The 115343-nt window shown below is 56.4% G+C and carries 100 protein-coding genes and 3 pseudogenes (2 of these 103 cut by a window edge); 51 read left to right on the forward strand and 52 right to left on the reverse strand.

Going from position 1 to position 115343, the window contains the following annotated elements:
- Nucleotides 1-522 (reverse strand): IS3 family transposase gene (locus tag V4835_RS12235; protein ID WP_088581786.1). Its coding sequence is split into 2 segments (ribosomal slippage): nucleotides 1-285 and nucleotides 285-522, totalling 1149 coding nucleotides; it reaches 626 nt to the left of the window's first position; the frame shifts between segments, so codons are not numbered across the junction.
- 271 nt (nucleotides 523-793) lie between these two features.
- Here V4835_RS12235 and V4835_RS12240 point away from each other — a divergent pair.
- Both V4835_RS12240 and V4835_RS12245 read left to right on the forward strand, forming a co-directional pair.
- Entirely contained in the window at nucleotides 794-1408 is a 615-nt protein-coding gene (locus V4835_RS12240) for a recombinase family protein (protein WP_119174416.1), read from the forward strand.
- Between the two features lie 76 nt (nucleotides 1409-1484).
- A complete protein-coding gene (locus tag V4835_RS12245; protein ID WP_331412319.1) occupies nucleotides 1485-1931 on the forward strand; it encodes a hypothetical protein in 447 nt (148 codons plus the stop codon).
- 220 nt (nucleotides 1932-2151) lie between these two features.
- On the opposite strand, the gene V4835_RS12250 is transcribed toward V4835_RS12245, so the two are convergent.
- From V4835_RS12250 to V4835_RS12270, 5 genes and pseudogenes are all read right to left on the reverse strand, one after another.
- Entirely contained in the window at nucleotides 2152-2739 is a 588-nt protein-coding gene (locus V4835_RS12250; protein WP_331412320.1) for an SLATT domain-containing protein, read from the reverse strand.
- A gap of 5 nt (nucleotides 2740-2744) precedes the next feature.
- Entirely contained in the window at nucleotides 2745-4103 is a 1359-nt protein-coding gene (locus V4835_RS12255) for a nucleotide-binding domain-containing protein (protein WP_331412321.1), read from the reverse strand.
- 782 nt (nucleotides 4104-4885) lie between these two features.
- Nucleotides 4886-5608, reverse strand: a complete 723-nt coding sequence (locus V4835_RS12260) for a YagK/YfjJ domain-containing protein (RefSeq protein ID WP_331412322.1) — start codon at nucleotides 5606-5608, stop codon at nucleotides 4886-4888.
- A gap of 314 nt (nucleotides 5609-5922) precedes the next feature.
- Nucleotides 5923-6528: pseudogene (locus V4835_RS12265) on the reverse strand (transporter substrate-binding domain-containing protein); the annotation flags it as partial.
- Between the two features lie 22 nt (nucleotides 6529-6550).
- Nucleotides 6551-7720, reverse strand: coding sequence for a pyridoxal phosphate-dependent aminotransferase (locus V4835_RS12270; RefSeq protein ID WP_331412323.1), 1170 nt, complete (start codon nucleotides 7718-7720; stop codon nucleotides 6551-6553).
- A 115-nt stretch (nucleotides 7721-7835) separates the two neighbouring features.
- On the opposite strand from V4835_RS12270, the gene V4835_RS12275 reads away from it, so the two are divergent.
- Nucleotides 7836-8678, forward strand: coding sequence for a LysR family transcriptional regulator (locus tag V4835_RS12275; protein WP_331412324.1), 843 nt, complete (start codon nucleotides 7836-7838; stop codon nucleotides 8676-8678).
- Here the strand turns inward: V4835_RS12275 and V4835_RS12280 are convergent.
- Entirely contained in the window at nucleotides 8665-10170 is a 1506-nt protein-coding gene (locus V4835_RS12280; protein ID WP_331412325.1) for a carboxylesterase/lipase family protein, read from the reverse strand. The genes V4835_RS12275 and V4835_RS12280 overlap by 14 nt on opposite strands.
- Before the next feature lie 43 nt (nucleotides 10171-10213).
- A complete protein-coding gene (gene hglS / locus V4835_RS12285) occupies nucleotides 10214-11557 on the reverse strand; it encodes a 2-oxoadipate dioxygenase/decarboxylase HglS (protein ID WP_331412326.1) in 1344 nt (447 codons plus the stop codon).
- 527 nt (nucleotides 11558-12084) lie between these two features.
- Here hglS and V4835_RS12290 point away from each other — a divergent pair.
- The 8 genes from V4835_RS12290 to V4835_RS12325 all read left to right on the forward strand — a co-directional run bounded on the left by V4835_RS12290 (nucleotide 12085) and on the right by V4835_RS12325 (nucleotide 18621).
- The gene (locus tag V4835_RS12290) at nucleotides 12085-12270 is read left to right on the forward strand and encodes a general stress protein (RefSeq protein ID WP_063142815.1); all 186 of its coding nucleotides are present in this window, start codon (nucleotides 12085-12087) and stop codon (nucleotides 12268-12270) included.
- Nucleotides 12271-12364: 94 nt separating this feature from the next.
- Nucleotides 12365-12859: a YciE/YciF ferroxidase family protein gene (locus tag V4835_RS12295; protein WP_063142816.1), complete on the forward strand. Its 495-nt coding sequence runs from the start codon at nucleotides 12365-12367 to the stop codon at nucleotides 12857-12859.
- 23 nt (nucleotides 12860-12882) lie between these two features.
- On the forward strand, nucleotides 12883-13086 hold the full coding sequence (locus tag V4835_RS12300) for a hypothetical protein (protein WP_023335667.1): 204 nt from the start codon (nucleotides 12883-12885) through the stop codon (nucleotides 13084-13086).
- Nucleotides 13087-13110: 24 nt separating this feature from the next.
- Complete coding sequence (locus tag V4835_RS12305) at nucleotides 13111-13617, forward strand: ferritin-like domain-containing protein (protein WP_024908416.1); 507 nt, start codon at nucleotides 13111-13113, stop codon at nucleotides 13615-13617.
- A gap of 15 nt (nucleotides 13618-13632) precedes the next feature.
- Entirely contained in the window at nucleotides 13633-14505 is an 873-nt protein-coding gene (locus V4835_RS12310) for a manganese catalase family protein (RefSeq protein ID WP_063142817.1), read from the forward strand.
- A 68-nt stretch (nucleotides 14506-14573) separates the two neighbouring features.
- Nucleotides 14574-15977 (forward strand): cytochrome ubiquinol oxidase subunit I, encoded by a 1404-nt coding sequence (locus tag V4835_RS12315; protein ID WP_331412327.1) that lies wholly within the window; start codon nucleotides 14574-14576, stop codon nucleotides 15975-15977.
- Nucleotides 15977-16987, forward strand: coding sequence for a cytochrome d ubiquinol oxidase subunit II (gene cydB, locus V4835_RS12320; protein ID WP_331412328.1), 1011 nt, complete (start codon nucleotides 15977-15979; stop codon nucleotides 16985-16987). Before V4835_RS12315 ends, cydB begins: the two co-directional genes overlap by 1 nt.
- 8 nt (nucleotides 16988-16995) lie before the next feature.
- A complete protein-coding gene (locus V4835_RS12325; protein WP_331412329.1) occupies nucleotides 16996-18621 on the forward strand; it encodes an alpha-amylase family protein in 1626 nt (541 codons plus the stop codon).
- Here V4835_RS12325 and V4835_RS12330 read toward each other — a convergent pair whose 3' ends face one another.
- The 4 genes from V4835_RS12330 to V4835_RS12345 are packed head-to-tail and all read right to left on the reverse strand — an operon-like array spanning nucleotide 18622 to nucleotide 21115.
- Complete coding sequence (locus V4835_RS12330; RefSeq protein WP_331412330.1) at nucleotides 18622-19608, reverse strand: SDR family oxidoreductase; 987 nt, start codon at nucleotides 19606-19608, stop codon at nucleotides 18622-18624.
- Nucleotides 19609-19625: 17 nt separating this feature from the next.
- The gene (locus V4835_RS12335) at nucleotides 19626-20144 is read right to left on the reverse strand and encodes a 2-oxo-tetronate isomerase (protein ID WP_331412331.1); all 519 of its coding nucleotides are present in this window, start codon (nucleotides 20142-20144) and stop codon (nucleotides 19626-19628) included.
- A gap of 11 nt (nucleotides 20145-20155) precedes the next feature.
- On the reverse strand, nucleotides 20156-20602 hold the full coding sequence (locus V4835_RS12340; protein WP_331412332.1) for a DUF421 domain-containing protein: 447 nt from the start codon (nucleotides 20600-20602) through the stop codon (nucleotides 20156-20158).
- 9 nt (nucleotides 20603-20611) lie between these two features.
- Nucleotides 20612-21115 (reverse strand): hypothetical protein, encoded by a 504-nt coding sequence (locus V4835_RS12345; RefSeq protein ID WP_331412333.1) that lies wholly within the window; start codon nucleotides 21113-21115, stop codon nucleotides 20612-20614.
- Between the two features lie 138 nt (nucleotides 21116-21253).
- On the opposite strand from V4835_RS12345, the gene V4835_RS12350 reads away from it, so the two are divergent.
- From V4835_RS12350 to V4835_RS12365, 4 genes are all read left to right on the forward strand, one after another.
- Nucleotides 21254-21643, forward strand: coding sequence for a YdeI family stress tolerance OB fold protein (locus V4835_RS12350; RefSeq protein WP_063142825.1), 390 nt, complete (start codon nucleotides 21254-21256; stop codon nucleotides 21641-21643).
- Between the two features lie 64 nt (nucleotides 21644-21707).
- Complete coding sequence (locus V4835_RS12355) at nucleotides 21708-22592, forward strand: SDR family oxidoreductase (protein WP_331412334.1); 885 nt, start codon at nucleotides 21708-21710, stop codon at nucleotides 22590-22592.
- 182 nt (nucleotides 22593-22774) lie between these two features.
- Nucleotides 22775-23698 carry a LysR substrate-binding domain-containing protein gene (locus V4835_RS12360; RefSeq protein ID WP_023335657.1) on the forward strand — a complete coding sequence of 308 codons (924 nt, stop codon included), beginning with the start codon at nucleotides 22775-22777 and terminating at the stop codon, nucleotides 23696-23698.
- A 256-nt stretch (nucleotides 23699-23954) separates the two neighbouring features.
- Complete coding sequence (locus V4835_RS12365; protein ID WP_331412335.1) at nucleotides 23955-26336, forward strand: membrane-bound PQQ-dependent dehydrogenase, glucose/quinate/shikimate family; 2382 nt, start codon at nucleotides 23955-23957, stop codon at nucleotides 26334-26336.
- Nucleotides 26337-26413: 77 nt separating this feature from the next.
- Here V4835_RS12365 and V4835_RS12370 read toward each other — a convergent pair whose 3' ends face one another.
- The 3 genes from V4835_RS12370 to V4835_RS12380 form a co-directional block, all read right to left on the reverse strand.
- Nucleotides 26414-28105, reverse strand: a complete 1692-nt coding sequence (locus tag V4835_RS12370; protein ID WP_331412336.1) for a methyl-accepting chemotaxis protein — start codon at nucleotides 28103-28105, stop codon at nucleotides 26414-26416.
- A 160-nt stretch (nucleotides 28106-28265) separates the two neighbouring features.
- Nucleotides 28266-29384 (reverse strand): S-(hydroxymethyl)glutathione dehydrogenase/class III alcohol dehydrogenase, encoded by a 1119-nt coding sequence (locus tag V4835_RS12375; protein ID WP_331412337.1) that lies wholly within the window; start codon nucleotides 29382-29384, stop codon nucleotides 28266-28268.
- A 30-nt stretch (nucleotides 29385-29414) separates the two neighbouring features.
- Nucleotides 29415-29690, reverse strand: coding sequence for a metal/formaldehyde-sensitive transcriptional repressor (locus V4835_RS12380; protein WP_003857256.1), 276 nt, complete (start codon nucleotides 29688-29690; stop codon nucleotides 29415-29417).
- Nucleotides 29691-30392: 702 nt separating this feature from the next.
- Between V4835_RS12380 and V4835_RS12385 the strand changes: the two genes are divergently transcribed.
- On the forward strand, nucleotides 30393-30890 hold the full coding sequence (locus V4835_RS12385) for a hypothetical protein (protein WP_331412338.1): 498 nt from the start codon (nucleotides 30393-30395) through the stop codon (nucleotides 30888-30890).
- Between the two features lie 251 nt (nucleotides 30891-31141).
- Here the strand turns inward: V4835_RS12385 and V4835_RS12390 are convergent, their stop codons facing one another.
- Nucleotides 31142-31309, reverse strand: a complete 168-nt coding sequence (locus V4835_RS12390; RefSeq protein ID WP_331412339.1) for a LysR family transcriptional regulator — start codon at nucleotides 31307-31309, stop codon at nucleotides 31142-31144.
- Nucleotides 31310-31440: 131 nt separating this feature from the next.
- Between V4835_RS12390 and V4835_RS24400 the strand changes: the two genes are divergently transcribed.
- Nucleotides 31441-31494 (forward strand): hypothetical protein, encoded by a 54-nt coding sequence (locus V4835_RS24400; RefSeq protein ID WP_370733176.1) that lies wholly within the window; start codon nucleotides 31441-31443, stop codon nucleotides 31492-31494.
- Here the strand turns inward: V4835_RS24400 and V4835_RS12395 are convergent.
- Nucleotides 31488-32411 (reverse strand): annotated as a pseudogene (locus tag V4835_RS12395) (LysR family transcriptional regulator); the annotation flags it as partial. The gene V4835_RS24400 and the pseudogene V4835_RS12395 sit on opposite strands and share 7 nt — an antisense overlap.
- A 90-nt stretch (nucleotides 32412-32501) precedes the next feature.
- On the opposite strand from V4835_RS12395, the gene V4835_RS12400 reads away from it, so the two are divergent.
- Together V4835_RS12400 and V4835_RS12405 are read left to right on the forward strand one after the other, a co-directional pair.
- The gene (locus V4835_RS12400) at nucleotides 32502-32978 is read left to right on the forward strand and encodes a GNAT family N-acetyltransferase (protein WP_063142831.1); all 477 of its coding nucleotides are present in this window, start codon (nucleotides 32502-32504) and stop codon (nucleotides 32976-32978) included.
- Nucleotides 32979-33112: 134 nt separating this feature from the next.
- On the forward strand, nucleotides 33113-33385 hold the full coding sequence (locus tag V4835_RS12405) for a DUF883 family protein (RefSeq protein WP_032657256.1): 273 nt from the start codon (nucleotides 33113-33115) through the stop codon (nucleotides 33383-33385).
- A 29-nt stretch (nucleotides 33386-33414) separates the two neighbouring features.
- Here V4835_RS12405 and V4835_RS12410 read toward each other — a convergent pair whose 3' ends face one another.
- Entirely contained in the window at nucleotides 33415-34878 is a 1464-nt protein-coding gene (locus V4835_RS12410) for an EAL domain-containing protein (protein ID WP_331412341.1), read from the reverse strand.
- A 276-nt stretch (nucleotides 34879-35154) separates the two neighbouring features.
- Between V4835_RS12410 and V4835_RS12415 the strand changes: the two genes are divergently transcribed.
- Nucleotides 35155-36039 (forward strand): hypothetical protein, encoded by an 885-nt coding sequence (locus V4835_RS12415; RefSeq protein ID WP_063142833.1) that lies wholly within the window; start codon nucleotides 35155-35157, stop codon nucleotides 36037-36039.
- 35 nt (nucleotides 36040-36074) lie between these two features.
- Here the strand turns inward: V4835_RS12415 and V4835_RS12420 are convergent, their stop codons facing one another.
- From V4835_RS12420 to V4835_RS12435, 4 genes are all read right to left on the reverse strand, one after another.
- Entirely contained in the window at nucleotides 36075-37250 is a 1176-nt protein-coding gene (locus V4835_RS12420; RefSeq protein ID WP_331412342.1) for an HlyD family type I secretion periplasmic adaptor subunit, read from the reverse strand.
- Nucleotides 37247-39427, reverse strand: coding sequence for a type I secretion system permease/ATPase (locus V4835_RS12425; protein WP_063142835.1), 2181 nt, complete (start codon nucleotides 39425-39427; stop codon nucleotides 37247-37249). The genes V4835_RS12420 and V4835_RS12425 overlap by 4 nt, the downstream gene beginning before the upstream one ends.
- 176 nt (nucleotides 39428-39603) lie before the next feature.
- Nucleotides 39604-57609 (reverse strand): Ig-like domain-containing protein, encoded by an 18006-nt coding sequence (locus tag V4835_RS12430; protein WP_331412343.1) that lies wholly within the window; start codon nucleotides 57607-57609, stop codon nucleotides 39604-39606.
- 120 nt (nucleotides 57610-57729) lie between these two features.
- Nucleotides 57730-59067 (reverse strand): TolC family outer membrane protein, encoded by a 1338-nt coding sequence (locus tag V4835_RS12435; RefSeq protein WP_331412344.1) that lies wholly within the window; start codon nucleotides 59065-59067, stop codon nucleotides 57730-57732.
- Between the two features lie 739 nt (nucleotides 59068-59806).
- Between V4835_RS12435 and V4835_RS12440 the strand changes: the two genes are divergently transcribed.
- Complete coding sequence (locus tag V4835_RS12440) at nucleotides 59807-60550, forward strand: DeoR/GlpR family DNA-binding transcription regulator (RefSeq protein ID WP_063142837.1); 744 nt, start codon at nucleotides 59807-59809, stop codon at nucleotides 60548-60550.
- A 13-nt stretch (nucleotides 60551-60563) separates the two neighbouring features.
- Nucleotides 60564-61631: an oxidoreductase gene (locus V4835_RS12445; RefSeq protein WP_331412345.1), complete on the forward strand. Its 1068-nt coding sequence runs from the start codon at nucleotides 60564-60566 to the stop codon at nucleotides 61629-61631.
- A 78-nt stretch (nucleotides 61632-61709) separates the two neighbouring features.
- Here the strand turns inward: V4835_RS12445 and cybB are convergent, their stop codons facing one another.
- Entirely contained in the window at nucleotides 61710-62240 is a 531-nt protein-coding gene (cybB, locus tag V4835_RS12450; RefSeq protein ID WP_063142839.1) for a cytochrome b561, read from the reverse strand.
- A gap of 189 nt (nucleotides 62241-62429) precedes the next feature.
- Here cybB and gap point away from each other — a divergent pair, with 189 nt between their 5' ends.
- Complete coding sequence (gene gap / locus V4835_RS12455; protein ID WP_331412346.1) at nucleotides 62430-63431, forward strand: type I glyceraldehyde-3-phosphate dehydrogenase; 1002 nt, start codon at nucleotides 62430-62432, stop codon at nucleotides 63429-63431.
- A 54-nt stretch (nucleotides 63432-63485) separates the two neighbouring features.
- Here the strand turns inward: gap and V4835_RS12460 are convergent, their stop codons facing one another.
- A complete protein-coding gene (locus V4835_RS12460; RefSeq protein WP_331412347.1) occupies nucleotides 63486-64280 on the reverse strand; it encodes a YdcF family protein in 795 nt (264 codons plus the stop codon).
- 388 nt (nucleotides 64281-64668) lie between these two features.
- On the opposite strand from V4835_RS12460, the gene V4835_RS12465 reads away from it, so the two are divergent.
- The 5 genes from V4835_RS12465 (at nucleotide 64669) to V4835_RS12485 (ending at nucleotide 71011) form a co-directional block, all read left to right on the forward strand.
- The gene (locus tag V4835_RS12465; protein ID WP_331412348.1) at nucleotides 64669-65988 is read left to right on the forward strand and encodes an MFS transporter; all 1320 of its coding nucleotides are present in this window, start codon (nucleotides 64669-64671) and stop codon (nucleotides 65986-65988) included.
- A gap of 158 nt (nucleotides 65989-66146) precedes the next feature.
- Nucleotides 66147-67799, forward strand: coding sequence for an MFS transporter (locus V4835_RS12470; RefSeq protein ID WP_063142843.1), 1653 nt, complete (start codon nucleotides 66147-66149; stop codon nucleotides 67797-67799).
- Between the two features lie 22 nt (nucleotides 67800-67821).
- Nucleotides 67822-68904: an HlyD family secretion protein gene (locus tag V4835_RS12475; RefSeq protein ID WP_331412349.1), complete on the forward strand. Its 1083-nt coding sequence runs from the start codon at nucleotides 67822-67824 to the stop codon at nucleotides 68902-68904.
- Entirely contained in the window at nucleotides 68901-70280 is a 1380-nt protein-coding gene (locus tag V4835_RS12480) for an efflux transporter outer membrane subunit (RefSeq protein ID WP_331412350.1), read from the forward strand. Before V4835_RS12475 ends, V4835_RS12480 begins: the two co-directional genes overlap by 4 nt.
- 71 nt (nucleotides 70281-70351) lie before the next feature.
- Entirely contained in the window at nucleotides 70352-71011 is a 660-nt protein-coding gene (locus V4835_RS12485; RefSeq protein WP_331412351.1) for an O-methyltransferase, read from the forward strand.
- Between the two features lie 82 nt (nucleotides 71012-71093).
- Here the strand turns inward: V4835_RS12485 and hrpA are convergent, their stop codons facing one another.
- On the reverse strand, nucleotides 71094-74996 hold the full coding sequence (gene hrpA, locus V4835_RS12490) for an ATP-dependent RNA helicase HrpA (RefSeq protein WP_331412352.1): 3903 nt from the start codon (nucleotides 74994-74996) through the stop codon (nucleotides 71094-71096).
- A 205-nt stretch (nucleotides 74997-75201) separates the two neighbouring features.
- On the opposite strand from hrpA, the gene azoR reads away from it, so the two are divergent.
- Together azoR and V4835_RS12500 are read left to right on the forward strand one after the other, a co-directional pair.
- On the forward strand, nucleotides 75202-75807 hold the full coding sequence (gene azoR / locus V4835_RS12495) for an FMN-dependent NADH-azoreductase (protein ID WP_080327161.1): 606 nt from the start codon (nucleotides 75202-75204) through the stop codon (nucleotides 75805-75807).
- A gap of 90 nt (nucleotides 75808-75897) precedes the next feature.
- Nucleotides 75898-76584, forward strand: a complete 687-nt coding sequence (locus tag V4835_RS12500) for an RluA family pseudouridine synthase (RefSeq protein WP_331412353.1) — start codon at nucleotides 75898-75900, stop codon at nucleotides 76582-76584.
- A 7-nt stretch (nucleotides 76585-76591) separates the two neighbouring features.
- Here the strand turns inward: V4835_RS12500 and V4835_RS12505 are convergent, their stop codons facing one another.
- The gene (locus tag V4835_RS12505; RefSeq protein ID WP_063145795.1) at nucleotides 76592-77131 is read right to left on the reverse strand and encodes a DUF2058 domain-containing protein; all 540 of its coding nucleotides are present in this window, start codon (nucleotides 77129-77131) and stop codon (nucleotides 76592-76594) included.
- A gap of 353 nt (nucleotides 77132-77484) precedes the next feature.
- Here V4835_RS12505 and V4835_RS12510 point away from each other — a divergent pair, with 353 nt between their 5' ends.
- Both V4835_RS12510 and V4835_RS12515 read left to right on the forward strand, forming a co-directional pair.
- Entirely contained in the window at nucleotides 77485-78459 is a 975-nt protein-coding gene (locus V4835_RS12510) for a DUF1852 domain-containing protein (RefSeq protein ID WP_331412354.1), read from the forward strand.
- Between the two features lie 23 nt (nucleotides 78460-78482).
- On the forward strand, nucleotides 78483-79511 hold the full coding sequence (locus V4835_RS12515; RefSeq protein ID WP_063145725.1) for a methionine synthase: 1029 nt from the start codon (nucleotides 78483-78485) through the stop codon (nucleotides 79509-79511).
- Nucleotides 79512-79515: 4 nt separating this feature from the next.
- Here V4835_RS12515 and V4835_RS12520 read toward each other — a convergent pair whose 3' ends face one another.
- Entirely contained in the window at nucleotides 79516-80448 is a 933-nt protein-coding gene (locus V4835_RS12520) for a LysR family transcriptional regulator (protein ID WP_331412355.1), read from the reverse strand.
- Nucleotides 80449-80543: 95 nt separating this feature from the next.
- Here V4835_RS12520 and V4835_RS12525 point away from each other — a divergent pair, with 95 nt between their 5' ends.
- Together V4835_RS12525 and V4835_RS12530 are read left to right on the forward strand one after the other, a co-directional pair.
- A complete protein-coding gene (locus V4835_RS12525; protein ID WP_063145723.1) occupies nucleotides 80544-80978 on the forward strand; it encodes a DMT family transporter in 435 nt (144 codons plus the stop codon).
- A 4-nt stretch (nucleotides 80979-80982) separates the two neighbouring features.
- Nucleotides 80983-81441 carry a DMT family transporter gene (locus tag V4835_RS12530; protein WP_331412356.1) on the forward strand — a complete coding sequence of 153 codons (459 nt, stop codon included), beginning with the start codon at nucleotides 80983-80985 and terminating at the stop codon, nucleotides 81439-81441.
- Nucleotides 81442-81864: 423 nt separating this feature from the next.
- Here V4835_RS12530 and V4835_RS12535 read toward each other — a convergent pair whose 3' ends face one another.
- Genes V4835_RS12535 through V4835_RS12570 form a run of 8 tightly spaced genes read right to left on the reverse strand, consistent with a single transcriptional unit; the run spans nucleotide 81865 to nucleotide 87739 of the window.
- Nucleotides 81865-82392, reverse strand: a complete 528-nt coding sequence (locus tag V4835_RS12535; protein ID WP_331412357.1) for a DUF3833 domain-containing protein — start codon at nucleotides 82390-82392, stop codon at nucleotides 81865-81867.
- Nucleotides 82389-82913, reverse strand: coding sequence for a hypothetical protein (locus V4835_RS12540; RefSeq protein WP_331412358.1), 525 nt, complete (start codon nucleotides 82911-82913; stop codon nucleotides 82389-82391). Before V4835_RS12540 ends, V4835_RS12535 begins: the two co-directional genes overlap by 4 nt.
- On the reverse strand, nucleotides 82910-83395 hold the full coding sequence (locus tag V4835_RS12545) for a DUF2878 domain-containing protein (protein WP_331412359.1): 486 nt from the start codon (nucleotides 83393-83395) through the stop codon (nucleotides 82910-82912). The genes V4835_RS12540 and V4835_RS12545 overlap by 4 nt, the downstream gene beginning before the upstream one ends.
- A complete protein-coding gene (locus tag V4835_RS12550) occupies nucleotides 83392-84612 on the reverse strand; it encodes a cyclopropane-fatty-acyl-phospholipid synthase family protein (protein ID WP_331412360.1) in 1221 nt (406 codons plus the stop codon). The genes V4835_RS12545 and V4835_RS12550 overlap by 4 nt, the downstream gene beginning before the upstream one ends.
- Complete coding sequence (locus tag V4835_RS12555; RefSeq protein ID WP_331412361.1) at nucleotides 84609-85331, reverse strand: DUF1365 domain-containing protein; 723 nt, start codon at nucleotides 85329-85331, stop codon at nucleotides 84609-84611. Before V4835_RS12555 ends, V4835_RS12550 begins: the two co-directional genes overlap by 4 nt.
- Nucleotide 85332: 1 nt before the next feature.
- Nucleotides 85333-86592 carry an NAD(P)/FAD-dependent oxidoreductase gene (locus V4835_RS12560; RefSeq protein WP_331412362.1) on the reverse strand — a complete coding sequence of 420 codons (1260 nt, stop codon included), beginning with the start codon at nucleotides 86590-86592 and terminating at the stop codon, nucleotides 85333-85335.
- Nucleotides 86589-87308 (reverse strand): SDR family NAD(P)-dependent oxidoreductase, encoded by a 720-nt coding sequence (locus V4835_RS12565; RefSeq protein ID WP_331412363.1) that lies wholly within the window; start codon nucleotides 87306-87308, stop codon nucleotides 86589-86591. The genes V4835_RS12560 and V4835_RS12565 overlap by 4 nt, the downstream gene beginning before the upstream one ends.
- A complete protein-coding gene (locus V4835_RS12570) occupies nucleotides 87305-87739 on the reverse strand; it encodes a nuclear transport factor 2 family protein (protein WP_331412364.1) in 435 nt (144 codons plus the stop codon). Before V4835_RS12570 ends, V4835_RS12565 begins: the two co-directional genes overlap by 4 nt.
- A gap of 248 nt (nucleotides 87740-87987) precedes the next feature.
- On the opposite strand from V4835_RS12570, the gene V4835_RS12575 reads away from it, so the two are divergent.
- Nucleotides 87988-88194, forward strand: coding sequence for a hypothetical protein (locus V4835_RS12575; protein ID WP_370733120.1), 207 nt, complete (start codon nucleotides 87988-87990; stop codon nucleotides 88192-88194).
- Between the two features lies 1 nt (nucleotide 88195).
- Entirely contained in the window at nucleotides 88196-88978 is a 783-nt protein-coding gene (locus V4835_RS12580; RefSeq protein ID WP_331412365.1) for a hypothetical protein, read from the forward strand.
- Here V4835_RS12580 and V4835_RS12585 read toward each other — a convergent pair.
- The 4 genes from V4835_RS12585 to V4835_RS12600 all read right to left on the reverse strand — a co-directional run bounded on the left by V4835_RS12585 (nucleotide 88959) and on the right by V4835_RS12600 (nucleotide 90302).
- The gene (locus V4835_RS12585) at nucleotides 88959-89252 is read right to left on the reverse strand and encodes a GNAT family N-acetyltransferase (protein ID WP_331412366.1); all 294 of its coding nucleotides are present in this window, start codon (nucleotides 89250-89252) and stop codon (nucleotides 88959-88961) included. The two genes, V4835_RS12580 and V4835_RS12585, sit on opposite strands and share 20 nt — an antisense overlap.
- 12 nt (nucleotides 89253-89264) lie before the next feature.
- Nucleotides 89265-89471: a hypothetical protein gene (locus tag V4835_RS12590; protein ID WP_331412367.1), complete on the reverse strand. Its 207-nt coding sequence runs from the start codon at nucleotides 89469-89471 to the stop codon at nucleotides 89265-89267.
- Nucleotides 89472-89489: 18 nt separating this feature from the next.
- The gene (locus V4835_RS12595) at nucleotides 89490-89894 is read right to left on the reverse strand and encodes a VOC family protein (protein ID WP_331412368.1); all 405 of its coding nucleotides are present in this window, start codon (nucleotides 89892-89894) and stop codon (nucleotides 89490-89492) included.
- Nucleotides 89895-89963: 69 nt separating this feature from the next.
- Nucleotides 89964-90302, reverse strand: coding sequence for a winged helix-turn-helix transcriptional regulator (locus V4835_RS12600; protein WP_063145711.1), 339 nt, complete (start codon nucleotides 90300-90302; stop codon nucleotides 89964-89966).
- 90 nt (nucleotides 90303-90392) lie between these two features.
- Here V4835_RS12600 and V4835_RS12605 point away from each other — a divergent pair, with 90 nt between their 5' ends.
- Nucleotides 90393-91172 carry an SDR family oxidoreductase gene (locus V4835_RS12605; RefSeq protein ID WP_331412369.1) on the forward strand — a complete coding sequence of 260 codons (780 nt, stop codon included), beginning with the start codon at nucleotides 90393-90395 and terminating at the stop codon, nucleotides 91170-91172.
- Nucleotides 91173-91223: 51 nt separating this feature from the next.
- On the opposite strand, the gene V4835_RS12610 is transcribed toward V4835_RS12605, so the two are convergent.
- Complete coding sequence (locus V4835_RS12610) at nucleotides 91224-91802, reverse strand: TetR/AcrR family transcriptional regulator (RefSeq protein WP_331412370.1); 579 nt, start codon at nucleotides 91800-91802, stop codon at nucleotides 91224-91226.
- A 103-nt stretch (nucleotides 91803-91905) separates the two neighbouring features.
- Between V4835_RS12610 and V4835_RS12615 the strand changes: the two genes are divergently transcribed.
- From V4835_RS12615 to V4835_RS12655, 8 genes and pseudogenes are all read left to right on the forward strand, one after another.
- Complete coding sequence (locus V4835_RS12615) at nucleotides 91906-92373, forward strand: nuclear transport factor 2 family protein (protein WP_331412371.1); 468 nt, start codon at nucleotides 91906-91908, stop codon at nucleotides 92371-92373.
- A gap of 84 nt (nucleotides 92374-92457) precedes the next feature.
- Nucleotides 92458-92772, forward strand: coding sequence for a PTS sugar transporter subunit IIB (locus V4835_RS12620; protein WP_063145707.1), 315 nt, complete (start codon nucleotides 92458-92460; stop codon nucleotides 92770-92772).
- 306 nt (nucleotides 92773-93078) lie between these two features.
- Nucleotides 93079-93693, forward strand: a complete 615-nt coding sequence (locus V4835_RS12625) for a TetR/AcrR family transcriptional regulator (protein ID WP_063145706.1) — start codon at nucleotides 93079-93081, stop codon at nucleotides 93691-93693.
- Between the two features lie 74 nt (nucleotides 93694-93767).
- On the forward strand, nucleotides 93768-94877 hold the full coding sequence (locus V4835_RS12630; protein ID WP_331412372.1) for an efflux RND transporter periplasmic adaptor subunit: 1110 nt from the start codon (nucleotides 93768-93770) through the stop codon (nucleotides 94875-94877).
- Entirely contained in the window at nucleotides 94874-97963 is a 3090-nt protein-coding gene (locus V4835_RS12635; RefSeq protein ID WP_331412373.1) for an efflux RND transporter permease subunit, read from the forward strand. The genes V4835_RS12630 and V4835_RS12635 overlap by 4 nt, the downstream gene beginning before the upstream one ends.
- A gap of 34 nt (nucleotides 97964-97997) precedes the next feature.
- Nucleotides 97998-98591: a TetR/AcrR family transcriptional regulator gene (locus V4835_RS12640; protein ID WP_331412374.1), complete on the forward strand. Its 594-nt coding sequence runs from the start codon at nucleotides 97998-98000 to the stop codon at nucleotides 98589-98591.
- Nucleotides 98592-98664: 73 nt separating this feature from the next.
- The gene (locus tag V4835_RS12645; protein WP_331412375.1) at nucleotides 98665-99264 is read left to right on the forward strand and encodes an NAD(P)H-dependent oxidoreductase; all 600 of its coding nucleotides are present in this window, start codon (nucleotides 98665-98667) and stop codon (nucleotides 99262-99264) included.
- 365 nt (nucleotides 99265-99629) lie between these two features.
- Nucleotides 99630-99812, forward strand: a pseudogene (locus tag V4835_RS12655) (ISNCY family transposase); the annotation flags it as partial.
- Between the two features lie 17 nt (nucleotides 99813-99829).
- Here V4835_RS12655 and V4835_RS12660 read toward each other — a convergent pair.
- Nucleotides 99830-100195, reverse strand: a complete 366-nt coding sequence (locus V4835_RS12660; RefSeq protein ID WP_331412376.1) for a GNAT family N-acetyltransferase — start codon at nucleotides 100193-100195, stop codon at nucleotides 99830-99832.
- 551 nt (nucleotides 100196-100746) lie between these two features.
- On the opposite strand from V4835_RS12660, the gene V4835_RS12665 reads away from it, so the two are divergent.
- Entirely contained in the window at nucleotides 100747-101289 is a 543-nt protein-coding gene (locus tag V4835_RS12665; protein WP_331412377.1) for a cysteine hydrolase family protein, read from the forward strand.
- A 65-nt stretch (nucleotides 101290-101354) separates the two neighbouring features.
- On the opposite strand, the gene V4835_RS12670 is transcribed toward V4835_RS12665, so the two are convergent.
- Nucleotides 101355-101831, reverse strand: a complete 477-nt coding sequence (locus V4835_RS12670) for a WbuC family cupin fold metalloprotein (RefSeq protein ID WP_014883727.1) — start codon at nucleotides 101829-101831, stop codon at nucleotides 101355-101357.
- 268 nt (nucleotides 101832-102099) lie between these two features.
- On the opposite strand from V4835_RS12670, the gene V4835_RS12675 reads away from it, so the two are divergent.
- Complete coding sequence (locus V4835_RS12675) at nucleotides 102100-102570, forward strand: hypothetical protein (protein WP_331412378.1); 471 nt, start codon at nucleotides 102100-102102, stop codon at nucleotides 102568-102570.
- Nucleotides 102571-102622: 52 nt separating this feature from the next.
- Here the strand turns inward: V4835_RS12675 and V4835_RS12680 are convergent, their stop codons facing one another.
- A complete protein-coding gene (locus V4835_RS12680; RefSeq protein WP_331412379.1) occupies nucleotides 102623-103546 on the reverse strand; it encodes a LysR substrate-binding domain-containing protein in 924 nt (307 codons plus the stop codon).
- 24 nt (nucleotides 103547-103570) lie between these two features.
- Complete coding sequence (locus V4835_RS12685) at nucleotides 103571-104107, reverse strand: MarR family winged helix-turn-helix transcriptional regulator (RefSeq protein ID WP_331412380.1); 537 nt, start codon at nucleotides 104105-104107, stop codon at nucleotides 103571-103573.
- Nucleotides 104108-104240: 133 nt separating this feature from the next.
- Here V4835_RS12685 and V4835_RS12690 point away from each other — a divergent pair, with 133 nt between their 5' ends.
- From V4835_RS12690 to V4835_RS12700, 3 genes are all read left to right on the forward strand, one after another.
- Nucleotides 104241-105398, forward strand: a complete 1158-nt coding sequence (locus tag V4835_RS12690) for an MFS transporter (RefSeq protein WP_331412381.1) — start codon at nucleotides 104241-104243, stop codon at nucleotides 105396-105398.
- 82 nt (nucleotides 105399-105480) lie between these two features.
- The gene (locus V4835_RS12695; RefSeq protein WP_063145631.1) at nucleotides 105481-105918 is read left to right on the forward strand and encodes a VOC family protein; all 438 of its coding nucleotides are present in this window, start codon (nucleotides 105481-105483) and stop codon (nucleotides 105916-105918) included.
- Nucleotides 105919-106177: 259 nt separating this feature from the next.
- Entirely contained in the window at nucleotides 106178-107116 is a 939-nt protein-coding gene (locus tag V4835_RS12700) for an omptin family outer membrane protease (RefSeq protein WP_331412382.1), read from the forward strand.
- 163 nt (nucleotides 107117-107279) lie between these two features.
- Here the strand turns inward: V4835_RS12700 and V4835_RS12705 are convergent, their stop codons facing one another.
- Complete coding sequence (locus V4835_RS12705) at nucleotides 107280-107762, reverse strand: glutathione peroxidase (protein WP_331412383.1); 483 nt, start codon at nucleotides 107760-107762, stop codon at nucleotides 107280-107282.
- Between the two features lie 136 nt (nucleotides 107763-107898).
- Here V4835_RS12705 and V4835_RS12710 point away from each other — a divergent pair, with 136 nt between their 5' ends.
- On the forward strand, nucleotides 107899-109170 hold the full coding sequence (locus tag V4835_RS12710) for a serine hydrolase domain-containing protein (RefSeq protein ID WP_331412384.1): 1272 nt from the start codon (nucleotides 107899-107901) through the stop codon (nucleotides 109168-109170).
- On the opposite strand, the gene paaY is transcribed toward V4835_RS12710, so the two are convergent.
- From paaY to paaG, 7 genes are all read right to left on the reverse strand, one after another.
- Entirely contained in the window at nucleotides 109079-109675 is a 597-nt protein-coding gene (gene paaY / locus V4835_RS12715; RefSeq protein WP_063145627.1) for a phenylacetic acid degradation protein PaaY, read from the reverse strand. The genes V4835_RS12710 and paaY overlap by 92 nt on opposite strands.
- Before the next feature lie 9 nt (nucleotides 109676-109684).
- Nucleotides 109685-110620, reverse strand: a complete 936-nt coding sequence (gene paaX, locus V4835_RS12720) for a phenylacetic acid degradation operon negative regulatory protein PaaX (RefSeq protein ID WP_021241337.1) — start codon at nucleotides 110618-110620, stop codon at nucleotides 109685-109687.
- A gap of 133 nt (nucleotides 110621-110753) precedes the next feature.
- Entirely contained in the window at nucleotides 110754-112070 is a 1317-nt protein-coding gene (gene paaK, locus V4835_RS12725; protein WP_063145626.1) for a phenylacetate--CoA ligase PaaK, read from the reverse strand.
- Nucleotides 112071-112097: 27 nt separating this feature from the next.
- Nucleotides 112098-113303 carry a 3-oxoadipyl-CoA thiolase gene (gene pcaF / locus V4835_RS12730; protein ID WP_331412385.1) on the reverse strand — a complete coding sequence of 402 codons (1206 nt, stop codon included), beginning with the start codon at nucleotides 113301-113303 and terminating at the stop codon, nucleotides 112098-112100.
- The gene (paaI, locus tag V4835_RS12735; protein ID WP_045399003.1) at nucleotides 113296-113724 is read right to left on the reverse strand and encodes a hydroxyphenylacetyl-CoA thioesterase PaaI; all 429 of its coding nucleotides are present in this window, start codon (nucleotides 113722-113724) and stop codon (nucleotides 113296-113298) included. Before paaI ends, pcaF begins: the two co-directional genes overlap by 8 nt.
- A complete protein-coding gene (paaH, locus tag V4835_RS12740) occupies nucleotides 113714-115138 on the reverse strand; it encodes a 3-hydroxyacyl-CoA dehydrogenase PaaH (protein ID WP_331412386.1) in 1425 nt (474 codons plus the stop codon). The genes paaI and paaH overlap by 11 nt, the downstream gene beginning before the upstream one ends.
- A 1-nt stretch (nucleotide 115139) precedes the next feature.
- On the reverse strand, nucleotides 115140-115343 hold the 3' portion of the coding sequence (gene paaG, locus V4835_RS12745; RefSeq protein WP_331414124.1) for a 2-(1,2-epoxy-1,2-dihydrophenyl)acetyl-CoA isomerase PaaG. 585 nt of this gene lie beyond the right edge of the window; the window shows 204 of its 789 coding nt (coding positions 586-789); its start codon lies off the right edge, out of view; it ends in the stop codon at nucleotides 115140-115142.

Raw genomic sequence — 115343 nt, forward strand, 5'->3', positions numbered from 1 at the left:
CTCTGTTCACTCCGCACTGTTGCCCGCTGTCCCGCAGATCCAGATGGATTTTGCGATAACCATAGACGCATCCCGATTCCAGCCAGAACTGTTTAATCTGTCCTGTCAGTCTCAGGTCTGCCTGATGGCGTTGTGAATGCGGCTGCTGAAGCCAGGCGTAAAAACCACTGGGATGAACATCCAGCACCCGACAGAGCAGGCGAACAGGCCAGCAACAGGTGTTGTCACGGATAAAGGCGTACCTCAGTCGGACAGCTTTGCGAAGTACGCCGCGGCTTTTTTTAATATGTCCCGTTCGTCGGTAACCCGCTTCAGCTCTTTCTGGAGACGGCGGATCTCGGCCTGAGCATCTGACTGTTCTTTATTAGCGGAAGAATCCGGACCGTACTTCTTTATCCAGGCGTAAAGGCTGTGGGTGGTGATATCGAGACGTGTTGCAACGCTGGCAACAGAATAACCGCGATCAACAACCTGTTTGACTGCTTCAGTTTTAAACTCTTCGGGATAACGCTTACCGCTCATGGGCACCTCTCTTTAAGCCATCTTAAATGACTCTGAGGTGTCTGTTAAACCCGTGGCGATTCAAATATTGTAACAAGCCGTAATCATCTGATTTTTAGCTTTATATTGAGTACTTAACATTATGTTCTGGCAAGATATGTCGTCTCGTTTGGGTATACCTGATTAAGACCATGGTACAAAGTCTCAATAGGGTTAAATTAGACTCTATTGACAACAAAAGTACGCACTGTATCATATGGGTATACATTTAATATTCAAAAGAGAATTCATAATGAATGTCCGTATCTATTGCCGTGCATCTACCGAAGGCCAACATGCTGATCGTGCATTAGTTAGCCTGCGCGAATTTGCGAAAAGCAAAAACTGGCAAGTAGCCGGAGAATACATTGAGAATGCAAGTGGTGCGAAGCTGGAGCGTATGGAACTGATGCGCCTACTTGCGGAAGCACAGCCTGGCGATTTGCTTCTAATTGAAGCGATTGACCGTCTCAGTCGTCTTCAACATGAAGAATGGGCTGAACTCAAAGCTACGTTGAACAGTAAAGGGCTGGTGATCGTATCAATGGACTTACCGACCAGTTGGCAGATGGTTGAAATGTCCGGTAACGACCTTACCAGTGGCATTCTTCGGGCGGTCAATGCAATGCTGATCGATATCCTTGCGACAATGGCACGACAAGATTATGAGACCCGCCGTAAACGCCAGGCACAGGGGATCGAGAGAGCAAAACAGGCAGGTTTGTATATGGGAAAAGAAAAAGATATGGAAGCCCGTGAGACTGTTCGCGAAATGCTGGCACAGAACGTTAAACCAGCCCACATCATGAAGGCGGCAGATATCAGCCGCGCCACCTTTTACCGAATCAAGAAAGAGCTTTTGTGTTAAAAACGGACTTGATAACGGTACTTTCTGCCCATATGTCCTGACTTGGAAACGCTCATATTACCATTAAGGATATCACATGGCAGATAACTCGTTCTTCAAAAGTGTCGATGAAAAAATAGGCAGACAAAAACAAGAGCAGATTGAAGAAAAAGAAACGTTGATCCATGAACGAGGACGCTTATCAGAAATTATTGAATCTCTCATACCAGAGGTTGAAACATACAAAAATGGGCTACTTGAAAGAGGAATCCACGCTGAAATTTCTTCATCTGCACGGCATATAAGCTTCAATATGAAGTATAAAGACGGTGGGAAGCATGAACTTTTATTTTCAGAAACTGAGCGATTTGATGGTCGCTATTCGATAACGACATTTTCTACAAACGATGATGGTCGTACTTTTAGTTCTACAAACGGTGCATCTTATACTTCAACTACTTGGTCGAATGATGATTTCATTAAAGCTTTAGAACGGCATATCAATGATTTCTTGTTCTATGCGAATCGTCATGGTGGTCTTTAAACAACGACCGGTGTATTACAAGCCTCGCTGAAGTGCGAGGCTTTATTTTATCCATACCAATGCTCGATTTCGATAACAGCAACACATTCATCAACCAGCAACAGTCAAATACTTTCCTATATTCAACCTAAACCGTTATAAAATTTGTCAATAGCCTGACCTTGACAAATTCATGCAATCTGATGCGTAATTTTACTATTCAAATTAGGTTATGAATGCATCAAATCCAGTTCAACCTGTGGCAGATCAAAAAAACAACCATACCTAAAATTAAAATCAAAAATATTTTTAATGTATTTGGAAATTTATCTTTCCAAAAAGTTAAGGATAACTGTTCCTCAATCCATCGCTTCTCCAATTCACTGTAAAATTTATAGTGGGCATACCAATTACTACCACAAATTTGTTTAGTAATTGCGCTATTATCAAAATCTTGCATCAGAACTTCAAGTTCCTGAATATACTTAGCTGAATCTGGCTGGCTCTCTGATTTTGCATCGTAATACAGTCGTTCAATCTTTCTGAAGATATCAGTTTGGCTTTTACCCGCCGCTTCATATTTACTTTTGTCACCATCATAGAAATTAATGTATAGGCTACCAATGCTCAGAATAATAAAAATGGCAGAAATATTCTTAGAACTCATCTCATCCATGTAAAGACCAAGAACGGATACTGCGAGTGATATTATGCCAATCCAGCCAGGGAGCTTACTTACAATGTCAAATGTTGCAAAAGTTTTCTTTGCTCCGAACCCAACATTGTATCCAGCAGAAGCAATATGATTCAGCAAGTCATTTTTTAGCATGTTTTTCACTCAATTGGAATGTCGATGGTATCCTGGGCAATTACTATATGATTCTTAACGATATAACACCAAACCTTATGACTACCTCTGAACTTTGTATGTTCAGTATGGGTAGTTTGACCTAAAATTATTTGGCCTCGAATTTCATCACGTCCTTCAGCCTCTTTACCTCTATTCAATACTTTCCAGTATATGTCATATGGTTCAGGAATCAGATCTAAACTTGCTTGATTGATCGAGAATGATAAAGTCCTATTAGGCGGTAACCAAGGTCGAGCTATATCCGAAAGGTAAGCTCTAAGCGAGCGTTCCCTATACCCACTTTCTTTGACAATACAGTTTACTTCAAGTGGATATCTAATATCGACATCATCAAATTTTTCATCTGTGAATTCTTCCGTGTTACGCCATGTGCGGGCAAAGTATGATTCATTAACGAAATTAGCTGACTCCAGCCCCAGAGAATCTTGCATTTCCGTTGCTGCTTTAGGAAAAGTAAGTCCGAAAACTTCCCGCCAATGTTCATGACATTTCTTTGTATAGCCATTCTCGTACGCGTCAATCGCTTGTGTGCATAGCTTGAAGGCACGTTTTGCTTGTCGCTGGAAATTTTTGTAGACCTTAACCCTTTGTCCACTGCCTATTGCAGCATAGTGTTCATGAACGTCTTCTTTTTGCAAAAAATCAAAAAAGTCACGGCACATGAAACCATAACTAACCATTCCAGTTTCATCATAATCATCGGTTTGTTTAAGGAACCTCCATGCTAACGTGTCAATAAGAAGTCCTCCCATGTCTACTGTATTTCTGTTTTTCCAAGCTCGCAACATGCGACAAAGATTATGGAGATTACGACTTTTGTTATTTCGGAAATTCCTCATTTCGGTAATTTCCATACGAGGTTTAGTTACCCGCCACCCACCATTACCATTGTCAGCTTTCGTATCAGGGTATTTAAAATGATCTCCGTCAGCAAAGACTGGTTGCACCTCTATATGGAAAGAGTCAAAAACAATCTGCACCACTAATCGATCAACCTTGACTTCTTGCTGAGAAAAGGTTTGTTTTAAAGCATCTTTTACATCACGAAGTAAACGTCGTTGAGGATTCAATCCTGCTTGATAAGCCTCCCACAACCCTGAAGGCATAATGTACAGCATATCTAAATCTGACGTTTTGCTGACTGCCGTACGACGACCTGCTGAACCAACCTTCAGTCGATTATTGAAACCGTTTTCAGTTTCCCGAAACCGTAAATTAAGCCTTCTCGTGGCATTTTTATAATGTTTTGCAATTGCCGTCATTCGTTCATCAGGTATTTTCAAATTGTCCAAGAAAATACGAAACATCTCTGCTGTTTGCATCTAATTATCCTTAACTGTCCAGAGGTTACACAATCTGCTGGTACTAACGTAGTAATCACACCTTTTCATTACTTTCGTCAAATCAAGCACTTTTAAAGCCTGCATTTTAGAAAGCATACGGAGGCTAATGCTAATACAAAAAGTATGTTTTTCATCTTTTTTCACACAATCACATAATCTCGAATAAAATACCAATTATATCAATAACCTAAACATTACAGAGAGAACTAAAGAAGGTCTTGACCGAGCAAGGAAGGTAGGTAAAAGTTAGGCTGACTGGTTGCAACAGGTATTCGTAAGCGACTTCTGGAAGCCACTATAAAGAGGTCTCAGCCAGCCAAAGGTGGGATTAAGTCTTCCTACGATCAAAGGGAACAGGAACATGCATCAAGAATGATGGGCAAGTTCCAACAACCCAAAAACAAGACCGCGAGCGAAGCGAGTTCCGTCAAGCGAAGCGAAGACGGATAGCTAAACTGGTCAAAAAGCATACGGATATGTCTACTTTTCTCTATATATAAAATATAAAAATATAATAGTAGACATTAGACACTCACTACGTTCGTGTCCCTCGCTTCGCTCGGAATTTTGAAGTAATGTATGGATCTAAAAGCAAAGCAATTATCGTTAAACTATCTTGCAACCGACCGAGCATGAAGTTAATCAGGTAATATTCATGTCTTAAAACGCCCTGAGCGAGGCTGTGATAGATTTTTATGGTATGGGCAATGCAATTGCATACCTTGCGAAGAAAAACGCTCTACGGGCTTCCTGTGCAGCATTTACGAATTCAGTGCTTTACTACTCAATTTCGATGTTGAGTACATGCGTGTTCCCTTCCCAGTTTGCAACTTACCGCGTTCTTTTGCCAGGTAAGAAAGCCAGAATATCGGACCTTCAAGTGATGAAGGATATTCACGATGAATGACGTAGTGATCGGGATAGTCTTTAGTGGCTTTAGACAAGTTTACCAGCGTTGCTTTACCACCTGTCAGTTTCATCCAGATTTCCGCAATAATACCAGCGATCCCTCTGTCTGGCGTTCCAAACCACCTTACCGAGCGATGTGGAAGTGCAATCCAGCAATGGTAATGGGGCTGTGAAGCCTTTTCCTGTTCGCAAACCCAACCGTAAGCAAAATCGATGATAGGTTCTGATAAACCGTTATTTCCAGACTCCAGGCGGTCACGTAATCGTTTGAACAGTTTGCGTATGTATTTGTTACCAGCTTCAACAGAAGTGAACTCAGGGAGGTGGAGATCAAAACGGGTCAGGAACACTCGACTGTAGAGCTTCAGGATTGCTTTCAGTTCGTTGATCGTTGATATAAGTATATCGTGGCGAACACCTGATCCGATTCTTGTGTTAATACGGTATTCGTGACCATCATGAACAAAGAAGTTGCCATTGATGGTTTTGTAACGTCCGTGTTCATGGTAGACGGTACGAAAACTTGTTGTCGATAAAATCGACGATTCGAACAGGGCTTGTGATTGTTGCATCATTGTTAAATTAACCTTTTTTGTACTCAGAAAGAGATCACACCTCCTACATAGTTACTACCTAAAACCACGGTAAAACGAGGGCATTTGCGATAGCGCAAAGCCGCCTTGTATCTGACGTTGGGGATGTTTTCGAGGAGAGAAATACTACGGAACAAAGTTTACGGATGTATTTACCTAACCTTTAAATATACCAGAGGTATATATGGCTAACAACATATTTTGTACATTAATGGGCGCAGTGATGATTGTGTGGGCTTACAGTGCGGTTTGCGAATACCAAAAGATTGAACTCAAAGGGTTAATAAGCCAGTACCAGGCTTGCCGATGAAGCCAAACCCTTTCCCCTGCGGCTTGCTGAGGAAACCTGCCTGCCCGGCCGCGGACATGACCAGCGAGGCGTCGATGCGGCCATTCAGCAGATCGCCCCAGGCCATATTCTGATCTTTATAAGACACCACGGTGACACCCTGCTTTTCCCAGTGCTCTTTAGCATAGGTTTCCTGAATGGATCCCTGCAGCACGCCGATGGTTTTCCCCTTTAGCCCTTCTGGGGTTGCCTCAACCGCCGTACCGGCCTTGCCGACCAGCTGCGACGGAATACGGTAAATCGGCTGGGTAAAATCAATGCTCTTGCGGCGCTGCTCGGTGATGTTCATCGCCGAGTTGATGGCGTCAAATTTCTTCGCCACCAGGCCCGGGATCAGCGCATCAAACGAGGTTTCAACCCAGCTGCACTTCAGCGCAGCCGCTTTGCAGATGGCATTCCCCAGCTCAACGTCAAACCCTTCCAGTTCGCCCGCCGCATTGCGGCTTTCAAACGGCGGGTATTCCGCTTCCAGACCGTAACGCAGCTCGGTGGCCGCGAAGGAAGAAAAGGTACACAGCAATCCCATGCCGACTATTAACGCGCGTAATTTCATCTACAACTCCTTAGAGCCTATCTCAGTGTGGTTTAACCCGACACAGGGCCTGGGCACCTGCCCGTAACGTCGCCTCATCTTTCGCAAAAGAGAGACGAATCAATTTATTATCCGTACCGTCCGCATAAAACGCCGACAGTGGAATGGTGGCAACGCCGTACTCAACGATCAGCCGTTGCACCAGCTCGCTGTCGCGCTCGTCGCTGAACTGGCTGTAGTCCGCCAGCATGAAGAACGAACCGGCGCTCGGCAACAGCGTAAACGGCGAATCGGCCAGCAGGCTGTGCAGCAGATCGCGCTTGCGCTGGTAAAACGCCGACAGCGACAGCCAGGTTTGCGGATCGACCATATGCTCAGCAAACGCGTGCTGCATTGGCGTATCGGCCGAAAACATTAAAAATTGATGGACTTTACAAATCTCGTCCATCAGTACCGCCGGTGCAACACAGTAACCCACGCGCCACCCGGTGACGTGATAGGTTTTTCCGAAAGAGGAAATAATCACGCTGCGCTCCGCCAGCTGCGGGTGCGTGGCCATACCGTGGTGCGGCTCATCGTCAAAAACGACGTGTTCGTACACTTCGTCAGACAAAATAATGATGTCAGTATTGCGCGTCAGCGCCGCCAGCTGCTGCAGATCATTGGCGGAGAAGACCTGGCCGCTCGGGTTATGCGGCGTATTGATGATGATCATGCGCGTGCGCGGAGTGAGCGCGGCGCGAACCTCATCCCAGTTGACGGCAAAATCCGGCACGGTGAGCTTGATGGCAATCGGGGTTGCCCCCTGCAGACGGACAATCGGCGCGTAGCTGTCAAATGACGGCTCAAAGTAGATCACCTCATCACCCGGATGCACCAGCCCGCTTATTGCCGAATAGAGCCCTTCGCTGGCGCTGGCGGTCACCAGCACCTCGCTGGCAGGGTCATACTGCGTGCCGTAGAGCGTGGCAATTTTATCGGCAATACGTTCTTTTAGCGGCTGCAGACCGGTCATTGACGCGTATTGGTTATGCCCCGCCTCCATTGCGCGGGTGACGCCCGCAATCAGCTTCGGGTCGCAGGAGAAATTCGGTGCGCCCTGAGAAAGGTTAATCGCGTTATGCTGCGCCGAGAGCTGGCCGATAACGGTAAAAATGGTGGTTCCCACATCTGGCAGTTTGGAGCGCGTTTGCACAGGCGTTCGTAAAGTCATCCTCTTTCCCTTCTCATGGACATTGCATAACTATTCAAACAACATCTGTGCTGTCGGGACAATCGAATTGTTGTCATAATAGCCATGAGAAAAATGCATAGCTGAGGTATTTTCTATGTCGCGCCGTTCGCTCCCCCTTAACGCCATTGACGCATTTTTAGTCACCGCGCGTCACCTCAATTTGACCCATGCCGCCGCGGAACTGTGTCTGACGCAGGGTGCCGTGAGCCGTAAGATCGCCGCCCTTGAGGCGTGGTTTGGCTTTCCGCTTTTTGAGCGCCACGCGCGCGGGCTGCGCCTCTCACCGCAGGGCAGCGCCCTGCTTCCGGAACTGCAGTCCGCTTTCGAGCAGCTGCTGTCCGTGGCCGACCAGGCCCGCAGCCAGCACACCGTGATCCGGCTAAAGGCCCCCACCTGCGCCATGCGCTGGCTGGTGCCGCGCCTGCTGGAAGTGGAGCGCGAGCATCCGGACCTGCAAATTGCGCTGACCACCACCACCGATCACAACGTCAATTTCAAAACCGAATCTTACGACGCGGCCATTGTGTTCGGCACGCACATGAGCGCAGGCGATCTGCTGTTCGACGAGGCGCTCACCCCGGTGATAAGCCCGGTGCGGACAGGAGCAGCGCTGGGATCGCTAACGTTCCTTCACCCCACAAGGGATAAGACCGACTGGTCGCTGTGGCTGACGAAACAGGAAGGTCCGGGCTTTGTCATGCACAAAAATCAACACTTCGATACGATGGATCTCGCCATTACGGCCGCCATTCAGGGGCTGGGCGTCGCCATCGCCGACGAGACGCTGGTGGCAGAAGATATTCACGCAGGAAGGCTGATGCGGCCCTATGAGACAAGCATAAAAACCGGCGCAAGCTACCGGCTGGTGCTGCGCGAAACGCTAGGCGAGGAAAATGGTCTCGCGGCGTTTCGCGCCTGTTTGCTTAATCGAGGCTGACGTGGTGCTTCATCACCCGTTTAAAGAGGCTCATGCGGGCACGCATAAAGCGGTTTTCAAGCCTGAAAGCTGCATGTTTATTCACGCCAATGCGTAACAGAACGTCCCGTCCTTTGCGACACGCGGGCCAGTGCGTCGGCCCGGGCAGATTGTCGCGACGACCTGCGTCGCGCGCAAAGCTCACCCAGTAATCCGCCACCTGGGCAGCAAACTGCAGATCCCGCTCATTGACATAATGACGTGAAGGCTCCACCTGGCCGAGCGTATCGAAGACATAGGGGATTTCGTTGCCGTGCCAGGCGCCGTTGATATACGTGCCATGTTCCGCCTCTGCGACATAGTCAAACCAGTAGCGCCAGCACAACCCACCCACGCGCTGCTGGGCCTGCATCACCACGTAGCCCATGGTGGTAAAGGCCATGTCGCGGCACACCTGCCTGCCCAGCTCTTCATCGCCCTTCACGCCCGGATAGAGCAGCTTAATCAGCCCCAGCCCGAAGCGACGCTCCCGGCGAAGCTTCTGAATTTGTCCGGCGAGATCGATGCCAAACACCGCCATCACGCTGGCTTCATCGCTGTTGGAGCCAATCATCACCGGCACGGGATGCTGACGGGCGGCGAAAAAGACGTCCAGCATGGCTTCCGGCAGAACGCAATCTCCGACGATGGGCGCCGGAGCAACGTTCAGCGGCGCGGTGAGCGGCCAGAACGCGTCGGGCGGAATGGCGCGAAGCTGCCCGGCGGTCGCATTTTCCAGACCGAAATGGGCGGCCAGCGCTTCCCCTTTTTGCAGCGCCTGCTCGCGCGGCGTGTCCGGCAGGGTATATCCGCTTTGGACAATCGCCTTATGGAACAATCCTGCTGCCAGCGGCGAGGCCAATAGAGAGAGCACGCTGCGCGCGCCAGCGGATTCGCCAAACAGGGTCACATTAGCGGGATCGCCACCAAACCCGGCGATATTGTCCCGCACCCATTCGAGGGCGGCTATCTGATCCAGCAGTGCAAAATTATGTACCACTCGCCCTTCCTCGCCTTCCAGCGCGGGATGGGCGAAAAAGCCGAGATGACCGAGACGGTAGTTGATCGTCACGACAACCACGCCGCGCGCGGCCAGCGCTTTGCCGTTATACGGCGGCAGGCCACCGGCACCAATCGTAAACCCGCCTCCGTGCAGCCAGACCATAACCGGAAGCGGCTCGGCGCGCTCTGTGGGGGACCAGACGTTAAGATAGAGACAATCTTCAGAAAACTGGCCCGGATCGCCGCCGCCTAACTCCTGACAATACTCGCTGCTTTGCCAGCTTGAGGGCGAGAAAGCCGTGGCCTCGCGCAGGCCATCCCAGCGTTCAGGGGGCCGGGGTGAGCGCCAGCGCCACTCCCCCACGGGAGGCGCGGCGTAGGGAATACCGCACCAGAGGTGAACGTTTTCATCGGTTAAACCAGTCAGTGCGCCCTGGCGCGTTTCAACCACAGGGGCGGAAGGATTTTGCATAACAACCTTATTTTTTCCATCACACCCCAGCAGAGTAACGATTTCAGAGCAAACCGCAACGCTGTTTGCTGCGCGTTTCAGCCTCCTGGTAGAGCGTAAACTCGTCATACACCGGGCAGCCCAGCGCCTCTTCAAACGCATCGCGGCTGGCGTTACCGTGGCTGCGGGCCTGGGTTTCGTTCCCGAGATTGGACTGGAAAATCCCCGCGGCGCTGACCGGGAGGAAATCTTCGTAGGTGATCGGCTGGGCAACCACCCATCCGCGCTCAATCAGCGGCTGCGGATCGTCTCCCGGACGAAACGCATGACGATGGGCTTCCCCTGATGGCGTCAGGCGATAGCGAAAATAGGCCAGCTCCTGACGGCGCATGAGCATTTCGCTGTCCGGGAATGCATTAAAGATCTCCCGCAAATGCAGCTGGTGCGTCAGGTTATCTTTACCCGTACCGGCCTGGCCGAGCAGGCTATCGTACAGTTCACGGCCTTTCCGGGTCAGCGCCACGCCGCGCTGTTCAATCTCACCGAAGCGCGCGGTGTGGGTGCCTTTATGTTCACCGGCAAACAGCACCGGCTCTTCCAGCGCCTTGAAGCTGGTTTGACGCAATAAGACGGGCACCTCGCGACGCGGCGGCCCTTCGATCAGAATTTTTGGCTCGATACCGTACTTCGGCATCAGCTCTTGCACCCGGTCAATATCGAGCGTGCGAGGCGTGAGGTGGTTAATATGGCAGCCCGGGAAGCAGACCACGTCGGCAATCAGGCGATGCTCGTTGCTCAGGGCCAGATATGTCTCCCGATCGACCGTCGCATGGCGGTGCCAGCGGAAGGTCTCTAACGCTTCCTGCACAAACTCGTGAGCCTGTGCGTCAGTAAAGTGCCCTTCCGACTCGTGGAGGTCGATCAGTTCCAGACAGCGGGGGGTAAAGATGTTCCGGTGAGACAGGATCTCTGCGGCACGCTCGCGCAGCGCGACGTTTTCAATCAGCTCAAGGCGCAGCAGCGAGGTAAAGATACGAAACGGATTTCGACACAGGGCGGCATCCTCTACCGGGCGAAACGCCGTTGAGTGGACCGGCACCCCCGCCTGCGAGAGATCGTAATAGCTGACGGGGTACATGCCCATAATGGCAAACATACGGCGCAGGGTTGAAAGTTCCTGAGCGGTGCCGACGCGGATCGCCCCGTGACGCTCAACGTTCAACCGCGCAAGCTCATCAGCGTTGGCCAGTTGTTCATGTAATAGTGGGTTATTTTCCAGAACCGCCAGGTTTACGTCCGCAACCAGTTCGAGCAAGGTGCCGTACTGCGGAACTTCCTGCTGGTACATCGCCGACATAGCCTGCGAAAAGCGTTCCCGAATGTCATCAGCCGTGATGGTGTTCGCCATGATGTCATGCCTCCAGTGAATATTACCTGGAGTGTAGAGAAACCCGTTCCTTCCGGGGGGAAGAATTTCTGATTTGTGATCTTAAGACGACAGTGGTCAAACCGTGTGCTACCGGCCTCTGGACAGGCCTGCCAGAACCGTCCTTTCGCCTCGCCTGTTTTACCACAATTTTCCTGATAATTATTTTGAGCTCCGTTTTCTAGCCATAAAGGAGTAATTTTTTATTCTATCCCAGCCGCAAATTGCCCAGATTAATCACACCATTATTTTTATTCTCATCTTTCAATTTTTTAGCGGAAACTTAGGACTATTCCGATCATTTTTTTTCAAGTCCCTCCTGCTCATCCCTATTTTTCGATCAAGCGAAGCGTAAACGCCACGATATTTAAAAAATAACGCAACCGCAAATAGCAAAACGCATTTGACGGATGACGCACAGCGACTAGAGTTATTACTCGAACGACGAGTGATACGGAAATATTTTCGTATCGTACTGACATAACCAATATATGACTATGAGGTTTAATATGGCAGAGCATCGTGGTGGTTCCGGTAATTTCGCTGAAGACCGTGACAAAGCATCAGAAGCTGGACGTAAAGGCGGCCAGCAAAGCGGTGGGAATTTTAAAAACGATCCGCAACGCGCATCCGAAGCGGGTAAGAAAGGGGGCCAGAACAGTCACGGCGGAGGCCGTAAATCTGATAACTCCTGATCTTATTTAAAACTCTTTTAATAAAACCTGAGAGCATGCTGCGGGCTGAATAGCTCGCAGTAACCTTTCTTTATTTTACCGGAGCGTAATTATTATGAATATGAAAAGCGTCGAGGATGTTTTTATTCATCTTCTGTCGGATACCTACAGTGCTGAAAAGCAGCTTACCCGAGCACTCAGCAAGCTTGCCCGCGCCGCCTCCAGTGAGAAGCTGAGCGCAGCCTTTACCGCACACCTTGAAGAGACGCAGGGTCAGATCGAACGTATCGACCAGATCGTCGAACAAGAAGACGGTATCAGGATTAAGCGCATGAAGTGCGTGGCGATGGAGGGCTTAATTGAAGAAGCCAATGAAGTCATTGAAAGCACCGAAAAAAATGAAGTACGTGATGCCGCGTTAATTGCCGCTGCGCAAAAAGTCGAGCATTACGAAATTGCCAGCTACGGCACCCTCGCGACATTAGCAGAACAGCTGGGCTATAAAAAAGCCGTTAAACTTCTTGCCGAGACGCTGGAAGAAGAAAAAGAAACCGATCTTAAACTCACCGACCTGGCCGTAGGCAATATTAACCAAAAAGCGCAGAAATGACGCAATAACTCAGGTTAAATAAAATGAGCATCAGTCCCAGGACAATTAAACGGTGCCATTTAACGGCAGCCATAATATGGTTCATTCTCGCCATCCCTTCCGTAATATGGTGGAAGAGCAGCGTGCTATGGGTCATTATCATCAGTATTTACGCCAATATTGTCGGCCATTTATCTGGCTACAGTGCCGCGCGTGCCGATCAGGCTGCTGAAAGTGAGACCAAATAAGCGAACCCTAATGAGGATACAATGATGAATCACGTAGAACACTACCATGACTGGCTACGCGATGCCCATGCGATGGAAAAGCAAGCCGAATCTATGCTGGAATCCATGGCCAGCCGTATCGATAATTATCCTGATGTTCGCGCCAGAATTGAGCAGCATATTAATGAGACAAAACGGCAAATTACACTGCTGGAAGAAATCCTCGACCGGAATGATATTTCTCGTTCGGTTTTAAAAGACTCCATGAGCAAAATGGCGGCGCTGGGGCAGTCCATCGGCGGCATGTTCCCGTCTGATGAGATCGTTAAGGGTTCGATCAGCGGCTATGTTTTCGAACAGTTCGAAATTGCCTGTTATACCTCCCTCCTTGCGGCGGCTAAGAAAGCAGGCGACGTCGCCTCGGTGCCGGCCATCGAGACGATTCTGGCGGAAGAACGCGAAATGGCCGACTGGTTGATTCGTCATATTCCGCAGACCACGGAACAGTTCCTGCTGCGTTCAGACGCATCGGGCGTCGAAGCAAAAAAATAATCCGGGAGAATCACCATGTTCCGACACGTCAAACAGCTGCAATATACGGTTCGCGTTGCCGAACCTAACCCTGGCCTCGCCAACCTTTTACTGGAACAGTTCGGCGGGCCGCAGGGCGAACTGGCTGCCGCCTGCCGGTACTTTACGCAAGGATTGAGCGATGACGATCCGGGCCGTAAGGATATGCTGATGGATATCGCCACCGAGGAGTTAAGCCACCTCGAAATCATCGGTACCCTGGTCGGTATGCTGAACAAAGGTGCCAAAGGCGCGCTGGCGGAAGGGGTGGAAAACGAGGCCGATCTGTATCGCTCCATGACCGAAAACGGCAATGACAGCCATATTACCTCCCTGCTCTACGGGGGCGGCACCCCGCTCACTAACTCTGCGGGCGTGCCCTGGACCGCGGCCTACGTCGACACCATCGGCGAGCCAACGGCGGACCTGCGCTCAAACGTGGCGGCAGAAGCCAGAGCGAAGATCATCTATGAACGGCTGATCAACGTGACCGACGATCCCGGCGTAAAGGATGCGCTGGCATTTCTGATGACGCGCGAGGCGGCGCATCAGCTCTCCTTTGAGAAGGCGCTGCAGTCCATCCGTAATAATTTCCCGCCGGGGAAACTGCCGCCAATCGAGGAATTCACCAACAAGTACTACAATATGTCTGAAGGTGGAGAGGTTCGCGGAAGCTGGAACAGCGATAAACATTTCGATTACGTTGAGTCCCCCCAGCCTGCGGTTGACGGCGGCGATGGCAGTGCAAGCGTCACGCTCACGACCGAACAGGCAACCCTGGTCAAGGCGATGTCTGCCCGCACGAAGTCCGATCCACATTCCGACCCGCTGACCGGTGCCGAGCTGGGTGCCGGTAAGACTAAACCGTAATCGGTTTTGCCGGGCAGCCATAAACTGCCCGGCAATTCTCGTGCCCCATCGTTTCAGAGGTACGGACCATGTTCGAACTCGACGCGTTTCATCTGGCCAGAATTCAGTTCGCTTTTACCGTCTCGTTTCATATCCTTTTTCCCGCGATCACCATCGGCCTCGCCAGTTATCTGGTGGTGCTGGAGGGCATGTGGCTGCGCACCAAAAACGACGTCTGGCGATCGCTGTACCATTTCTGGCTCAAGATATTTGCCGTTAACTTCGGGATGGGCGTCGTGTCCGGGCTGGTCATGGCGTACCAGTTTGGCACCAACTGGAGCGGGTTCTCCCAGTTCGCGGGCAGTATCACCGGCCCACTCCTGACCTATGAGGTGTTAACCGCCTTCTTCCTTGAAGCTGGTTTCCTTGGGGTCATGATGTTCGGCTGGAATAAGGTCGGCCCCGGCCTGCACTTCTTTTCAACCTGCATGGTGGCGCTCGGCACGCTGATGTCGACCTTCTGGATCCTCGCGTCCAACAGCTGGATGCATACGCCGCAGGGCTTCACTATCGAGAACGGACAGGTTATCCCGCAGGACTGGCTGGCGATCGTCTTTAACCCCTCTTTCCCTTACCGCCTTATTCATATGGCTATCGCCGCGTTTCTGAGCAGCGCGCTGTTTGTCGGCGCGTCGGGCGCGTGGCACCTGCTGCGCGGTAACGATACGCCCGCCGTCCGCACCATGTTTTCCATGGCGATGTGGATGGCGCTGCTGGTCGCCCCCATCCAGGCGGTCGTGGGCGATATGCACGGCCTGAACACGCTTGAGCATCAGCCGGCCAAAATTGCCGCCATTGAGGGACACTGGGAAAACCCGCCCGGCGAGGCCACCCCGCTGCTGCTGTTTGGCCTGCCGGATATGGAGGAGGAGCGCACCAAATACGGTCTTGAGATCCCCGCGCTCGGCAGCCTTATCCTGACGCACAGCCTGGACAAGCAGGTTCCGGCGCTGAAAGACTTTCCGAAAGAAGATCGCCCAAACTCGACCATCGTTTTCTGGTCGTTCCGCGTCATGGTTGGGATGGGGCTGCTGATGATTACTCTCGGTCTGATTGGCGTCTGGCTGCGCTATCGTCACCGATTTTACCACTCTCGCCCGTTCCACTGGTTTGCCCTCTTCATGGGGCCTGCCGGTCTGCTGGCGCTGCTCGCCGGCTGGGTAACCACCGAAGTGGGCCGACAGCCGTGGGTGGTCTATGGCTATCTGCGCACCATCGACGCGGTATCGCTGCACAGCACCCTGCAGATGAGTATCAGCCTGCTGGCGTTCTTCGTCGTCTACTCGTCGGTGTTTGGCGTGGGCTATGTGTACCTCATTCGGCTGATTAAGAAAGGGCCGCAGCCTGTCGATACGCTGACGTCAAACACCTCGGGCACGCCCGCCCGTCCGCTGTCTGCCGCCGAGTCTGTTCCTGAAGAGGAGAGAACCTGATGGGCGTCGATATCTCAGTTATCTGGTTTGCCATCATCGTCTTTGCCACGCTGATGTACATCATCATGGATGGCTTTGATTTAGGCATCGGTCTGCTGTTTAACTTCGTAGGCGATGCCAAAGAGCGTGATGTGATGGTGAACAGCGTCGCGCCGGTCTGGGACGGCAACGAAACCTGGCTGGTGCTCGGCGGCGCAGGGTTATTCGGCGCCTTTCCGCTGGCCTATGCGGTGATCGTGGATGCGTTGACCATCCCCCTTACCGCCATGCTAATTGGCCTGATCTTTCGCGGCGTGGCGTTCGAATTTCGCTTTAAAGCCACGCCGTCACACCGAAAGTTCTGGGACTACTCCTTTGCGGGCGGATCGCTGCTCGCGACCTTCAGCCAGGGCATCGTCGTGGGCGCAATGATCAACGGCTTTGACGTTGAGGGCCGACGCTTTGTCGGCTCCGCCCTTGACTGGCTCACCCCCTTCAACCTCTTCTGCGGTATCGGTCTGGTCGTCGCCTACACGCTGCTGGGCACCACCTGGCTCATTATGAAAAGTGAAGGCGCGCTGCAGGCCCGCATGCGCGAGCTGACCCGCCACGTGCTGCTGGCACTGATGGTCGTCATCGCCGTGGTGAGCATCTGGACGCCGCTCGGCTGGCAGTACGTGGCCGACCGCTGGTTTACCTTGCCCAACTTCTTCTGGTTCCTGCCGGTTCCTCTGCTGGTCGGGCTTTTCAGCGTGCTGATCTGGCGCCTGACCCGCAATCCGGACAGCCACTCTCGCCCCTTTCTGCTGACGCTGGGGCTTATCTTCCTCGGGTTTAGCGGGCTCGGTATCAGCCTCTGGCCGAACATTATTCCGCCGCGCATCACCCTGTGGGAAGCCGCGGCCCCGCCTGCCAGCCAGCTGTTTATGCTGGTAGGAACATTACTGATTATTCCGGTGATCCTGGTGTACACCGCCTGGAGCTACTACGTCTTCCGGGGCAAAGTGTCGGATACTGAAGGCTATCACTGAGGAACGCTATGACCGACTGGCATACACGAGCCATCATTTACCAGATTGATACCGCGCTATTTTATGATTTGAACGGCGATGGCTGCGGGGACATCGCCGGGATCGCGGCCAAGCTGCGCTATATTCGCCGCATGGGGGCGACGGTTATCTGGATCACGCCGTTTTACCTCACGCCCTTTCTCGATGAAGGCTACGACGTCAGCGACCACCTCCAGGTGGATCCCCGCTTCGGAAAGCTGGCCGATATCATCGCCTTTATCGAACAGGCCCGCGAGCTGGGCATGCAGGTGATTATCGAGCTGCTGATCCAGCACACGTCGGACGCGCACCCCTGGTTCCAGCAGGCGCGCCGCAGCCCGGCGTCACCCTATCGTGATTATTACCTCTGGTCGGATAGCGACGAGGACGATACGCCCCCCATGTTCCCCGGCGTCGAGAAGAGCATCTGGACCTGGGACGACGAGGCGGGACAATACTACCGGCACATGTTTTATCGCCACGAGCCGGATCTGAACCTCACCTCGCCCGCGGTGCTAAAAGAGATTGAGAACATCATCCTCTTCTGGCTCAAGCTGGGCGTGTCGGGATTTCGCCTCGACGCCGCGTCCCACCTCACCACGCAGGCAGGAAACGGTGATGAAAAAAAGGGCCTGTGGATCCTCGAACATATGCGGCGTCTTATCGAACAGTGCAATCCGGACGCGATCCTGCTGGGTGAAGTGGACGTCGAGGTGGAAGCCTATCAGGACTACTTCGGCAATAATGACCGCCTGAATCTGGTGCTCAATTTCTGGCTCAACAAGTATTTCTACGTCAGCCTGGCCAGGAAAAGCGCCCGCCCGCTGCGCAATGCGGTGAAAAAGATGATCGTCCCGCCTGATGCCTGCTGTTTTGCTAACTGGCTGCGCAACCACGACGAGCTGGATCTGGAAGGCATTAGTCAGAAAGACAAACAGTTTGTCCTCGACACGTTCGCGCCTGATGAAGAGATGAGCGTCTATCAGCGCGGGATCCGCCGCCGCCTGGCGCCGATGCTCAATGGCGACCGGAAGCGGCTGGCGTTCTGTCACGCGGTGCTGTTTTCCCTGCCGGGTGTCCCGGTGATGCGCTACGGCGACGAGATAGGCATGGGTGACGACCTGGAGCTGGAGGAGCGCTACGCCGTTCGCACCCCAATGCAGTGGGCAGGGTCACAGGGGGGCGGTTTCTCTGCGGCCGACCCTGAAAAATTTATCGCGCCGATTATCGATCATGGCCCTTACCGCTATCAGAAAATCAACGTCGCCGATTCGCTGCTTCATCGCAACTCGCTTCTGCACCGGATCATTGATATTGCCAATACCCGCTCGGAGTTCCCCGAAATTGCCGTTGCGCCCTTTCGCCTTGTCAGCATCGATGATGACGCGGTGCTGGGGATCTATTACGAGACCGACGAGCGCAGCATCCTGACCTTCGTCAACTTCAGCGACCAGCCGGTGCAGTTCACCGCAAAAGGGATCCGCAACGCCACCTGGACCGCCTGTCTCGCGGACAAACGCTACGATGACGCGCTGATTTGCGGTAAAACCGTTCAGCTCGGCCTTGGCGGCTACGGCTACCGCTGGTTCTGGACGCACCGCAGCGCGCTGCGCTGACTACGGTTTCCGGCGGGTTATCAGACGCGTCACCACTATCCCCGCTACCGCGAGGGCGCCCAGCGCCACTTTACCCGGCATGCCGGAGGTAACGGATGGCGCGCGGTTTTTCGCCTCGTCAGTAAAACGGCCGTGGATTTTGTGCAGGTCGTTAACCGGATGATCGAGGTAGTCCCGGCGGTCCGGCGCGTTTAGATCGTCGGTCATCTGACCTTCCCAGGCCTTTTTCACCATCAGCCGGTCCAGTAAGCCGGGGAAGAAAAACTGCCCGACGATGGACTGGATGGTGCTGCTGCCTACCCACAGCTCGCGCACCGGCTTTTGCGCCACCCTGAAGATAGCGCTGGCGGCCACCTCAGGCTCAAAGACAGGCGGCACCGGCCGCATCGCCCAGGCGAACTTATTCCTCGCCCATTCGAACTGCGGGGTATTGAGCCCCGGCATCTGCACCATCGACAGCTGAACCCGGCTGTTCTCATGCATCAGCTCGGTACGCACCGCATCGGTGAACCCGCGGATCGCCGCTTTGGCGCCGCAGTAGGCTGACTGCAATGGAATGGAACGGTAGGCCAGCGCGGAGCCCACCTGGATAATCACGCCCCTGTCGCGCGGCACCATGAGTTCAAGCGCGGCGCGGGTGCCGTTCACGTAGCCGAGGTACGTCACGTCAGTCACGCGACGGAACTCATCCGGCGTAAGGGTTCGAAACGGTGCCAGGACGGCCCCCATGGCGTTGTTCACCCAGACATCAATCGCGCCGAGGCGATACTCAATTTCGTTAGCGGCATCCACCACCGCCTGGCTGTCGGCGACGTCCGCCTGCACGGCGTGCGCATTTACGCCAAAGCGCCGCAGCTCCTCCTGGGTGGAGTGCAGGCTTGCTTCATCGCGGGCGATGAGCCCAACGTCGTAACCTGCCTTTGCAAAGTGCAGCGCCGTGGCTTTTCCCACGCCCGCCGTTCCGCCGGTAATCACTATGACAGCCATAGAACCTCCCCGTGAGTTTAACCGTTATTCCCGTCCGACAATGCTGCCAGCAGTTCGGCCAGCGAGAAATGCACCGCTTTTTCCACCACGTCCTGACAGTCACCGGAGAAAAGCACGGTGCGGGTTTTCGTCTCGCCACGTCTATTCCACGCAAAGCAGACCGTCCCCGCCGCCGTGCCATCCTCGCCCCCTTCCGGACCCGCGTAGCCGCTGATGGCGATGCTTATATCCGCCTGGGCGATGTCGCGAATACTGGCGGCCATCTCGGTAACCGTCTGTTCGCTGACGGCGGTATACCGCGCAAGCGTTTCAGGACGCACGCCGAGGATCCGCGTTTTGGCTTCGTCGCTGAACACGACCAGGCCGACATCATAAAATTCGGCGGTGTTTTCCTCTGCGCAAAGCGCCACCGAGAGCTTGCCGCCCGTGCAGGATTCCGCGGTGGTTAAGCGAAGCCCGAGATCGGTTAATTTGCTTGCCAGCTTTTTAGTCAGTTCACCCACGGTATTATTGCTGTCGTGAAAAAGATTGCTCATCTTGCCGCCTCTTATTTCTCGAAAGGAATGATTGAAATATGCCCATTGCGCTCAAGTATGGCATATTTAATGTCGCCTATTTCCGTAATGCCATTATTCTGCCGGGCTGATACCAGAATATCATCACAGGACACATCGACTTTTTTCAGCTTATCGGCTAACGGTACGCCGTTCTCGACCAGAATCACGGGAGTGCCATCCAGGATATTTTCTACCGGGGAAAAATATTTCTTCATCAGCCCGAATATAATGTCAACCACCACCAGCGTGGTAATGGTAATCATCGCACCGGTGACGGAAAAATCTTGTCCAAGGAGCGCCTGCTGTGTGGCCTCACTAATTATCAAAAGCAGAATGAGATCGAAGCTGGTCATCTGCAGCAGCGCGCGGCGTCCGGCCACCTTAAATACCACCATGAGGAACAGATAAATAGCCAGCGCGCGAAAGACCATATCCATATCTGCCTCCTACGGGTAAATTAATTGCCAGATGTTAATCTCCGGCTCGCTGTTGACGCGGATGACGGTGTTCCATTTACCGGCTCTGGAAGGTGTCGTGAAAAGTAACACAGAGAAGCTGTCTGACTTTTTCAGGTTGTTATAGACAAAAAAGAGGGTTTTCCCGCGGCTGAACATGCTGTCCGGCTGCGGCCAGACGCTGCCGGGCTCATAAACATCGCTGCTCTCGCTGGTCATGCTGAGGGTATACTTCCCCTCGGATTGCACCGGAAACGCGAACTGCATCCGCGTCTCCGTCTCCCGTCGTCCAAAGCGTTCATAGCTTATGGTCAGTGATTTAGCGGCATTCGTTTTGACCGTGTCGCTGACCATTCCGCTGGAAAACAGACCGGCAATGGCCGCGACGATAATAGCCAACAGAACAATAAAACCCACCTGACGAAACGCATATTCAAACGTCAGCAAACGGTAACGCTCATCTATCCCGGGTAACTTTTCATTTTCACGCTTCATGGCCGTCGTCACCGTTTCGCTTATTAACCGATAATTTTGATTTCTAACGCGAATGTTTTTAGGACTTATCACATTTGCCACATAAAGGAATAGCAACAATACTTAATAAGTCAAGACACCCAAAATGAAGGATATCGGATGAAATTATCACTTATTTCCGCTTTATTGATATTTTTGGTTCCGGCCGCATGGGCAGATAATAACGGGGGTTTACAAAAAGGCGAAGCCCCACCGCCACCGCACGCGCTTGATAGCGGATATCGCGGAACCGACGACGCGCGTATTATGACCATCGACCAGGCAAAACAAATGCACGATGGTGCGACAATTTCATTACGCGGTAATCTTATTGACGGTAGCGGCGATAAGTTTGTATTTCAGGATAAAACCGGAAAAATCGACGTTATTATTCCCCAGGCAGTTTTCGACGGCAGAACGGTAAAACCCGACCAGATGATCAGTATCAACGGTTCGCTTGATAAAAAATCATCTCCTGCCGTCGTCCGTGTCGATCGTTTGCAGAAATAATTCAGCGAAGCGTTAACGCTGCAGTTATCCATCAAATCTCACCCCTTGGCTTAAGGAGTCAGCTATGAGTGATACAAAACAACGTACGAACGCTTACCCGCAGCCCCCGTTCCCGGAACAGCCGCAAACGCCGCCGGGACTGGCATCAGAAATGCAGCCCGTACCCGACCACGGGGAAAAAAGCTACAAAGGACATGGCCGCCTTGCCGGTAAAAAAGCGCTGATTACCGGGGGTGACTCCGGTATTGGTCGCGCGGTCGCTATCGCCTATGCGCGTGAAGGCGCTGACGTTGCTATCAACTATCTGCCTGAAGAAGAAAAAGATGCCTCTGAGGTCATCGAGCTGATCGAAGCCGAAGGCCGCAAGGCCGTCGCGCTGCCGGGGGACGTCCGGGACGAAACATTCTGTCAGAATCTGGTCGAAGAAGCCGTCTCGAAGCTGGGCGGGCTGGACATCCTGGTCAATAACGCGGGGCGTCAGCAGTTCCGTGAATCCCTTGAAGACCTGACCACCGAGGATTTTGACGCGACGTTTAAAACCAACGTCTATGCCCCTTTCTGGATCACCAAGGCGGCCCTGCGTCACCTGAAAGCCTCATCCGTTATCATTAATACCTCCTCCGTTCAGGCGGTGAAGCCCAGCCCCGTTTTGCTGGACTATGCCCAGACGAAAGCCTGTCTGGCGGTGTTTACCAAATCCTTAGCCAAACAGCTGGGTCCGAAAGGGATCCGCGTCAACGCGGTTGCCCCTGGCCCTTACTGGACGGTACTGCAGTCCAGCGGCGGGCAGCCGATGGAAAAAGTGAAGGAGTTCGGTGGCGACACCCCGCTGGGACGTCCGGGCCAGCCCGTCGAGATTGCCCCGCTTTACGTCACGCTGGCCTCGGATGAATGTTCCTTTACGTCCGGCCAGGTGTGGTGCTCTGACGGCGGTGACGGCGTGATCTAAACCGAATTGCAACTCGCCCTCTGCAATGAGCAATAAATGAACAAGGACGTTCGCTTATCGCCCCCTCCCGAAAAACATGTTGTAACTCAAACAGATCAAATGTTAAAAATATTTTGCTATCAGGTTATCAAAATTAAACAACTTAACTTGTCACCCGCATCGCTCTGTTTTTAACATCGCCTATGGAAAAAAATGGTCTGTTCAGTCAGCGCATACGCTTGCGCCATTTGCATACATTTGTGGCCGTCGCTCAACAGGGAACGCTGGGGCGTGCGGCTGAAACCCTTAACCTGAGCCAGCCTGCGCTCTCGAAAACCCTCAACGAGCTGGAACAGCTGACCGGTGCCCGTCTTTTTGACCGCGGGCGGCTGGGGGCGCAGCTTACCATCGTGGGCGAACAGTTCCTCACGCACGCCGTTAAAGTGCTGGATGCGCTCAATACCGCAGGCCAGTCCCTGCATCGAAAAGAAGAACAATCCAGTGAGGTGGTGCGCGTGGGCGCCTTGCCGACCGCGGCGCTGGGCATTCTTCCGCCGGTTATCGGCCAGTTCCACAAGCAGCAGCGGCATACCACTATTCAGGTTGCCACCATGAATAACACCATGCTGCTCGCGGGGTTGAAATCAGGCGAACTGGATATCGGTATCGGTCGAATGTCCGACCCTGAGCTGATGGGCGGCCTCAATTACGAACTGCTGTTCCTGGAATCCCTGAAGCTGGTGGTTCGTCCCAATCACCCCCTGCTGCAGGACACGGTGACGCTAAGCCGCGTGATGGAGTGGCCGGTTGTGGTGTGCCCGAAAGGGACCGTTCCCCGCCAGACCGCCGAAACGTTGCTGCAAATGCAGGGGTGTACGCTGCCTTCAGGGTGTATCGAAACGCTGTCGGCCTCGCTTTCGCGCCAGCTCACCCTGGATTATGACTACGTCTGGTTCGTCCCCTCCGGGGCGGTAAAAGATGATTTACGCCAGGGAACGCTGATCGCCCTGCCGATTACCTCCCCAGGAGCCGGGGAACCCATCGGCATTTTGACCCGGGTGGATACCCCACTTTCTACCGGCGCGCAGACGCTGCTGAGCGCTATCCGTAAATCAATGCCGGTATAAAACCTTTTTCACCCTCACCCTAACCCTCTCCCCTTAGGGCGAGGGGACTCGCCCGTGCGTTAATCAAATAATGCGGAATAATCCATTAACAATTGCGTAAAACAATTTAACAGTTTTATCATGACGGTGAATTCACCAAATGGTTCGCAAATCATTTTATAAAACCGAATTCACTCGTATTAATCATTATTCTTCCCGCCATTATTACCCAACTGGTACACACCCGACACGGCGGGGGGATCGAAAGGAGAAAGACATGGCATTTGGCAGCGCGCCGCGCGGGATACCTCGTATTCTGCAGTGGCTTCTTGCCGGACTGATGATGCTCATCGGTCTGGCGGTCGGCGGGTTGGGCTTTAAGCTCGCCACCGTAGGCGGAAGTGGATACTTCCTGATAATGGGCGTGGTCATGGTGATTGCCGCGATCCTGATTTTCCTCAATCGCACCAGCGGGATCGTGCTTTACAGCATCGCGTTTATTGCCTCGCTGTTCTGGGCGGTAAGCGATGCGGGCTGGGATTTCTGGCCGCTCTTCTCTCGCCTGTTTACCTTTGCCGTACTGGCCTTCCTCTGCGCCATCGTCTGGCCTTTCCTGCGTGCTGCGAACCGCAGCGCCGCGAACAAGGCGCTCGCTTTTGGCGTCGCGGCCGTGCTCGCGGTGGCCATGCTGGCCAGCCTGGGCTGGATGTTTAAGCCACAAACCCTCGTGGCCGCGAACGAGCCCGTTCCGGTTAAACCCGTCGCGCCAGGCGAGCAGCAAAAGAACTGGGAGCACTGGGGCAATACCACCCACGGTGACCGTTTCGCCGCGCTGGACCAGATTAACAAGCAAAACGTCAGCGACCTGAAGGTCGCCTGGGTTGCGCACACCGGCGATATTCCGCAGAGCAACGGCTCGGGCGCGGAAGATCAGAACACCCCCTTACAGGTTGGCGACACGCTGTATGTCTGTACCCCATACAGTAAGGTGCTGGCGCTGGACGTGGATTCCGGTAAAGAAAAATGGCGTTATGATTCCAAAGCCACGGCCCCTAACTGGCAGCGCTGCCGTGGTCTGGGCTACTTTGAAGAACGCTCAAACGTGACAGCGTCACAGACAGAGACGCCGCCTGCGGCATGCCCTCGCCGTCTGTTCCTGCCTACTACCGATGCCCGCCTGATTGCCATCAACGCGGATAACGGCAAGGTCTGCGAAGACTTTGGCGACCATGGCACCGTTGACCTCAGCGTCGGCATGGGCGAGATCAAGCCCGGGTATTATCAGCAGACCTCCACGCCGCTGGTCGCCGGCAATGTCGTTGTGGTTGGTGGACGCGTGGCGGATAACTTCTCCACCGGCGAACCGCCGGGCGTGGTGCGCGCCTACGACGTTCACACCGGTAAGCTGGCGTGGGCGTGGGATCCGGGTAATCCGAACCTGACCGGCCTGCCGCCGGAAGGCCAGACCTACACGCGCGGCACGCCGAACGTCTGGTCAGCGATGTCTTATGATGCAAAACTCAATCTGATTTATTTGCCAACCGGCAACGCCACCCCGGATTTCTGGGCGGGTGAGCGTACCGCGCTCGACGATAAATACAGTTCATCTATCGTCGCCGTGGACGCGACCACCGGTCAGGTGCGCTGGCATTTCCAGACGACCCACCACGACCTGTGGGACTTTGACCTGCCTTCCCAGCCGCTGCTGTACGATCTGCCAGACGGTAAAGGCGGCACCACGCCTGTGCTGGTGCAGACCAGCAAGCAGGGCATGATCTTCATGCTTAATCGCGAAACCGGCAAGCCGGTGGCGAAGGTAGAAGAACGTCCCGTTCCGGCGGGTAACGTTGAAGGTGAACGCTACTCTCCGACCCAGCCGTATTCCGTGGGCATGCCGATGATTGGCAACCAGACGCTGACCGAGTCCGACATGTGGGGGGCGACGCCTGTTGACCTGCTGCTGTGCCGTATTCAGTTCAAAGAGATGCGTCATCAGGGCGTCTTCACCCCGCCGGGTCTCGACCGTTCCCTGCAGTTCCCCGGCTCTCTCGGCGGGATGAACTGGGGCAGCGTCTCCGTTGACCCGAACAACAGCCTGATGTTCGTCAACGATATGCGCCTGGGCCTGGCAAACTACATGGTTCCGCGCGCTAACGTGGCGAAAAACGCCAGCGGCATCGAGATGGGTATCGTACCGATGGACGGCACGCCGTTCGGCGCGATGCGCGAACGCTTCCTGTCTCCGCTGGGCATTCCGTGCCAGAAGCCGCCGTTCGGCACCATGTCGGCGGTTGACCTGAAAACCGGCAAGCTGGTGTGGCAGGTCCCTGTTGGCACGGTGGAAGATACCGGCCCGCTGGGCATTCGTATGCACATGCCAATCCCGATCGGTATGCCGACGCTGGGCGCATCGCTCTCTACCCAGTCCGGCCTGCTGTTCTTCGCCGGCACGCAGGATTTCTACCTGCGCGCGTTTGATACCGCCACCGGGAAAGAGATCTGGAAAGACCGTCTGCCTGTCGGCAGCCAGTCCGGCCCGATGACCTACGTATCGCCGAAAACCGGTAAGCAGTACATCATCATTAACGCCGGGGGCGCTCGCCAGTCGCCGGATCGCGGTGATTACGTTATCGCGTACGCGTTATCTGATAAGAAATAAGATGTGAAAAAGGGACCGAAAGGTCCCTTTTTTGTAGGTCGGGTAAGGCGAAGCCGCCACCCGACACAACACGCCACTCAGAACGTCTTCCAGTTATCCCCGGAAACCGTTGCCGCCGGGCGCAACGGCGCGTTCTTCGCCGCTGGCGCGGACATCACCGCCCGGCCCGACTTTGCACCGCTCAGACGAAACGCGCCGACCGCCTCGGTCAGACGCGCGCCCTGTTCTTCCAGAGACGCCGCTGCGGCGGAGGCTTCTTCCACCAGCGAGGCGTTCTGCTGTGTCACTTTATCCATCTCGGAAATCGCCTGACTCACCTGGACAATACCGCGGCTCTGTTCGTCGGACGCTGCGGCAATCTCCAGCATGATGTCGGTCACGCGCTTAACCGCGTCGACGATTTCATTCATGGTGTTACCGGCGGCGACAACCTCACCGGAACCCTGGTCAATCAGCGAAACCGATTCGTTGATCAGGCTTTCGATCTCTTTTGCGGCATTCGCACTGCGGCTTGCAAGGGTTCGGACTTCACTGGCCACCACGGCAAACCCGCGCCCCTGTTCACCCGCACGCGCCGCTTCTACCGCCGCGTTAAGCGCCAGGATATTGGTCTGGAACGCAATACTGTTAATCACCGCGGTAATCTCAGAGATCTTCTTCGAACTGGTGGAGATATTGCCCATGGTTTTGACCACGCCGGAGACCATCTGACCGCCGCGGCTGGCTTTACCGGAGGCATCTTCCGCCAGCTTGCTGGCATGATGGGCGTTATCGGCGTTCTGTTTCACCGTTGCGGTCAGCTGTTCCATGCTCGCGGCGGTCTGCTCGATGGCCGCAGCCTGCTGCTCGGTGCGCGAAGAGAGATCGGTGTTACCGGCAGAAATCTCGCTGGTTCCGCGGTAGATCTCTTCCGCCCCCTGACGTACGGTGCCTACGGTGTTTTCCAGCGAGTGCTGCATGGTTTGCAGGTCGCGCGCCAGGCGGCCAATTTCACTGCGCCCGACCAGATCGTCCGGCATCGTCAGGTCGCCTTTGGCGATATTCTCGATACGTTTCGCTGCACGCTGCAGCGGATTGATTACGGTACGGCGCAGCACAACAAAGGTCATCGCCGTCAGCACCAGCGCCAGCGCAAACGCGCCAACCATAAACATCAGGCCCAGCTGCGTGCGGCTGTGCGCCTGCGCCGTCAGCGTATTCGCACGGTCGGTACGGATCTTGATCGCCTTCAGCAGCACGGCGTTGTAAGCGTCATCCAGCGGGCGCGCCTTTTCGTTTTCATGGTTGATAATCGCTTCGAACATGCCGTTTTTGGCGAATTTCACCATCGGCTGCATGCCCGCGATATAGGCGTCGTACCGCGCCTTGAGATCCGCCTCCAGCGCTTCCCCCTCAGCGGTGCGCACGGCGCGATTCATATAGGCGGTAAAGCTCTCCTGGGACTGCTTAATGCGCGTTTCCGCCTCGCTGATGTTCTGCTTCATCGCATCCATCTCCGCGATACGGCTCGCCGCACCGGCGTGGATCAGGTTGATACGCGCGGTTCGCAGATGGTTTGAGCTGTTCGACAGCCCCATACGCACCTGAATTTCGGATGTGACATCCTGCTGATCGCGATCGGCCTGCAGCAGGAAATACCCCGCCAGACCCGAGCTCAAGGCAAACAGAAGAATAATGCCACCGAGAATGGAGGAAAACAGCGGAACCAGCCTGATGTGATGCAAGAAGCTCAGCTTACGCTGCGCCTGCATCGAAGTAGTGTTGTCCATGACCGTCGACTCTCTTATAGGTAAGATGCGTAAAAACACGCCTGTTAAATAGTCATCGGCACGGCAGAGATTTAGATTACGGCTAAAAACGCCGCACTGGTCACACTTTAGAGAAGATTATTAAAGAAACGCCAGCGGCGAAAAACCGCTGGCAGAAGAGTTACTTGTCGCCGAAATGAATGACGGTGCGGATGGATTTTCCTTCATGCATCAGATCGAACGCCTCGTTGATCTGCTCCAGCGGTAAACGGTGGGTAATAAACGGGTCGAGCTGAATCTTACCAACCATGGCATCTTCAACCATACCCGGCAGCTGGGTACGGCCCTTCACGCCGCCAAACGCCGAACCGCGCCACACGCGTCCGGTGACCAGCTGGAATGGGCGGGTTTTGATCTCCTGACCCGCACCGGCCACGCCAATGATGATGCTCTCGCCCCAGCCTTTGTGGCAGCACTCCAGCGCGGAACGCATCACGTTCACGTTGCCGATACATTCGAAGCTGAAGTCAACGCCGCCGTCGGTCAGCTCAACGATGACGTCCTGAACCGGTTTGTCGTAATCTTTCGGGTTCACGAAATCGGTCGCACCCATTTCACCCGCCAGCTTGAATTTCTCCGGGTTGGTGTCGACCGCGATGATACGACCGGCCTTCGCCTGCACCGCGCCCTGAATCACCGCCAGACCAATGCCGCCGAGACCGAACACCGCTACGGTGTCGCCCTCTTTGACCTTTGCCGTGTTATGCACCGCGCCAATACCGGTGGTTACGCCGCAGCCCAGCAGGCAGACTTTATCCAGCGGCGCCTGCGGGTTCACCTTCGCCAGCGAGATCTCCGCGCAAACGGTGTATTCGCTGAAGGTGCTGGTGCCCATGTAATGATAAACAGGCTCGCCGTTATAAGAGAAACGGGTGGTGCCGTCCGGCATCAGCCCTTTCCCCTGCGTGGCGCGAACCGCCTGGCACAGGTTGGTCTTACCGGATTTACAGAACTTACACTCGCCGCATTCCGCCGTGTACAGCGGGATCACGTGGTCCCCCGGCTTCAGGCTGGTCACGCCCTCGCCCACTTCCACCACAATCCCGCCGCCTTCATGGCCGAGAACCGCCGGGAAGACGCCTTCCGGATCGTCACCGGAGAGCGTAAACGCATCGGTATGGCACACGCCGGTATGGGTGATTTTGATCAGCACTTCGCCTTTCTTCGGCGGTGCCACGTCGATTTCAACGATTTTGAGCGGCTGGCCGGGGCCAAATGCGACAGCAGCGCGAGATTTCATATGTCTTCCCTTTTTGTCAGGTGTGTGGGTTTATTTTAGATAAGAGCGCAGCAAATGGCCGACTTCCGCCATGCGTACGGCTCGCTGATCCGGCGTGGTTTCCCCCGTTACCAGCTCATCTTTGAGGTGAATTTCAACCATTTCGCCCATCAGACCATTAGCAGCCCCGCGTACGGCGGCGATTTGCTGCAGGATGGCCAGACAGGGGTCGCCCGACTCCAGCGCGCGTTCAAGGGCATCAACCTGGCCCCGAATGCGACGGACGCGGGTAAGAATACGTTTTTTATCTTCGGGTGAATGCGGCATACGCCCTCCGTTAAGATACTATAGGGGGGTATTGTATCCTCTAAAGTAACATTATGTAAACATTAAGTTTTACATGTTTATCAGGCATTTACGCGGTATATACAAAAGGCACTATCGGACATAAAAAGACTTTTTACTGCCCCAAAATTGCCCCCAAAATTCACTCTTTTGCGTAACTCCTTCCAGTTTCGCAACAGACCTCTTTACGCACCTCAGGCTGATCAGCATAATCGCCACGAATCCCTTTGTAAGACTTAACCAGCGCGCGCTACTCAATAATTGTTCTCATACAGTCGAGCAAAGTGATGTTGCGGTTTTATGCAGATGATACGACAGGGGTACTGTGCCGTAGCACGTTCGCGAATACCCCTGTCGTATCGCCGGAAAGCAAAAACCCCGCAGGTGCGAGGTTCTCGTTAGATTCAAATTGTTCGCTTTTCGTCGCTGCCGTTGCGGCGCAGCTCTGCCAAGCATAAAAGGATTATCGAACTTCTTGGTCTATACTCAATTTTTTTTACTAATTGAGCACGATTGATTCATTTAATAATTTTTTAACACCCCCGCCTTGCCACACATATTGAAAATAATAAAGAGAACTGAGTGTACTATCACACCCATGTCTAAATGCAGTGGCACTTATCGCATACTTTCTGTTTTAAATAATAGATAAAATTTATTTTTACAACATGGAAGGATTTACTTATGTTTCGAGGATTAATATTCGTTTTTTATATGTTATACGCATTCGCAGGAATGGCTCAAGATAAATTATTATCTGCAAACCTGACACCGCAGCAATTCATTAAAGCATATAATAAGGATATCAGCACCTTAGGGAAAAAATTCAGATCCGCAAGAATTATAAACAGTGAAGGTTCAAAAGATGGAAAGATGATCCAGTTTCACATCTCACCTCAAATTGCAGGATTAGGATGGGTAAGCGAATCAGGAAAACTTACGTCTGTGATGTGGCTTATCGGCGGCAAAGGGTTGAATGCCGCAGATGCACTAGCCTCAATATGCTCCATGATGGATTCTTTAGATGATAGCTTGATACTTAAAGATACGGGACCACTCGTTACCAGCTACATTAATAACGAATTGGATTCCACTCCAGTGGAGTTTAACACCGAAGATAACAAGTATCAGATAAGCAGATCTGATGAATACGGTATAATGATTCAGGTTTCCCCATTATAAAAAAATGGCCGGGAGCCCCCGGCCGCACCTCTTTTTCCTATAAATATGTTCTCGTCGCAAGGTAAACTCAGGCTCTGAATATCTCTAAACACCACCGCACGCGCTTACGTGCCTCATTTGCTGTAAGCCATGGGGCGATCTGCTGTATGTCGCGTGTGAGGTCTGAAATTTTCTTTCGCGTCGTGTAATAGCTTGTCCCGATGAAGTTGGCCGTTTCCAGCAAATTTGCGCCATCGTGAGTCAGAGAGAGTTTACGGGTGTTTCTGTAGAGCAACGCGCAGCCAAGGTTTTTTTTCCAGCTTTGATAAATGCGTGCTTGCCGTAGCGGTTGTAAGCGCTAACGCTTCTGCCCCACCTGAAATGGATCCTGCCTCAGCAATCTGTGCAAACACTATCAGATAACGGATGTCATCAATCATTTATCGTCCTGTTGCGACGGCGTTTCTGCGAACTTCTCATTCAATCATAGAGTTACGATATCGTACTTTCCTCCCCGGCCGCATATCTTTTTATTGTGTTGACTATTGCGCCCTACTAATTTTGCGAGGCGCTGCAGTGTCAACCCGGCGACATCCTCTCCTGGGAGCCGGACAGCCCTGAATGACGCGCCTGCGCCAGCGTTTGCAGCGCCTCCTTAAGCCAGCGGGTCGCGCCCCGCTGTCCGCTGCGTTTATGCGAGTAAATTTTCACTTCAAACGTGCGTATCGAAAACGGTAAAGGAAATATCCTCAGGTCCGCTGCGGCAGTCAGCTTCTCAGCGGCAAAACGGGGGATCGCCATCAGCAGGTCACTTTCCGCAACGATAAACGGCGCGCTGAGCATCGACGGCGTTTTGATCGCGATTTGTCGGGTATAGCCCAGCTGTTCGAGCCGCACGTCCAGAACGCCCTGCTTTTCATTCCATGGCGTCACCACCAGGTGTCGGGCTGCGAGATAATCCTCCAGCGTCAGACGCGTCCGCCGCGCGCTGCTGATGACCACATACTCATCTTCAAACCAGCCGATCTCTTCCAGTTCCGGGTGCCGGATATCATCCTGAGTGCTGAACCCCAGCGCGAGATCCACTTCGCCCGCCAGCAGTTCCGTCAGCGCCGGGCTGTGCGGCAGATAGCGCAATTCGAAACGCAAACCCGGGGCAGCACGCTGCAGTTTGTGCATCAGCGCCGGAAAAATGCACAGCGCGGTAAAGTCCGTAATCCCAATTTGTAAGCTTTCGGTACTGCTGGCCGGATCAAACTCCGGCTGCGGGGTCAGCTCATGATTCAGGAACGACAGTGCGGAAGCAATGGAAGGCGCAAGCTGAGAGGCATACACGCTGGGGGACATGCGATGTCCTTCCCGAAAAAATAGCGGGTCATTAAGGGTGATGCGCAAACGCGACAGCGCATGGCTCAGGGCCGATGTGCTCATCGACAGCTCATCAGCGGCAAGCCGTACGGAACGGTGGCGGTAAATCGCGTCGAAAACGGGCAGCAGGTTTAAATCAAGGCGTCTCAGTACCGGATGCATAATATTCATCATTTGTTGATTTCATTGCACTTAATTCTTCGGACAATACTCCGTATGCTTAACGCCATCAATCGAAACGCAGGCTTAAAAACAGGAAAAACAATGAGCATAACCATTCGCCAGGCCCGTCCCGAAGATGCGGCGACAATTTACGCCATGATCTACGAGCTCGCGGTGTACGAAAAAGCGCCGGAAGAAGTGGTGACCACCCCAGAGGAGATCAGGGAAACGCTCTTTGGCACCGGCGGTAAAACCGAAGCGTTGATCGCGGAGTGTGAAGGTAAGATCGCCGGTTATGCCGTGTTCTTCACCAGCTATTCAACCTGGCTCGGACGCAACGGTATTTACATGGAAGACCTGTACGTTTCCCCGGATTATCGCGGTAAAGGCGCGGGAAGAGCGCTGCTGAAACATATCGCGCAGCTCGCGGTAAAACGTCAGTGCGGCCGCCTTGAATGGAGCGTGCTGGACTGGAACCAGCCCGCCATTGATTTTTACCTGAGCATCGGCGCGCTGCCGCAGTCCGAATGGGTTCGCTATCGTCTTGATGGCGACGCGCTGCTGAGTTTTGCCGAATAACGGCGTCTCTCTGTGCGCGTACCCCGCACAGAGATATATCCGAAAACAGCCCTGACAGGTGCCGAAATTAACCTTTCGTCTCCCACATCTGCAAAGAGCGGCTATCCTTTAATTATCAACAAAAGGAGGCAAAAATGTCCGATCTCGGTACTGATAAAAACACCCAGTTTGCTGAAGACAAGGCAAAAAATAAATTTGATGAACTCGCAGGCTCAGCGCAGCAGCAGTTTGGTGAATTCGTAGATTCACCAAAGCATCAGGTCAAAGGTGCGGCTAAAAAATATGCCGCGCAGGCCAGCGATGCGGTTTCCGACGTGACTGAAGCTGTCAGAAATAACCCCCTCACCGGCCTCGTCGCAGCGGGTGCGGTCGGTATTGTTCTCGGCCTGTTGCTGGGTCGAAAATAATAAAAGGCCCTTCGGGGCTTTATTTTTTCTTAACTGAACAACCTCACCATACGGTCTAACTCTTCCTCTTTCACGGCACGTGATAAATAATATCCCTGAAAATTCTTGACGCCCAGAGCGACTAATTTCTCAAACTTCTCTTCACTATCAACCCCCTCCGCAATACAGTCCGTTCCGGTCATGTCGCTATAAAGCTGAATCGCTTTAATCAGGTTATAGTCATTGTCGTTTGCCACAAAATGCTCAACGATGTCACGATCCAGCTTAAGTCCATCAAAATGCACCTGCCGCACCGGGAACATGGTTTGATGATTAGAGAAACAGTCATCCAGAAACAATCGACACCCGGTATTGCGTAAATGCCGCATGGTTTCAGGGATCCTTTTGTCCTTCGTCACGTCAATATCTTCTGCAAATTCAAAGACCAGCTTTTCGGCCCACTGCGGTTTGAGCAGCATGTCGATAGCTTTCCTGGCCATATCAGGCAATGCATTTCCGGACGCCAGGCGAGGTGGAATATTCACAGAAAAATAGTATTTACCATTATACTTATTAATCCCCGACACGGCGGCATGAATAACTAATGCGGTTATTTTTAACCATATTTCATGATTTGAGATATCCGTGAGAAAGCTGGCTGGCTTGACAATTTTACCGTTTTTATTCCAGCGGATCAGTATCTCAAAACCTACGCCCTTTTTGTCACGATCGGTAATAATTTGATAGGCAGGGAAGATCTCTCTTTTAAGTAGCGCATTAAATATTTCTGTTTCTTTATCCGTGAATTCTTGTTTTTGACGCTGGTGTTTAATCCCCCCTTCCGCTTTAAAATTATGCGGATCGTGTAGCCATCGCTTAATCAAGCGTAATTTCAATACACCTTCCTTTCGGTGGGTATAAATCGTTTTATTAGAAAGCCCCATTTCGTCGCACATTTCTTTTACGGACATACCGCGGTAGAAATTTAATAAAACGTCAATCTCTCTTTTTGTTAGCCACTTTAGGTTTTCTTGCGAAGTATTATCCCTGCAGCGATCGCGTAATAGGTACGAACGATCCTTAAAAACGTTATGCTGCGTATGAGAACAGGTTATGACATCTGAAACGCGGGCTATACGAATTAATGATAATTGAAAACTGTTATTTAAAAGACTGCCCAGGGTGCGATACAGCCAGCCATCCGGTATGTCACCATACAGGGTGACGCGTCGAACAACGGGAAGAGTATTGAGCACGGATGCCAGGCGCTTCAGGCTCTCCAGGAGATTGACGACACCTTTTCCGAGAAACACAACAATATGAGCATTCTGATTTATAAGGATATTTTCCACATCCTGTTGGGATACCTCATCCCCGTTAAAGTGAATATGCGAAGCCTGTATACCGTACTGGTTAAGGATCAGGCGATATCCCTGGAACGTAAAACCGCAGGCGGAGATGACAAAATTTTGTTCATCGCACGCCCCATTTCTGAGAGAAATTTTGTGGGTCATAACCTGCTCCTGGGCACTAAAGCGCCATTTCCATTTGTGAATACGTAAAATTTAACGCACCTGTTATAAACATTAATTTTACAGTAGACCCTCAGGCTAAGAAACAGTTATCAGCCAAACTCACTGGAACATCTTTGCGTTAATCACCGACATTTAAATATACTTTTATTTTCAAATAACAACGGCAAACATCTTATTCTCAGGGTATAATGAGAATTCCGAAAAAGAAGACTGGATACTTCATCTATCGGCTCATTTAAATACGAGAAAAACGCTATGGATAATCATATCTCATCCAGGGCCTTGCTACATCGAAGGGATGTTATAAAGAACAATCCGCGATTCGGTGAGGCAATATTAGAGCACTACACAATTAATGACACCATCTACAAAAAACAACCTTTGTTCTACAAGACAATGCTGCAGGAATCACGATTTAACATTATCCTCTCCATGTGCTGTTTTGTTTTTGGAAATCAGGCCGAGTCAGTTTCAGAAATTAAAGAATTATGTTCTCGATATAAGATAGCCAGCCCCAACAGCGTTATTGCGATCATTACGATACTGAGAACCACCGGGCGCATCAGGACCTGGCGCTGCACGGAAGACAGACGCAAAACGAGAATCGCGCCTACCGAAAAAGGTTTGAATGAACTTAAGCGATATATGTCCGGCGCCTTTTTACCCGTCAGCATTCTTTATCCGGCATTTAATATTAATGTTAACCTGCTGGATAATGATATTTTGAGAAACAACTTCTTCCGCCGTGCGGCAGAATATCTGTTTCGGGGATTAACGTTCAGAAAGGTTTTGCCTGAAGTGGGGTTATTTATCGATAAGGATGGCGGGCGCATGATTATGCTTTATATTTATTTGCAGGCCATGAAAAACAAATCCGCTCACGGCGCAGTCATTGAGTACTCAGCCAGCACGCTCGCAAAAGAATTTTTTGTTTCACGTATCCACGTCAACCGAATTATCAAATCGGCACAAGAGGCGGGTTATCTTAAAGATCGTGGTGACGGTCGGATGTCGATATACCCGGCGTTTATCGAACTTGTCGAAAATTATGCCGGTTTATATTTTGCCTATGTTACGCATTACATTAACGTTGTGCCTAAAGAGCGACGCCACGCTCACAACGTGACGTCAACCGTATAATCCAACAGGCGTTCGGTGTCCCGAACGCCATTCCCCTATCGTTCCCGCAGCGCCTCTTTTGCCTTGTTCAGCGGTTTCAACAGATAATCAAGAATGGTTTTGCTGCCGGTTTTAATATCAACAGTGGCAATCATTCCCGGAAAGACCGGAAATTCCTGACCTTGCTTGTTGGTCAGATGGTTACTGTCGGTACGAATATAGACGCGATAGTAGTAAACATCCCTTTTCACCTCATCCTGCAGAGTGTCCGGCGAAATCATGGTCACTTCCCCTTCCAGCCCGCCGTAAATGGAGTAGTCATAGGCCGTAATTTTCACCAGCGCTTTCTGGCCGGGATGAATAAACGCCACATCGCGCGGCGAGATTTTCGCTTCAACCACCATCTGATCGTCAAGCGGGACCAGGCTCATCAGCTTGCCGTTCGGCGGGATAACGCCTCCCACGGTCGTAACGTCAATATCCTTGACGATCCCGCGAACCGGCGCATTGAAGGTCAGCCGGGTCAGGGAGTCCTCACGCCCTTTCATTACCGAACGCTGGGCTTCAATCTCGGCATTGGCTTTCGCCAGCTCTTCACGGGCGCGAACGTAATACTGGTTTTTCATCTCGGTGATTTTATTCTCAAGCTCATTTTTTTGACGCTCAAGACGTAACACCTCCACCTTGCTGGCTGCCCCCTGGGTCACCAGTGGACGGGTTAACGACAGCTCGCGCTGCACCAGCTCGGCACCCTGACGCAGTCCGGCCAGCCCTTTTTCGAGGCTTTCACGACGGGACTGGTAGAGCGCCGTTTCCTGTTTAACCAGCTCAACGTCGTCATCCAGCTCTTCCGGGAACACAAGTTCCGTATCGTTGACCTCGGCCTTCAGGCGAGCAGCCGTTGCCAGCGCCGCATTCAGACGAGACTCGCTCTCCAGTACGCTCGACTCGGTTTTTGTCCGGTCTAGCTGCGCGAGCTGCTGGCCGCGTTCCACAATGTCACCTTCGCGCACCATAAGGCTGTGGATAATGCCGCCTTCCAGAGACTGAATGACCTGCTCATGAGAAGACGGTATGACCTTGCCGCTTCCGGTCGTCACTTCATCAAGATGGAACAGGCTTGCCCAGGCGATAAACACCGCCAGCAGGGCAAACAGCGACCATGCCACCATTGACGAGCGCGGCAGGCGTGGCTCCTTCAGTCGGCTATTGAAACGAGACAAATCATTCATGCCGCGCCCTCCTCGGCAACCGCCGCCGGCTTCATGGTCACGGTGCGCTGTGCGGCTTTCTGCGGCGCCATACCGTGCTGATGCAGGATCGCATCGCGCGGGCCGTCCATCACCACCTTGCCGTTCTCCAGCACGATGATGCGGTCGACCAAATCAAGAATCGGCAGACGATGCGTCGCCACGACCAGCGTCCGGCGTTTACCCAGCCATTTGTGGAGATGCTGTATAAACTGCTTCTCGCTCATTTCGTCCAGCCAGGCGGTAGGCTCGTCCAGCAGCAGGATATTCGGGGAAGTGATCAGCGCACGCGCCAGCAGCAGCGCCTGACGCTGTCCGCCGGAGAGGCCAGCCCCGCCTTCGTTGATGATGTAGTTCAGCCCCATTTTCTGCTTGCGCACAAACTCCAGCGCGCCGCTGTTGACCAGCGCCTGATGAATCTCGTCGTCCGTGGCTAACGGGTTCCCCATCAGGATGTTGTCCCGCACGGAGCCAAAGAACAGCCGCGCCTGCTGGCCGAGCAGCTGCATGTCGCGACGCACGTCGGCCGGGTCCAGATGATTGAGGGCAATATCGTCGAGCAGGATGCTGCCCTGCTGCGGCTCCTGCATGCCCGCCAGAAGCTGTAACAGCGTGCTTTTACCGGAGCCATTACGCCCGAGCACCGCCACGCGCTCTCCGGCGCGGATCTGCAGCTTGCTGATGTTGAGCACGGTGAGTTTCTCTTCCTCGTCGTAATAAAACCCGACGTCCTCAAGGCTATAGTCGCCGCGCAGGTGGGCTTTGTGCACCTTCTTGCCGTGCTGCGGATCGTCAATCGGACGCTGCATGAGGTCGTCCAGCCCCTTGCGGGCCACTTTTGCCGACTGCCAGCGCGAGAGCACGCCTGAGATCTGCGACAGCGGCGCGATAGTGCGCGATGCCAGAATTGAGGTCCCTACCAGCGCACCGGTGGTCATGTCGCCGCTGATGACCAGGTAGCAGCCCACCAGCAGCACCACCGCATAGACGATGGACTGCACCTCCTGCGTCCAGGTGAGCAGCAGGCCCGTCAGCCAGCGCTGCTTCATGCCGACGCTGGCGGCGACGTCGTTGGTGTTATTCCACTGGTTCTGGAAACGCTGTTCGGCGCGCATCAGCTTGATGTCTTCAATGCCCTGCACCGCTTCCACCAGCGTGGCGTTACGAATGGCGGATTCACGCATCCCTTCGCTGGAGAGTTTCCCCAGCGGGCGCTGTACCAGCAGGCCGGGGATGAGCAGCAGCGGCACGGCGAGCAGGACCACCAGCACCAGCGGGCCGCCAATCATCCACAGAATAAAGACGAACAGCAGGAAGAACGGCAGATCGGAGATGGCCGCAATGGTAGTCGAGGTGATCAGCTCCCGCACCGACTCCAGCTCGCGGATCTGCGCGATAAACGATCCGGTTGATTTGGAGCGTGCGCCGTTTTTAATCCGCAGCGCGTGGGCAAAAACGCGTTCGGAGATGCGCAGGTCGGCGCGTTTCCCCACCACGTCAGAAATATGCACGCGCAGCATGCGCATGATGAATTCGAACACGATGGCAATCATCACGCCGCCAAACAGCACCCACAGCGTGGCTTCCGACTGGGACGGTACCACCCTGTCATAGACCTGCATGGAGAAGACCATGCCGGAAAGCGCCAGCACGTTGGCCACCAGCGCCACCAGCATAATGTCGCTGTAGCGGCGCCAGTCTTTCAGCGCCAGCTGCCAGAACCAGTTTTTCTCATAGGGTTTGATGTAATCGTCCACGCGCGCGTCCGGCGTGGATTCGAGCGGGCGCAACACCATCAGCCCCTTTAACCGCGCCCCGAGTTCGTCACGCGTCAGCGTGGTCTCCAGCCCCGCGTCGCCGCTAAACTGCAGGCTGACGTTGCCTTCGCTGTCCATGCGGTTAATGACCGCGATTTGTCCGCCGGTGAATTCCGCCAGCAGCGGCAGGCGCCACGGATCGAGGGATACCGCTTCAGCCGCCACCATACGCATCCCCAGCCCAAGCTGGCGCGCCATCTCCTCCAGCACCAGCTGGCGCGGAGACTGGCTTTCATGGTTAATCGTGACCCGAACATGCTCCGCCGAGAAATCCAGCCGATAGTGTTTTGCGATAATGAGCATGCCCTGCAGCCAGGGTTCGTACTGTGGATGTGTCTTCATATTGCTACGTCCTGTCCAGGGCGATAATTTCGCACTGAAATGATACCTTTACGGGATGATTAAAAATCGAACGCCTTCTAAACGAGCCCGCAAAATAATCTTGTGAAATATAGGGTTATGACTATTCGTGTAAAGAAACGCAAAAGGCCGCGAGGATTGCTCCCCGCGGCGTTGTTTTACGCAATTAACAGCTGATGGTTCGCCAGCAGCGTCGCCAGATCCGTCTGCACGCCGTTCAGCGTTACCAGAGTGGTTGGCGAGAACTGACCGCCCGTACCGTCCAGATCAACCTGGATCTCGGTATTGCTGCCGTTCTGCACCACGCGGATGTAATCGCTGATATTGCCCGCGCTGCTGTCCAGCGTGGCCACGCCGTTCACGTAGCTCGCCGAGCCCGTGCCGGTATAGCCGCTGTCGGAGAGCAGATCGCGCAGGTCAATACGATCCGTGTCCGCGGTCCCTTCCCAGGTGCCGACCGTAAAGCCGTTCACCACGTCGTGACCGTTACCGCCCGTTGCGTCAGACGCGTTGATCAGCTTGTAGAGCAACGTATCGTGACCGCCGCTGCCGATGTTGAAGGTGTCGTTCCCGCCGCGGCCTTCGAACTGGTTATCACCGCTGTTGCCGGTAATGACGTCGTCGAAGTCCGAGCCGTTGATCCCCTCAATGTTGAGCAGTCGTGACGTACCGAACCCGGTGTTCTGCGCGGTAGAGAGGCGCAGGTCAACGGTCACGCCGGAGGTCGCATTGCGGTAATCCACCACGTCCATCCCACCGGTGTTGCTCCAGGTGTCGTAGTCGGAATGGGTATTCCAGCCGCCGGAACCGTTGTAGGTATAGGTGCCATCCTCAGCGATAAAGGTGTCGTTATACCCGGTCCCGGTGATCGTCCCGCTGTGGCCGCCGGTGGCTGCTTCGGCGGTGAGGACATAGCCCTCTTTGCCGTTGCCCGCTTCCAGACCGCTCCAGGTGACGTTATCCGACACGCCGTTGGTGATTTTCAGGATCTCGGCCGAATAGGTTTCATTCGGATCCAGTCCGTAGAAGCTCACCAGCGCAGAGGTATCGTTCGAACCGATACCGGACTGGGCGTTGATGATCTGCGAGGCCACCAGCACGCCCGCGGCGTTGTACAGATTGACCGTGTTGCCGTAGTAGGCGTTGATGCCCTCGCTGTCGACAATGTGCAGGTGCATCGCGGTGCCGTCAGCAATGGTTTTGCTGTTTTGCACCAGCACCACCTTGCCGTTCTGCTGAGAGACCAGCAGATCCTGCGCGCCGTCCCAGTTGTAGTCCACTGCCGCCACGCCGGTGACGTTCGCCAGGCCCGAAGCCAGCTGGCTTGAGGTCCAGGTGGAGCCGTAACCGTTGTTGGTGAACAGGGTCGCCGTCTGCGCGCCGCCGTAGGTGCTGAGCTTGATGATGTCCATCTGCCCGTCGCCGTTCCAGTCCACCGCCACTGACAGATAGCCCGCCGTGGCGTTAGAGGCTTCCACCGCGCTCTTGGTGGCAGAGAGCTTCCCGGTACCGTCGTTGTAGTAAATCACCCCGCCGTTGTTGTTGTAGCTGCTGCCCAGGTACAGATCCATGTAGCCATCGCCGTTGAAGTCCGCCCACGTCATGGACGCCGCCGTGGTGGTATTCGAGGCGTTTGCCACAAACACGTTGGTCAGGTTCTGACCGATAGAGAGCGTGCCGTTACCGTTGTTGTTGATCACGGTTAACGAGTACGCGCCGCTGCGGTTGGTGTGCTGGACAATATCTACCGTACCGTCGTTGTTCAGGTCGACGCCGGAGATTTCGCGTCCGGAATCGAACTGACCGTAGAAACCGCCTTCGCCACCGGTGCCGTCCGGCGAGAGAACGCCGTTGTTGTTCACCAGGTAGGTCAGTGAGTCCATGCCGGCATCGCCGTAGGCCAGATCCAGATAGCCATCGCCGGTTTTATCGTAGGCAATCACGCCGCCGTACCAGATGGTGGTCCCCATCGCCAGCTGGCTGGCGTTATAGGTGCTGCCATCATAGGTCCACATCACCTGCGTAGAGCCCGAGTAGGTGGTTTCCGTCGCGAAAATATCCTGCGTGCCGTTACGGTCAAAGTCGGCGGCGGTCTGGCTCACCACGTAGTAGCTGCGGGTGTTGGTCAGCGTATTTCCGGCATAGGTCGAGCTATCGCTGCTGGAGTAAGACTGGCCGTTAGCAATGATATTCCACAGACCGCTGCTGTTCATGCCGAGGGTCATGGTGGAGTTGTTGCTGTTACCCGCCGTGGTTGCCCAGTCGGTATTCACCGAGGTGGTATCAATCACCAGGCTGCCGGTCGCCGTACCGGTGGTATTGCCGTTACCCGCGCTGCTCTTCACCTGCGCCGTCACGCCGTAGCTCGACACGCTCAGCGCATCGCCGTCCGGGATCTGCAGATACCAGGTGTTGTGATCCGGATCGACCACCACCGCACCGCCCGTCTGGGAGGTATAGGTTTTCCCGTTCACCGTTACCACCAGGTATTCACCGTTCACCAGATCGGCGGAGACGGTACCGCTGACGATCGGCGTGGTGTCCGACGTGGTCTGCGCGGTAATCGCCGCCGTGGTGGTCGGGATGCTGGTATCAACGTTCAGTACAAAGCCGTCCGACTCCGTGTAGTTACCGGCCTTATCGGTGACGCGCACAATGTAGGTGTGATTGCCGTCGCTGAGGCCGTTGTCCTGGAAGGACCAGCTTGCGCTGCCGTTCATGGTCACCTGGCCGAGCAGGACCCCGTCACGATAGAGCTGCACAATTTCACCGTCGTCCGGGGCGCGGTTAAGCGTACCGTTGATCAGCGGCGAGTTATCGTCCGTTGCCACCGCACTGCCAAAGGTCCCCTGACGCTCGCCTTCGCCGTCGGTATAGCTCACTACCGTGCCCACCGTGGTTGGCGGCGTGGTGTCCACCGTCACCACCTGAGAAGCGGTGGAGCCGACGTTGCCTGCTTGGTCGATAATCCGCACCTGGTAGGTGTAATCCCCGTCAGGCAGATCGCGGGTATCGGTGTAGCTCCAGCGCTGGTTGGTGACCGTGGTATCGAGCCAGGTATTTCCGCCGTCCAGGCTTATCTGTACGCGCTCGTCGCTTGCCAGCGCGCTGCCCAGCGAACCGTTGATGGTCAGCGTGGTGTCCATGGTGATGAAATCACTGCCGGACTGGCCGGTATCTTCGCTGATGCTGTCGATGGTGACGCCGTACTGCGGCGCGTGGGTATCCACCGTCACCGCCTGCGAGGTGGTGGCCCCGACGTTCCCCGCCTGGTCAACGACCCGCACCTGGTAGTTATGGCTGCCGTCGGTCAGGGTACGGGTGTCGCTGTAGCTCCACTGCGTACCGCTGACGGTGGCGTATACCCAGGTGCTGCCGCCGTCCATGCTCACCTGCACGAATTCACCCGCGCCGAGTTCTGCGCCGAGCGTGCCGTGCAGCGTGTACGAGGTCGAACTGGTCAGGAAGTCGTTATTGTCAAAGCCGGTATCCACGGTGATGTTATCCACGGTCACCGTAATCGCCGCGTCCGGGGCGACCGTATCGACGGTCACCTGCTGATGGGCGCTGGCGCCCACGTTACCGGCGGCATCCACCACGCGAACGTAGTAGTCATAGGTCTGGTTACCCAGCGTGCGGCCGTCCACGTAGTACCAGCTGTTGCCGGTGACAATCACGTTCTGCCAGGTGACGCCGCCGTCGATGCTGATCTGGGCATACTCGCCGTCGGCCAGCGTCGCGCCGAGCGAGCCGTGCAGCGTCAGGGACGTATCGTTGGTGATAAAGTCGCTGCTGCTCAGGCCGGTATCGTCGCTGATGCTGTCGATGGCGATGGTTTTGCTCGCGTCCGGTGCAACCGTATCAATGGTCACCACCTGGCTGGCGGTGGCGCTGATATTGCCCGCGTCGTCAATCACGCGCAGCTGGTAGTTGTAATCCCCGTCGGCCAGCGTGCGACCATCAACGTACGTCCAGCTCAGGCCGCTGACGCTGACGTCGATCCAGGTGACGCCGCCGTCGAGGCTGATCTGCGCGTGGTCGCCGCTGCCCAGCGCCGCGCCGAGCGTCCCTTTCAGGCTGATCTGGTTATCGCTGGTGATAAAGTCGCTGCCGGACAGGCCGGTATCCTGGGTGATGGAATCGACCGTAATCGTCGTTGCCACAGGCATGGTCAGGTCAATCACCACGTCCTGGCTGTCCGTCGCCCCCACGTTGCCCGCGTTATCGATCACGCGCACCTGGTACTGATACGTACCGTCCGTCAGGGTGCGGCCATCGGTGTAGCGCCATGTGGTGCCGGTCACGGTCAGGTCAATCCAGGTGTTACCGCCGTCGAGGCTGATCTGCGCCTTCTCGTTATTGCCGAGCTGCGCGGTCAGCGAGCCGTTGACCACAACCTGAGCGTCGTTGGTGATGAAATCACTCGCGCTCAGGCCGGTGTCATTTTGCAGCGAATCAATGCTAATCCCCATCGACGGCGCGGTAAGATCCACGGTGACGCTGTGGTTATCGCTGCCGCTGTTGCCGATGGTGTTGCTGACCTGCGCGTTAATCACGTACGAACCGCCGTCCGCCAGCGCGGTCACGTCTGCGCTGCCCACCGTGTAGCTCCAGGTACCGTCATTCTGAACGGTCGCCGTGTAGGTTTTACCGTTCAGCGTAATGGTCACCGTCTGGCCCGCCGGGGCGTCGGTGGTGCCGCTGACAGTCAGCGGCGTGCCGTGCTCGGCGGCATTGACGATATCGTCCTGCGCAAAGGTGTTAATGGTGATGGTTGGAACATCGCCGTTCAGCATCACGTCGTGCGTTGCGCTGCCCGGGTTGCCCGCCCTGTCGTTCACCGAAGCGGTGATGGTGTAATCCCCGTCGCTCAGGCCGAGGAAATCCCGGCCCGGCACGAAGACCGACCACGATCCGTCCGCCCCGACGGTCGCCTGATAGCTGTGCCCGTTGAAGGAGACGGTCACCGTCTGGCCCTGTTCCGCCGTAGTGGTGCCGCTGATGGTCTGGCCCGCCAGCTGCTCCGCGTTGTTGACGATATCGTCATCGGCCACGGTGCTGATGGTCACGGTTGGCGCAACGGTATCGACCGTTAAGGTGTGCGTGGTCTGGCCGTTATTACCCGCTTTGTCGTTCACCGAGGCGGTCACCGTCAGCGCACCCTGGCTCAGCGCAGCCAGATCGACTGCCGGAACATCCAGCGTCCACGTCCCGTCGTTCGCGACGGTAGCGGTGTAGGTTTTTCCGCCCAGCGTCACGGTCACGGTCTGACCCGCTTCCGCGCTGGAAGATCCGTGCACGGTCAGCGGCTGCTGCGCTTCTGCCGCGTTCAGCATGTCGTCAACCGACAGCGTCGCAATGCTCACGACCGGTGCAGTGGTATCCACGCTGATGCCGTGCGTTGCCGACGCGCTGTTGCCCGCGCTGTCCTGCGCCGACACGGACACCTGATAGCTCGCGCCATCGGCCAGGGCGCCCACGTCTGTGGCCGGTACGGTGGTCGTCCAGCTGCCGTCGCTCTGGATGGTGGCCGTATAGGTCTTGCCGTTCAGCGTTACGGTAACCTGAGTCCCGCTGGCGAACTGGGCGCTGGAGCCGTTAATCACCAGGGACGAACCGGCTTCCGCCGCGTTGATGACGTCGTCACCGCTAATGGTGTTCACCGTCAGCGCCACGGAGGCGGTGTTCACCACCACATCGTGGGTCTGGGTGCTGCTGTTGCCCGCGCTGTCGGTAATCGTCGCGCTGAGGGTCACGGTGCCGTCGGTCAGCGCGGAAATCACGCTGGCCGGGACGCCCACGCTCCAGTTCCCGCTGGCGTCAACGGTGGTGGTGTACTGGTTCGAACCGATGGTGATGACCAGCTTATCGCCGACGCTCGCGCCGGTTGCCGTGCCGCTGACAATCTGCGCCTGCCCGTGTTCCACGCTGTTAATGACGTTATCGCCCGCCACGACGTTAAAGCTGACGGTCGGCGGCGTGGTATCAAGCGTAATCGCTTTGCCCGCGCTGCCCGGGTTACCCGCGGCGTCGCTCACGCTGACCTGCACGGTGTAGCCGTTATCCGCCAGAGTGGACAGATCGGTGCCCGGCACGTTCACGCTCCAGATGCCGCCCTGCTGCACCTGCGCGGTATAGCTCTTACCGCCCAGCGTCACGGTGACCGTCTGACCGACTTCCGCCGTGGTGGTGCCGGAAATGGCCACGCCCGCAGCCGCTTCGCTGCCGTTAATCACGTTATCGCCAGCGACCGTATCAATGCTCACGGTTGGCGCGGTCGCATCCACGCTGTACTCACGGCCCGCAGAGGCGCTGTTGCCGTGCGCGTTGGTGACGCTCACCTGCACGCTGGCATCGCCGTCCTTCAGGCCCGCGAGATCGGCGGAAGGCACGGTGGCCGTCCAGTTACCGTCAGCGTCCACCTTCGCGGCATAAGTCTTGCCGCCGAAGGTGATGGTGACGGTCTGGTTTTCCTCCACGTTCGAGGTGCTGCCGGACAGCACCAGATCCGCGCCTTTCTCCGCCGCGTTAATCACGTCGTCGGTGGCAATCGCATCAATGCTGACGGCAACGACAGACAGATCGACGGTGACATCGTGGCTAATGGTCACCGGGTTGCCCGCCGCGCTCTGGCCTGCAACGGTCACGGTGACCGTGCCCGCAGCCAGGGCCCCGACGTCTGCCGCCGGGATCGCCGCGCTCCAGGTGCCGTCTGCCAGCACGGAGGCCGCATAGGTTTTGCCATTGACGGTCACGGTGAGCGTGGTGCCTGCCGCCAGCCCGTCGCTGGAGCCGGTAACGATCAGGTTTTGAGTATGTTCGATGCTGTTGATCACATCGTCGCCCGCCACGGTATCAATGCGCAGGCCCGGCAGGCTGGCGTCTATAACGATTTCGCGCTCGCCCGCGCCGGTGTTGCCGTGGCCGTTGGTGACGGTCGCCGACACGGTCAAATCGCCGTTGCCCAGCGCGGTCAGGACGGATTCCGGCACGCTCACGGACCAGGTCAGATCGTTCTGCACCGTTGCGGTGTAGCTGTTGCCGCCAATGGTGACGGTGACGGTATTGCCCGCTTCCGCGTTCGCCACTTTGCCGCTGATGGTCTGGCCTGCGGCCACTTCCGCCGCGTTGATGACGTTGTCGCCCGCCACGGTGTTGATGGTGACGGTCGGCAGCGCGGTGTCCACCAGCAGGTTCGCGGTGTTGCTCACGCTGTTGCCCACGCCGTTGGTCGCGGCGGCGCTCAGGGTGTAGTTAGCTTCGCCCAGGCCCGCCAGATCCGCTGACGGAACCGTCAGGCTCCAGGTGCCGTCCGCCGCCGTCGTGGCCGTGTAGTTTTTACCGTTGAGGGTCACGGTCACCACGGTGCCTTCCGACAGGTTGGCGCTGGTGCCGCTGACGCTCAGATCCTGACCTTTCTCTACCGCGTTCAGCACGTTATCGCCGCTGATGGCGTTGAACGCCACGGACGGCAGGCCGGTATCGACGGTGACGTTATGGCTGCCGGTACCGGTGTTGCCCGCCGCGTCGGTGACTGACGCAGTGACGGTTACGGTGCCGTCGCTGAGGCCGGAAATCACGTTCGCCGGGACGCCCACGCTCCAGTTACCCGCCGCGTCCAGCACGGTGGTCCAGGTCTGGCCGCCGATGGTCACGGTCACCTTATCGCCCGCGGCCGCGCCGGTGGCGGTGCCGCTGATGATGTGCGCCTGGCTGTGTTCTGCGAGGTTAATGACATCATCGCCTGCAATGGTGTTGATGGTCACCGCAGGAACAGTCACGTCCACCGTAAGAGTGTGATCGGCCGACGCCGGGTTGCCCGCCTTGTCGCTGACGCTCGCCGTCACGGTCACGCTGCCGTCGCCGAGCGCAGCCAGATCCGCCGCCGGAACGTTCAGCGTCCAGCTGCCGTCCGCGCCTGCGGTAGTGGTGTAGTCTATGCCGTTCAGCGTCACGGTCACGGTCTGGCCCGCTTCGGCGGTGGTGGTGCCGGACACGGTCAGATCGGCCTGAACTTCTGCAGCATTCAGAATATCGTCAGTCGCCAGGGTATTAATGGTCACGGACGGCGCGGTCGCATCCACGCTGTACTCGCGGCCCGCCGAGGCGCTGTTGCCGTTCACGTTGCTGACGCTCACCTGCACGCTGGCGTCACCGTCCTTGAGGTGTGCCAGATCCGCAGACGGTACGGTGTAGGTCCAGTTACCGCTGTCGTCCACGGTGGTGGTGTAGATCTTGCCGTTCAGGCTGATGGTCACGGTCTGCCCGGCTTCTACGTTGGTGGTCGCACCGGACAGCACCAGATCCGCGCCCTTCTCCGCCGCGTTAATCACGTCGTCTGTGGCGATGGAATTGATGCTGATGGCAACGGTCGCCAGATCCACCGTCACGTCGTGGCTGATGGTAATCGGGTTGCCCGCTGAACTGTCGCCGGTCACGCTGATTTTGACGGTGCCTTCCGGCCATGCGCTCACGTCGGTGGACGGGATCGCCGCGCTCCAGGTGCCGTCCGCCAGCACCGTCGCCGCATAGTCTTTACCGTTGACGGTGACGGTCAGCGCCGTGCCCGGTGCCAGCCCGTCGCTGGAGCCGGTGACGATCAGGTTCTGCGCGTGCTCGATGCTGTTGATCACATCGTCGCCCGCCACGGTATCCACGCGCAGTCCCGGCAGGTTAGCGTCGATAGCAATTTCGCGCTCGCCGGTGCCGGTATTGCCGTGGCCGTTGGTGACGGTCGCCGTCACGCTCAGGCTGCCGTTGCCCAGCGCGGTCAGCACGTCAGACGGTACGTTGACGGACCAGGTCAGATCGTTCTGCACCGTTGCGGTGTAGCTGTTGCCGCCAATGGTGACGGTAACGGTATTGCCCGCTTCGGCATTCGCCACGGTACCGCTCAGGGTCTGGCCTGCCGCCACTTCCGCCGCGTTGATGACGTTATCGCCCGCCACGGTATTGATGGTGACGGTCGGCAGCGCGGTGTCCACCAGCAGGTTCGCGGTGTTGCTCACGCTGTTGCCCACGCCGTTGGTGGCGGTCGCGTTCAGGGTGTAATTGGCCTGGCCGAGGCCGGCCAGATCCGCTGCCGGAACCGTCAGGCTCCAGGTGCCGTCTGCCGCCGTCGTGGCCGTGTAGTTTTTGCCGTTGAGGGTCACGGTCACCACGGTGCCTTCCGCGAGGTTAGCGCTGGTGCCGCTGACGCTCAGATCCTGACCTTTCTCCACCGCGTTCAGCACGTTGTCATCGCTGATGGCGTTGAAGGCCACCGATGGCAGACCGGTATCGACGGTCACGTTATGCGTGCCGCTGCCGGTGTTGCCCGCCGCGTCGGTGACTGACGCAGTGACGGTCACGGTGCCGTCGCTGAGGCCGGAAATCACGTTCGCCGGGACGCCCACGCTCCAGTTCCCCGCGGCGTCCAGCACGGTGGTGTAAGTTTGGCCGCCAATCGTGACGGTGACCTTATCGCCCGCTGCCGCGCCGGTGGCGGTGCCGCTGATGATGTGCGCCTGGCCGTGTTCTGCGATGTTAATGACGTCGTCGCCCGCCACGGTATTGATGGTTACCGCAGGCGCGGTGATATCTACCGCCAGGTTGTGATCCACGGACGCCGGGTTACCCGCTTTATCGCTGACCGATGCGGTGACGGTCACGCTGCCGTCGGTTAATCCAGCCAGATCCGCCGCCGGGACGTTCAGCGTCCAGCTGCCGTCCGCGCTGACGGTTGTGGTGTAGTCTTTGCCGTTCAGCGATACGGTGACCGTCTGGCCCGCTTCGGCGGTGCTGGTGCCGGATACGGTCAGATCGGCCTGAACTTCGGCGGCATTCAGAATGTCGTCGTTCGCCAGGGTGTTGATGGTCACGGACGGCGCGGTTGCATCCACGCTGTACTCGCGGCCCGCCGAGGCGCTGTTGCCGTTCACGTTGGTGACGCTCACCTGCACGCTGGCGTCGCCGTCTTTCAGACCCGCCAGATCGGCCGCTGGCACCGTGGAGGTCCATTTACCGTCGGCGTCCACCGTCGCGGTATAGCTCTTGCCGCCGAAAGTGATGGTGACGGTCTGGTTTTCCTCAACGTTCGAGGTAGTGCCGGAGAGCACCAGATCCGCGCCCTTCTCGGCCGCGTTAATCACGTCATCGGTGGCGATGGCGTCAATGCTGATGGCAACGCTCGCCAGATCCACCGTCACATCGTGGCTGATGGAGACCGGGTTACCGGCGCTGCTCTGGCCCGCAACGGTCACGGAAACCGTGCCTGCGGCCAGCGCACCCACGTCCGCCGCCGGGATCGCGGCGCTCCAGGTGCCGTCCGCCAGCACGGTCGCCGGATAGGTTTTGCCGTTTACGGTCACGGTCAGCGCCGCGCCCGCCGCCAGCCCGTCGCTGGTGCCGGTGATAATCAGGTTTTGAGTATGTTCGATGCTGTTGATCACGTCGTCACCCGCCACGGTATCCACGCGCAGGCCCGGCAGGTTAGCGTCTATAACGATTTCGCGCTCGCCCGTTCCGCTATTGCCCACGCCGTTCGTGACGCTGGCCGACACGGTCAAATCGCCGTTGCCCAGCGCGGTCAGCACGGATTCCGGCACGTTAACGGACCAGGTGAGATCGCCCTGCACCGTTGCGGTGTAGCTGTTACCGCCAATGGTCACGGTCACGGTGTTGCCCGCTTCGGCATTCACCACCTTACCGCTGATGGTCTGGCCGGCTGCCAGCTCCGCCGCGTTAATGACGTCGTCACCTGCAATGGTGTTGATAATCACGCCCGGCAGAACGGATTCCACGTTCACGGTGTGCGACGTGCTGGTATTGTTGCCGACGCTGTCCGTTGCCGATGCGGTAACGGTATACAACGCTTCGCCCAGTTGGCTCACCCGATCCGCCGGAACGGTAGTCGTCCATTTCCCGTTGCTATCGACCGTCGCGCTGTACGCTTTGCCGTTCAGCATCACGGTCACCACTGCACCTGTCGCCAGGCCGGAAGCCGTACCGGAGATCGTCAGATCCTGGGTTTTCTCGGCGTTGTTGATCACGTCGTCACCGGATACGGTGTCAATGGTCAGCACCGGCGCGGTCAGGTTCACCTCCACGCCGTGCGTGGCGCTGTTGCTGTTGCCCGCTTTATCGGTCAGCGCTGCGGTAATGGTGTAATCCCCCGCGGCCAGCGCGGTGACGTCCGCCGCAGGCACGCCCACGCTCCAGTTGCCGGAGGCATCCAGGGTGGCGATATACGATTTTCCGTTGAGGGTGACGGTAACCACGTCGCCCGCCGCCGCGCCGGTCACGGAACCCGTGACAATCAATGCCTGCGCATGCTCGGCGCTGTTGATCACGTCGTCGTCGGAAACGGTGTGGATGGTCAGCTGCGGGACGGTGGTATCGACCAGCACGTCGCGATCCGCAGAGGCCGGGTTGCCCGCCTTATCAGACACGGCGGCGCTGATGGTGTAGTCGCCGTCGGTAATACCGCTCAGATCAGCGGACGGCACGGTCACGCTCCAGCTGCCGTTTGCCTGCACGGTGGTGGTGTAGTCCACGCCGTTCAGCGTCACGGTGACGGTCTGGCCCGCTTCGGCGTTGGTCACGCCGTTAACGACCAGATCCTGCTGCGCTTCGGCCGCATTGATGATGTTGTTGTCGCTGACGATCTCGATAGACACCGTCGGCGCGGTGGCGTCCACGCTGTACTCGCGGCCTGCCGACGCGCTGTTGCCGTTCACGTTGGTGACGCTCACCTGCACGCTGGCATCGCCGTCCTTCAGGCTGCCCAAATCAGCGGACGGTACGGTCGCCGTCCAGTTGCCGTCGGCATCCACCGTCGCGGTGTACGACCTGCCGCCGAAGGTGATGGTAACGGTCTGGTTTTCTTCCACGTTGGTGGTCGAGCCGGACAGCACCAGATCCGCGCCTTTCTCCGCCGCGTTGATCACGTCGTCCGACGCAATCGGGTCAATGCTGATGGCGACTGCCGCCAGATCCACCTTCACGTCATGGCTGATGGAAACCGGATTGCCCGCCGCGCTCTGGCCTTCCACGGTCACGGTGACCGTGCCCGCATTCAGCGCGCTGACGTCTGCTGCCGGAATGGCCGCCGTCCAGGTTCCGTCCGCCAGCACGGTTGCGGCGTAGGTTTTACCGTTGACGGTCACCGTTAACGCCGCGCCCGTTGCCAGGCCTTCGCTGGAGCCGGTAATAATCAGGTTCTGAGCGTGCTCAATGCTGTTGATCACATCGTCGCCCGCCACGGTATCGACGCGCAGGCCCGGCAGGTTGGCATCAATGGTGATGTCGCGCTCGCCGGAGCCGGTGTTGCCGTGGCCGTTGGTGACGCTGGCTGATACCGTCAGATCGCCGTTACCGATGGCGGTTAAGACCGTGGACGGCACGTTGACCGACCAGCTCAGATCGTCCTGAACCGTCGCGGTATAGGTATTGCCGCCGACTGAAATGGTGACAGTGTCACCGCTCGCCGCGCCGCTCACTTTGCCGCTCAGGGTCTGCCCGGCGGCCACTTCCGCTGCGTTGATGACATCGTCCGTGGCGACAGGGTTGATGGTGACCTGCGGCAGCGCGCTGTCGACCAGCACGCTGTGGCCGGTGCTCGCGCTGTTGCCTGCGGCGTCGGTTACGCTCGCCGTCACCTCGTAGCTTGCTTCGCCCAGCGCAGAGACGTTTGCCGCCGGAACGGTGATGCTCCAGCTGCCGCTGGCGTCGGTGGTGGCCGTATAGCCGATCCCGTTCAGGGTCACCGTAATGGTGGTTCCTTCCGGCTGGTTGCTGGTGCCGGACACCAGCAGATCCTGGCCTTTCTCGGTCGCGTTGATCACGTCGTCAACCGCCAGGGTATTGATGGCAACCACCGGCGCGGTCAGGGAGACGTCAAACTCGTGCGTCGCGGTGGTGCTGTTACCGGCTTTATCGGTGAGGGTCGCAGAGATCGTCTGCTCGCCGTTAACCAGCGCGCCCACGTCCGTCGCCGGAATGCCCACGCTCCAGCTGCCGGACGCGTCCAGCATGGCGGTGTAGTCTTTCCCGTTCAGGGTCACGGTAATCACGTCGCCCGCCTGCGCGCCCGTGACCTTACCGGAGACGATCAGCGCCTGGCCGTGCTCGGCAATATTGATGATGTCGTCGCCCGCAACGATGTTGAACGAAATCTGCGGTACGGTGGTGTCGACCAGCACGGATGAACCCGCGCTGGCCGGGTTGCCTGCCTTATCGGACACGGTCGCCGTGACCGCCGCGCTGCCGTCGGTGATGCCTGCCATATCCGCCGCCGGAACGTCGAGCGTCCAGCTGCCGTCCACCTGCACCTGCGCGGTGTACTGATTGCCGTTGAAGGTCACGGTGACCGTCTGGCCCGCTTCGGCAGTAGACGTGCCGCTGAGGGTCAGGTCCTGCGCCGCCTCCGCCGCGTTCAGCATATTGTCATGGCTGATGGTATTGATGGTCACCGTCGGCGCGGTGGTATCGACGCTGAATTCCTGCGCAGAAGACGCCGCGTTGCCGTTCACGTTGCTGACGTTTACCTGCACGCTGGCGTCGCCGTCTTTCAGGCCGTTCAGATCGGCTGCCGGAACGGTGTAGGTCCAGTCACCGTTGGCATCCACCGTCGTGGTGTAGGTTTTACCCGCGAAGGTGATGGTCACGGTCTGACCCGCTTCAACGTTGGAGGTGGTGCCGGAAAGCACCAGATCCTGGCCTTTTTCCGCCGCGTTGAGCACGTTATCGTCGGTCACGCTGCTGATGGTGATGGCGACAGGCGCGAGATCGACGTCCACGACGGTGCCGATGGTCACCGGGTTGCCGGAGGCATCCTGCGCGCTGGCGCTGATGGTGAGCGAACCGTCCGCCCACTGGGACACATCGGCCGCCGGTACCGCCGCATGCCAGGTACCGTCCGCCAGTACCGTTGCCGAATAATCTTTACCGTTAATCGTCACGGTCACGGTGCTGCCCGCCGCCAGATCGGTGCTGGTGCCGGACACAATCAGGTTCTGAGCGTGTTCGATGACGTTGATGACGTCGTCACCTGCGACGGTATCAATGCGCAGTCCCGGAAGCTGTGCGTCGATGCTGAAGTCGAGAGAAGAAGAGCCGGTATTGCCGTGCGCGTTAGTCACGCTCGCGGATACGGTGAGGTCGCCGTTGCCGAGCGCGGTAAGCTGGCTTTCGCTTAACGGCAGGCTCCAGGTGAGATCGTCCTGCACGGTAGCCGTGTATGTCTGGCCGCCAAGAATAATGGTGACAGTGTCACCTGGCGCCGCGTTCGTCACTTTACCGGTCAGGGTTTGCCCTGCCGCCACTTCCGCTGCGTTAACGATATTGTCGCCCGCCAGCGTGCCGATCGTCACCACCGGCAGCGAGCTGTCCACCAGCACGTCGTGTGAGCTTGAGGCGCTGTTGCCTACGCTATCCGTAACGCTCGCCGTCACGGTGTAATGGGCTTCTCCCAGCGCGCTTACGGCCGAGGCCGGTACGGTCACGCTCCAGTTACCGCTCGCATCAGCGGTGGCCGTGTAGTGAATGCCGTTCAGGGTTACCGTAATGGCCGTGCCTTCCGGCTGGTTGCTGGTGCCGGAGAGCAGCAGATCTTCGCCCTTTTCGGTCGCGTTAATCACGTCGTCCGCCGCCAGCGTGTTGATACCGATAACAGGCGTCACGGTATTCACCACCACATCCAGTGAACTGCTTCCGGTATTGCCGGATCGGTCGGTCACGGAGACGTCGATGGTCCAGGTACCGTCCGCCAGACCCTGCACGACGGACGCCGGCAGGCCAAGGCTCCAGTTCCCCGCCGCATCCACCACGGTGGTGTAATCGACGCTGTTAATGGTGACGGTCACCCGATCGCCCGCTGCCGCACCGGTGACGGAGCCGCTCAGGATCTGCGCCTGTGAATGGGCGAGCTGGTTAACGGTGTTGGTGTCGGTAACAAAGTCGTTAATGGTCACCTGCGGTACGGTCGCATCCACCAGACCCACGCGGTCCGCGCTGCTGGCGTTGCCCGCCACGTCGCTCACGGTTGCCGTCACGGTCACGATGCCATCCGTCAGGGCTCCCACGTCTGCCGCCGGGACGCTCAGCTGCCAGGTCCCGTCCGTCTGAACCGTGGTCTGATACGTTTTGCCGTTCAGCGTGACGGTGACCGTCTGGCCGGGTTCCGCCGTGCTGCTGCCGCTTAACAGTAAATCCTGCTGCGCTTCAGCCGCATTAATGATGTTGTCGTCGGTCAGGTTATCGAGCGTAATCGCCGGCGGCTGCGTATCCACCGTGACCACGCGCGACGCGTCGGCGCTGTTGCCGCTGACGTTAGTGACGCTGACGCTCACCTGCGCACGCCCGTCGATCAGGGTTTCCATGGCGCCGGCGGGTACGGTCAGGCTCCAGGAGCCATCCTGCTGCACCTGCGCGGTAAAGGTCTGGTCAGCGAATTTCACCACCACGGTCTGCCCCGCTTCCACGCCCTGCGTCTGGCCGGAAAGGGTTAAATCACCGCCTTTTTCTGCCGCATTCAGCAGGTCGTCGCCGGAGACGGTATCAATGGTGACCGCCACGGCGTTCAGATCGAGTTCAATCGGGTGTTCAGCCGCAACGGTATTGCCCCAGGCATCTTCAGCGCTGACGCTAACCGTCATGCCGCCCGCCGTCCAGGCCTGCAGGTCCGCCGCCGGAACGCCGATCTGCCAGTTACCGCTGGCGTTAACCGCAGTGACGTACTCAACGTTGTTGATGGTGACGATAATCTGCGTGCCCGCGGCCAGATGGCTGCTGGAGCCGGTGACGCTCAAATCCTGCTGCTGTTCGATCGCGTTGATTACGTCATCGCCGGAGATGGTATTCACGCGCAGACCCGGCAGTTCCGCGTTGATATTGATATCACGCTCGCCGGTGCCGGTATTGCCATGCGCGTTGGTGACGGAGGCGCTGAAGGTTAAATCGCCGTCGCCGAACGCCTGAAGATCCGCTGACGGGATTTTCACGCTCCAGGTCAGGTCGCTGCCAACCGTTGCGGTGTAGCTCTTGCCGCCGACGGTGACAGAAACGGTATCGCCCGCCGCCGCGCCGGTAACGCGACCGCTGAGGGTTTGATCGACGCCCGCTTCGGCGTTATTAACCAGGTTGTCGCCCGCAAACGTATTGATAATGACCTGCGGAAGGACGGTATCCACCAGCAGATTCGCCCCGGCAGAACCGCTGTTACCCGCGCTGTCGGTGCCGCTGACGCTGACGGTATAAAGCGTGTTCGCCAGATTCAGGACGTCTGAAACCGGCACCTGGACCGCCCAGATACCGTTTTCGACGGTGGCCTGATAGTTGACGTTGTTCAGCGTCACGGTGACGGTGGTGCCGTCCGGCAGGTTGCTGGTGCCGCTCAGGCTCAGGGGCTGCATGGCCTCCTGGGCATTCAGGACGTTATCCTGGCTGATGGCGTCAATCGTGAATTCCGGCGGGTGTCCGCTCAGCGTCACGCCGTGCGTCGCGCTGCCGGTATTGCCTGCCGCATCGGTAACGGAGACAGAAATCGTGTGGCTGCCCTCACCGAGCGCGCCTAGCACGGACGCCGGAACGCCCACGCTCCAGCTGCCGTCCGCCAGCACCACGCCGGTGAAGGTCTGGCCGCCAAGGGTCACGGTGACCACGTCGCCCGCGGCGGCACCGCTCGCCTGCCCGGAAATGATCTGCGCCTGGCCCTGCTCGCTGGTATTCAGAATATCGTCACCCGCGACGGTGTTGATCGTCACAACGGGTGCTGCGGTATCGACTGTAAAATCGGCGGTGGTGGTAGAACCGTTACCCGCTTTGTCGCTGACGTTGACCGTCAGGGTGTGCCCGCCGTTAGCCATCGCCTGTACTTCACTGGCGGGAAGCGTGACGGACCAGGTGCCGTCGCTGCCCACGGTCGTGGTGTGGTTTTTGCCGTTCAGCGTAACCGTGACAATCTGGCCCGCTTCCGCATCGGTTTTACCCGTCAGCGTTAACGGCTGATTGTGTTCAGCGGCGTTAATGATGTTGTCCTGCGCGATTGCGTCGACGGACAGAGCGGGTGCTGCGGTATCGACGCCGATCGTCTGGCTTCCGCTGACGGTGTTACCCGCCGCGTCTTTACCGCTAACGTTAACCGTCCAGGTACCGTCGCCCAGCGCCTGCGCGTCTGCGGCAGGCACCTTCACGCTCCACGCGCCGTTTGCCCCCACCTCTGCGGAATAGGTCTTGCCGTTCAGCGTGACGGTGAGCGCCGTTCCCTGCGCCAGGTTTTTACTGGCGCCGGAGAGCGTGAAGCCCGCAGACTGTTCGCTGGCGTTGATCACGTTATCGCCCGCCGTGGTGGCGAGCGTTAAGGTGGCATCAGCCGTCGACACGGTGACGGTAATGCTCCCCGCAGAGGTCGTTTTGCTGCCGTCGATCTGCACGACGGACCAGGTATGTTCCCCGTCGGTCTGGGTCGGGAGTTTTACCGTCCAGGTGCCGTCCTTCGCGACCATGGCGCTGGCAATGGTGCTGCCGCTGCTGTCTTTAATCTGAATGGTTGCACCTGGCTGCCCCGTACCGCTAAAGGTTGGGGTGTTATCATCCGTGACCTCTTTTGCACTCAGCACGCCCTGCTTGTCACCCGCTTTATCCGACAGCAAGAAGGTCGGCGTCGCGCTTTCGACTTCTTTCGTATTATCAATGACTTTTGTTTTAGTATCGCCGTCACCGCCGTTTGCCAGCAGTGCCCCGATAGCACCGCCGCCTAACGCAGCCCCCGCAATCCAGCCCCACGGCGCGTCGCTTAAAACACTCTCCTGCTCAAGGAAAGGTTGAATGCTGCTAATCGGTGTGGCCTGCGCGGTTAACTCGGTCACCGCAGCGCCTGACGCTTCCCCGGCATCGGCAAAAGAAATATGTGTCAGTTCCTGACGGTCGTTGAACACCAGCTCTGACTGATTATGCGTTTCTGGATCTTCGACAAAATAGTTATTGCAGCGAATAACGCTGCCATCTTTCATATAAATGAGGAGATCTTTCCCCTGGCGGACATAACGCGCCACATCCTGAGCAGAACCCTGGATTTCAATCACGCTCGGCGATGAAATAGAGACCGACAGATTTCCTTCGCCGGTTAATTTCGTTTTCTCCGCCGTTTTTCGAATGATGACATCAACAACTTTTACGTTACTCATTTCTTCTCCTTGCAGGTGTACGGATTCCTGTGGATATGACCACCAGATGGATGCAGCTATCCCTGGGAAAAAACACCCATTATTTTCAGACTTATTTTTGCGCAACAATGCGCGTGTTTTTTAACTCAAGTCAGGTAATTTTGCGGCAGCGTTTTTCTCTATTCCTATAAGCGGCATTAAATTATCAACCGCGGAAGCATAATTAATTGCCGAACTCCAGCCATCATACTCAGCGATTATTTTCGCTGATGTGGCCTGCCAGACATCCTGTTCAACGCTGAGCAGATCGTTAATGCTCCGCTTGCTTAGGGTGTATTCATTTTTATAAACGTCGCGAGCGCGCAGCGCATTTTCCAGCTGTTGCTTCCCGGCCTCCATTCTTCCCCGTGCGCCGGTCCAGTCAGCCTGCGCGACGGAGGCTTTTTGCAGAACATCGAAACGCGCCTGATCGACCTGAGAGGAGGCCATGGCCCGCGCGCCTTCCGCCTGCCGAACGCGAGCGGAAACCGCGCCCCCCTGATACAGCGGTGCATCAATATTGAGCTGTATCTGGTCGTCCCAGTATGAACGGTTGTCCGATTCATAACGGGTGCGCCCCCCTTTCAGGCTTAACGTCGGCCAGTGCTGGGACTTCGCCGTTTCCACGCCATACTGTGCCGAACGTTCCATGTTCTGCGCGGCCATCACCGCAGGTATTAGCGAATAATCAATACGGTTGAGCGAATCTGGCTCCACCGCGAGGTTCGCAGGCACTGGCGAAAACGCTTCTGCCTGCATCCCGGTTAATACCGCAAGCCTTGCGCGCGCGCTGTTTAAGGCGGCGTTATACTGCGCGACCGTCGCCTGCATGCCGGCAATGCGCGTGCGGGTCTGGAGCTCATCGGAGGTGGAACTCACGCCCGCGTCTGCCCGCAGCTTTGCCAGCTGCTCGACGTTTTTGAGCGCCTGTACGTTATCTATTGCCGCCTGCAGGAGATCGGAATAGCGTTTGACCTCTACATAGCTCAGCGCCGTTTTTTCCGCCACATCTGAAAGCGTGCCCATCAGCTGATAGCGGTAGCTATCGCGCTGGGCGGAAGACTGGCTGATGCTGTTATTGGTCTTGCCAAAATCGTACAGCAGCTGCGTCAGGCTCAGCCCCCAGGCGGCTGAATTCTTCAGCGACCCGCTGGAATCGGTGGTCTGGCTGTGCCCTGTACTCCCGTTCAACGATATTTGCGGCATCCAGCCGCTGCGCGCTTCATCTATTTGAGCCTGGCCAATACCTAATTGCGCGGCCTGCTGACTAATTGACGGATCGCGATCGATAGCAAAAAGAATACTTTCTTTTAAGGTTGTGGTTGCCACCGGGGCAATTCCCACCTGATTACTATTGGCGTACGCCGTATTTATGGCTAATGAAATGAATGCCAGTGCTGCTGTAAATCGGCGTAACATAGGCTTTCGTAATATCGTCATGTTATCTCCCTGACTCTGAGTGATACTCAAGCAAATACCCAAAAAGAGGTACAGATAATTAGACAAATATCTTATTTTGCTACCGTGCTGAATTTTAGGTAATACTCCCCATACCCATTTCCGTTGGAGATGAGATCTGCTTGCGTCTTATTTCAATTAAGAATTTACTTATTTCTTAAACTGGTTAGCAGCATAACAAAATGTGGTATAGCCCACTACAGCCACAATGTTAATGTGGTGTTACAAGCAAGAAAAAATATGGGGTTTCTGGACAAAACTCTTAAAGTATCCTTTCAAATGAAACATATAAACCCCCTGTTATCTAAGGAAAATTCTTAATTCTTTCTATGTACATTTTTGCGTTAATTTCTGAGCGGGTCAGACACAAAGATTTTCAAAGAAGTGTCAGTTTTAGTAATCCAGGGGGTTTATTTAAAATTAAAAACCATTAAAAAACTAATTAAAGCAATTAAAAGCTGCATAATTGAAATTAAACAGCATTTAACCCCACACAATGGCGATGCACTGGTTACATAACCCAAATCGTTAAATAAAACATAACAATAACATTGTGATTAACATTCAAAACGGCTTCCTTATACCTGCTTAATAAAATATCAATAATCACCCATCTGAATCATCACGCCGCTGCACATCATCAGGACGACATTTCCCTTCTCACTGCGTCAAAATGCTGTATTATGCAAACTATTGCGATATTTTGCAGGAATGTACTCCCATGCACAAAACCGCTCGTCAACGCTACGTCCTGGATATCCTCAGCGAGCAAGGCCAGGCCAGCATCACCGACCTGGCCGAAAAGCTGCAGGTTTCGGCGGATACCATCCGTCGGGATCTGACCGACCTGGAAAACCAGGGCCTTGCGCAGAAGAACCACGGCGGAGCCATCGCGCTTAACCTCTCCGCCATGAACCGTCAGGGCCGCAATACGCTGCTGCCGGAGACCAAACAGCGCCTGGGTAAACTGGTTGCACAGCAGGTTCCACCGGGCTCCACCCTGTTTCTGGATGCTGGAAGCACGGTGATGGCCGTCGCCACCTTTCTTCAGGGGCCGCTTACCGTCATTACCCCCTCGCTGGATATCGCCCAGCATTTTAGCGACCGGGAAGACATTGAGCTGATCCTGCTCGGCGGGAAATGGGACCACAAGCAGCGACTGTTTGCCGGCAGCGCCACGCTGTCTTTGCTGTCCCGTTATCGGGCAGATATCGCCATTCTTGGGGCGTGCGCCATTCATGCCGAACTCGGTTTGAGCGCCGGTAAAGAAGCGGATGCCGAGGTGAAACGCGCGATGCTCGACGCAAGCCATGCGCACTGGATTGTCGCCGATCACCTGAAAATTAACCGCTGCGAGCCGTATCTGGTTTCCGGGTTATCCAGCATTCAACAACTCTTTTTAGATCGTCCCTGGCCTGAGCTTGGGGACCATAGCGCACTGCAGGTTACGGTGTGCACCAATTAACGTGGAGAAGGTCATGAGTAACGTTCAAACAATCAACATTGCGCTGATCGGGTATGGATTTGTCGGTAAAACCTTCCATGCCCCGCTGATCCAGTCTGTGGACGGGATTAAGCTGGCAGTGGTCTCTTCTCGTGATGAAGAGAAGGTGAAACGCGATCTGCCGGACGTACAGGTAGTGGCAACACCGGAAGAGGCTATTCAGCATCCAGATATCCATCTGGTGGTGATTGCCTCCCCCAATGCCACGCACGCCCCGCTGGCGACGCTGGCCCTGAACGCGGGTAAACACGTGGTCGTGGATAAGCCTTTTACCCTCGACATGCAGGAAGCCCGCGACCTGATTGCGCTGGCGGATGAAAAGCAGCTGCTGCTCTCCGTCTTCCACAATCGCCGCTGGGACAGTGATTTCCTCGGCATTAAGCAGATTATTGAGCAAGGCACGCTCGGCAAGGTTAAACAGCTGGAATCGCATATCGACCGCTTCCGCCCGGAAGTGCGCGTGCGCTGGCGCGAGCAGAACGTCCCAGGGAGCGGTCTGTGGTTTGACCTGGGTCCTCACCTGATTGACCAGACGCTGCAGCTCTTTGGCTTGCCTCAGTCGGTTCAAGGAAATATCGCAACGCTGCGCGACGGTGCAGAAATTAACGACTGGGCGCACGTGGTCTTAAACTACCCGGAGCATAAGGTCATTCTGCACGCCAGCATGCTGGTTGCTGGCGGTACGGCGCGCTTTACCGTCCACGGGGACAAGGGCAGCGTGGTGAAAGCCAGAATCGATCAGCAGGAAGCGCAGCTGCTCTCAGGGGTGATTCCCGGGAGTGAAACCTGGGGCGAAGACGGCGACAGCATGGTGTTCTTTGGGGCGGACGGTGCACCGCAGACGATCCCTACCCCGAAAGGCGATCAGCGCCAGTATTACCTCAACGTACGTGATGCGTTACTCGGGAAAATCACCAACCCCGTCCACCCTGTTGAGGCACTGGCGGTCATGGCCGTGCTGGAAGCGGCGGTGAAGTCGTCGGAGACGGGGTCAACGCAGCCGCTGGCGTTAACTGCTGAAGAGCGTGCTCTGCTGGCTTAAAAAACAAGCCGGGTGGCGCTGCGCTTACCCGGCCTACAAACAGTTCTGAGTGCAGCGCCACCCGGCAAGCGTTAAAGACTACGAACGCTTTTTCGGCATCATGCGCAGGAGGGTATTATCTTTCCAGAAATAGTGATGCATCAGCGCCGCCACCGCGTGCAGGCCAATCACAAAATAGCCCAGGTTCGCCAGCGTCTCGTGCCATTCTTTCAGCACATCAACCAGGTCAAAATTGGACTCCGCCGCATGCGGCATCACCAGGCCAAAAGCCAACCAGTCGCTGCCACGGTTGTACATCATCACAATGCCAATCAGCGGCAGCGCAATAAACAGCAGATACACTACCAGGTGCCCCAGATGGGACAGCCCCGTCACCATTGCTTTTGGCTTCGGCTGAATCGGTGGCGCGCGGAATTTCAGGCGAACCAGCAGACGCGTCACCATCAGCACCAGGATACTGATACCGCATGAGACGTGGATCATATTGATCGCTGGACGCGCGGTGCGCGGGAAGAAACCTTTGAACTCCATGGCGCAGTAGGCGACGATGATTAACAGAAACACCAGCCAGTGGATGCCGATTTGCAGGCTTGTATATTTAGTGCGCATGTGATTTCCCGATTAAAAACAGTTATCGCGCCAACATAATCCCCTTTCCTTAAAAATTCATTAACTTTTCTGTATGGTTTTTCAAATACTTCCTCCCGCATGAAGCATCTTCAATTGCCGCCCTGCCCGTGATGGTCTAAGCCTGGATGAGTTCAAACTGTCGCATCGACACGTTTACAGGAGAACACCATGAGTAAAATTGGCATTAACGGCTTTGGACGCATTGGGCGCCTTGTTCTGCGTCGCCTTCTTGAAACCCAGGACAGTAATACCGTCGTCGCCATCAACGACCTCACCTCACCGAAAGTGCTGGCCTACCTGCTCAGGCATGATTCCAACTACGGTGGCTTCCCGTGGAGCGTGGATTTCACCGAGGATGCGCTGATTGTTGACGGTAAAACCATTGCGGTGTACGCCGAAAAAGAGGCAAAGCACATTCCGTGGAAAACCGCAGGCGTGGATATCGTCGTGGAGTGCACCGGTTTTTATACCTCTGAAGAGAAATCACGGGCGCACCTGGACGCCGGCGCCAAGAAAGTGCTGATCTCCGCGCCTGCGGGTGACATGAAAACCATCGTCTACAGCGTGAATGACGACACCATTGACGCCAGTGACACCATTATTTCCGTCGCATCCTGCACCACCAACTGCCTCGCCCCGCTGGCGAAGGCCCTGCACGATGCGTTTGAAATAAAAGTGGGCACCATGACCACCATTCACGCCTATACCGGTACGCAGGCGCTGGTGGATGGCCCGCGCGGGAAAGACCTTCGCGCCTCGCGGGCGGCGGCAGAGAATATCATTCCCCATACCACCGGTGCCGCAAAGGCCATCGGGCTGGTGATCCCTGCGCTCAGCGGCAAACTGAAGGGCCACGCGCAGCGCGTGCCGGTAAAAACGGGTTCGGTAACCGAGCTGGTGGCGATTCTGGGCAAGAAAGTGACCGTTGAGGAGATCAACGCCGCGCTGAAAAAGGCGACTCAGGGCAATAAATCGTTCGGGTATACCGACGAAGAGATTGTGTCGTCCGATGTGATTGGCTCGCATTATGGTTCGGTGTTTGACGCCACCCAGACGGAGGTGTCAGAAGCGGGAGATCTGCAGCTGGTGAAAGCCGTCGCGTGGTATGACAACGAGTATGGGTTTGTAACGCAGCTGGTGCGGACGCTGGATAAGTTTGCGGCGCTGTGATTTTTCCCCTCACCCTAACCCTCTCCCCAATGGGGCGAGGGAATGGTTCCGTGCTTAGATTATCTTTCGCGCTCCCTTCAGAACCGGATCCTGCTTTAACTGTCCCCACGCGACAATCACCCCCTCAGGAAAATCAACGTGCGCGATAAAATCGCGCCCGGCCGGGCCATAGCCGTTAACGTCATCATACAAACGCGGCAGCTCCCCCAGAACCAGTGACAGGTAGCGGTCAACGGGCCACAGTCCGCTATTGCCTCCGCTAAACTCCACGCCCTCTTTGCCGTTATGCAGCGTTGGCGTAAACCCGGGATGGCTTATCCACTGCGGTGACACCGGTTCATCCTGACAAACGCGGGCAAACGTCGCCATCGTACGGCGCTGCATCGTCGGATCCTGCACCACCAGCACCCGCCCCGTTACTCTCTGATGCTGTTTCAGCATGTTCCAGCTAAAACGCGCGTTCTCACCGCAGTTGGTGGAGCGATCCTCAACCCACAGGCGCGTCTCGGGGATCTGCCAGAACTCCCGCGCAATGTCGGCGAGAATGCTCGCTTCCGCCCGCCCTTCGACTTGTAAGGTGTGATAACGCGGATGACTGCCGATGGCGGTATATAAAAACGCGGTCGAGTGACCAATACCGCCGCTAATCAGGAGCGGGATTTCTCGCTGCGCGGCAATTCGACAGGCCGCCTCAATGGTCGGGATCACCGCGTTCCCTGCCAGAATGACCGCATCGACGTCCGGGTGCACGCGGCTGCCACGCAGGTCGTCCTGCGCCAGCCATTCACCGAGAGTATTGATGGCCGCCAGCGTGGCTTCCGGCAGGATGGGAAAATGGGGCTGAACCATGGTGAACTCCTCGTTTGTGTCTCTTCAGGTTAGCGGCTTCTGACGGATAAAGCAGATGCGGGATCTGAAACCAGACGTTGTTTTATCGCCCAAATTGTCATTTTTCTGAAATAACCAGAAACATCCAAAAACAATCGGGTTGCACCTGCTTATTATGCTTTTGGTTTTCCATCATACAAAACATCCTGTTGCTCATGCTCGCTTAAAAAGCACCCAACGCTGCTTATTTCGTCGTGATCTGACCAGTTTCATTCCCCGTGAGCTTGCTAAATGTAACATCAAAACCTAAGTTGCTTAACAATTTCACAACCACTTCATCATCGCAGGTTGCACCTGAAGCGCGCCAGGTGACACCTATAACTTTATCAACGTGGCGGGGTTTCAGGTCATGACAGAACATGAAAGTACGACGACGGTATTACGAAAAAATAAGAAGGTGTTAATCGCCAGCCTTACCGGAAGCGCCATTGAATGGTTTGACTATTTTCTCTACGGCACGGCGGCCGCGCTGGTCTTTAATAAGATCTTTTTCCCGATGGTCGATCCGGTGATCGGACTCATTCTCTCGTATCTCTCTTTCTCATTAACCTTTTTTATTCGCCCCATTGGCGGGGTCCTTTTCGCCCATATTGGCGACCGCATCGGACGTAAAAAAACCCTCGTTCTTACCCTCTCACTCATGGGAGGTGCAACCGTCATGATTGGCCTGCTGCCCACGTATGAGATGATTGGCCTGTGGGCGCCCGCTCTGCTGATCCTGATGCGTATCATTCAGGGGATGGGCATCGGCGGTGAATGGGGCGGCGCGCTGTTGCTGGCCTATGAATACGCGCCAGAAAAACGTAAAGGCTTCTTCGGCAGTATTCCGCAGGCGGGCGTTACCATTGGCATGCTGATGGCGACCTTTATCGTTTCGCTGATGACGCTTTTCAGCGAGGAGGATTTCCTCTCCTGGGGCTGGCGCATTCCGTTCCTGCTGAGCTCGGTTCTGGTGTTGCTCGGCCTGTGGATCCGCAAAGATATTGACGAAACGCCCGATTTTAAGAGAGTCAAAGCGTCCGGTCAGGTGGCGAAGGCCCCCCTGCGCGATACGCTGAAGCATCACTGGCGCGAAGTGTTGATTGCCGCCGGTTTAAAGGTTGTGGAAACCGCGCCGTTCTATATTTTCTCAACGTTCGTGGTGAGCTATGCCACCAACACGCTGAGCTATCAGAAATCGCAGGCGCTGGAAGCCGTGACGCTGGGAGCCCTGGTGGCGACCATTATGATCCCGCTCATGGGGCTGCTCTCGGATAAAATTGGCCGCCAGCGCATGTATGCCACCATCGTCTTCATCCTGGGTTTGTTTATCGTGCCGTGGTTCATGCTGCTCAATACCGGAACAACCTGGGGCATTGTGCTCGCGACGGTCATCGCCTTTGGGGTGCTGTGGGCACCGGTGACGGCGGTACTCGGCACGCTGTGCTCTGAAATTTTTAGTGCAAACGTACGCTACACCGGCATTACGCTCGGTTATCAGCTGGGTGCCGCGCTGGCAGGCGGGACCGCGCCGCTGATTGCCACCGGACTGCTGGCAAAATATGACGGCGACTGGGTTCCGGTGGCCTGGTATCTTGCCGTCACGGTAGTCATTTCCCTAATCGCGATTTTCTGCGCCAGCCGCGTCAAGCGAGCGTCCCGTCTGCAGGCACAGCCCGAACATCTCTGATCGTTGTCGGCCCGACTTTCGGGCCGCTCTTTTTCCTTAAACTTCCCTTCTACATTTGATTAACATGCGTAAATCATATTCACTTGAATTATCATTTGCGGCAGACGTAGAATCGCTAGCCCGCTAATTATTCAACTCTTTCTAAGGTAACCGACGTTATGCGCCTGCCCGAACGCGACCCTTATGCTCCTCGCGAGTGGCAGCCACATGAAAAACCCGCTCTGCTGGGTTCGCCTTCAACTCCCGAGCACACTACGCCAAAACGTATTGCCTACGGCGTCGTTGGCCTGCTGGTGTGCCTGACGGGAGCGCTGGGAAACGCGGTGGTGACCGCCAACCTGCAAAATCTGCAGGGTACCTTCGGGGCCTGGTCGACCGAAATTGCCTGGCTGCCCGCGGTCTACGTCATGACCAACATCTCTATCAACCTGCTGCTGGTTAAGTTCCGCCAGCAGTACGGTCTGCGCGCCTTCACGGAAGGTTTTCTGGTGCTGTACGTGCTGGTGACCTTTTTCCACCTGTTCGTTAACGATCTCAGTTCGGCCCTGATGGTTCGCGCCGCGCACGGGATGGTGGCCGCCGCGCTCAGCTCGCTGGGGATTTACTATCAGATCCAGGCCTGGCCTGCGAAACACCGCCTGAAGGCGCTCACCATCGGGATTACCGGGTCGTCACTCGCTATCCCTCTGGCCCGCCTGTTTTCGACCGAACTGCTGCAGCTGGACGAGTGGCGCGGGCTCTATTTCTTCGAGCTGGGGCTGGCGCTGATCTCCCTGGCCTGCGTAATAGCCTTAAAACTGCCGCCGGGTGACAGGCGCAAGGTCTTTGAGAAGAAAGACTTCATCACCTTCTTTTTAATGGCCCCGGGAATGGCCCTGCTCTGCGCCGTACTCTCCCTGGGCCGTCTTGACTGGTGGTTCGAGGCGCCGTGGATCGGCTGGTCGCTGGCGCTATCGCTGGTGCTGATTGTGGCTGCCATCGTCTTTGAACATAACCGCGCCAACCCGCTGCTGAACACCCGCTGGCTGTCGAGCGGCAGCATCGTCCGTCTGGGGCTGATCATGTTGCTGATCCGTATCGTGCTGGCAGAGCAAAACACCGGCGTCATCGGCTGGTTACAGTACGTGGGATTACAGAACGAGCAGATGACCCACCTGGCGTGGTCCATTTTCGCCGGGATCGTCTGCGGGATCGTCACCAGCTGTCTCACCATCAAGCCGACGAAACTGGCGTGGCCCATCATCACCTCTCTGGCGCTGATGATTGTTGCCTCGCTGCTGGACAGCCAGTCCAACAACCTGACCCGACCGGATCAGCTGATGCTAAGCCAGTTTCTGCTGGGCTTCGGCAGCGCCTTCTTCCTGGCGCCCGCCATGCTGGCCGCCATTGGCGGGGTGATCGCCGATCCGCGCAACCTGGTCAGCTTCTCGGTGATGTTTGGCATGAGTCAGAACCTCGGCGGCCTGCTGGGGTCCGCGATCCTCGGGACCTTCCAGACCTGGCGCGAGAAGTACCACTCCAGCCTGCTGGCGGACCAGCTCACCACGCTCAATCCGCTGGTCAACGAGCGTATCCAGATTTACACCCAGATGTACAAAAGCCTGATTGGCGACAGTTCGCTGCTGGGGACGCAGGCGATAACCCAGCTGCAAACGGCGACCTCACTGGAGGCGAATATTCTGGCTTACAACGATACTTATCTGCTGACGGCGAGCATCGCTGCCGCCACGCTGGTCTGGATTTTATGGCGCTTGCTGCGCCTGCGCATCACTGCCCGCATGGCGCTTAAGAACGCCACCGGCAATAAATAATTGAAATAGTTCTGGAGAGTTTATGAGTCAGCAGGATGCCGCCAAAGAGCAGGCCAACACCCGCAAAAATGTGCGCATTGTTTCCGTTTTCACCGCCGCGGCCATCGGTATTGTCGGCGTGCTGGTGATCCTTTATGCGTGGCAGCTTCCGCCGTTCACCCGCCACGCGCAGTTTACCGACAACGCCTACGTGCGCGGTCAGACGACGTTTATCAGCCCCCAGGTGAATGGCTATATCACCGAGGTGAAGGTTCAGGACTTTGTGCAGGTTAAAAAAGGCGACCTGCTGCTGCAGATTGATGACCGCATCTATCGTCAGCGCGTGCATCAGGCCGAGGCGCAGCTGGCGATGAAAATTGCCGCGCTCAATAACAACCTGCAGCAGCGTAAAAGCGCCGAAGCGACGATCGCCAAAAACGACGCGGCGCTGAAAAATGCCCGCGCCCAGAGCCTGAAAACGCAGGCGGATTTAAAACGGGTGAAGGATCTGACGGCGGACGGTTCGCTTTCCGTACGCGAACGCGACGCCGCGCTGGCCAGCGCCGCCCAGGGCAGCGCCGATATCGACCAGGCCAAAGCCACGCTTGAGATGTCGCGTCAGGATCTGCAGACGGTGATTGTCAATCGCGGTGCGCTGGAGGCGGATGTCGAAAACGCGAAAGCTGCGCTGGAGCTGGCGCAGATTGACCTGCAAAACACCCGCATTATCGCCCCGCGCGACGGTCAGCTCGGCCAGATTGCCGTGCGTCTCGGGGCGTATGTGACCGCCGGGACCCATCTCACCACCCTTGTGCCGCCTCAGCACTGGGTCATTGCCAATATTAAAGAGACCCAGCTTGCGGAGCTGCGCGTCGGTCAGCCGGTAAAATTCACCGTTGATGCCCTGAACGACAAAGCGTATCAGGGCCGCGTGGAGAGTATTTCGCCGGCAACCGGGGTTGAATTCAGCGCCATCACGCCGGACAACGCCACCGGCAACTTTGTCAAAATCGCCCAGCGTATTCCGGTGCGCATCGAGGTGCTTGGCGAGCCAGAGGCGATCGCGCTCCTGCGTCCGGGCATGTCGGTGCAGGTGACCATTGATACGCGGGAGGCGAAGCCATGATCCTTCGCCCGATAGCCGGTCTGGTGCTGGCGGTGACGCTCGCCGGATGCCAGTCCGTCGACGTAAAACCGGCGCAGCCGACGCTGCAAATCCCCACCCAGTGGCGCGCCGATTCCGGTCCTGCCAGTCCGGCGGAGCAGCTCTGGTGGCGCAATTTCCATGACAACAACCTCAACCGCTACGTGGACCAGGCGCTTAAGAACAACAGCGACGTGCTGATCGCCCGCGAGCGGATTAACGAGTATCAGGCGCGGGTCTTTGCTGCCGACGGCAGCCTGTTTCCTTCGCTTGACGCGGGCGTAACGGGGACGCGCGCCCGTTCGCAATCCGCCGCGACCGGGCTGCCGGTCTACGGCACGCTGTACAGAGGTAGCCTGACGGCGAGCTATGACGTAGATATCTGGGGCGTCAACCGCAGCACGGCCAGTGCAGCCGAAGCCTCGCTGGAGGCGCAAAAAGCCGCCGCTGCCGCCGCGGATTTGACCGTCGCGTCTTCCGTTGCCTCCGGGTATGTCACCCTGCTCTCGCTTGACGAACAGCTGCGCGTGACCGAATCCACGCTGAAATCGCGCGAAGAGGCATTTAACCTCGCGAAACGTCAGTTTGAGACGGGCTATAGCTCGCGTCTGGAGCTGATGCAGTCGGATTCCGAACTGCGCTCAACGCGGGCGCAGGTTCCCTTGCTGCAGCATCAGATTGCACAGCAGGAGAACGCCCTGAGCCTGCTGCTGGGAAGCAATCCCGGCGCGGTGGCGCGCAGTGAAAGCTATGAGACGCTGACGCCGCTGAAGCTGCCCTCACAGCTGCCTTCTACGCTCCTGAACCGTCGACCGGATATCGTTCAGGCCGAACGACAGCTGGTTGCGGCAGACGCCTCGCTTGCCGCGTCACGCGCCAGCCTGCTGCCGTCGATCAACCTGACCGCAACCGGATCGGTCCAGGATCGTACCCTTTCAGGCCTGCTGGACAACCCGCTTCAGCTCTGGAGCGTCGGGGGGAGTATTCTCGCCCCGCTGTTGAACCGCCAGGCGCTGAATGCGCAGGTAGACATTTCCCAGTCCCAGCGTAACCAGGCGCTGTACGCCTATGAAAAAACCGTGCGTAACGCGTTTGCCGAAGTGAACAACAGCCTTGATGCGATTACGCGCTATCAGGAACAGCTGACGGAGCTGCTTGCCCAGCAGGATGTGGCGCAGGAGACGCTGCGCATTGCGCAGAATCGCTATCGCAACGGTTATTCATCCTATCTGGACGTGCTGGACGCGCAGCGCACGCTGTTCTCGGTTCAGACCAGCGTCGTGCAGGCGAAAAATAACCTGCTGCTGGCGCAGGTGGATCTCTACAGGGCGCTGGGCGGCGGCTGGGTCAGTGCCTGAAAACCTGCCCGGTGGTGCTGCGCTTACCGGGCCTACATTTCGCATCCGGCAATCCCACAAGGAGTCAATCTATGCAACAACAATGGTCTGCAGTAGATAATTACATGATTTCTTCGCTTATTCCTTACGATGAAGTGCTGAGTCAGGTACTGGAAAACAACAAGCGCGCCGGGCTGCCCGAGCACGACGTAGCGGCCAATCAGGGGCAGCTGCTGGCGCTGTTCGTGCGCATGACGCAGGCAAGACGCATTCTTGAAATCGGTACGCTGGGTGCCTATAGCTCAATCTGGATGGCGCGCGCCCTGCCACCGGACGGAAAGCTGGTTACGCTCGAGGCTGATCCGACGCATGCCGATGTTGCCCGCCAGAATATTCGCCTCGCGGGGCTGAACGATCGTATTGAATTAATTGAAGGCCCGGCGCTGAACTCGCTGGAGGATTTCGGTGACGTTCCCCCGTTCGACCTGATCTTTATCGATGCCGATAAGCCAAACAATCCCGGCTATCTGGAGTGGGCGCTGCACTATTCCCGTCCCGGCACGGTGATTATCGGCGATAACGTGGTGCGCGACGGCGAGGTCATTAACGGGCAAAGCGACGACGCGCGCGTGCTGGGCGTGCGACGTTTTATCGAGATGATTGGGGATAACCCGCGCTTAACCGCCACCGCGCTGCAAACGGTGGGGGTTAAGGGATGGGATGGGTTTACGCTGGCAATTGTAGAACGTTAACCAGCCGGGTGGCGGCTACGCCTTACCCGGCCTACATATTCTCCCGTAGGCCCGGTAAGCGCAGCGCCACCGGGCAAAGGTTTTAAGCGGAAATCTGCTCCATCGCCTGCAGAATACGCTTATCCGAAATCGGATACGGCGTACCGAGCTGCTGGGCAAAGAAGCTGACGCGCAGCTCCTCGATCATCCAGCGGATCGCCTGAACATCTTCATCGTCGCGGCGCGCCGGCGGCAGCTTGTTGAGCCACTGCTGCCACGCCTGCTGCACGCTTTCCACTTTCAGCATCTGCACGCGATCGCGATGTGGGTCGATGGCCATCTTCTCCAGACGTTTTTCAATCGCCTGCAGATAGCGCAGCGTATCGCCGAGACGGTTGAAGCCGTTGCCGGTGACAAAGCCGCGATAGACCAGCCCCGCCATCTGCGCCTTCACGTCCGACAGACCCAGCGCCATGGTCATATCCACGCGCCCCTTCAGGCGCTTGTTGATATTGAACACGGCGGTGAGGATCTGCTCGACCTGTTTGGCAATCTCCACCACGGTGTCGTTCAGCTCCGCGCGCACCTTCTCGTGAAGCTGGGCAAAGCCCTCTTCCGTCCAGACCGGACCGCCCGCCTCGTGGATCAGCTTGTCCACGCCGCAGGAGATACAGTCGTCGATCAGATCCAGCACCTTGCCGTACGGGTTAAAGTACAGCCCCAGCTTGGCTTTGTTCGGCAGCTTCTCGTGCAGATACTTAATCGGCGACGGAATGTTGAGCAGCAGCAGGCGACGCAGCCCGCGCCACATCATCTGCTGCTGTTCCAGCGGGTTATCGAACAGCTTGATCGCCACGCTGTCGCGCTCGTCAACCAGCGCAGGCCAGGCTTTGACCTTATAGTTGCCGCGCTTCTGTTCGTAGCTTTCCGGAAGCTGACCAAAGCTCCAGATATGCAGCCCGCTCTGCTCGATACCGTCGTCCGCCACCGCAGAAAGCGTCTCCTGAACTTTCCCTTTCAGCGACTCTTTCAGCTCGCTCAGCGAACGTCCTTCCAGCAGCTTTTTGTTTTTATCATCCACCACGCGGAAGCTGATTTTCAGGTGATCGGGCACCTGATCCCAGTTCCAGTCATCGCGGTCGATGGTCGTGCCGGTCATGCGTCGGAATTCACGCTCCAGCGCGTCCAGCAGCGGCAGCTCCAGCGGCGTGACGCGGCCTAAAAAGGCTTCCGCATAGTTTGGCGCAGGCACAAAGTTACGGCGCACCGGTTTCGGCAGGGATTTGATCAGCGCAATCACCAGCTCGCGGCGCAGGCCGGGGATCTGCCACTCGAACCCGCTCTCATCGACCTGGTTTAACAGCGGCAGCGGAATATGAACGGTCACGCCATCCGCGTCGGCACCCGGTTCAAACTGATACGTCAGACGCAGCTTGAGGTTGCCCTGATGCCAGAAGTTCGGGTAGTCGAGCTTGCTGACCGACTCCGCCCCTTCCTTAATCAGCATGCTCTTTTCGAAGTTGAGCAGGTCCGGCGTCTCTTTGCTGGCTTTCTTCCACCAGCTGTCAAAGTGGCGGGCGGAGATAACATCGTGGCTGATGCGCTGGTCGTAAAACTCAAACAGCGCCTCGTCGTCCACCAGAATGTCGCGGCGGCGGGACTTGTGCTCAAGCTCCTCCACTTCGGCGCGCAGCTTGAGGTTTTCACGGAAGAACGCGTGGCGCGTCTGCCAGTCCCCCTCCACCAGCGCGTGGCGGATAAACAGCTCGCGGCTGAGCGCAGGGTCAATCTGGCTGTAGTTGACCTTCCGCGCGGCGACCACCGGCAGGCCGTAAACGGTCACTTTCTCCGTCGCCATTACCGCGCCCTGCGCGCGCTCCCAGTGCGGCTCGCTGTACGAGCGTTTCAGCAGGTGCTGCGCCACCGGCTCCACCCATTCCGGATCGATACGCGCGGCAATGCGCCCCCACAGGCGGCTGGTTTCCACCAGCTCCGCGACCATGGTCCATTTCGGCGGCTTCTTGAACAGGCCGGAGCCGGGGAAGATGGAGAAACGGGCGTTGCGCGCGCCGGTGTACTCCTGCTTTTCGGCGTCCTTCATCCCAATGTGGGACAGCAGGCCGGTCAGCAGCGCGATATGCACTTCGCGGTACTCCGCCGGTTCGCTGTTAACCGGAATGCCCAGCTCTTTCACCACCTGGCGCAGCTGGGTGTAGATATCCTGCCACTCGCGCACGCGCAGGTAGTTGAGGAAATCCACGCGGCACTGGCGGCGGAACTGGTTCGAGGAGAGCGCTTTCTGCTGCTCGCCGAGATAGTTCCACAGGTTTACGAAGGCGAGGAAATCGGACTCTTTGTCGTGGAAGCGACGGTGCTTTTCGTCAGACGCCTGCTGTTTGTCCATCGGACGCTCGCGCGGGTCCTGAATGGAGAGCGCCGAGGTAATGATCATCGCCTCGCGCACGCAGCCGTGCTTTTGCGCTTCCAGCACCATACGGGCCAGACGCGGATCCACCGGCAGCTGGCTGAGCTGGCGGCCCAGCGGCGTCAGCTTGTAGACCGTGGCCTGCTCGTCGGTGGTAATCGCGCCGAGCTCTTCCAGCAGACGTACGCCGTCCTGAATGTTGCGTTTGTCCGGCGCTTCGACGAACGGGAACGCCGCGATGTCGCCCAGCCCCAGCGCGGTCATCTGCAGGATAACGGACGCCAGGTTGGTGCGCAGAATTTCCGGGTCGGTAAATTCCGGACGCGACAGGAAATCATCTTCGGAGTAGAGACGAATACAGATCCCTTCCGACACGCGGCCGCAGCGGCCTTTACGCTGGTTGGCGGAAGCCTGAGAGACCGGCTCAATCGGCAGCCGCTGGACCTTGGTGCGGTAGCTGTAGCGGCTGATGCGCGCCGTGCCCGGGTCGATAACGTATTTAATCCCCGGTACGGTCAGCGAAGTTTCCGCCACGTTGGTCGCCAGCACGATGCGACGCCCGCCGTGCGGCTGGAAGACGCGGTTTTGCTCGCTGTTTGACAGGCGCGCGTAAAGCGGCAGGATCTCCGTGTGGCGCAGGTCGCGCTTGCTGAGCGCGTCGGCGGTGTCGCGAATTTCGCGCTCGCCGCTCATGAAGATCAGAATGTCGCCCGCGCTTTCGTTGCCCAGCTCGTCAACGGCATCGAAGATGGCCTGAAGCTGGTCGCGTTCGGTATCATCTGCCTCTTCCACAATCGGGCGATAGCGCACTTCAACCGGATACGTGCGCCCTGACACCTCGATAATCGGCGCATTGTTGAAATGCTTCGAGAAGCGTTCCGGGTCGATGGTCGCAGAGGTAATGATGATTTTCAGATCCGGACGACGCGGCAGCAGCTCTTTCAGGTAGCCGAGCAGGAAGTCGATGTTCAGGCTACGCTCGTGCGCTTCGTCAATGATGATGGTGTCGTACTGCATCAGCAGGCGATCCTGCTGGATTTCCGCCAGCAGAATACCGTCGGTCATCAGCTTGACCATGGTGTTATCGCTAACGTGGTCGCTAAATCGCACCTTGTAACCAATGCAGCCGCCCGGCTCCGTTTGCAGCTCTTCGGCAATACGGTTCGCCACGGTACGCGCCGCCAGTCGACGCGGCTGGGTGTGGCCAATCAGCCCTTTTAGCCCGCGCCCAAGCTCCATACAGATTTTCGGCAGCTGGGTGGTTTTCCCCGAACCGGTTTCACCCGCGACAATCACCACCTGGTGGTCACGTACGGCCTCGAGGATGTCCTGTTTTTTCTGGCTAACGGGCAGGTTTTCCGGGTAGGTAATCGCCGGACGCGCGGCTTCGCGCAGCACAACTTTCCCTGCCGCCTGTTCAATCTCTTTCGCCATCTCCTGGTAAATGGCCTGTTGTGCATCAGGATTTTTAACCTTCTTCACGCCGTGCAGACGGCGGGCAAAGCGCTGTTTATCGCGCAGCATCAGAGAATCAAGCTGTTGCAGGAGCATCGGGAAGGTTAATTTTTGTTGTTCTGTCATAGCGTTAAAGGGCAGTACACGCCCTGATAAACTCTCTTTTTAATGATTGCTATAGAGTACCACATTGACGCCTTTAGCGCCTTATTCAAAAAATTCGAACATAGACTTCGATATATTGCGCTATCTCTGTGGCAGGATTGTGAATAGAGTGTCAACAAGCAACGGGGCAACCCCCTTCAATCAAATGCAACAACAGGAATCACCCATGAGCAAAGTATTAGTTTTGAAATCCAGTATTCTGGCAGGGTACTCTCAGTCTGGTCAGCTGTCTGATTACTTCGTTGAACAGTGGCGTGAACAGCATTCTGCTGACGAAATCACCGTGCGTGACCTGGCTGCAAACCCAATTCCTGTGCTGGATGGCGAGCTGGTTGGCGCGCTGCGCCCAAGCGATGCCCCACTGTCTCCACGTCAGCAGGAAGCGCTGGCCCTGTCCGACGAGCTGATTGCTGAGCTGCAGGCGCACGACGTTATCGTCATCAACGCCCCAATGTACAACTTCAACATTCCTACCCAGCTGAAGAACTACTTCGACCTGGTGGCTCGCGCTGGCGTAACCTTCCGTTACACCGAGAACGGCCCTGAAGGTCTGGTAAAAGGCAAGCGTGCGGTTGTACTGACCAGCCGCGGCGGTATCCATAAAGACACCCCAACCGACCTGGTTGCGCCGTACCTGAGCCTGTTCCTGGGCTTCATCGGCATCACTGACGTGAACTTCGTGTTCGCTGAAGGCATCGCTTACGGTCCGGAAGTGGCGACCAAAGCGCAGACCGATGCGAAAGCCGCGATCGACAGCCTGGTCGCAGCGTAAGATTTCGCCCTCTCACCGCCCGGTGGGAGGGTTTTTCTTTTCTCCCGCATTTCGTTATCATCCGCTCCCACTCTCCAGCCGGGCGGCCTGATGTCTGCGATTATTGATTCTTTTATTGCCCCACCGTGTCACGACGACATTGAGATCCTCTGGCAGGATGAACATCTGCTGCTGATCGATAAGCCTTCCGGCCTGCTCAGCCTCTCGGGCAAAAATCCGCAAAACCTTGATTCTGTCCATTATCGTCTGGTCCAGACGTTCCCCGGCTGCACGCTGGTGCATCGTCTGGATTTTGGCACGTCCGGGCTGATGGTGGTTGCGCGCAATAAGGCCATCAACGCCGCGCTATGCCAGCAGTTCAGCCAGCGCCGCGTGGAGAAAGGCTACAGCGCCCTGCTTTGCGGACATCTGGAAAACGATGAGGGAGTGATAGACGCGCCGATTGCCAAAGACCCGGCGCTGTTCCCGCTGATGTCGATCTGCGCCATCAACGGTAAACCCGCCCACTCCCGCTATCGGGTGGTGGAACGGTTTTATCAGGGGACGGGAGTGCCGTTAACGCGGGTGAGACTGACACCGGAGACCGGGCGAACCCATCAGCTGCGTATTCACTGCCAGCAGCTGGGGCACCCAATTCTGGGCTGCGATCTGTATGGCGGTCTTGACGCGCCGGGGGCTGAGGAAACGCCCCGGCTCATGCTGCATGCCAGCGAGTTGAATTTTATTCATCCCGTGAGCGGAGAGCCGGTTAACGCCCGTCACGCCGCCCCGTTCTGAATGCGGTTTACCACATCAGATCGTCAGGGATTTTGAAGTCCGCGTACGGATCGTCTTCGTCCTGCTCTTCCTGGCTGAGCGCGCTGTTTAACACGATGCTCTCGGCATCGCGCTGGGCAATTTTATCGGCCACTACCGCCGGAATAATTGCGTATTCACAGTCGCCGCTGGCGTTAATGACCAGACGGGCAATCGCCAGACGGCCGTTGATCAGCTGAGCCTGGGTTTGCTTATCGACCTCGATTTTTTTGATGAGATTACCGTCGGTGAAGTTAAAGGTGATGTTGCCTCTCGCCACGGTGATGCGGTTCATCTCAATCAGCTGCTTCACCTGTGCCTTAAACTCTTTCGCCAGCACGGCCTGCTTCTGCTGCTCGCTCAGCTGCTTGTCGCGCTCGATCTGCGCCTTTTTGTTCTCTTCTACCGCTTCCCGAGCCTCGCGCGCCTGAACGCGTGATTTCTTTGCCGTGCGCTGCACTTTCGCCACTTTCTTGCTGCTGACTAAGCCCGCTTTCAGCATCTGCTCTTGTAAGGTGAGTTTTGTCATGATTGTTTCTAAACCGGTTGGAAATTTTGGGGATTATAGCGGGAATTGAACGGAAATAAAAAATCCCTCTCCCCTGCAGCCGTTTAACGACGAGGGCAAAGTGCATATCACAGACATATTGCGAGCTTCGCCCGGCGGCGCTGCGCTTGCACGGGCCTACAAACGACGCTGAACCGTAGGCTGGGTAAGCGCAGCGCCACCCGGCATGAAGGCAGCGACACCTCGAGCATTACACTTCATGAACTTCGCTCATGTTGCATTGAAATTAAGTCACTTCCCCTGCGCCGCGGGCTCAGGCATAAATTATGCATCGGTAACTTCTTAGCAACATGAACTTAGGATGCATAACCACAATGAGCAAAGCTTTCACATATACCCTTAAGCGCAGTTGCTTCGATGAGAATTACAACCCGTCAGAAAATACGCGTACGACCACCAACTTTGCCAACCTGGCGCGCGGTGAAAAACGTCAGGAAAACCTGCGCAATACGCTGGTGATGATCAACAACCGCTTTAACGCCTTAGCGCGCTGGGATAACCCAAACGCCGATCGCTACGCGGTTGAGCTTGAAATCATCTCTGTCGATTTGAACATTGGCGCGGAAAAACCGTTCCCGGCCATTGAGATATTGCAAACGTATATTGTCGACAAAAAAAATAACCTGCGTATCCCTGGCATCGTCGGGAATAACTTCTCTTCTTACGTGCGGGATTATGATTTCAGCGTGCTGCTGCTGGAACACAACAAGAACCAGCAACACTTCAGCATTCCGGAAAAGTTTGGCGAACTGCACGGCAATATTTTCCGCCACTTTGTGAATTCGCCGGAATACAAAGAAAACTTCAGAAAGGGACCGGTGATCTGCCTGAGCGTCTCCAGCAAAGACACCTACCGCCGCACCGGTAACCAGCACCCCGTGCTGGGCATTGAGTATCAGCCGGATGGCGAGTCGCTAACGGAACAGTACTTCGCGAAGATGGGCCTGCAGGTTCGCTATTTCATGCCGGAAAACAGCGTGGCGCCTTTCGCATTCTTCTTTACCGGGGATTTGCTGAGTGATTACACCGATCTGGAACTGATTGCCACCATCAGCACGATGGAGACGTTCCAGAAAATCTATCGCCCGGAAATTTATAACGCAAACTCGGCGGCGGGACTGTGCTACCGACCGGATCTGAACCAGCAGGATCACTCCTTAACCAAAATTGTTTATGACCGGGAAGAGCGAAGCCAGCTGGCGGTTGAACAGGGCCGCTTTACCGAAGCGTACTTCATTAAGCCTTACCAACATATTCTTGAGCAGTGGTCTGATAACTACGCGCTTTAATTCATTAAAAAAGGTCTTTTATTATGAAAACATTGCTCCCGACGTCTACGGCTGGCAGCCTCCCTAAGCCAACCTGGCTGGCACAACCTGAAACGCTGTGGTCTCCGTGGAAGCTCCAGGATGATGAATTACTGGCGGGGAAACAGGATGCGCTGCGCCTGTCTCTGGATGAGCAGATCCGTGCGGGAATCGATATTGTCAGCGACGGTGAACAGACCCGCCAGCACTTCGTCACCACCTTTATTGAACACCTGAGCGGCGTGGATTTTGAAAATCGCCAGACGGTGCGCATTCGTAACCGCTATGACGCCAGCGTGCCGACCGTGGTTTCAGCCGTTGCGCGTCAGAAACCGGTATTCGTGGACGATGCGAAGTACCTGCGCCAGCTCACGGACAAGCCAATCAAATGGGCCCTGCCCGGGCCGATGACCATGATCGACACCCTTTACGACGCGCACTATAAAAGCCGCGAAAAGCTCGCCTGGGAATTCGCCAAAATCCTCAATCAGGAAGCGCGTGAGTTAGAGGCCGCAGGCGTCGATATTATCCAGTTTGATGAACCGGCATTTAACGTCTTTTTTGACGAGGTGAACGACTGGGGGATCGCCGCGCTGGAACGCGCCGTTGAAGGGCTGAAGTGCGAAACCGCAGTACACATCTGCTACGGCTACGGCATCAAGGCCAATACGGACTGGAAAAAGACGCTCGGCTCAGAGTGGCGACAGTATGAAGAGGCCTTCCCTAAGCTGCAGACGTCTAACATCGACATCATCTCCCTGGAATGCCACAACTCCCGCGTGCCGATGGATCTGCTGGAGCTGATCCGCGGCAAGAAAGTGATGGTCGGCGCAATTGACGTGGCAACCAACACCGTTGAAACGCCGGAGGAAGTCGCCGATACGCTGCGTAAAGCGCTGCAATTTGTCGATGCGGACAAGCTTTACCCGTCAACCAACTGCGGCATGGCTCCGCTTTCGCGTCAGGTTGCTAACGGCAAGCTGAAGGCGCTCAGCGCGGGCGCAGAGATTATCCGCAAGGAGCTCGGCGCGTAATCTCTTACGTTTGCCAGTACGGCGGCGTACCAAAGTGCTCGACGTAATAATCAATCACCGCCCTGACGTTCAGGGGCGGATGTCGGGCATCAGGATAGATCGCCGCAATAGCCTGCTGTTCCGTATTGATGGCGCACTCCAGCGAAGGAAGGAGCGGAATCAGCTCGCCGCGCTGGAGCTGCTCGCTCACCAGCCAGTCCGGGAACAGCACGATCCCCATCCCCCCCAGTGCCGCAGCCAGTAACGCCTCCGCATTATTGGAGGTCATCAATGGCGTAACGGGGTAGTGTATCCACGCCTCGCCCTTCCTGCGAAACAGCCAGCGGTTAGGCCCTGACGATCCTCGATAGACAAGACAGTGATGACGGTTCAGGTCGTCCGGCACGTCAGGCATACCGTTCTTACGCACGTAGCCTGGCGACGCGGCCAGATGATAAACCTGCTGCCCGAACACCCGCGCATGAAACGAGGAGTCAGTCAGCACGCCAATCCGAAAGATCACGTCGGCGGCATCCCGATGGGGGTCGATAAAATCATCGGTCAGCGTCAGCTCTACGCTGAGGCGCGGATAGCGTTCCGACAGGCCGGGAAGGCCGGGCGCAATATGCTTCTGACCAAAAAACACCGGTCCGTTAATGCGGAGCGCGCCGGAAGGCTCCACCGCACGCGCGTCCAGCTCCCGTCGCGCCTCTTCCAGATTTTCCGCCACCGTTCGGGCATAGCGAATAAACAGATGACCGCTTTCCGTCGGGATGACGGCCCGCGTATTGCGATAAAAAAGCTGTTGACCGAGCGCATCCTCAAGCTGGTGGATCACGCGCGATATCTGCGAGGCCGATATCCCCTGCCGCCGCGCCACGACGGAGAAGTTCTGCGCTTCATACACGTCAATAAAGATCAGCAGCGCGCGGACGTTGATGTTGCTGGCGTCGACCATTAATGCATATCCTGCAAAGGTGTTTCCAGCATTATGGCATTTTTCTCACGAAGCTGCCGACGTAATCTTCTTCGCCTGAAAGCGGAGGAAGCGTAATGCAGTTTGTGTTGATTTTACTGGTGATTGTCGGCGGGATGGGCCTCTCCGTCGAGGCGGGATTGCTGGGGCCGCTGGGCGGCGAAGTGGGTGACTTATGGGCAACGTTCAGCATCTTCGGCGTCGGCGCCGCGCTGACGTTTCTGCTGATGCTGTTTTTCAGCCCGCGTAACAGCCCGTCGTTTTTCGCACAGCCCGGCTGGCAGCTGCTCGGCGGCGTGCTTGGCCCTGTCTACGTGGTCATTTTGACCGTTGCGACCCCCGCTATCGGCATCGCAATGACCATGATTGGCATTCTGGCCGGTCAGGTCTTTAAAAGCCTGATCATCGATCACTTTGGTCTGCTGGGTACGCCGCACAGGAAGATAAACGCGAAACGCATCGTGGCGCTGGTTTTTATTATTGCCGCACTGGTTTTGGTGGCACAGGGGTAAACGTATGACACTGATTATGATTCTTCTGGCCGTGTGCGGCGGCGCAACGCTGAGCATACAGGCAGCAATTAACGGACAGCTCGGCAGCAGCGTGGGCGTTTTCAAAAGCGCGTTTCTGACGTTTTCCGTCGGCGCCCTGGTAACCGCCCTGCTCATTTTCTTCTTTGAACCGAAGCAGACGGTCACGCTGCTGGACGTGCCGAAATGGCAGCTCCTCGGGGCGATGTTCGGCGTGCCCTACATTGTGATCATGGTCGTGGCGGTGCAGCGCATCGGCACCGCCGTCGCCACGGTGGCGGTGATATTTGGCCAGCTCGCCATGAGTATGCTGATTGACAGCTTTGGCTGGCTGGGCAATGCGGCCATTCCGTTCTCGACGAGCCGTCTGGGGGCAGTTGTCTGTCTGGGGATTGCGCTTGTTTTTATCTACTCGGGTAGTAAATCCCGCTCTGCGAGCACGTAACATAGCACCTTGCGGACGAAGGGATCCCAGCGAGTTTTTACCAGAAGCGATTAAGTTTTTTAAATTGAAATAATTAACTTCCAGCGACGCCCTGGTCCGGCTGTAAATCGCCGAAGCGTTTCCGCAAGGCCGGGGCGAGGCGCAGGGATGCGCCGAGAGGGCGTGGCCTGCAGGGATGCAGGCTCATGCCCGACCCGATAGCCTGGAGGAAAAAGCTGAGGGCACCGCGAAGCGGCGATTTACCGCCGGGAGCCCGGGTCGCCAGGGTGGTGGCGATTGAGCCACCCTGGCACGTTCACCGGTCACGTCGTTACAGAGTAGCAAGAAACATGAAGTGAACGGAATGACCACTACAGCCGTATGTTCCCCCTCACCCTAACCCTCTCCCCAAAGGGGCGAGGGGATAGTTCGATGCTCGCATCATCACTCTTTACGGGTAAAGAACAGCGTTACCGTAGCGACGGTAACGCCCAGCTTCTTCATCTCGGTTTTGTTAAACAGATGGGTCTCATCCTGCAGGTACATCCAGTCGTCGAAGCTCAGTAGCCAGGTGCTGCCGTTGGCCGTCACGTTCATGCTGTAATGCCAGTTAAAGGCGTTGCCTGCAGCCTGTCCCGTGGCAACCCCTTCAATATCCCCTGCCGTTCCCTCGTAGCGATCGTTCCCCACGCGGCGAATATGCCAGACCCGCTGCTGCTTCTCGCCGTCGTCGTAGACAAAGTGCTCATTGAGCGTCAGCGTATCGCCGATAACCTCCCCGGCAATCTCAACGTGGAAACGGCGGATCTGCTTGCCGCTGCGATCCTGCACCATCCCCCACGCTTCGGTTTTGCCCTGGAAGTAGTGGAAGATATCCAGCCGCGGCTGCTGCTGGCGATATTCGTTCACCTCGGTGCTACAGCCCGCCAGCAGCATCGTGAATGCCAGCGCCATCATCAGGATACGTTTCATTTTTGGCCTCCGATTAACTGCTGACGCAGCTCAGGATATTGCGTGCGGGGATCGAGCCAGATGGCCAGAAAACGGGTGCTGAACGCTTCCGACTGGCGTGGTCCGAGTGGAATAAAGGTTTTGCGGGTAGCCGACTCGCGGTACCAGAACTGCCCCTGCTTATCGTTGAGAACAAACGCCAGCTGTGAGCCCGGTCGGACATCCGGCCACAGGGACTGGAGCATCCGCAGCCAGGCTTCGCTTTGCGGTTCCTGGGCCAGGATCCCCTGCGCCTGCCACTGGTCGCGGGTCGCCTCAACCAGTTCATCGCGATCGATGTCGCGCGCGTAGGTAATAATCAGCGCCTGATCCTGATTGTCCCGGCTGTAACGGCCATCCGGAGTGCGCAGCTGGGAGGTATAGACGGTGAAAGGTCCCCAGGTGAGCGTGGCGTCACCCACCTTCCGCCAGGCAAGCCAGTCGGCAGCCTGGGCAACAGGCACAACCAGCGTCAGCCAAAGCAGCAAAACCGCAGATCTCATTTTTGTCTCCCCATCAGCAGGTGGAAAAACAGCATCAACACCAGCCAGCCCGGCGCCATCCAGCTCACGACGATAAAGGTTGGCTCCAGAAACGTAATGCCCCCTAGCCGCTCGCCAAACAGGTAAGCCACCGGCCCCCCCACGGCGGCCAGCAGGGTCAACAGCCAGCCGGGTAGCGTGGTGGTGCGCGTCAGCTGCGTCCAGACCGTGGCGAACATCAGCCACAATGCCACCATCCATAACGGCATCAGGGACTCGCCCGTGAAGGCAATCAGCCCGGTCAGGGCCCAGAGCGCGTCCAGCAGGCTGCCCGCCGCAGCCAGCCCAATGGCGTAAAAACGGTACGCCGGCGGCAAGAGCAGGCACGCCATGATCGCCAGCGCGAGCCAGACAATCAGGCCCTGTTCGCGAAAGAGCACCACCAGCGCCCAGTAAAGATCGAACGCGACGGCCAGCAGAAAGACCTGAACGTAACGTCTCATACGCGCTCGGCGGTCAGCTGCACCACGCTGATGGTGCGAGCGTTAAACCCGGCCTCGCAGTAGCCGAAGTAGTACAGCCACATGCGGCGGAACCGTTCGTCGAAGCCGAGCTTTTCAATCTCCTGCCAGGCGTGGACAAAGCGCTGCCGCCAGTGGGCCAGCGTGCGGGCGTAGTCCGGCCCCATGTCGAAGAGATTGCGCACCACGAAATCGGTGTGGCGCGTCATCAGCTCGTTCATCGCCGTAATGCTCGGCAAGAAGCCGCCGGGAAAAATGTAGCGCTGGATAAAATCGACGCTTTTGCTGTAGTCGCGATAGCGCTGGTCCTGAATAGTGATGGCCTGAATCGCCATCCGTCCTCCGGGGCGCAGCCGCGACTGGCAGGTACGGAAGAACGTCGGCAGATAGCGTTGCCCGACGGCCTCAATCATCTCTATCGAGACCAGCTTGTCGTACTGTCCGGTGAGGTCGCGATAGTCGCAGAGCAGGACCTCAACGCGATCCTGCAACCCGGCGCGGGCGATCCGCTCGGTCGCCCAGATATATTGCTCCTGCGACAGCGTGGTGGTCGTTACCCGACAGCCATAATGACGGGCGGCGTATTCCGCCATCGCGCCCCAGCCGGTGCCAATTTCCAGCAGGTGGTCACCCGGGCTTAGCGCGAGCTGGTCGCACAGGCGCGCCATTTTGGCCTGCTGAGCCGCCGTCAGATCCTGCTCGTCTGCGGTAAACAGCGCGCTGGAATAGAGCAGCTCTTTATCCAGAAAATGGGCATAGAAGGTATTGCCCAGATCGTAATGGGCGGCAATATTTTCGCGCGCCTGCACGCGGGAGTTACGCCGCGTCCAGTGGCGCAGCCGCTCCAGCGGCCTGCCGAGCAGGCGGAACCCATTTTCCAGACGACCAAGCACCTCGCCGTTGAGCGCCAGCAGTTCCAGAAGCGGCGTAAGCTGCGCGGTTTCCCATTCGCCGTCCATCCAGGCTTCTGCCGCAGCAAGGCTTCCGCCCGTTAAGACGCGCCAGTAGACGCCGGGCGTGAGGATTTGAACGTCGGCATGCAGCGCGGTGGATGTCTCGCCAAAATGAAAGGTCTGTGCCCCTTCACGCAGCGTGAGCGAGCCGCCGCGGATGCCGCCTAACAGACGAAACAGCAGCCATCGCGCGATGCGGACGTTGCGCGGGATATCGGGTTCTAACGCAAAGACGGGATCGGTCATGAGCGTTCACTCCTGCTGACGGGGTGGTTATACAGCGGCACGCGCTTGAGCCACAGGCGCAGCGCCTGCCAGTAAATGGCAAAAAAGGTTTTCAGTGTCATGAGCGGGATGCGCAGCAACAGCGAGCGCAGCGCGGGGCGCGTTAAAGGCGCACGACGCAGCGCGAGCGTGGCGTCAAACACCTTCGCTTCCTGATGATTTTCAATGTGCATATGCAGCGTGTTGTCCGGGTCGTTAAAGCGCCAGTGATAGATCATGTCCATCGGGTTGAAGGGGGAAACGTGAAACGCTTTTTCGGTAGGCTGCGCATCCTGTCCGTTGACGGCATAGTAATGACGTTCATTCCACGGCGTGTTGCGAACCTCCGCCAGCACCCAGCGCAGCGTTCCCTTCCCGTCGTAGCAGTAGTAAAAGTTGACCGGATTGAAATGAAAGCCGAAATAGCGCAGCTGCGTCAGGAGCATGACCCGCCCGTTCGGACGTTCTCCGGTCAGGCTCTCCAGCCTGCTCAGCACGTTCTCTTTGAGCGGCGTGCCGAGCGGATAGTCCGCATCGTGGAACGAGGCGGCGGCAAAGCGATTGCGCCGCACGCCGACGGACGACAGCAGAGGCAGTTCATCCAGATCCAGCCAGGCCATAAAGACGCTGTAGCTGAATTCGTGGGTTTTCGGCTGGAGGCGGCGGTGGCGTAAGACGCCGTGATAGAGGCAGCTGTTCATCTCAGTTCCCCTCTCCGGCCGCTATCGCATTGACCACGTCCAGCGCGCTGCGCACGCCATCTTCATGAAAACCGTTGTACCAGTAGGCCCCGCAGTACCAGCTCCGCTGGTGGCCATTGATCTCGCCGCGCCGCGCCTGCGCCCGCCAGCTTTGCGGGTTAAACAGCGGGTGTTCATAGACAAAGCGTTGCAGAACGAAACGTTCATCTACCGGCGCGTCCGGATTCAGGGTGACGCAGAACAGCGGACTGCCCGCAGGCAGCCCCTGCAGGATGTTCATGTTGTAGGTAACGCAGGCGCTGGCCTGTTCCTGAGCGCTCAGGCGATAGTTCCAGCTGGCCCACGCCCGCTGCCGCACCGGCAGCCAGCGCGGATCGCTGTGTAAAACGACCTCGTTGCGCTGCCAGCCGATATCGCCCAGCACCTCGCGCTCCGCGGGCGTTGGGTCATCAAGCATCGCCAGCGCGCTGGCGGAGTGGCAGGCAAAAATCACCCGATCGAAGGTATGGCTGCCGTTTTCAAGCTCAAGGGTAACCCCGTGCTCGTGGCGGCTCACGCGCTGCACCGGTGAATTAAGATGCAGATTCAGACGGTCACCCAGCTTGTCGAGCATGGCGCGGATATACTCCCGCGAGCCGCCCGGCACCACGTACCACTGCGGGCGCTGGGTGATATCCAGCAGGCCGTGGTGGTGGAAGAAGCGCAAAAAGAGCGGCAGCGGGAAACGCTTCATCTCCTGCAGCGACGATGACCAGATGGCGGCCCCCATCGGCAGAATGTAGTGTTGCGCGAAAAACGGCGTGAAGCCGTGCTGGTCCAGAAACGTCTGCAGCGTGGCGTTCGGATCCACCTCCCCGTCCAGCGCCTGTTTCGCCAGGCGATTGAAGCGGACGATATCCCCGAGCAGCCGCCAGAATGCCGGATTCACCAGGTTTCGACGCTGGGCAAACAGCGACGTCAGGGTGTGTCCGTTGTACTCCAGCCCTGTCGCCGGGTTGTGCACCGAAAAGCTCATCTGCGTTTTTTGCCCGCTGATGCCCAGCTCGCTGAGCAGGCCCATAAAGCGCGGATAGGTGCGGTCGTTGTAGACGATAAACCCGGTATCGATCGCGTATGTGCCCTGTGGCGTCGTCACGTCAACCGTTGCGGTATGGCCGCCGGGCGTGGCGCCCGCTTCAAACAGGGTCACCTGATGGTGTCCGGCCAGGCGCCAGGCGCAGGTCAGCCCGGCGATGCCGCTGCCGATAATCGCAATGTTCATGAACGCACCATCCTGCGCAGCAGCGCGCGCTGAAGAAACGCGGGCAGCCCGGAGAGCAACCGCAAAATAAAGCCGAACCCGTCAGGAAACGCGATATGCATTTTCCCTGCCGCCAGCCCGGTACGGATCGCCCTAACCGCGTCGTCGACACTCACCCTGCCCGGCATGGCAAAATCGTTTTTGCGCGTCAGGGGCGTATCAACAAAGCCCGGAGAGACAACCGTCACGGCAATCCCTTTTGGCTCCCAGTCCAGCCGCAGGCTCTCGGCAAACCAGCTCAGCGCCGCTTTGGACGCGCCGTAGGCCTCAGCCCGAGGGAAAGGCAGCCAGTGGGCCATGGAACTCACCAGCACCACGCGGTTGCCAGCCGCCAGCTGCGACTGCAGCGCGTCCAGGCAGTTCACCGGGCCGAGGAAATTTGTCGCCATAACCCGCTCCACCAGCGCCGCATCCACCACGCCCTGCTCGAGGTATTCGCAGGTACCGGCGCAGAGAATAATCAGATCGGCGTAGCTGCCGGTCAGCGCCTGGCGACAGGCGTCCCTGTCTGTCATATCGAACAGGCGAACGGTGAGATTGGGGCAGGTCTGATGCAGCGCTTCAAGACGCGCCGGATCGCGTCCGCAGGCAATCACGTGGTAGCCGTCAGCGGCATAGGATTTCGCCAGCCCGGCACCGATGCCCGAGCTTGCCCCGGTAATCAGCACCGTCTTCATGATTTGACCCTCCGCTTCACGCCGCGCACCGCCCAGCCAAGCAGAGGAAGATGTTCGTAGATCATCTCTCCCGCATCGTAGTAGTCGCGCTGGTGCGTGATGAGATCGTTTTCGGTGTGCACCACTGAACACCCCGGCAGTTCGAGCGGCTCTCCCCCGCCAATGCGCGGGTGCGACCAGTGCATTACCCAGGTGACAACAAACCGGCTACCGCTGCACAGCGGCGAATCGATGGTAAAACGGCAATGCTCGACGTTGGCCAGCAGATGGGTGAAATAGCGCTGAAGCGCGAAAATCCCGTCATGCTCGCCAAACGGATCGACAAGCGAGGCATTTGAATGGTAAAGCCCCACCAGCGCGGACGGCGGCTGGCTATCCAGTGCGGCGTAGTACTCAACAAACCGACTCACGACAGAGGGCAAAGTGCTCATGGGTCACATCCTGGCTGTAAACAACGTGGCGTAATCGCATAATTAAAACTTACACAATTAACGTTATTTGTCCAAGTTTGTGACGATCTATTTTTTATTTTGGCTATATATCAATGATTTAAAGTCATGCAAAAGAGTGGGTTTTATAGGCCTGGTAAGGCGAAGCCGCCGCCCGGCTTTCACTTTCAGGTTATCCTTAAGGCAAACTTGCCGGTCTTCTTCCAGGCTTATCCCTTTTATTCATAAGGATGTCTGCCGTGAAACGCTTCTTTTTCTCCCTTTTCTCCAGCCCCGAATCTTTGCTCCAGGTGATGAGTCAGCAGGAAATCATTGAAGCCGTCGAAGATGGCGATCGCATCATTATCGACCAGGACGGAAACGCCTCGGTGAACTACAAAAGCAACGAGGTGCGGCAGGATTTTCTGCGTCACGTCAACACGCTGAAGAGGGCCTGATATGGGAACGGCGATATTTATGGTGCTGATGGTATGCGGGTACTGGTATACCAGTCGCGACCTGTCGACCCGCTTTAAAATCAAGCGCTCATTTGGCTGGGACGTCTATTTCCTTGTGGCGCTGTACGGCTGTATTTTCGTTCTGCAGGGCGTGATTGCCACCGGTCTGCTCTGGCTGCTCCTGCTTACCCTTTCTGCCGCCAACAACGCTTTTCACTTTGCCTCACCAAAATATACCGACTGGCAAATCGACTTTATGAACTGGAGCTTTTTAGGCATTCAGGCGCCGGTGGTCGTGATGCTGGCGTTTGCCATCCTGTTTTGCCTCTACCGCTCTAACTGGGCAGGCAGCGCCAGGCTGGACGGTGAAAGCCGGAAAAAGCTCTACAAACGTCTGGCGCAGTCGAGCGGTATCGAACAACTGCTGTACCAGTGTATGGAGCAAGGCGAACTGGCGCAGGTTACGCTCCGTTCCAGGCGGATTTACGTCGGCATGATCCACACCGCGACGCTGGAATATGAAAAAACGGCCAATATCGTGCTGATCCCGATGTTAAGCGGGTACAGAGACGCGAAGACGATGAACTTTCGCATCGAGAATAATTACAGCAAGTGGTATGCAGAGCATGACATCACGCTCGACTCTGAACCCCGCAGCGCCATGTCATTCCGGAAGGTGATTTTACTCAATCAGATCGAAAGCATCTCACTGTTCGACCCCGCCAGCGCCAGCGCGCTGTCGCTGGCACAGCATGACGCGCATTCTAAAGAGGCATCCCCATAATCCTGATTATGCTCTGCTGTGAAGCAGTTTCGAAAAGGACGTTCTTAACGCAGAGCATGCCCTGCTTCTGGTAGAACCGGTACGCGCCCGCGTTCTGCTCAAGCACCTCCAGCCAGAGATAGTCTTTCCCCAGGCTCCGGGCCATGTCGATGATGTGGTTGAACATCACCTGACCATAGTTCTTGCTGGTCTCGGCGGGATCGAGGTAGAGCTTGTTGAGGAGAACGCCCTGCTTATCCGTTTCCGGGATCCTGGCTTCCCAGGTCACTTTCATGAATCCCACCGGTCAATCGGTCTCGGCAACATACCAGGAAACAGCGTTATCTTTCAGGCTCCGTTCAACTACAGAAAGCGCGTACTCGCCGTGCAGAAAATCCTTCATTTCTGTCTCTGACACCCACAGATGCTGAAAATGGGCGGGATAGATGCGGTATCCCAGCTCGGTTAAGAGCTCTGAATCGGCCGCAGTGGCCTGTCGAATTCGAAGAGACATGAAAAGTATCCCAGGTAATCACCCGCGTTGGGCATTTTGATAAAGGTCCCAGCGGTTGCCGTAAATATCTTCAAACACCACCACCGTACCGTACTCTTCCTCACGGGGTTCTTCGCAGAAATGAACGCCTTTGTCTTTCATTGCATGATAATCGCGCCAAAAATCATCCGTCTGAAGGAACAGGAAAACTCTGCCGCCGCATTGATTGCCGATAAAGCTTTCCTGCCTCTCGTTAGATGCACGAGCCAGCAAAATATTGCAGTCGCTTTCCGGATTGGGTGAGACGACCACCCAGCGTTTACCCGGTTGAGGGGTATCTTCTACGAGGGTAAAACCCAGCTTGTCTGTGTAGTATTCAATGGCACGATCGTAGTCATCAACCACAATGGCCACGCAGCCCAGGCATCTTTTCTGTGTTCTCATTTTTTCGTTTCCTTTGCATAAATGGGTGACGGATAACGCCATCCCATTGAAGCATGCTGGCCGCCGGGTTTACAGGCTTGCGTAAGCCTCACGTTTTTCTGCCCATTTCAGCATGGCATCAAGCGCCGGGCATAGTGCCTGCCCCCATTCGGTGAGTCGATATTCCACTTTTGGTGGCACCTGAGGGTAGACCATCCGCGAAACGATACCGTCGGACTCGAGTTGTCGAAGTTGCTGCGCCAGCATCTTCTGGGAAATACCGGGGATCAGTTTTTCGAAATCAGAGTAGCGCTGCACTTTCCCGTCGAAAAGATGAAAAAGAATAATTAATTTCCAGCGGCCTTCCAGCAGCCGTAATACTTGCTCCACGCCGCTTGCAGCAGATTCGGGACTATATAACTTACTCATAATTTAGTAACTCACTTTTTCGTGCGTACTTGTCAATTTATCAGTCTATGTTGAATATACCTGTACTGTAAATAACGGGAGTGAAAGGCCATGTCATTAGACATTAATTTTAAAGGCAAACGCGTGCTTGTTACCGCTGGCACGAAAGGGCTCGGAAAAGCAGTCGTCGGACTTTTAAAACAACTCGACGCAACGGTATTTACCACGGCGCGCCACGAGCCGGACGTAAATATCGCGGATACTTTCGTAGCCGCTGACCTTACTACCGTCGCTGGATGTGCCTCAGTCGCATCCGCGGTTCAGGAACAGATGGGAGGTGTCGACGTAATTATCCATGTTGCAGGCGGTTCAACCTCACCCGGTGGCGGTTTTGCTGCGCTTGGCGAGGAGGAGTGGCAGCAGGAGCTCAATCTTAATTTGTTGTCTGCAGTACGCTTAGATCGCGCCCTGCTTCCCGGAATGCTCGCGCAGGGAAACGGGGTGATTATTCACGTGACGTCTATTCAACGCGAACTGCCGTTACCGGAATCAACAACGGGTTATGCGGCGGCTAAAGCAGCCCTCTCAACCTACAGTAAAAGTCTTTCAAAGGAAGTCTCGCCGAAGGGGGTTCGGGTGGTGCGCGTCGCACCCGGCTGGATCGAAACTGAAGCTGCGGTTGCACTGGCGGAGAGGCTGGCAAAGCAGGCAGGAACAGACTACGAAGGCGGCAAACAGATCATTATGAAGGCGTTGGGTGGAATACCACTCGGACGCCCAGCCAGGCCGATTGAGGTGGCCAACCTCATCGTTTTCCTCGCTTCATCGCATGCTGCGAGTATCACAGGTACTGAATTTGTGATTGATGGCGGCACCATTCCGACAGTGTAATGCGGGTGCTTAATCGGCCCGGCGCCAGGGCTGATTCATCACAGGGGAATATCACCGACAGGTCAGCTTCTCTATGCCCGTTTTTAACGCATTTATGACCGTTTCTGAATCCATGCCCATTTGTGCATGAATAATTGCGCCGTCGATGAGCAGCATGATTTCATTGACGACGCGCGCATCCGCGATCTTCGTCAGAGATGCAATTACTTTCTTTGTTTCGCCTTTATGATTTCGGCATATCGCTTTTATTTCGCTTTCAATATCTTCCGATTTTGCCTCTGCGCTGGCATTAATAAACGCGCAGCCGTGGAACTCGGGCGAAATAAACCATTCGTAAAGCGTTGCAGGTATCGCATCAGAAGGTACTTTACCTTCGACGAGATGTCGATGCAGCGTGGACTCAAACCAGTCAATCCATATTTCATGCCGATAGTGCAAATAGGCGAGAATAAGTAAACTTTTGCTCGGGAAATGGCGATAGAAAGTCACCTTGGTGACTTTCGACGCTTTAATCAGCGTATCCACGCCCGTCGCCCTGAAGCCTGTGGAATAAAACAGATCGTGCGCCGTAAATAATATCTTATCTCTGACGCTGATTTTTGTATCGTTACCTGCAGGTTCTGTTTTCACTTTTGGGTAGCCTCAAAACGGATGTTGACAGCGTTATTTTACAGGCATAGATTACCGCATGTAGACAGACCTGTCTACATCATATAACGCAGAGGTAATCGCAATGAACGCACGCCCTCCTTTACCGCCCTTCACCCGTGAAAGCGCCATCGAAAAAGTCAGACTGGCAGAAGATGGATGGAACAGCCGCGACCCGGCGAAAGTCGCGCTGGCCTATACGCTGGATACCCTGTGGCGCAACCGCGCAGAGTTCGCCACCAACCGTGAAGAGGCGCAGGCGTTTCTGGAGCGGAAATGGAAAAAAGAGCTGGACTATCGTCTGATTAAAGAGCTCTGGGCGTTTACGGATAACCGCATCGCCGTTCGCTATGCCTATGAATGGCATGATGATTCCGGCAACTGGTTCCGCTCTTACGGCAATGAAAACTGGGAGTTTGAGCCGGACGGACTGATGAAGCGCCGCTTTGCCTGCGTAAACGATATGCCGATAAAAGCCTCTGAGCGACTGTTCCACTGGCCGCTGGGCAGACGCCCGGACGATCATCCCTCACTGAGCGATCTGGGGTTATAGTTTTGTCACCAAAATAAGAGATAGCGCGCATTTCGGTGACAACCTCAGGACTACGCTAGGAGCGGTTTTCAGGAGGAACAAAATATGAAAAAGCTTCTGATATGTTGTTTGTTCGGTAATACCGCAAACTCTCTTGCAAAAAAAATGCAGTCCCTGGCAGAACATGAAGGCTATCCGCTGATGATTAGCGCCGTTGGGCTGGATAACTTCGCCAGCGTCGCCCCCGCTTTCGACGGTTTTCTTATCGCGCCGCACATTCAGTACAAACTCGATGAGATAAAAGAAACGGTGGGTAATACGCGTTCGATCGCTATTATTGAGAGCCTGCCCTATGCGTCCCTGGACGCGAAGAAAGTGTTGAGTTTCGTGAAGGAGCAGATGCCTGAACTGGCTGCCTGATAGATAAGGCCGCATCGGTTTTGCGGCCTCCACTCACCCGCCGTTCAAAACGCGGCTTTCCTCGACATTCTGATCATATTGCGTCCACGCTCGGCTTAAGCAAAACGGCTCTGTTCAGCGCAAGGAAGTTGCGCTGAAATCCTCGCTTATCGCAGACAGATAGATGCCATAGTGCACGAAAAACAGTGATACACTTACCCCACCTGGTTGATCGTCCCGTCTGAAGGGCTCATGATAAATGGCGGTAACTAAAGTACGAAATGGTCACTCGTTGTTAATCGTAGCCCGTCACGCTAAGCTTAAATAATGACTAAAAATATGAACCCCCCATCAGCACGTGGTCCACTTGACCACGCTGTCAGAGAGCAAATCGTCGAAGCCGCTTTTGAGCACTTCGGTCACTACGGCTATGAAAAAACCACCGTCGCCGAACTGGCTAAATCCATCGGTTTTTCAAAGTCCTACATTTATAAGTTTTTCGATTCCAAACAGGCTATCGGCGAAGTGATCTGCGCTAACCGCCTGGAGCTGATCATGGCGGCGGTGCTTTCCGCCATCAAGGATGCCCCGTCAGCAAGCGAAAGATTACGCCGCCTTTTCAAGGCGCTCACCGAAGCGGGGAGCGAGCTGTTTTTCCACGACCGTAAGCTTTACGACATTGCCGCCGTCGCCGCACGCGAGCAGTGGCCGTCGACAGAACGGTATTCAGAAAGCCTGATGAAGCTGATTGAGAGCATCATCATCGAAGGCAGGCAGGCCGGAGAGTTTGAGAGAAAAACGCCGCTGGATGAGGTTACACAGGCTATCCATATGGTGATGTGTCCTTACATTAACCCCGTTCAGCTGCAGTACAACCTCGAAATGGCCCCTACCGCGGCGGTGCTTCTCTCATCAATGATTTTAAGAAGCCTGGCCCCCTAATTTGTGACCATTGACATTTTTGGTCACTAGCCAGAGAATGCGGATACCGTCCTGTTACGTCAAAAAGGTTTCCCATGCTCAGGCTCACTTCAGCCCGCGTTGCCGTTTGTCTCCTGCCGTTTGCCCTCGTGGCGTGCGGCGATATTTCCGCGAGTGACGATCCGCGCACAAAGCCACCGCTCGTCAGATCCACATCCGTCGAGCTTGCGAACAATACCGCCCGCGCCTTCACCGGCGTAGTGGTCGCAAGAACGCAAAGCGATTTGGGTTTCAGGGTTCAGGGAAAAATCCTTGAGCGACTGGTTGATACGGGGCAAACCGTCAAACAGGGTCAGCCCTTGCTGCGCCTGGATCCGGTTGACCTGAAATTACAGGCCCAGGCGCAGCAGCGTGCGGTGGATGCTGCCCAGGCGCGCGCGCGAAAAGCCTCCAGCGATGAGGCGCGCTATCGCGGTCTTGTGGCGTCCGGCGCCGTATCGGCCTCGGAGTATGACCAGATCAAAGCGGCAGCCGATACGGCCAGAGCCGATCTCAGCGCCGCCCGGGCGCAGGCCAGCGTGGCGCAAAACGCCACGGGCTATGCCGTACTGTTGGCGGATTCAGACGGCGTGGTCATGGAGACGCTCGCCGAGCCGGGCCAGGTCGTCAGTGCCGGACAGGTGACGATCAGGCTCGCCAGAGCGGGACAGCGTGAAGCGCTCGTGCAGCTTCCGGAAACGCTGCGCCCTGCCGTCGGCAGCGAAGCGCAGGCCACACTTTATGGCAATGAAGAACACCCGGTCACCGCAACGCTGCGGCTGCTGTCTGACTCGGCCGATGCCGCGACCCGCACGTATGAAGCCCGCTACGTGCTGGATGGCCTGCTGGCGAACGCGCCGCTGGGGGCGACCGTCACGCTGAATATTCAGAACAATAAAGCGGAAGGTCAGGTCATGCAGGTCCCGCTGGCTTCACTCTATGATGCAGGAAAAGGTCCGGGCGTCTGGCGCATTTCCGCCCAGCCGGCAAAGGTTGCATGGACGCCCGTCAAGGTGCTGAGCGTGGGTGAAGATGCGGTGCAGGTCACGGGCGGGGTGAAGCCCGGTGAGAAGATTGTTGCGTTAGGCGCACATCTTCTGCACGAAGGTGAGGTCGTCAGGCTTGCTAAACAACGCAATGCCGCCCTGGCGGAGAACACACCATGAGCGGAAGCCGCTTCAACCTGTCAGCGCTGGCCGTCCGCGAACGTTCCATCACGTTGTTTCTGATCGTTCTGGTCACGATTGCCGGAATCTACGCCTTCTTTGGGCTCGGGCGCGCGGAGGATCCGCCCTTCACGGTAAAGCAAATGACGGTGATAACCGTCTGGCCGGGTGCCACCGCGCAGGAGATCCAGGATCAGGTCGCCGAACCGCTCGAAAAGCGCCTGCAGGAACTCAAATGGTATGACCGTACCGAAACCTATACCCGCCCCGGCATGGCGTTTATCACGTTGTCATTGCAGGACAAAACCCCGCCTGCCGAAGTGCAGGAGGAGTTCTATCAGGCGCGTAAGAAGCTTGGGGATGAATCGCAGCGTCTTCCGGCGGGCGTCATCGGCCCGATGATCAATGACGAATTCTCCGATGTTACCTTTGCCCTCTTTGCCCTGAAAGCGAAAGGCGAACCGCAGCGGCAGCTGGTACGTGATGCCGAAGGCCTGCGCCAGCAGCTTCTGCACGTTCCCGGCGTGAAGAAAGTGAACATTATCGGCGAACAGGCCGAGCGGATTTATATCTCCTTCTCCCATGACCGTCTGGCGACGATCGGGCTCTCACCGCAGGATATTTTCAATGCCCTCAACAGCCAGAACGCGCTAGCCGCGGCGGGTTCCATTGAGACCCGAGGCGCGCAAATTTTTATCCGCCTGGACGGCGCGTTCGATGAGTTGCAGAAAATTCGCGATACGCCATTTGTGGCTCAGGGCAAAACGCTAAAGCTGTCCGATGTGGCGACGGTTGAACGGGGCTACGAAGATCCCCCGACGATGCTGATACGTAATCAGCATGAACCCGCCCTTCTGCTGGGCATCGTGATGCGCGAAGGCTGGAACGGCCTGGCGCTGGGTAAAGCGCTGGATGCAGAAACGGCAAAAATAAATGATAGCCTGCCGCTCGGCATGTCCCTGACCAAGGTCACCGACCAGTCCGTGAATATTCGCTCGTCGGTCGATGAGTTTATGATTAAATTCTTCGTCGCCCTGCTTGTGGTCATGGTGGTTTGTTTTGTCAGCATGGGCTGGCGAGTGGGGGTGGTGGTTGCGGCGGCGGTCCCGCTGACGCTGGCGGTCGTTTTCGTGGTGATGGAAGCCGCGGGAATAAACTTTGACCGCGTGACGCTGGGCTCCCTGATCCTCGCCCTCGGCCTGCTGGTGGATGATGCCATTATCGCCATCGAAATGATGGTGGTTAAGATGGAAGAAGGTTATGACAAAATCAAAGCCTCGGCCTTTGCCTGGAGCCATACCGCCGCACCCATGCTGGCCGGTACCCTGGTGACGGCCATTGGCTTTATGCCGAATGGTTTTGCCCAGTCGACCGCCGGGGAATACACCAGCAATATGTTCTGGATTGTCGGCCTCGCCCTGATTGCGTCGTGGTTTGTCGCGGTGGTGTTCACGCCCTATCTTGGGGTGAAGATCCTGCCGGCGATCCCCAAAGTAGAAGGAGGTCATGCCGCCATCTATAACACGCCTCGCTATAACCGTTTTCGCCAGCTGCTTGCCCGCGTTATCGCCAGAAAATGGCGGGTAGCCGGGTCGGTGGTCGCCATTTTCATCGTGGCCGTGCTCGGAATGAGTCTGGTAAAAAAACAATTTTTCCCGACCTCCGATCGCCCGGAAGTCCTGGTTGAGGTGCAGATGCCCTACGGTACCTCGATAGAGCAAACCAGCGCCGCAGCGGCAAAAATAGAAGCGTGGCTTGGCCAGCAGCCTGAAGCCAAAATCGTCACTGCTTATATTGGTCAGGGTTCGCCCCGCTTTTATCTGGCGATGGCGCCTGAACTGCCCGACCCGTCTTTTGCGAAAATCGTGATCCTGACGGACAGCGAGACGTCACGCGAGGCGCTCAAGCTCCGGCTGAGAGAAGCGGTCGCCAACGGCCTGGCGCCCGAAGCACGCGTGCGGGTGACGCAGCTGGTGTTTGGCCCCTACTCGCCCTTCCCGGTTGCCTGGCGCGTGACGGGTCCGGATGTCGAACAGGTGCATGACATCGCTGATAGGGTGAAAGCCGTGCTCCAGGCAAGCCCGTTGATGCGAACCGTCAACACCGACTGGGGGTCACGCGTTCCCGTCTTGCATTTCACCCTCGATCAAAACCGCCTGCAGGCAACCGGATTAACCTCCAGTGCCGTTGCCGAGCAGCTTCAGTTCCTGCTCTCTGGCGTGCCCGTCACCTCCGTGCGGGAAGATATTCGCTCGGTAGAGGTGGTTGGCCGCGCGGCGGGAGATATCCGTCTTGATCCGGCAAAAATAGAGGGCTTTACCCTTGTCGGCAATGCGGGACAGCGCGTTCCGCTGTCTCAAATCGGCAAAATTGAGATCGGCATGGAAGATCCGATCCTGCGTCGTCGCGATCGCACGCCGACGATAACCGTTCGGGGCGATATCGCTGACAATCTTCAGCCACCGGATGTGTCGGTCGCCATCATGAAGCAGCTCCAGCCGATTGTTGATGCGCTGCCGGCCGGGTACCGTATCGACATGGCGGGTTCGATTGAGGAATCAGGCAAAGCCACGCAGGCAATGATCCCGCTGTTCCCGATCATGATTGCCCTGACGCTGCTGATCATCATTTTGCAGGTGCGCTCAATCTCGGCGATGGTGATGGTGTTCTTAACCGCGCCGCTGGGGCTGATTGGCGTGGTGCCCGTGCTGTTGATTTTCAATCAGCCGTTTGGCATCAACGCGCTGGTCGGTTTGATCGCCCTTTCCGGCATTCTGATGCGCAATACGCTGATCCTGATCGGTCAAATCGATCATAACCAGAAGGAGGGTCTCGAGCCGTTCCAGGCGGTGGTTGAAGCGACGGTCCAGCGCGCCCGCCCGGTCCTTCTGACCGCCATGGCCGCCGTGCTGGCGTTCATTCCCCTGACGCATTCGGTGTTCTGGGGCACGCTGGCCTACACGCTGATAGGCGGAACGCTGGGCGGAACCATCATCACGCTCGTTTTCCTGCCCGCGATGTATGCAATCTGGTTCCGGATCCGCCCAGCGGAACAACGCGTGCAGCACCCCGCAGAAAACGTGTAAACTACCATGAGTAGATAACACATCTGAGGAAAGCATGGTTGTTAAGCGCTTAAGAAAAGAGGACCGCCGCGTGCAGCTGCTGGAGGTTGCACGCGGAATCGTTCGTCAGCAAGGCACGGAGGCGTTGACGCTTGGCTACCTGGCCGAGCGGGCCAACGTGACCAAACCTATCCCCTACGACCACTTTGGCGATCGAGAAGGATTGCTGATGGCGCTGTACCAGGACTATAGCGATCGGCAGCTGGCGAAATTCCGCGAGACGCTGGCGGTCGACAGCAAAACGCTGGAGAAGACGATTCGCTTTTTCAGCGCCGCCTACATCGACTGCGCCATTACCGCCGGGCCTGAAACCGGGCCGATCGCGGCGGCGCTGTCCGGTTCCCACGCGTTGCAGACGTTTCGTGAGGCATGCGTGGCCGAATGTGCCGACTGCCTGCGTACCGCGCTTTCCCCTTTTATCACGCTGAAAGGCGTTCAGGGAGAAGCAGCGCTGACGGCCATCATTGGCGCGGCGGACGCACTCAGCACCGCAGCAGGCAACGGCGTGCTCGCCCGGAATGTTGCGGAAGATACGCTCAGCGGCGTCATGACCGGCGTGCTGGAGACCTACGTGAATAGCACAAAATGATCGCTCGGGGCGGATTGACACCCAAGTTACCAACAGTAATATAGACGTCAATTCTCACCCATTCGAGGTCGCTATGTCTGCTACAAATGCCATTAATAACGCACTGATCCTGACGGCTCACCCTGTCGACAATTCATTATCCCATTCACTGGCTGCCCGCATTGCCGGGAAATTACGCGAGCAAGGTACGCAGGTTGAGATTGCCGATCTGCATGCTGAAGGGTTTAACCCGGCCATGTCTCGTGCCGACCTTGATTTGTATCACGGCGATCCGAGCGCCCTTCCCGACGATATTCTGCGCGAGCAGCAGCGCGTCGAGCAAGCAGATATGCTGGTGTTTGTCTTCCCGGTGTACTGGTGGTCGGTCCCCGCGCTGTTGAAAGGCTGGTTCGATCGCGTATTAACCCTGAACTGGGCGTATAAGGTGGCCGAGGATGGCCGGATCGTGGGCAACTTACGTGATATTCCCGTCCGCCTGATTGCCACCGGCGGCAGCGATCTCAGCGGATTCGACAAACACGGCTATTCGACGGCGATTCAGACGCAGATTATCGAAGGGGTATTTGGCTTCTGCGGGTTGAAGAACGTTAAGCTCGATATCCTTTACGAGGCAGACACGGCGACGCCTGAGCAGGTTGAGGTGTTTCTGCAAAGCCTCGGCAATATTAAATAATATCAGCCTGTGAACTTCATATAACCCAGGCGCAACGCTAACGTTGTGTAGCACCAATATTATAATGTCACTTTTTGCGACATATAAGGATAAAACCTTTGCTGAAACAAGGATATCCGGATACTGGTGACTATGTCAGATAAAGAATTAAACCGCGTTAACGTCATTCAGGCGGTCTGTGAAAAGCGGCTCAGACGGCGTGATGCAGGCGCACCAGGACTGGCTCACGGCCACAGGGGAAAGCCCGGCAATCATTGTCCATTGTCTGCCTGACTCCTTTAAACTTCATGTGCTGGCTCTGATGCGTCAATATTACCCCGACTTCAGTCCGACACTGGCGGCTGAAAAACTCCGGGAACGGCACGCGCCTCGGGACGGTGCTGAAACTGGCACAGGACAAAATGGACGAGCTGGAGCGTCAGGATAAGCGCAGCCGGAGTAAATCCATGCCAAAACGCTGTGCTCATGCCAGAATTCAGGAACAGCTGATAGCCATCTATCCCGTATTAGCCAATCCGGAAGAATTCAGATCCAGTCTGGTAAAATAGAACGGACATCCCGGCCTTCATTTAGCACTACTAACGCAGGTGGCAGGGCGGTAGAAAATGATTTCAGGGTCACCTTCATCAAGGTTGTCTATGTAACCGCTTGGTCTGAAGCCCAACCTGACAAACAACTCCTGCATTTGCCTGTTCGACATGTTGGCGGAACCGAACAATTTCGAGTCGGTGATGGCTGAGTCGAAATGTCTAATAATTGCGGTGCCTAACCCCTGGTTACGATATTCTACCCCTACCATCACCATCTCAATAAAAGGCTGGTCAAAGAAATGGCGCGTTAGTACGCCGTAAGCGACCACCCGATTATTTACCTCTGCAACACAACAGCACGCCGACCCGAGCCAGTAACGAATTTGGTCACGTCGCGCCATGCTATCTGCGGCAACTGAGTCGATGGCGCAAAGCGCCTCATAGTCATCAATACTAGCTGAACGTACGCACACGATCTCATCTTCTCTATAGTAGCCAACTACAATTGTTGTCAGGGTCCGAAGTACGCTTTCTGAAACTTAATCGCAATAAACTGTTTTTTCATTATGTTTCGGAACTCCCTTTTTGTCCTTGACCATCATAATAAAGAGTTGAAGACAGCTCTCCAAAGAAGAAAAGATGACATTTCTTCTTTGTGGAATCAGGTGACATTTTAAACTTGCAATAACACGTTGCACCTACTGATGTTGGTGTATTGAAGAGAATCTCTCACCAGGGCTATAACTGGACGCGATAGTTACGCTAACAGCGAAATAAACAAAGGTAATTGCATGTATCAGTCATTTCAGCCAACAACCACGCTCACCACCACCGGAACCTTCGGCGGCGTGGGCGTATCTGTAGCAAACGACTGACAGACAGAACCTCAACCCCCGCCAGTCTGGACGGGGAAACAACTCTCCGTTCACCACCCTCTGAATGGAGAAAGAAAATGGATTCATCTGACAATGCGCTCTTAATTATCGACATGCAGCAGGGCCTCTTCCGGGGCCCAGTTTCCCCCAGTTCCGCCGATGCCGTTCTGGCAAATATCCGTTTGTTGATAACCAACGCGCGGCACGCGCAGGTGCCCATCTTTTTTGCCCGCCATATCGGGCCAGACGACTCCCCCTTCTCAGAGAAGGGTCCCTTAACACAGCTGATCCCCGAGCTGGACGTGAAGGACCATGATGTTGTTTTCACAAAGCGCTATCCCAGCTGTTTTCGGGATACCGAATTGCTGCGTGAACTTAATCAGAGAGGCATTAAACAGCTGGTCATTGCCGGGATGAAAACAGAATTTTGTGTCGATACCACCTGCCGGGCCGCACCGGAGCTGGGTTTCAGGACGGTATTGATTTCAGATGCGCATACCACAATGGATAATGCACATTTATCCGCCAATGACATCATTGCGCATCACAACAGCACCCTGGCCGGTCCGTTCGTTACGCTGTCGACTGCCGGCGACTGGCATTTTAATACGGTCAGTTGAGTTGGCGGGATCGTCTCTCTCTTTTCCGGCGCGCCTTTTCGCGCGCCGGGCACATGAGAAAATAATTACAGCGTAAAACCACCGTCACCCACCTGTGCCTGGGCGTACCATTTCATCAGCTCCGCGCTGCCGGGCGCGTTCTCAGCCGGTGACCATGGGGCGGTATCGTGCTCAGGTACAGGCTGGTAGCCGCCGTGTTTTACCTCAAAAATGACGCCGCCTTTATCCAGCGACAGCACGGCATGCCAGGTACCGGCATCCATCTCCAGCACCTTGCAGTCTTCACCTAACACCACGCGCTGGGTCACGTTACCGCTGTCATCAAAATTCAGCACCAGAAAGCGACCGCTCAGAGCGGTTAGCAGTTCAAACGTGTGCGGGTGGCGATGGGGGCGAACATAGGTACCAGGCTCCATCGCGATGGCCAGGCGCTGCACCGGGTCGCTCAGCTCAGGATGTAAATTGCGATGCGCGCGTAAGCGAGGAGAATTGGCAGCCTGCTCGCTTTGTTGCTGCAGGTCACTGAACGTAATTTGTTTCATATACACCTTTGTGAATGGAATCAGCGGACGGCAACCCGATTGCCGCAAGACGTTATACCATTCTGAACGGTCGATGAGCGATGGCATTTGTGAAACAAATCGCAGCAACGTGAGGATGTGCGTGATTGCACTCCAGGGCGCAACGTTGAGTAAAACTCACTTTGATTTCCACTATTTATCGTTTTCCAAAAGTGACGCCTCTGAAATACCATCCATTCATCCCTGGGATAGAAAAAAATAAATAATACCAAGCTTGTATGGAGCACCTATGACACTCGATGTTTTATTCCATGTAATGAATATTATCTCGCCTCATAAATTTAGCGCCCAAGCAAATGCGCATGAGTTGATAACGTTACTTTCAACAGAAAAGGAAAGCTCAGAGGCGCTATCACCTTTTATCCACCGACTGCACCTCCTCTCTTTCGCCCAAAGTAATTCAGCTAACGCCGAAGAGTTGCTCTCAGCGCATTTACCAAAAGAAGATGGGCTCCTTCCGCTGCTTGACTTTGCGGATTGGCCAAAGGTGCGTTACGCCGCCTCAGGCGAAGCTCAGACGCGTGAATCGGAGGAGTATTTCCGTGAAATGACGTCGGCTGCCAATCTGTTACGCGCTGCGCTGATCGATGCTGAACGCGCAAAAGGGACGCCTGCGCTTTATATTCTGGATAAATTACTTAACCTGAACAGCGCCCTGCCGGAAAGATATAAAAAGATGGCGAATATACCCTACGCATAAAATTATTCAGCAGGCAGGATATCCCGTACGGAATATCCTGCTTTTATATTGATTAAACCCGTTTCTCATCGTAATCGAGACAAACAATATCCTGAGAGGGAAAAACCGGCGTATGGAGCTGAAGCCAGGCCATCAGGCGTTCGATACTCTCTCTTCTGAGCGAATTTTTCGGCCAGACAAGATAGTAGCCTTCGCCGGTTGCGATTGCCTCCCTGAAAGGCAGTGCGAGAAGCCCACTCTCAAGCGCTTCAAGCGTAAGACGAAGATCGGCCATAGCAACACCATGCCCGTTCATGGCGGCACGGCTTCCCTGTTCCAGGGTGTCGAACACTATCCCTCGGCTCACGTCGAGTCCGGGGAATAACCCCGTTCTTTTCAGCCAGCGCTTCCAGTCCCGTCTGTCCGGCGAGGGATGAATAAGATCGCACTGCGCAAGCTGATGCCGGGCAGAATCAAGCAAAGACGGGGTACAAACGGGAATGAGCCATTCACTGAAAAGCAGCCTGCTCTCTGTTGAGTCTCCGAAATAGCCGTTGCCGAGCAGGATCGCACAATCGTAGGGCTCACGGCTGAAGTCAACGGAATCAATGTCCATCCAGACGCTGGCTATCTCAACTTGAGGTTTTGCATGGTTATCACGAAAGATTTTCAGAACGTCAAGAAGCCACCGCATCGTCAGGGAGCTGGGGGCTTTGAGGCGCAGAAGGTGGTTTTCACTTTTGAATGCGCGACAGGCCCACTCGATGCTGGTGAAACTTTCGCTCAAATGTACGGCCAGAACGCGTCCGGCATCGCTGACCTCCACTCTTGGCCCTTGACGCTTAAAGAGCTCACAGTCGAACCACATTTCAAGCGTCCGGACATGCCTGCTGACCGCGCCAGGCGTGATATTCAGTGCTTCAGCCGCTTTGCTGAAGGAGTTAAGCCGCGCGGCAACTTCAAAAGCGCGAAGCGCATACAGTGGCGGTAAAGACATACATTCCCTTTCTGTGAGGTTTAACTATGCAGTGTTTGTATTATCGGCACTCGGTGACTTATCGCCCAGGTCCTCGGGCGGAAACGTCAACAGCAGCTCCCTGAGCAGGGACTCAAGCTGCGCGCGCTGCGCGTCAGACAAGCTGCAAAGCAGCGCATTTTGCGTTTGCGTATGCACGACCAGCGCCTGTTCGATACGCTCCTGACCGTGCGGTGTCAGGCTTACGAGGGTGCTGCGCTTATCATCCGGATCGGCAATTCGCCTGATAAGCCCTTGCTGCTCGAGATGGCTGAGCCGGTTCGTCATCGCCCCTGAGGTGATCAGCAGCGATTTATACAGCTGCGTGGGGGAAAGGCAGTACGGCTCACCGGCGCGGCGCAGCGTGGCGAGCACGTCAAACTCGCCCTCGCGAAAGCCAAACGGCGCCATGGCCTGCGCCCGTTTTTTTCCCAGATGCTTCATCAGCCGGAGCATTCGGCCAAAAATTTTCATCGACGAGGCGTCCAGCTCCGGCATCGCACGGCTCCACTGGTCGACAACGAAGTCTACATGGTCTTTCATTTTCACCCCTGATGGCGTGGGTATTTATCCTGTTGTGCGGTACATCTTACGCAAAAACAGATTTTATCTTAACGTTAAGATAAATGCTCGCGGCAATTTGCCCGGGCCATTCACAACCGAAAAGGATCTCCTGTTGAAACGCACGTCGCCTTTACTCTTCGCCGTTATCGCTTTTATCGTCGGGCTGAACCTGCGCCCTATTCTGGCTTCTGTCGGACCGTTGTTTTCCGTGCTGCAGCGCGAAGCGGGGCTGACCGCTACGCAATTCAGCCTGCTGACCACCCTGCCGGTCGCGATGATGGGGCTGGCCGCCTTATGTGGCCCCTGGCTTTTAGCCAGAGTCGGCGCCGTACGGGGAATTATGTTCGGGCTCTTCATCCTGTTTGTGGCCTGCTTGTTACGCGGTTTTAGCGCCTCACCGCAGAGTCTTATGGGCACCGCGTTACTGGGCGGGGCCAGCATAGGCACGATCCAGGCGTTAATGCCGGCCCTGATTAAAAAGGAATATACGCAGACGGCCAGCACGGTAATGTCTCTATTTAGTACGGGCATTATGGCCGGTGCGGCAGTCGCCGCCGCCAGCGCCGAGCCGTTGTTTTCATGGCTCACGCTGAAGCCCGCGCTGGCAATGGCTGGAGGGCTAGCGCTGCTGGCGCTGATACTGTGGTTGACTCTGGTTAAGCATCCTCGCGAGGAAAAAACAGCACACGAAACCGTTACGCTCTCTTCCTCACGTACCGCCCTACTGTTGCTCTTTTTCGGCGTAGGAACGGGAGCCTACACGCTGGTATTGGCCTGGCTGCCCCCGCTCTATATTCAGGCGGGATGGTCCGCACGCAGCAGCGGCTACATGCTGGCCTGGCTGACGTTAACCGAGGTTGTCGCAGGGTTTGCCGTCTCCGCGCTGATCGGTAAATTCCCCGACCGTCGCGTGCCGCTGATCGCCGTATTGTTGCTGCTGCTGGCGGGATTACTATGTCTGGTCTTTTCGCCGGGTACGACGCCGGTGTTATCCACGCTGCTGCTTGGTATCGGGATCGGCGCCCTCTTCCCGCTGTCGCTCATCGTCACGTTCGATCATGCGCGAACGCCCGCGCAGGCCGGGAAGTTACTGTCTAAAGTTCAGGGAGGGGGATACCTGATCGCCGCGCTTATGCCGTTAATTGCGGGGATCGTTCGCGACAGTTCAGTCTCGCTGACCAGCGCATGGCTGATCATGAGTGCGGGAGTCGTGCTGCTGATCGTCATCGCGCTGAATTTTAAGCCCGTCGTGGACGTGCAGGCACGATGAATGCGATACCAGAATTGAGAGTCGTATTTCAGCCGGTCGTAAGATAAATTCAGGGTGAACTTCACCTTATTCAGGAGTGGATATGTCGCAGACCTTACCGGAAATTGATGTCTTATTTGTCGCCGGGTTCGGGCCCATTTCGCGGGATACGGAGTCCAGCACCGCGTTTTATGTCCAGACGCTCGGCCTTCCGCTGAAGCCGATGGAGGGGAATACCGATTATCTGCTCGCTGAAGAGGGCCAGCTGGAAGGCGTGAAGCATTTTGCCGTCTGGCCGCTCGCACAGGCGGCTACGTCCTGCTTTGGAGAAGAAATGTGGCCGGTTGAGCACCCGATACCGCAGGGATGGGTTGAGTACGAGGTGCAGGATCTCGACTCGGCCACCCGCGTTCTGAGTGAAAAAGGCTATCGGCTGCTGGTAGCTAACCGTATGGAACCGTGGGGGCAAACCGTCACTCGCCTGCTCAGCCCGGAAGGCTTGCTTACCGGACTGACGATTACGCCGTGGCTGCGGGGGTAAAGGGAATTAGTTTGTGACGCCGGTTACATACGCGTATACACAGTGAATAACGACGTATTATCCGCAGCCGACTGTTATTACGCACCAAACCAGTAATTATTTATATATCAGAGGCAGCCTCTTTCAGGCTGCCCAAAGTTAAATATCGCTCCTTATGTCAAATAATAATAAATTACCAAAACTAGCAGTTGATTCTCATTTTTATGGCTTTTAAAATTTCCCCGCAACTCATTTATTAATTTTATTTAGGGAAATAAAAATGACAAGAAATATCGTTGCGGGAATGATGATGGCCGCGTTTTCAGGGGCAGTATATGCAGGATCAACACCCTTCACACCGGATTTTTCACCGGAAAGTTTAACGGTTTCAGCCTCTGCCGGGATGCTAAGCGGAAAATCCCATGAAATGGTTTATGATGAAGTCACAGGAAGAAAAATTAGCCAACTGGATTGGAAAATAAAAAATGTCGCCATTCTTAAAGGCGATATTTCCTGGGATGCTTACTCCTTTTTGACATTAAACGCGCGCGGCTGGACGTCCATGGCATCAGGTTCAGGTCATATGGATGACTATGACTGGATGAACGCAAAACAATCCTCCTGGACAGACCATTCAAGCCATCCTGCCACGAACGTTAACTACGCCAATGAATACGATCTCAACCTAAAAGGGTGGATCTTCCAGGGCGATAATTATAAAGCGGGCGTAACCGCAGGTTATCAGGAAACGCGCTTCAGTTGGACCGCAACCGGTGGTACTTATAATTATGATAACGGCGCCTATCAGGGGAACTTCCCGGCAGGCGAACGCGGTATTGGTTATAGCCAGCGTTTTTCCATGCCCTACATCGGCCTTGCAGGGCAGTACCGTTTTAATGACTTTGAATTTAATGCCCTGTTCAAATTCAGTGACTGGGTCCGTGCACATGATAACGACGAACACTACATGCGCGATCTGACTTTCCGCGAGAAGACAACAGACTCCCGCTATTACGGCGCGTCTGTTGATGCCGGGTATTACGTCACTCCGCACGCCAAAGTTTTTGCTGAATTTACCTATAGCAGTTATGAAGAAGGTAAAGGCGGTACGCAGATTATTGATACCAATACTGGTGACTCAGGCTCTATTGGTGGGGATGCGGCAGGTATTTCTAACCGTAACTATACCATTACGGCGGGTCTGCAATACCGCTTCTAATCCAGGCGAAACGCAGTCGAATGTAAAAATTGGCCACGCCCCTTACGGGCTTAAGGCCCCTCAGAAACATCATTATTCCATCATAATGATGTTTCTGTTGGAACACGCAGTCGAATGGGTTTTCGGCAGCGTCTAAAGGAGAAAGGTTTGAATAGCCGGGACCTTACCTTTCCAGTGCCGCAAGAATTGCAGGGTCCATTTTCTCTGGCGTGGTCATCGGCGCAAAACGCTTGAGTGGTTTACCGTCGCGTCCGATCAGAAACTTAGTAAAGTTCCACTTGATCCGCCCACCCAGCACGCCGGGCAATTCGTTTTTCAGATAACGAAACAGCGGGTGCGCTGCGCTACCGTTAACCTCGACCTTCTCGAACATCGGGAAGCTCACGCCGTAGTTGATGTAACAGGTTTTCGAGATTTCGTCGGCGCCGCCGGGTTCCTGTTTACCGAACTGGTTACAGGGGAAGCCCAGCACCACTAACCCTTGATCGGCGTATTTCTTGTATAGCGCTTCAAGGCCACCGTACTGTGGCGTGAAGCCGCACTGGCTGGCGGTATTAACGACCAAAACCACCTTTCCCGCATAGTCGGCCATAGAGATAAGCTGCCCGTCCAGACGGGTGGCGGTAAGTTGATAAAAGCGAGTCATACTGAAATCCTCAAAGCAGGCCGAAAAGTCGCGGTGACCATCAACCGGGCCGCCACCGTGTAGAAAGTTTACATTCAAGCAGGCTATTTGTGATACATTCCTGGCGCGTCAATGACCACCACACTCGCTATCAGGCATGCAGAACATAACAAAAAAAATTCACTGGCTTCTGCTTACTCTCCCACTCCTCAGCGGTTGTGGCACGCTCTCCCAAATGTCCTCCCCGGAAGGTACTCAGGAACTTCTCACTCATGATTCGCTGGATGGCGACATTGACAGCGTTGTACGTCACTACATGGCGCAAAAATCCGTTCCCGGGATGACGGTCGCGGTGATCCATAATCACGGCTCACCGCAGTTTTACACCTGGGGCGTAACCGATGCGGTCAATCGCTATCCGGTCAGGCCCGACACCCTGTTTGCGCTCGGCTCGCTCAGCAAAGGGATCACGGCGGAGGTGGTGGCTTGTCTGGTCAATGAAGGGCAACTCAACTGGAACGATAGCCTGGCGACATTGCTTCCCCCAGGGACGCCGCTTAGCGCGGATGCCCAAAAAATCACCCTGCTTGAACTGGTAACCCACACCTCCGGCCTGCCGCGTCAGAATATGGATGTTCCGATGCTCGGAAAATTCATCGGCTACTTAAGCACGGGCGATAATTTCTACGCTGAGCTGGATAGCGATAACGTGCTGCGCTACCTCGCCGACTGGCGAGCGCCAAAGAATAAAGCGCCGCAATACTCCAATACCGGCTACGCCCTGATCGGCTATATCCTGAAACACAAAACCGGGGAAGATATCCAGAGTTTAGCCTCGCGCTATATTTTCCATCCGCTGCAAATGGCTAACAGCAGCTTTATTCCGCAGCAGCTAAAAGGATACCCGCAGCGGGCGCTTGGCCACGCGGGCGATCAGCCGAAATTTATCCCGCGCGGGCAGCTCACCCCGGACTGGCAATTTTCCAATAACATGGTGGCGGCAGCGAGCTTATACAGTAACGCCGAAGATCTGGCATCCTATGCCCGCTATCACGTATCGACGACCCACAGCCCCTTGCTGGACAGCGTCTTTGCCGAAGTGAGAAATACCGATATTCAACGCCCCGACGGGGTTCAGGGTATTGCCTGGACCACCGACTTTATCGGTCTGGAAAAAATCACCTATCAGGTCGGCTATATCGGCGGTTACTCCAGCTTTATCGGTTATGACAAAGAAAAAGGCAATGCGGTGGTGGTGCTGCAAAATACCTTTAACTGGAGTAATTACATTGGCATCGCGCTATTGATGGATATGGCGAAAAAAGACGGTCAGAGCCCTACACCGCCGACTTCGGCCTTAAATTCTCATCAAACGCCAGCCGTTTCCGGTCAGGCTCTACCTCGCGCAGCGGCTCTACCTGGTGCATAGTGAGCTTGCAGCGCTCCACCAGCACCTGATACTCCCGCGTGCCCTGCTGCTTCCATGCCAGCTCCTGCTCGCTCAGCGCGCGAATCGCTTTGGCCGGGCTGCCGATAATCAAATGGTTGGCGGGCATCTCCGCTTTCGCCTTCACGAACGCCGCCGCGCCGACGATGCTGTTTTCACCGATGACCGCGCCGTCCATCACCACCGCGTTCATGCCCACCAGCGCGTTGCGGCGGATCACGCAGCCGTGAAGAATGGCGCTGTGGCCGATATGCCCGTCCTCTTCCACCACCGTGTCCTGCTCCGGGAAGCCGTGCATCACGCAGTTGTCCTGAATGTTGGCACCGTCTTTCACCACGATACGGCCAAAATCGCCGCGCAGGCTGGCGTTAGGACCAACATAAACGCCTTTGCCCAGAATAACGTCCCCAATCAGCACCGCCGTCGGGTGAACATAGCTCTCGTCAGGCACGACCGGCGTCAGACCGTCAATTTGATAAACTGGCATCTTCACTCCTTATGCGCTTGTAAGACCACCAAAGCGTTGATAGTAGAGCGTGCCGGGCACGGGCAGTTCGCCCACGGAGGTTTCGCCCTTCTCGCTGACAAACGCCAGCGCCCCCGGCGCGACACGCTGATAGATATTAATGCAGAGCTGTCGGGCGCTTTGCCCCGCCCAGTGCGCGGGCAGCAACTCTTCCGGCAGCAGCGGGTCTTTCAGCACCACGCGACGATAAAAATGAATCAGCAGCAGCTGGATCTGGAAACAGCGTTCCGGCGTCAGCTCCTCCGGCGCGGCCTCTTTCAGCAGCGGCAGCAGCGGCCGGAACGAGTTGATAAACGACTCGTACATCGCGTTTTGCTCGGTTAACTGCCAGCACTCTTCCACCCGTGAACGCAGCGCGGCGCGGGAGAGCGCCAGCGGCGAGTGGGCTTCAAAGAAAATCACGTTTTCCGCCACCCCGGCATCGTGAAGCAGGGACTGCACGTCCGCCAGATGCTGCGACGGCGAGGCCATCAGGCTCGGTGCCAGCGTGCCAAACCCCTGCCAGATCAGCTGTTTTTTGACGTCAGCAAGGGTGGTTTTATCCAGCCCTTCTGAGAGCAGCAATAACCATTTGCCGTCCCAGGCGGGCAGTTCCGCGCGGTAGATCTTATTCTCCGCGCGACGCGTCAGGCGCAGGCCCTTATCGCTCAGGCGGTAAAAGCTGCGACGCCCGATGCGGGAAACGTCCAGCCAGCCCTCTTTGTTGAGGCGAAACAGCGCGGTGCGCACGAAGCGCTCGCCAAACCCCATGCCTTCCAGCAGGGCGGCCAGGCTGCCGAGCCAAATCTCACCGCCGCGATGGGAAAGCGCGTCACCGTATAGCGAGGAGATAAGAGAGGTTCCGCTGACGGGAACGGAGCTGACCGCGTGCTGGATAAAGGCGTCGAGTTTATTCATGTGATTCATTCTGTTGTTATTTTTGTCCTGGATGAATCATAGCATACGATTCTGGGGTTTCCCCCTCACCCTAACCCTCTCCCAAAGGGAGAGGGAACTTTTTACACCCTCTCCCTTTGGGAGAGGGCTGGGTGAGGGAAACTCAACCGTTGGCCGCAACTTTACGTAAATCAAACACCCGGCAGGCCTTCCCCTCGGAGCGCGGGATGCTGCCGCAGTTGACGATCGTCACGTCGGTGGAAATCCCGACCATCGACTTAATGCGGTGGCGCAGCTGGTGGCACACCTGACAGCGCTGCTCGTGGGTCAGCGTGAGGCTACTCTCTTTCAGCTCCACCTTCACGGAAAGTGAATCAAGATGCCCGCGACGGTTCACCTCCAGCTGGTAGTGCGGAGAAAGGTGCTCAAACTTCACGATCTCCTCTTCAAGCTGCGACGGGAAGACGTTGACGCCGCGGATGATTAGCATATCGTCACTGCGGCCGCTGATCCGGTCCATACGACGCATGCTGCGCGCGGTTGCCGGGAGCAGGCGCGTCAGGTCGCGGGTGCGGTAGCGGATCACCGGCAGCGCCTCTTTGGTCAGCGTGGTGAACAGCAGTTCGCCCTGCTGACCGTCATCCAGCGGCGTGCCGTCGTTCGGGTTGACGATCTCCGGGTAGAAGTGATCTTCCCAGATGGTTGGGCCGTCGACGGTTTCAATACACTCCATCGCTACGCCCGGCCCCATCACCTCGGAGAGGCCATAGATATCCAGCGCCGTAATACCTAAGCGTTTTTCAATTTCGCGCCGCATGGCCTGCGTCCACGGCTCGGCGCCGAAGACGCCCACGCGCAGCGAACAGGTGCTGGCATCGCCGCCCATCTGGCGCTCCAGCTCTTCAATCAGGTTGAGGCAGTAGGACGGCGTCACCATGATCATGTCCGGCTGGAAATCACGGATCAACTGCGCCTGTTTCTCCGTCTGACCGCCGGACATCGGGATCACCGTCGCGCCTAAACGCTCGGCGCCGTAGTGCGCGCCCAGCCCACCGGTAAACAGGCCATAGCCATACGCCACGTGAATTTTGTCCTTCGCGCTGCCGCCCGCCGCGCGCAGGGAGCGGGCCACCAGATTGGCCCAGTTGTCGATATCGCCCTGCGTGTAGCCGACAACGGTCGGTTTGCCGGTGGTGCCGGATGACGCGTGAATGCGCACCACCTGCTCCATCGGCACGGCAAAGGTATCGAACGGATAGTTATCCCGCAGGTCCTGCTTGGTGGTGCACGGGAATTTGCGGATATCCGCCAGCTCTTTGAAATCGTCAGGGTGAACGCCCGCGGCGTCAAACTTGCGTTTGTACATCGGCACGTTGTTGTAGGCGTGATGCAGCGTCCATTTCAGACGCTCGGTCTGCAGCGCCTGTAACTCGTCAAGGGAGGCCGTTTCAATCGGATCAAGCTTTGTTGTATTTGTCATTGTAGGGTACTCACATTGTTTTTATGCTCAAACACGCTCAAGGATCATGGCAATGCCCTGACCCACACCGATGCACATCGTACACAGCGCGTAGCGCCCGCCGCGTCGGTGCAGTTCGTTGCTCGCGGCCAGCGCCAGTCTGGCACCGCTCATTCCCAGCGGGTGGCCCAGCGCAATCGCGCCACCGTTCGGGTTGACGTGCGCGGCATCATCCGGCAGGCCCAGCTGACGCAGCACGCCCAGCGCCTGCGAGGCGAAAGCTTCGTTAAGCTCGATCACGTCCATATCGTTAATACTGAGTCCGGCGCGCTCCAGCACCTTACGGGTGGCGGGTACCGGGCCAAGCCCCATCAGACGAGGCTCCACGCCTGCCGTCGCCATCGCCACAATCCGCGTGCGCGGGACTAATCCCTGCGCCAGCGCCATCTTCTCGCTGGCGACGATCAGCGCCGCAGCGCCGTCGTTGACGCCGGAGGCATTTCCCGCCGTAACCACCCCGTTTTTACGGAACGGCGTTTTCAGACCGGCAAGCTGCTCGAGCGTGGTGTCCGCGCGCGGGTGTTCATCCACGCTGAACTCAGCGACCGCCCCTTTTTTGCCCGGCACCAGCACCGGCACAATCTCCTGCGCCAGAATGCCGTTCTGCTGCGCCTGCGCGGTACGCTGCTGGCTGCGCAGCGCGAACGCGTCCTGATCGGCACGGCTGATATTTAACAATTCAGCTACATTCTCTGCCGTTTCCGGCATACTGTCAGTTCCGAATTGCTGATGCATGAGCGGATTCACAAATCGCCAGCCGATGGTGGTATCAAAGATCTCCGCCTGACGCTGAAACGCGGCGGTGGCTTTGCCCATCACAAACGGCGCGCGGGACATCGACTCCACGCCGCCCGCGATCAGCAGGTCGCCATCGCCCGCCTTAATGGCGCGCGCCGCAAAACCAATCGCGTCCAGCCCCGACCCGCACAGGCGGTTAATAGTGGTTCCGGACACCGTCTGCGGCAGCCCGGCGAGCAGGGACGACATGCGCGCGACGTTGCGGTTATCTTCCCCCGCCTGGTTGGCGCAGCCGAAGATCACATCATCGATCCGCTCGAGGTCGAGCTGCGGATAGCGGGCCAGCAGCGCGCGCAGCGGCACGGCACCGAGATCGTCGGTTCGGACTGCGGCAAGCGCGCCGCCGTAGCGCCCCACCGGGGTTCGAACGCCATCACAAATAAATGCGTCACGCATCTGCCTCTCCTGTCACGCTGCCGCCGATGCGGTGAGATTTTCCGCGAAAAAGGGCGACGGTTTTCTGTTGTTGGTTCTGGATTTCAATGTCGTACACGCCGGTCAGCTTGCCCTGATGCATCACCCGCGCGGTGGCGGTGAGCGTGTCCCCGGCAAAGCCCGGACGCAGAAAATCAATCGAGCAGCCAGAGGCTACCGCCGCCAGCCCCTGGCTGTTGCAGGCGTAGGCAAAGGCGGTGTCCGCCAGCGAAAAAAGCTGTCCGCCGTGGCAGGTTTTGTGGCCGTTAAGCATCTGCGGGGTGATGGTCATGGTCACCACCGCGTAGCCTTCATCCATGTCGACAATGTCCATCCCCATCGCCTGCGCGCAGGCGTCCCGTTCGTACATCGCGCGGGCGTTATGCCAGGCGTTATGACTCATAGCTACTCTCCAGAAGCGCGCGCTGGCGCAGCAGTGAACAGGGGCGATAGCGCTCTTCGCCGTAATGACGCTGCAGGTTCTCCAGCAGCGTCAGCAGCCGCTGCCAGCCCAGACGCTCGCCCCAGGCGATCGGCCCGCTCGGGTAGTTCACGCCGAGGCGCATGGCGGTATCAATGTCCTTCTCGCTGGCGACCCCTTTTTGCAGGGCATCCAGCGCTTCGTTGGCAATCATCGCCAGCGTGCGCCAGACCAGCAGGCCGGGATAATCGGCAATTTGCACCACCCGGTTACCCTGCTGCTGCAGGTAGCGGATGACCTTTTGCGTCGCGGTGTGCGGGTTGCTGGCGGCCGCTGCAATCACCGCCACATCGCGCTCAATGCGGTCCACTACCACCACCGCGCCGTTGAGCCGCAGCGCCAGAGCCTGTGCGGTTTCCCCCTGCGTTTCAATCAGATATACATCATCAACTTCGGTGACGCCGTCACGTCTCTTTTCCACGCGCATCGGGCTGTAGCTGTCGTTCACGGCTGGCACCCACCGCACCTCGGGTTTGTCACCCTGCCAGTCGTAGACGCCCTTCCCGCTCTTTTTGCCCAGCCTTCCTGCCAGCACCAGCTCCTGCTGCACCAGCGAAGGCAGAAAACGACGCTCCTGCCAGAAGGCGTTAAATACCGAGCAGGTGACCGCGAAATTCACGTCCTGACCAATCATGTCGGTCAGCTCCAGCGGCCCCATCGGGAAACCGCCGCCTTCGCGCAGGGCGGCATCAATCACCTCCGGCGGCGCGACCTGCTCTTCCAGCGCGCGCCAGGCTTCGGAATAGAACGGACGGGCGACGCGGTTGACGATGAACCCCGGCGTTGACTGGCAGCGAACGGGCTGTTTGCCCCAGTTCAGCGCCAGCTCGCACAGCGCGTCTGCCACTTCCGGAGAGGTCGCCAGCCCGCTGACCACCTCCACCAGCTTCATCACCGGCGCCGGGTTAAAGAAGTGCAGCCCTGCGACGCGCTCCGGGTGGCGGATGTCCGCCGCAATCGCCGTGACGGAGATGGAAGAGGTATTGCTGGTCAGCACCGTCTGTGGCGGGCAGATCTCAGCCAGCCGTGCAAACAGCGCCTTTTTCACCTCCAGACGCTCGGAGGCCGCTTCTATGACCAGATCGGCCGCGGCGAGCGCCTCGATATCCGTTACCGGAAGCAGCCGGGCGAGGATCTGGCTCCCGGCATCGGCGGAGAGTTTTCCGCGCGTCACCCGGGAGGCCAGACGCTGGCGGATACCGTCGATGGCGCGCGATATCGCATCGCTGGAGATGTCGTAGATCAGAACCTGATGACCGTGGCTGGCGGCGACTTCGGCAATGCCTGCGCCCATCGTGCCGCTGCCAATCACGGCGACAGTGCGTATGTTCAGCATCTTATTTCCCCGTAAAGTTCGGCGCGCGCTTCGCCAGGAAGGCGCTGACGCCCTCGCGGTAATCGTCGCTGCGTCCGGCCAGACGCTGATAGTCGCGCTCCAGATCGAGCTGGGCGTCCAGGGTGTTGGTTTCCGCGGCATTGATGGCCTGCTTGATCAGACCCAGCCCGAAGGTCGGTTGAGAGGCAAAATGCAGCGCCATCTG

Source organism: Enterobacter cloacae complex sp. CARB60 (assembly GCF_036487345.1).
Classification (GTDB): Bacteria; Pseudomonadota; Gammaproteobacteria; order Enterobacterales; family Enterobacteriaceae; genus Enterobacter; species Enterobacter asburiae_D.

Excerpts from the sequence above, each read along its gene's own strand:
- V4835_RS12240 (WP_119174416.1), top strand. The coding sequence starts at position 794 with ATGAATGTCCGTATCTATTGCCGTGCATCTACCGAAGGCCAACATGCT.
- V4835_RS12245 (WP_331412319.1), top strand. The coding sequence starts at position 1,485 with ATGGCAGATAACTCGTTCTTCAAAAGTGTCGATGAAAAAATAGGCAGA.
- V4835_RS12250 (WP_331412320.1), bottom strand. The coding sequence starts at position 2,739 with ATGCTAAAAAATGACTTGCTGAATCATATTGCTTCTGCTGGATACAAT.
- V4835_RS12255 (WP_331412321.1), bottom strand. The coding sequence starts at position 4,103 with ATGCAAACAGCAGAGATGTTTCGTATTTTCTTGGACAATTTGAAAATA.
- V4835_RS12260 (WP_331412322.1), bottom strand. The coding sequence starts at position 5,608 with ATGATGCAACAATCACAAGCCCTGTTCGAATCGTCGATTTTATCGACA.
- V4835_RS12270 (WP_331412323.1), bottom strand. The coding sequence starts at position 7,720 with ATGACTTTACGAACGCCTGTGCAAACGCGCTCCAAACTGCCAGATGTG.
- V4835_RS12275 (WP_331412324.1), top strand. The coding sequence starts at position 7,836 with ATGTCGCGCCGTTCGCTCCCCCTTAACGCCATTGACGCATTTTTAGTC.
- V4835_RS12280 (WP_331412325.1), bottom strand. The coding sequence starts at position 10,170 with ATGCAAAATCCTTCCGCCCCTGTGGTTGAAACGCGCCAGGGCGCACTG.
- hglS (WP_331412326.1), bottom strand. The coding sequence starts at position 11,557 with ATGGCGAACACCATCACGGCTGATGACATTCGGGAACGCTTTTCGCAG.
- V4835_RS12290 (WP_063142815.1), top strand. The coding sequence starts at position 12,085 with ATGGCAGAGCATCGTGGTGGTTCCGGTAATTTCGCTGAAGACCGTGAC.
- V4835_RS12295 (WP_063142816.1), top strand. The coding sequence starts at position 12,365 with ATGAATATGAAAAGCGTCGAGGATGTTTTTATTCATCTTCTGTCGGAT.
- V4835_RS12300 (WP_023335667.1), top strand. The coding sequence starts at position 12,883 with ATGAGCATCAGTCCCAGGACAATTAAACGGTGCCATTTAACGGCAGCC.
- V4835_RS12305 (WP_024908416.1), top strand. The coding sequence starts at position 13,111 with ATGAATCACGTAGAACACTACCATGACTGGCTACGCGATGCCCATGCG.
- V4835_RS12310 (WP_063142817.1), top strand. The coding sequence starts at position 13,633 with ATGTTCCGACACGTCAAACAGCTGCAATATACGGTTCGCGTTGCCGAA.
- V4835_RS12315 (WP_331412327.1), top strand. The coding sequence starts at position 14,574 with ATGTTCGAACTCGACGCGTTTCATCTGGCCAGAATTCAGTTCGCTTTT.
- cydB (WP_331412328.1), top strand. The coding sequence starts at position 15,977 with ATGGGCGTCGATATCTCAGTTATCTGGTTTGCCATCATCGTCTTTGCC.
- V4835_RS12325 (WP_331412329.1), top strand. The coding sequence starts at position 16,996 with ATGACCGACTGGCATACACGAGCCATCATTTACCAGATTGATACCGCG.
- V4835_RS12330 (WP_331412330.1), bottom strand. The coding sequence starts at position 19,608 with ATGGCTGTCATAGTGATTACCGGCGGAACGGCGGGCGTGGGAAAAGCC.
- V4835_RS12335 (WP_331412331.1), bottom strand. The coding sequence starts at position 20,144 with ATGAGCAATCTTTTTCACGACAGCAATAATACCGTGGGTGAACTGACT.
- V4835_RS12340 (WP_331412332.1), bottom strand. The coding sequence starts at position 20,602 with ATGGATATGGTCTTTCGCGCGCTGGCTATTTATCTGTTCCTCATGGTG.
- V4835_RS12345 (WP_331412333.1), bottom strand. The coding sequence starts at position 21,115 with ATGAAGCGTGAAAATGAAAAGTTACCCGGGATAGATGAGCGTTACCGT.
- V4835_RS12350 (WP_063142825.1), top strand. The coding sequence starts at position 21,254 with ATGAAATTATCACTTATTTCCGCTTTATTGATATTTTTGGTTCCGGCC.
- V4835_RS12355 (WP_331412334.1), top strand. The coding sequence starts at position 21,708 with ATGAGTGATACAAAACAACGTACGAACGCTTACCCGCAGCCCCCGTTC.
- V4835_RS12360 (WP_023335657.1), top strand. The coding sequence starts at position 22,775 with ATGGAAAAAAATGGTCTGTTCAGTCAGCGCATACGCTTGCGCCATTTG.
- V4835_RS12365 (WP_331412335.1), top strand. The coding sequence starts at position 23,955 with ATGGCATTTGGCAGCGCGCCGCGCGGGATACCTCGTATTCTGCAGTGG.
- V4835_RS12370 (WP_331412336.1), bottom strand. The coding sequence starts at position 28,105 with ATGGACAACACTACTTCGATGCAGGCGCAGCGTAAGCTGAGCTTCTTG.
- V4835_RS12375 (WP_331412337.1), bottom strand. The coding sequence starts at position 29,384 with ATGAAATCTCGCGCTGCTGTCGCATTTGGCCCCGGCCAGCCGCTCAAA.
- V4835_RS12380 (WP_003857256.1), bottom strand. The coding sequence starts at position 29,690 with ATGCCGCATTCACCCGAAGATAAAAAACGTATTCTTACCCGCGTCCGT.
- V4835_RS12385 (WP_331412338.1), top strand. The coding sequence starts at position 30,393 with ATGTTTCGAGGATTAATATTCGTTTTTTATATGTTATACGCATTCGCA.
- V4835_RS12390 (WP_331412339.1), bottom strand. The coding sequence starts at position 31,309 with ATGATTGATGACATCCGTTATCTGATAGTGTTTGCACAGATTGCTGAG.
- V4835_RS12400 (WP_063142831.1), top strand. The coding sequence starts at position 32,502 with ATGAGCATAACCATTCGCCAGGCCCGTCCCGAAGATGCGGCGACAATT.
- V4835_RS12405 (WP_032657256.1), top strand. The coding sequence starts at position 33,113 with ATGTCCGATCTCGGTACTGATAAAAACACCCAGTTTGCTGAAGACAAG.
- V4835_RS12410 (WP_331412341.1), bottom strand. The coding sequence starts at position 34,878 with ATGACCCACAAAATTTCTCTCAGAAATGGGGCGTGCGATGAACAAAAT.
- V4835_RS12415 (WP_063142833.1), top strand. The coding sequence starts at position 35,155 with ATGGATAATCATATCTCATCCAGGGCCTTGCTACATCGAAGGGATGTT.
- V4835_RS12420 (WP_331412342.1), bottom strand. The coding sequence starts at position 37,250 with ATGAATGATTTGTCTCGTTTCAATAGCCGACTGAAGGAGCCACGCCTG.
- V4835_RS12425 (WP_063142835.1), bottom strand. The coding sequence starts at position 39,427 with ATGAAGACACATCCACAGTACGAACCCTGGCTGCAGGGCATGCTCATT.
- V4835_RS12430 (WP_331412343.1), bottom strand. The coding sequence starts at position 57,609 with ATGAGTAACGTAAAAGTTGTTGATGTCATCATTCGAAAAACGGCGGAG.
- V4835_RS12435 (WP_331412344.1), bottom strand. The coding sequence starts at position 59,067 with ATGACGATATTACGAAAGCCTATGTTACGCCGATTTACAGCAGCACTG.
- V4835_RS12440 (WP_063142837.1), top strand. The coding sequence starts at position 59,807 with ATGCACAAAACCGCTCGTCAACGCTACGTCCTGGATATCCTCAGCGAG.
- V4835_RS12445 (WP_331412345.1), top strand. The coding sequence starts at position 60,564 with ATGAGTAACGTTCAAACAATCAACATTGCGCTGATCGGGTATGGATTT.
- cybB (WP_063142839.1), bottom strand. The coding sequence starts at position 62,240 with ATGCGCACTAAATATACAAGCCTGCAAATCGGCATCCACTGGCTGGTG.
- gap (WP_331412346.1), top strand. The coding sequence starts at position 62,430 with ATGAGTAAAATTGGCATTAACGGCTTTGGACGCATTGGGCGCCTTGTT.
- V4835_RS12460 (WP_331412347.1), bottom strand. The coding sequence starts at position 64,280 with ATGGTTCAGCCCCATTTTCCCATCCTGCCGGAAGCCACGCTGGCGGCC.
- V4835_RS12465 (WP_331412348.1), top strand. The coding sequence starts at position 64,669 with ATGACAGAACATGAAAGTACGACGACGGTATTACGAAAAAATAAGAAG.
- V4835_RS12470 (WP_063142843.1), top strand. The coding sequence starts at position 66,147 with ATGCGCCTGCCCGAACGCGACCCTTATGCTCCTCGCGAGTGGCAGCCA.
- V4835_RS12475 (WP_331412349.1), top strand. The coding sequence starts at position 67,822 with ATGAGTCAGCAGGATGCCGCCAAAGAGCAGGCCAACACCCGCAAAAAT.
- V4835_RS12480 (WP_331412350.1), top strand. The coding sequence starts at position 68,901 with ATGATCCTTCGCCCGATAGCCGGTCTGGTGCTGGCGGTGACGCTCGCC.
- V4835_RS12485 (WP_331412351.1), top strand. The coding sequence starts at position 70,352 with ATGCAACAACAATGGTCTGCAGTAGATAATTACATGATTTCTTCGCTT.
- hrpA (WP_331412352.1), bottom strand. The coding sequence starts at position 74,996 with ATGACAGAACAACAAAAATTAACCTTCCCGATGCTCCTGCAACAGCTT.
- azoR (WP_080327161.1), top strand. The coding sequence starts at position 75,202 with ATGAGCAAAGTATTAGTTTTGAAATCCAGTATTCTGGCAGGGTACTCT.
- V4835_RS12500 (WP_331412353.1), top strand. The coding sequence starts at position 75,898 with ATGTCTGCGATTATTGATTCTTTTATTGCCCCACCGTGTCACGACGAC.
- V4835_RS12505 (WP_063145795.1), bottom strand. The coding sequence starts at position 77,131 with ATGACAAAACTCACCTTACAAGAGCAGATGCTGAAAGCGGGCTTAGTC.
- V4835_RS12510 (WP_331412354.1), top strand. The coding sequence starts at position 77,485 with ATGAGCAAAGCTTTCACATATACCCTTAAGCGCAGTTGCTTCGATGAG.
- V4835_RS12515 (WP_063145725.1), top strand. The coding sequence starts at position 78,483 with ATGAAAACATTGCTCCCGACGTCTACGGCTGGCAGCCTCCCTAAGCCA.
- V4835_RS12520 (WP_331412355.1), bottom strand. The coding sequence starts at position 80,448 with ATGGTCGACGCCAGCAACATCAACGTCCGCGCGCTGCTGATCTTTATT.
- V4835_RS12525 (WP_063145723.1), top strand. The coding sequence starts at position 80,544 with ATGCAGTTTGTGTTGATTTTACTGGTGATTGTCGGCGGGATGGGCCTC.
- V4835_RS12530 (WP_331412356.1), top strand. The coding sequence starts at position 80,983 with ATGACACTGATTATGATTCTTCTGGCCGTGTGCGGCGGCGCAACGCTG.
- V4835_RS12535 (WP_331412357.1), bottom strand. The coding sequence starts at position 82,392 with ATGAAACGTATCCTGATGATGGCGCTGGCATTCACGATGCTGCTGGCG.
- V4835_RS12540 (WP_331412358.1), bottom strand. The coding sequence starts at position 82,913 with ATGAGATCTGCGGTTTTGCTGCTTTGGCTGACGCTGGTTGTGCCTGTT.
- V4835_RS12545 (WP_331412359.1), bottom strand. The coding sequence starts at position 83,395 with ATGAGACGTTACGTTCAGGTCTTTCTGCTGGCCGTCGCGTTCGATCTT.
- V4835_RS12550 (WP_331412360.1), bottom strand. The coding sequence starts at position 84,612 with ATGACCGATCCCGTCTTTGCGTTAGAACCCGATATCCCGCGCAACGTC.
- V4835_RS12555 (WP_331412361.1), bottom strand. The coding sequence starts at position 85,331 with ATGAACAGCTGCCTCTATCACGGCGTCTTACGCCACCGCCGCCTCCAG.
- V4835_RS12560 (WP_331412362.1), bottom strand. The coding sequence starts at position 86,592 with ATGAACATTGCGATTATCGGCAGCGGCATCGCCGGGCTGACCTGCGCC.
- V4835_RS12565 (WP_331412363.1), bottom strand. The coding sequence starts at position 87,308 with ATGAAGACGGTGCTGATTACCGGGGCAAGCTCGGGCATCGGTGCCGGG.
- V4835_RS12570 (WP_331412364.1), bottom strand. The coding sequence starts at position 87,739 with ATGAGCACTTTGCCCTCTGTCGTGAGTCGGTTTGTTGAGTACTACGCC.
- V4835_RS12575 (WP_370733120.1), top strand. The coding sequence starts at position 87,988 with ATGTCTGCCGTGAAACGCTTCTTTTTCTCCCTTTTCTCCAGCCCCGAA.
- V4835_RS12580 (WP_331412365.1), top strand. The coding sequence starts at position 88,196 with ATGGGAACGGCGATATTTATGGTGCTGATGGTATGCGGGTACTGGTAT.
- V4835_RS12585 (WP_331412366.1), bottom strand. The coding sequence starts at position 89,252 with ATGAAAGTGACCTGGGAAGCCAGGATCCCGGAAACGGATAAGCAGGGC.
- V4835_RS12590 (WP_331412367.1), bottom strand. The coding sequence starts at position 89,471 with ATGTCTCTTCGAATTCGACAGGCCACTGCGGCCGATTCAGAGCTCTTA.
- V4835_RS12595 (WP_331412368.1), bottom strand. The coding sequence starts at position 89,894 with ATGAGAACACAGAAAAGATGCCTGGGCTGCGTGGCCATTGTGGTTGAT.
- V4835_RS12600 (WP_063145711.1), bottom strand. The coding sequence starts at position 90,302 with ATGAGTAAGTTATATAGTCCCGAATCTGCTGCAAGCGGCGTGGAGCAA.
- V4835_RS12605 (WP_331412369.1), top strand. The coding sequence starts at position 90,393 with ATGTCATTAGACATTAATTTTAAAGGCAAACGCGTGCTTGTTACCGCT.
- V4835_RS12615 (WP_331412371.1), top strand. The coding sequence starts at position 91,906 with ATGAACGCACGCCCTCCTTTACCGCCCTTCACCCGTGAAAGCGCCATC.
- V4835_RS12620 (WP_063145707.1), top strand. The coding sequence starts at position 92,458 with ATGAAAAAGCTTCTGATATGTTGTTTGTTCGGTAATACCGCAAACTCT.
- V4835_RS12625 (WP_063145706.1), top strand. The coding sequence starts at position 93,079 with ATGACTAAAAATATGAACCCCCCATCAGCACGTGGTCCACTTGACCAC.
- V4835_RS12630 (WP_331412372.1), top strand. The coding sequence starts at position 93,768 with ATGCTCAGGCTCACTTCAGCCCGCGTTGCCGTTTGTCTCCTGCCGTTT.
- V4835_RS12635 (WP_331412373.1), top strand. The coding sequence starts at position 94,874 with ATGAGCGGAAGCCGCTTCAACCTGTCAGCGCTGGCCGTCCGCGAACGT.
- V4835_RS12640 (WP_331412374.1), top strand. The coding sequence starts at position 97,998 with ATGGTTGTTAAGCGCTTAAGAAAAGAGGACCGCCGCGTGCAGCTGCTG.
- V4835_RS12645 (WP_331412375.1), top strand. The coding sequence starts at position 98,665 with ATGTCTGCTACAAATGCCATTAATAACGCACTGATCCTGACGGCTCAC.
- V4835_RS12660 (WP_331412376.1), bottom strand. The coding sequence starts at position 100,195 with ATGGCGCGACGTGACCAAATTCGTTACTGGCTCGGGTCGGCGTGCTGT.
- V4835_RS12665 (WP_331412377.1), top strand. The coding sequence starts at position 100,747 with ATGGATTCATCTGACAATGCGCTCTTAATTATCGACATGCAGCAGGGC.
- V4835_RS12670 (WP_014883727.1), bottom strand. The coding sequence starts at position 101,831 with ATGAAACAAATTACGTTCAGTGACCTGCAGCAACAAAGCGAGCAGGCT.
- V4835_RS12675 (WP_331412378.1), top strand. The coding sequence starts at position 102,100 with ATGACACTCGATGTTTTATTCCATGTAATGAATATTATCTCGCCTCAT.
- V4835_RS12680 (WP_331412379.1), bottom strand. The coding sequence starts at position 103,546 with ATGTCTTTACCGCCACTGTATGCGCTTCGCGCTTTTGAAGTTGCCGCG.
- V4835_RS12685 (WP_331412380.1), bottom strand. The coding sequence starts at position 104,107 with ATGAAAGACCATGTAGACTTCGTTGTCGACCAGTGGAGCCGTGCGATG.
- V4835_RS12695 (WP_063145631.1), top strand. The coding sequence starts at position 105,481 with ATGTCGCAGACCTTACCGGAAATTGATGTCTTATTTGTCGCCGGGTTC.
- V4835_RS12700 (WP_331412382.1), top strand. The coding sequence starts at position 106,178 with ATGACAAGAAATATCGTTGCGGGAATGATGATGGCCGCGTTTTCAGGG.
- V4835_RS12705 (WP_331412383.1), bottom strand. The coding sequence starts at position 107,762 with ATGACTCGCTTTTATCAACTTACCGCCACCCGTCTGGACGGGCAGCTT.
- V4835_RS12710 (WP_331412384.1), top strand. The coding sequence starts at position 107,899 with ATGCAGAACATAACAAAAAAAATTCACTGGCTTCTGCTTACTCTCCCA.
- paaY (WP_063145627.1), bottom strand. The coding sequence starts at position 109,675 with ATGCCAGTTTATCAAATTGACGGTCTGACGCCGGTCGTGCCTGACGAG.
- paaX (WP_021241337.1), bottom strand. The coding sequence starts at position 110,620 with ATGAATCACATGAATAAACTCGACGCCTTTATCCAGCACGCGGTCAGC.
- paaK (WP_063145626.1), bottom strand. The coding sequence starts at position 112,070 with ATGACAAATACAACAAAGCTTGATCCGATTGAAACGGCCTCCCTTGAC.
- pcaF (WP_331412385.1), bottom strand. The coding sequence starts at position 113,303 with ATGCGTGACGCATTTATTTGTGATGGCGTTCGAACCCCGGTGGGGCGC.
- paaI (WP_045399003.1), bottom strand. The coding sequence starts at position 113,724 with ATGAGTCATAACGCCTGGCATAACGCCCGCGCGATGTACGAACGGGAC.
- paaH (WP_331412386.1), bottom strand. The coding sequence starts at position 115,138 with ATGCTGAACATACGCACTGTCGCCGTGATTGGCAGCGGCACGATGGGC.